Here is a 113,213-nt window from a genome sequence, read left to right on the forward strand (position 1 = left end):
CCGCCGGACCAGCGGCTGGAGCTGTTCCGGGCGCTGCGCGCGGTGGCCGCCGACTACCTGCCCGAGGGCGTCTACGCCGGGCTGTTCGGCCTGGAGCGGGCCAGAGCCGCCCTGATCCGGGCCGACCGGCCCGACCAGCTGCTCGAACTGTCGGAGCGGGCCTCGGGATTGGCGTCGCGGGCGGTGGTCGGCTCGGTCGGCCGGCGCCGGGAGCGGCTGCGGATCGACTTCGCCGCGGACTTCGTCAGGGACGCCGAGGGGACCCCGCTGGTGCTGCGTACGCGCGACGGGCGCCAGCTGCTCGACCCGGCGCTGACCGAGGGGCTGGACCTCGGCGGACCGCTCGACGTCAGCGGGGAGCTGGGCCGGTTCCGCTGCGACGCGCTGCTGCGGCACCGCGACAGCGCGGTGACCTGGCCGCTGCCGTGCAGCACCACGCTGAGCCTGGAGGCTCATGGCCATGACGCCGACGGCGAGTTGACGGTCCGTCCGGTGATCCGGGGCAGTGTGCTGTTCGACCCGCGCCGGGCGGCCGGCGGCGGACCGGTCGCCGAGGGGGTCTGGGACCTGCGGCTGCGGGTGCTGGGCCCCGGGCTGGACCGGTACACCCGGCCGACGGCGGGTCAGGGCCTGGACCTGGACCAAGCCGAACTGGCCGTGGCCGGACTCGGCGTCAGCGCCCGGTTCTCGGTCGGACCGGAGCAGGAGGACGGGCTCAGCCTGCTGGTGCGGCCGGTCGCCGAGGGCGGGCCCCGTCCCTTCCCCGCGGTCAGCGTGGTGCTTCCGGCCGCCGCCGACCCGGCGCTGCTGGCCGCGAGCACCGCCTCGCTGGCCGCCCAGTCACTGCCCGCGGACGTCGTCGAGGTGCTGTACGTCGGCGGCCCGGTGCCGCCGGGCGCAGCCGGGCGGAGCGTGCCGCTCGCCGAGGGCGCGGCCGAGGACCCCAGGGACGCGGGCGCCGCGGCGGCGCGCGGCGAGTACCTGCTCTTCCTCACCCCCGGCGACCGGCTCACCGACCGGGCGCTGGAACGGCTGTACGGCTACGGCCTGGAGCAGGACGCGGACATCGTGGTCGGCCGGGCCGAACCGGCCGAGGGCCGTCCGGCGCCGGCCGCCCTGTTCGCCGCGGACCGCCCGGCCGCGACGCCGGGGAAGGACCCGCTGCTGGACAGCCTCGGCGCGGACCAGCTGTTCCACCGCGGCTTCCTGGCCGACCACGGGCTGCGGTTCGGGCCGCCGGGACGGCCGCGGGCGGAGCAGGTGTTCACCCTGGCCGGGTACCTGTGCTCGGGCCGGACCTCGGTCCTCGGCGGCGACCCTGCTCTCCGCTACCGCCCCGGCGGGACCGCGGAGACCCCGGCCGAGGCCGACGCCGGGCTGCTGGACCTGCTCGACACGGTCGACCGGCTGACCGGGCCCGGCCAGCAGCGGGACCGGCTGCAACGGCACTGGCTCCGCTCCGAACTGCTGGACCGGCTGGCCGACACCGCGCTGCTACCGTCCGGCGCCCCGGACCGGGCCGAGCGGTTCGAGCGGCTCCGCGCGCTGCTGGTGGACCGGATCAGCCCCGGCGCGGTGGCCGGACTGTCGGCCGAGCAGCGGGTGCTGGCCTCGCTCGCGGCCGAGGGGCGGCTGGACGAACTGGCCCGGGTGGCCGCCTGGGAACGGTCGTTGAGCTGCCGGATCCGGCTGGACGACGTCAGCTGGCACCCCGAGGGGACGCTGCGGCTGCGCTTCACCGCCCGGCTGGCCGCCGACAGCGGACCGGTCGGGGTCCGTCCCGACCAGGACGTGCTGGTGCCGTCGGGCCTGGACCCCGCGCTGCTGGAACGCTTCGCCGCCGAGCCGCTGTCCGGCACCGCCGCACCCGGCCTCGGCCGGGCCGGGATCGTGCTGCGCCGCCGCGCCGACGGCGGCAGGCACCCGCTGCCCACCACTACCGAGGTGGTCCGCGGCGGACCCGACGGCGGTCTCGCGGTCACCGGTGAGGCGGTGCTCGACCCGGCCGCCGCGGCGTCCGGCGAGGCACTGGCGGACGGCGCCTGGGACCTGTGGGCCGACCTGCGCATCCTCGGCCGGACCGGCAAGGTCCGGGTCGGCGCGGACCGCGCGGTGGGCCTGGCCGGACCGCTCCCGGCCCGGCCGCACCCGGACGGCTCGGGACGCACCGTCGGCCCGTACTGGACCGATCCGCGGCAGGAGCTCTCGCTGCGGGTCGGGCTGCCCCGACCCGGCCTGCTGCGGCGCACGGCGGGGCGGCTGCACCGGGCGCTGACACGGTAGGATCACGCAGAGCGACCATCCGACCACTGGATGGAGCGGAGCTATGCGCTCCCGTCGGTCCGCCGGAGGCAGTAGGCATGTCGCACCAGACCCGTACCGTCCGCCGCGCCCGTCGCGTGGTGTCCCTGCTCGCCGCCGCCGCCGTGGTCGCGGCGTCCGCGCTGGCGGCGACCCCGGCCGGGGCCGCCCCGCAGCAGCGGCGCAGCCTCGGCGAGGAGGCACTGGCGGTCGCGGCCGGCCTCGCCCACCCGGAGGGCAGCCCGCCCGGCGTCAACGACTGGAGCTGCCGCCCCGGCCCCGAGCACCCGCGCCCGGTGGTGCTGCTGATCGGCACCGGCGCCAACATGATGCTCAACTGGTACTACTTCGGGCCGAAGTTGAAGCAGCAGGGGTACTGCCTGTTCTCGCTGAACTACGGCGACACCGGGCGCGGCCCGCTGAAGGCCCTGGGCGACATCCCGACCTCGGCGCGGGAGGTCGCGGCCTTCGTCGACCGGGTGCTCGCCGCCACCGGCGCGCGGCAGGTCGACCTGGTCGGGCACTCGCAGGGCGGCGGGGTGCTCCCCCGCTGGTACCTGCGCTTCGACGGCGGGACCGACCCGGCCGACCCGGCGCTGAACAAGGTGGACAAGCTGATCGGCATCGCGCCCAGCAACCACGGCAGCAACCTGGACGGCCTCGGCCCGGCCCTGGACGCCGCCGGCGTCTTCGACGCGACCACCCTGCTGCAGGGCGGCCCGGCGATGCAGCAGCAGCTCAAGGGCTCCTGGGTGAACACCACGGTGGACGCGGGCGGCGACACCCAGCCGGGGGTGGACTACACCGTGATCTCCACCAGGGACGACTACGTGGTCACCCCGTACACCACCCAGGCGCTGACCGCGGGGCCCGGCGCGACGGTCCGCAACGAGGTGCTGCAGGACGTCTGCCCGACCCTGCTGCCGCTGGTGGTCACCCATGTCGGCATGGCGTTCTCGCCCAGCGTGCTCGGCCTGGTCGAGGACGCGCTGGACCCGGCGGCGGCGCACGGGCGGCCGTGCAGCCCGCTCGCCGATCTGGGTTAGGTCCGCGGTCTGGCCCGGGGGTCGGTTTCTGACGTACCGTCAGGTCTGGCCGACGCCCAGGGGAGGACCGTATGACCGAACGTCCGGTGCCGCTCGACGAGTACCCGGTGCACCAGGTGCCGCTGTCGATGCGGCACGTCGCCACCGGTGACCGCAACGCCTACGACCGGTGCATCTTCCAGGTGTTCGACCACCGGGGACGGGCGCTGCTGATCGCCGGCCTCGGCGTCTACCCCAACCAGGGCGTGATCGACGCCTATGCCACGCTCCGGGTCGGCGACCGGCTGCACGCGGTGCGGGCCTCGGACGCGCTGGGCGAGGACCGGATGCAGCTGCGGGTCGGCCCGCTGCGGATCGAGGTCCGGGAGCCGCTGCGGACGCTGCGGCTGGTCTGCGAGCCGGACCCGGCCGACCCCGAGGGGCTGTCCTTCGACCTGACCTGGCAGGCCGCGTTCCCCGCCCGGTGGGAGCCGCACCATGTGGCCCGCACCGGGGACCGGCTGACCCTGGAGGGCCGCCGCTTCGTCCAGGCCGGGACGGCCCGCGGCACGATCCGGGCGGGCGGGGAGCGGCACACCGTCGACCCGGACGGCTGGACCGGCACCAGGGACCGGAGTTGGGGCGTGCGGCCGATCCCCGGCGAGCAGCCGGGCCGGGCCGCCGAGGAGTACCGGACCGAGGGCTTCCACTGGGTCTGGTGCCCGATCCGGTTCCGGGACCGCTTCCTGATGGTGGTGCTGCAGGAGGACGCCGACGGCTACCGCACGCTGAGCGACGCCGTACTGGTCCACCCCGAGGGCAGCGGGCGCGGGGACCAGCAGTTGGGCTGGCCGTACGTGGACATCGACTACGCGCCGGGGACCCGGGACCCGCGCTCCGCGGAGATCCGGCTGACCGGTGCCGCCCGCAAGCCGCTGGACATCAGGGCCGAGCTGCTGACCGGCAGCCCGCTCGCGGTCGGGGCCGGCTATCCGCCCGCGCAGGGCTGGCAGCACGGCAGCTGGCAGGGCCGCGGCTGGAGCGAGCGCCGGGTCTACGACCTCACCGACCCCGCCGACCTGGGCCTGGCCGGCTACGGGGTGACCGACCACGCCGCGCGGTTCACCCTGGACGGCGAGGTCGGCCACGGGATCTTCGAGCACGGCAGCTTCGGCCGGCACGACCCCAGCGGCTTCGCCGACTTCGCGGCGGTGGCGCCATGACCGACCGGCCCGCCGCTCCGCGCCCGCGCACCACCACCCGGGACCCGGCCGAGCTGGAACGCCGGCTCGGGGCCTGGGTGGACCGCTGGCTGCCGGGCGCGACCGTCGGCGGGCTCTCGGTGCCGCCGACCAACGGGATGTCCAGCGAGACCGTGCTGTTCGACCTGCGCCGCCCGGACCGGACCGTCCAGCCGTGCGTGCTCCGGCTCGCCGCGGACGTCGACGCCTACGCGGTGTTCCCGCGGTACGACATGGAGCGGCAGTACCGGGTGATCCGGCTGGTGGCCGAGCGGACCAGGGTGCCGGTGCCGCGGCTGCTCCGGCTGGAGGCCGACCCGGGGCCGCTGGGCGCGGCCGGGTTCGTGATGGAGCGGGTGGCCGGACGGGTGCCGCCGGACGTGATGCCGTACACCTACGGCGGCAACTGGCTGTTCGAGGCCTCGGCGGCCGAACAGGACCGGCTGGAGCAGGCCACGGTGGAGGTGCTGGCGGCGCTGCATACCGTCCCGGCGGCGGAGGCGGCGTTCCTGGAGCCGTCGCCCGCCCCCGGCGGGTCGGCGCTGCGGCGCCATGTGGAGCAGCAACGGGCCTACTACGACTGGGTGGTGACGGGTCGGCCACGCTCGCCGCTGATCGAGCGGGGCTTCGAGCGGCTGGAGCGGACCTGGCCCCCGGACCCCGGCCCGGCGGTGCTGAGCTGGGGTGACGCCAGGGTCGGCAACATCGTCTACCAGGGCTTCGAGCCGGCCGCCGTGCTGGACTGGGAGATGGCCTCGGTCGGCCCGCGCGAGCTGGACCTCGGCTGGCTGGTCTTTCTGCACCGCTTCTTCCAGGACCTCACCGAGGGCTCCGGGCTGCCCGGGATGCCGGACTTTCTCACCCCGGGGCGGGTCTGCGCCCGCTATGCCGAGCTGACCGGGCACACCCCTCGGGACCTGGAGTTCTATCTGCTGTACGCGGCGCTGCGGCACGCCGTGGTGATGCTGCGGATCGGCTACCGGCAGGTGCACTTCGGCGAGGCCGAGGCGCCGGCCGACCCGGACGCGCTGATCATGCACCGGGCCCGGCTGGAGGCGATGCTGTCCTGACGGTAGCTTCCCGCCCATGAGCGAAACCCCTGAGCGCTACCCGATCCTGAGCGGTTCCACCTTCGAGGAGCGGATCGGCTACGCCCGCGCCGTCGTCGACGGCGACCGGGTCCATGTCTCCGGCACCACCGGCTACGACTACCGCACCATGACCATCTCCGACGACGTGGTGGAGCAGGCGGAGCAGTGCCTGCGCAACATCGGCGCGGCGCTCGCCCAGGCCGGCGGCTCCTTCGCGGACGTGGTCCGGGTGCGCTACCTGCTGCCCGAGCGGGCCGACTTCGAGCCCTGCTGGCCGGTGCTGCGGGCCTGCTTCGGCGAGGTGCGGCCGGCCGCGACGATGATGGTGTGCGGCCTGGCCGACCCGGCGATGCGGATCGAGATCGAGGTGGAAGCGCGGCTACGGGTCAGCCGGAACGGTCAAGCAGGTTGACCGTTCCTCAGATGGCCACCGCCTTGGCTGCGCTGATCTCGTAGCCGAGGACCAGCGTCCGGCGCTCGTCGGGGCCGAGGGTGAGCCCGTAGCGGACGATGCCCTCGGCGTCGACCTCGTCCGGCGGCGGCGAGCAGCGGTCCTTGTCAAGCCTGACCTCCACCGCCGCCAGTTCGGAGACCGGGATCCGCTCGCGCACCGCGACCTCCAGCGGCGGCGCTCCGGCCGGGGCGAACCTGGACACCGCGAGCCGCACGGTACGGGTGATGACGGTGCGTCCGGTGAGGGCGGTGGTGTCGCGGGACTCCTCGACCGAGCGGGTGACCCGGAAGGTGTCCTCGCTGCCGAAGGACAGTTCGGCCGGGGCGTCCACCGCGGTGAACCGCAGGTCGCCGCGGCCGACGAAGCCGCTGCCGCTGACCAGGTCGACCGGCCCGGACAGCAGCGCCTGGCCGGTGCTGTTGCGGAACGCGACCACCTGGCTGACCAGCGCGGACAGTTCGGGGGTGGCCCGGTACTCGGCCCGCGCGGGCAGGGTGTCGACCCCCAGCGGCACCCGGTGCGGGCGGCCGTCGGAGGGCAGGGTCACCGGCGCGGGCGCGGCCAGCACCCGGGCCTCCCCGCCGTCGTCCACCCCGGGCAGCGCCGCCGCCGGGTCCGGGGCACCGTCCTCGTCCGCCGGTCCGAGGGTCTGGATCTCGACCTCCCGCAGATCCACCTCGATGGTCTTGCGCTCCTCCGGGGTGCGGTCGACCAGCCGCAGCACGTCCTCGTCCAGCACGGGCGGCTCCGCGGCCTGGGCGGTCCTGGCGGTGGACAGGGTGAGCCGGACGTCCGACCAGTCCTCGCCGGTGCGCTGCCAGGCCACCGCGTCCCGCTGGAGCGTGAGCGAGCCGCCGTCGGCGGCCAGCTCGGCCCGGTAGGCGGGCCGCCAGAGCGCGCACGGGGTCAGCTGGGTGACCGTCAACCCGGCCGCGGCGAACGGCTCGGAGGCCTCGACCACCACGTCGACGAAGGCGGACAGCACCAGCGGCCGTTCCTCCGCGTCCTCCAGCGCCTGCTCGGCCCGGCGCAGCTGCTCGCCGTCCTTGAGCAGGTCGCGGCCGAGCAGCCGGTACGCCTCGGTGTGCCGGGTGTGCTCCTGGTAGGCCCGGTCCAGCTCGGCGGTCCAGCGCTCCGGGTCGGCCTGCCCGGCGCCGGCGCTCTCGGCGATGTCGCGGCGCAGCTCGTCCAGCAGCTGGTCCAGGATGGCGACCCGGCTCCCGGTACGCTCCCGGTCGGCTTCGAGCCGGCGGATCCGCTCGGTCAACCGGTGCACCCGGTGCCGCAGTTCGGAGGCGTCCTCGGCCGGGGCGCCGACCGGCGGCGGGGTGTACAGCCGGACCAGCCGGGCGTCCACGACGACGACGGCCGCGCCGGGCTCCGGCTCGGCGCGCAGCGAGCGGTCCACGGCGAGCGGGCTGACCGGCCCGAGCCGGACCCGGTGCGTGCCGGCGGCGAGATCGAGCCGGACCAGGCGCCGGACCTCGGCCCGGTCCTCCAGCAGGGTGACCGCAGTGACCGGGCAGGGGACCGGCGTGGGCGCGGAGTCCGGCGCGGGCTCCGGCGGCGGGGTGGACGACATGGGTCAGAGCCTCCGGTTTCCGTCGAGGAGTGCCTTGGCGACCGGCACGCGGATCTCGTAGCCGCCGGTCAGCCGCTGCCGGGCGTGCGGGGCGAGGGTGGCCCGCCAGACCCGCATCCCCCGCTGGTGCCGCTCGTCCTGCTCCGGCGGCACCGCCGTCCACGGCGGGGAGGCGGGGCGCTCCTCGATCCGGACGTCCTTGTCGTCGCTGACCGGCACCCGCTCCCGGACCTCGACGGTGACCGGTCGGCCCAGCCGGTTCGCCAGCTCGACCTCGATCCCCTGCTCGATCACCGTGGTCCCGCCGCGCAGCCCCGCGTTGGACTCCTTGCTCCGCACCCGCCGGGCGACCTGGACCCCCTCCACCACCCCGATGCCGACCCGGCGCTGCTCCCCCGGCGCCAGCGTGGGCAGCTGAACGGTCATCAGGTACGCCCCGTCCACGCTCACCTCGGCCGCCCCGGCGAGCAGCGCGTGCCCGCTGCCGTTGCCCAGTCGGACGGCGGCGTAGACCCGCGGGTCCACGGCCGGGACGCAGACGTGCTCGACCGCGGACTCCACCGGGAACTCCAGCACCGGCACGGTGTGCCAACCGCCGTCGGACGGCAGGTCCACCGGCGCCCCGGCGTCGTAGCGGTGGTCGAACGACCCCGCGGACACCCGGACCGGCACACAGTGCGGCGGCAGCGGCTGCCGGGCCACCGCCTCGGCCGCCGCCTGTTCCGCGGCGAAGGCGGCGACCTGCCCGACCGGGGCCAGCAGACCCCGCGCGCCGGGCGCCGCGTCGGCCCCGGCCAGCACCAGCTGCGCGTAGTCCCGCCCAGCCACGCCCCCGCCGCCCCCGCCCCCGCCGCCCACGGGCTCAGCAGCGGCCCCAGGCCCCGCCGCCCGCTTCGCCATCGCCCGCACCGGAGCCGCACCGCCGGGCGCCTGCGGGACGGCAGCCGACCGGGCGACGTCCGCCGCAGCGCCGTACGAGCCCTCCGCCAGCACCGACCGGGCCCGCGACCGCCCCATCGGCGCGGGCGGCGGAGCCGCCATCGGGAACGGCACCGGCCCTCCGGAGGCCGCCGCGGGCGAACCCCCGCCCGCCACCGGCGCGAACCCCGGCGCCGCGGCCTCCCGCACCGGCCGCAGGAAGTCGTCGTACCCACGGAACAGCTCCGCCAGCCCGCCCGGCGGCTCACGCCACACCTGCGGCACCGCCGCCTCCTGCCGCCGCCCGATCCGCAGCGACCGCAGCTCCGGCAGGTCGCTGCGACGGCGCAGATCCGCCGTGGAGAGCCCCAGCCGCACCCCGCTCCAGTCCTCCCCGGTCCGCTGCGCCACCTGGGCCCGCATCACCAGCCCCGCCCTCAACTCCCCGCCGTCCAGCCCGTCCAGCCGCAGGTGGTACGTCGGCGTCCAGGTCGCCCCGGGAACCCCGTACTCCAGCTCCAGTTCGACCTCCGCCCCGCCCTCCGCAGCCGCCCCGCCCTGATCCAGCGTCAGCAGCACCGAACTGCTCCGGCCGACCTGGTCGGCCGGCTGCCCCGACTGCCCCGCCGAGGCGGCCCGCAGCCGCCGCCTCGCGGTCTCCGCCGCCTGCTCCGCCTCGCGCAGCGCGTCCTCCGCGGCCAGCAGCCGCTGCCGCAGCGCGCCGAGCCGGGTGTCCACGAACTCGGCCAGCGCCAACAGCGCTTCGGCGGGCGCGCGCCGCGGCGGCTCGCCCCGGCGCGGGACCGGCGGGACCGCCCGCAGCGCGGCGACGTGCTCCACCTGTGCGGCCAGCCCGGCCCGCGCCGCGCCCGCCGCGTACAGCGCCTCCTCCGCCGCGTCGCAGGCGCGCCGCAGCGGGGACAGGTCCTCGGCCTCGGTCAGCTCCGCCTCGACCACCCGGCGCACGTCCAGCACCCGCAGCCGGTCGGGCCCGGACAGCAGCGAGCCGCGCAGGCTGTGCGGGTCCGCGGTCAGCGGCAGCCCGTCCAGCCGGATCCGCAACCGCCCCTCGGCGCCCGCCGGCAGGGTGAACGAGGCCCGGCGCCGGCACAGCGCGCCGGTCGAGTGGACCACCACCGTGTGCAGCCGCGAGGTCAGTTGACGGTCCGTTCGGGGCATGCTGTCTCCCTCGCCGAATCCTGCTGCCGGGGTTGCCAGGTTAGGCGAACGGGTCAGAGCGCGGCCAGTCGCTCCGTCAGGTCGTCCAGCCCGAACGGGCCCTGCGACAGCGCCCGCATGTGCCAGGACTTGAGGTCGAATCCCGATCCGTGCCGCCGCCTGGCCTCCTCCCGCCCGCGCAGCCAGGCCCGCTCGCCGAGCTTGTAGCCGATGGCCTGGCCCGGCCAGCCCAGGTAGCGGACGATCTCGCTCTCCCGCATCTCGGCCGTGCCGCCGCTGTAGGCGGCGAAGAAGCCGGTTGCCAGCTCCGGCGTCCAGCGCTCGCCGGGGTGGAACGGGGAGTCGGCGGGGACGGTCAGCTCCAGGTGCATGCCGATGTCGATGATCACCCGGATGGCCCGCAGCATCTGCCCCTCCAGGAAGCCGAGCCGGTGGCCCGGGTCGGTGAAGAAGCCCAGTTCGTCCATCAGTCGCTCGGCGTAGAGGGCCCAGCCCTCGGTGTCCGCGCTGACGCTGCCCACGGTCATCTGGTAGCGGGACAGCTCCCCCGCCGAGCGCATCCGCTGGGTCAGGTGCAGGTGGTGCCCGGGGACGCCCTCGTGGTACCAGGTGGACACCAGCTCCCAGGTCGGGAAGACCGTCCGGCCCAGGGTCGGCAGCCAGGTCCGCCCCGGCCGGCTGAAGTCCAGGCTGGGACGGGTGTAGTAGGGCGCGGCGGCGCTCCCGGCCGGGGCGATCATGGCCTCCACCCGGCGCAGCGGGCCGTCCAGGTCGAAGTGCGGGCCGTCCAGGGCCTCGATCGCCTGGTCCATCACCTGCTGCAGCCAGCGGCGGACCGGCTCCACCCCGGCGACCGAGGGCCCGTGCCGCTCCAGGTGTGCGACCGCCGCCAGCGGGGACGCGCCGGGGAGCACCTGCCCGGCCTCGGCCCGCATCTCGGCGTGCAGCCGGTGGAACTCGGTCCAGGCCCAGCCGTAGGCCTCGTCCAGGTCGAGGTCGGCGCCGGTGCAGTTGCGGGCGGAGCGCAGGTACCGCTCGCGGCCGGCCGTGTCCGGGGCGCCGACCGCGGCCGGGGCGTACTCCGTGCGGAGCCAGTCGCGGAAGTCGGCGGTGGCCGCGGCGGCCGAGTCCGCCGCCGCGTCCAGCTCGGCCCGGAGCCGGTCCGGGCCCGCGGCGGCGAAGTCGGCGAACCAGCTGCTGCCGCCCACCGGGCCGGTCCAGTCGGCCAGTTGGCCGATCACGGTGTCGACCTGGCGCGGCCCGCAGAGCAGCCCCCGGTCCAACCCCTCGGCGAGGGTGGCCCGGTAGCCGCGCAGCGCGCCGCCGACGTTGCGCAGCCGCCCGGCGACCACGGCCCAGTCGTCCTCGGTGGCGGTCGGCATGCTGGTGAAGACCTGCCGGACCTGGTGCAGCGGCGAGGCGATGTTGCTGAGCCCGCGGAAGTGGTCCCCGGCGTCGTGCACCGCGAGCCGGGCGGTGAGGCGCTCTCCGAGCAGCCGGGCGCAGGCGGCCTCGGCCGGGTCGGCCCGCGCCTCGGCGGGCAGCGCGGCGAGGTCGGCCAGCGTGCGCCGGGCCAACTCGGCCTCGGCCTCGAAGCCCTCGGGTGACAGGTCGGGTTGGCGGTCGTCGTCGAGGTCCACCCCGAGGCCCACCGCCACGATCGGATCGTGGGCGACGAGCGCCTCCAGATAGGAGTCGGCGAGCTGCCTGGGGGCCTGCTGGGTCACGGTGTCAGCCATGGGAGCCATCCTGGCGCACCCCTGCGCGGCGGCGCTCCCCTGGCGACGGGAAAGCAGGCGACGCCGATCAGGAACGCGGTGATGTGGCCGAGGTTGGTGAAGTCCCAGTCGGTCACTATCAGCAGCACGAAGAACGCGCTCGCCGCGCCGAGGTAGTACCAGCGCAGCGGCCGGGCGACCAGCCAGGTGAGCACGCCGGCCGAGCCGGCCAGCGCGTAGCTGACGCCGATGTCCAGCGCGTACGCGGTGCGGTGCGGCAGCGCCCCGGTGTTGATCAGCACGTCCACCATGCCCTCGCTGACCAGGGTCGCGCCGACGTGCGCGGTCACCGCCACGGCGAGCCAGCGCCAGGTGCCGAGCCGGCGCTCCACCGGCACGTGGATCAGGTTGAACAGCAGGAACCAGAACAGGAAGCTCGGGGTCTCGGTCCAGAAGGCGCTGGTGATCAGGACCTTGACCGGGTGGTGCCGCAGCTGGTCCAGGTTGGTGCTGTGGGTGAACAGGAAGTACCTGCGCACCCGGGGCGACATCCGGGCCAGCGCGAAAGTGTTCAGGCCCAGCACCAGCAGCCAGATGTAGGTGCCCGGCGCCGAGCCGACGTACCCGGCGGCCCCGGCCGCCCAGCGGCGGAGCCGGGACGGCGGGCGCGGGCCCTGCGGCGGGGCGGCGGGGGGCTGCGGAGCTGCCGTGGTCATGCGGGCCATTGTGCCGTCCGGCAGGTACGGGCCGCGGGGATTGACGTCCTTGTTGACATGGAGTCTCATAAGAGCAGAGGAGCAGTACCCCGCCGACGGAGGAGACCTGCCGTGCACACGGAAGCCGCGACCGCTCTGCTGACGGACCGTGAGCGGGTGGCCGAGCGCCTGCTCGAGGCGTCCGCCAAGCACTCCTACGACCCCGACACCGAACTCGACTGGGACGCGCCGCTGGAGCCCGGGAAGTGGTTCCTGCCGGAGCGCATGGTCTCGCTCTACGGCACGCCGCTCTGGGAGCGGCTCGACGAGCACCAGCGGATCGAGCTGTCCCGGCACGAGGCCGCGAGCCTGGCCTCGGCCGGGATCTGGTTCGAGGTGATCCTGATGCAGCTGCTGGCCCGGCACGTCTACGACCTGGACCCGCGCAGCAGCCATGTCGCCTACGCGCTCACCGAGATGGCCGACGAGTGCCGGCACTCGCGGATGTTCGCCCGGATGGTGACCAAGCTCGGCACCCCGTACTACCGTCCCGGCGGGGTCACCCGCTTCCTCGGCCGGGTGCTGAAGACCACCGCGACCACGCCCGGCGCCTTCACCGCCACCCTGCTGGTCGAGGAGATCCTGGACCGGATCCAGCGGCAGACCTTCCCGGACGAGACGGTCCAGCCGCTGGTCCGCGGCATCACCCGGATCCACGTGGTGGAGGAGGCCAGGCACGTCCGCTACGCCCGCGAGGAGCTACGGCGGCAGATGGCGAGCTGCCCGGCCTGGGAGCGGCAGCTGACCCGGACGATCTCCGGCGAGGCCTCGGTGGTGGTGGCCCGCGCGCTGGTCAGCCCGGCGGTGTACGCCGCGGTCGGGCTCGACCCGCGCGAGGCGGTGCGCCAGGTCCGGGCCAGCGAGCACCGGCGGGAGACCATGCGCTGGTCGGCGGAGCGGCTGACCGGCTTCCTGGAGGAGACCGGCGTGATCCGCGGCGCCCTGGACCGCGCCGCCTGGCGCCGCTCCGGCCTGCTCGGCTGAGGCCCGGATCCGGCGGTCCCGGCGCCACACCCCCGTAGGCTGGGCCCCATGGACGCACCCGCCGCACCCGCCCACGAGGGCACCGCAGCCGCTGCCCCGGAGGCCGCCGGGTCGCGGGCGGCCCGGTCGCAGGCCGCCCCCGCCGCACCAGCCCCCGACGCCGCCGCGCAGCGCCCGCGCCGGGCCCCGTACCGCAGGCTGCCGGTGGAGCAGCGCCGGGAGCAGCTGATCGCGGTCGCCCTGGAGCTGTTCAGCAGGCACGCCCCCGAGGAGGTCTCGCTCGACGACGTGGCGCTGGCCGCGGAGGCCTCCCGTCCCCTGGTCTACCGCTACTTCCCGGGCGGCAAGCAGCAGTTGTACGAGGCCGCGCTGCGCAGCGCGGCCGACGAGCTGTCCGCCCGGTTCGTCCCGCCGGCCGCGGGCGGCCCGACCGAGCGGCTCGGGCACGTCCTGGACCAGTACTTCGGCTTCGTCGGCGAGCACGCGGCCGGATACGCGGCGCTGCTCCGCGGCGGCTCGGTCGCGGAGACCGAGCGCACCACCGCGATCGTGGACCAGGTGCGCCGTGCGGCACACCGCAGCATCCTGGAGCAGCTGCGGGTGCCGGAGCCGGGCCCGCGGCTGGTGCTGCTGGTCCGCTCCTGGATCTCGGTGGTCGAGACGACCGCGCTGACCTGGCTGGACGACGGCCGCGGCACCGACCGGGACGGCGTGGGACCGGCGGCCGGGCTGCGGGACTGGCTGGTGGACGAGTTCGTGGCGATGTTCGCCGTCGCGGCGCTGCACGACCCGGAGACGGAGCGGGTGCTGCGGGCGATGCTGGCCGGCGACGGCGCGGAGGCCGGGGCGGCGCTGGTGACCCGGCTGGGCGCGCTGCTCACCGCAGCGGCCCCGGCCGGATCACCGGCCTGACCCCCGCCCCGGTGCTACCCCTTGCCGAGCTGCTGCCGCTGCCGCCCCAGCCGGTCGATCTCCAGCTCCATCACGTCGCCGGGCTTCAGGTAGGGCTGCCCGGGGAGGCCCATCGCCACCCCGGCCGGGGTGCCGGTGTTGATCACGTCCCCGGGCTCCAGCACCATGAACTGGCTGATGTACCAGACCACATGGCGGACGTTGAAGATCATGTCGGCGGTGCTGCCGTGCTGCCGCGACTCGCCGTTCACCGACACCCGCAGGCCCAGCGCCTGCGGGTCGCCGACCTCGTCCGGGGTGACCAGCCAGGGGCCGAGCGGGTTGAAGGTCTCGCAGGACTTGCCCTTGTCCCAGGTCCCGCCGCGCTCCAACTGGAACTCGCGCTCGGAGACGTCGTTGCTGACCGCGTACCCGGCGATCACCGCGTCGGCGTCCTCCGGCGAGCCCAGGTAGCGGGCGGTCCGGCCGATCACGACGGCCAGCTCGACCTCGTAGTCGGTCTTGCCGCTGCCGCGCGGCACCAGCACCTCGTCGTCCGGGCCGACCACGGTGTTGGGCGCCTTCATGAACAGCACCGGCTCGTCCGGGATCGCCGAGCCCGCCTCGGCGGCGTGGTCGCGGTAGTTGAGCCCGACGCAGACCACCTTGGGCGGCCGGGCCACGGGCGCGCCGATGCGCTGCCCGGCCAGGTCGAGCACGGGCAGCGCGCCCTGCTCCAGCAGGGCCAGTAGCGGGCCGGCGCCCTGGTCGAGCAGCCGGGTCAGAAAAGCGCCGTCGATGTCCCCGGTCAGGCCGGAGAGGTCGTACGCCGTCGTCTCGTCGTGGTCGGACAGCAGGGCGGGCCGTTCCGCCCCGAAGGGTCCTACGCGCAGGAATCGCACCTGTCACCACACACCTTTGCGATCAGGACGGTCCGGTCGCCCACCGTCGCCAGGAGCTCCGATGTATACCATCCGACGGCGCACCGGTTCCAGTGCGGTCAGTGCCGGAGCACCCGCCGCTCACCCGCGCCGACCGGCGCCGACAGGCTGTTCCCCGGCGGTGGGAAGGGGCAGATGAAGTGGTCCGCGAAGGCGCAGGGCGGCAGGTGGGCCCGGTTGAAGTCGGCCTCGGTCGTGCCGTCGGCGCCGGGTGCGGGCAGTGCGAGGAAGCGGAACGGGAAGCCCTGCCCGCCGCGGCCCGGGTCCGCGAAGACCGCGCTCAGCGTGCCGTCCGAGTCCTGGCCCACCAGCAGCGTCAGCGGGACCGGCGGGCCCTCCGCGGCGGGCGCGGTGAAGCCGACCGTCCCGGCCAGCGCGAGCCCGCGCTCGCGGCCGTCCGCGTTGGGCACGCCGACGGTGCGGGCCTCCGGGTACCGGGTGAAGCGCGCGGGCAGCACCCAGGCCGGGTCGTAGGGGTGCGCGTCGATCCCGGCGAAGGCGGCCCGCGCCGCGGCGGCCGGGTCGTAGACCCGGACCGCGTACTCGCCCTCGCGCAGGATCAGCCGCAGCAGCCGGCCGCCGTGGGTGATCACCGAGGGCCGGGGCGCGGTGTCCGGACAGAGCCGGACCGAGCCGTCCAGCGCGGTGTGGTCGACCTCCAGGCCGTCGTGCCGGGCCGCGGTCAGCACCACGCAGCTGCCCTGCAGCTCCCAGCGCCCCGGCACCCCCGGCAGGCCCTCGCGCAGGTCGGCGAGCCAGTGCGTGCCGGTCAGGGCCAGCGGTCCGTGCGGCGCGCGGGCGGCGACCACCCGCGCGTCACGCCAGTGCTTCCAGTCGTCCAGGCGGCTGCTCACAAGGTACCTCCGGTACGCAAAGGGCGGCGGGCACCCGGGTCGTACCCAACGCGCGGCCGGCCCCACACCTCGGACACCGGGGGCCCGCCCACGATACCGTCGGCTGTGTGATCAACGCCGTGATGTTCGACTTCTCCGGAACCCTCTTCCACATCGAGTCGGCGGCCGAATGGCTCGACGAGCTCGGGCTGGACCTCTCCCCGGCCGAACGCGAGGACTGCGTACGGCGGTTGACCGAGACCGGCGCACTGCCCGGCGGCCCGCCCCCGCTGCACCCGCCCGAGGGCTGGTCCCAGCGCGACGTCACCGCCGAGCGGCACCGGTCCGTCTACACCGCGCAGACCAGGGCCGCGCTGCTGCCGCTCTTCGGCCCGGAGCGGGCGGACCGGCTCGCGGCCGAGCTGTACCGGCGGCACATGAGCCCCGGCGCCTGGCGCAGCCCGTACCCCGACGCCGAGCCGGTGCTGAGCGAGCTGCGGCGGCGCGGCGTCCCGGTCGCCGTGGTCAGCAACATCGGCTGGGACCTGCGCCCGGTCTTCGTCCACGGCGGCCTGGACCGGTACGTGGACGCCTATGTGCTGTCCTACGAGCTGGAGGCGCAGAAGCCCGACCCGCGGATCTTCCGGGCGGCCTGCGAGCTGCTCGGGCACCCGCCGGAGCAGGTGCTGATGGTCGGCGACGACCTCGCCGCCGACGGCGGGGCGACCGCGCTCGGCTGCGCCTTCCACCACGTCCGGTCGCTGCCGGTGGCCGAGCGGCCGGACGGCCTGCTGCCGGTCCTCGACCTCGTGGGGTCGGGACCGCTCCCCGGTGACAGGATGGAGGGAGTACCCGCTACCGGAGGTTGATCGCTCATGGCCAGGAAGGCTCCCGCAGAGGACCCGGCACAGGACGACCCGAAGGTGGCCCTGCCCAAGCACGCGGCGGCGGGCCTGCCCGCCCTGCTGCACACCACCACGATGGCCACCGCGCAGATGGGTGCGGCCCGGTCGGTCCGCACCCTGCTGAAGCTGAACCAGCCGGACGGCTTCGACTGCCCCGGCTGCGCCTGGCCCGAGCCGGACCACACCCACACCGCCGAGTTCTGCGAGAACGGCGCCAAGGCGGTCGCCGAGGAGGCGACGCTGCGCCGGATCGGCCCGGAGTTCTTCGCCGAGCACTCCGTCGCCGACCTGGCCGACCGCTCCGGCTACTGGCTCGGCCAGCAGGGCCGGCTGACCACCCCGATGCTGCTGGACCAGGACGCGACCCACTACACCCCGATCGGCTGGGACGCCGCACTGACGCTGGTCGCCGACGAGCTCAAGGCGCTGGACACCCCGAACGCCGCCGCCTTCTACACCTCCGGCCGGACCAGCAACGAGGCCGCCTTCGCGTTCCAGCTGTTCGCCCGCCAGCTGGGCACCAACAACCTGCCGGACTGCTCCAACATGTGCCACGAGTCCTCCGGTTCGGCGCTGACCGAGACCATCGGCATCGGCAAGGGCAGCGTCAGCCTGAAGGACCTCTACCAGGCCGACCTGATCATCGTGGCCGGGCAGAACCCGGGCACCAACCACCCGCGGATGCTCTCCGCGCTGGAGCGGGCCAAACGCGCGGGCGCCAGGATCGTCAGCGTCAACCCGCTGCCGGAGGCCGGGCTGGAGCGCTTCAGGAACCCGCAGAACGCCCGCGGCCTGGTCGGCGCGGGCACCAAGCTGACCGACCTGTTCCTGCAGATCCGGCTCGGCGGCGACCTGGCCCTGTTCCGGGCGCTGAACCTGCTGCTGCTGAAGGCCGAGCGGAAGGAGCCGGGCACGGTCCTGGACCACGCCTTCATCGCCGAGCACTGCCACGGCTTCGCCGAGTTCGCCGCCGACGCGGAGACCACCGACTGGGCGGCGGTCCTGGCCGCCACCGGCCTGCCGGAGGGCCAGATCCGCGAACTCGCGGCGCTGGCACTGGAGTCGAAGCGGATCGTGGTCTGCTGGGCGATGGGCCTGACCCAGCACAAGCACGCGGTGCCGACCATCCGCGAGGTCGTCAACTTCCTGCTGCTGCGCGGCAACATCGGCCGACCGGGCGCGGGCGTCTGCCCGGTCCGCGGCCACAGCAACGTCCAGGGCGACCGGACCATGGGCATCTTCGAACGGCCCGGCAAGCCCTTCCTGGACGCGCTGGGCAAGGAGTTCCGGTTCGAGCCGCCGCGCGAGCACGGCCTCGACGTGGTGGACACGGTCCGCGGGATGCGGGACGGGAAGGTCCGGGTGTTCTTCGCGATGGGCGGCAACTTCGTCAGCGCGACCCCGGACACCGCCGTCACCGAGGCGGCGATGCGCCGCTGCCGGCTCACCGTGCATGTCTCCACCAAGCTCAACCGCTCCCATGTGGTCACCGGGGCACGGGCGTTGATCCTGCCGACGCTCGGCCGCACCGACCGCGACCGGCAGTCCTCCGGGCCGCAGCAGGTGACGGTCGAGGACTCGATGGGCATGGTGCACGCCTCGCGCGGGGCGCTGCGTCCGCCCGCCGACGACCTGCTCTCGGAGACCGCGATCGTCTGCGGCCTGGCCCGGCGCACCCTGGGCCCGGGGAACACCGTGCCCTGGGAGGACTTCACCGCCGACTACGGCAACCTGCGGGACCGGATCGCCCGGGTCGTGCCCGGCTTCGAGGACTTCAACGACCGGATCAAGCAGCCCGGGGGCTTCGCCCTGCCGCACGGCCCGCGCGACACCCGGGCCTTCCCCACCGCCACCGGGAAGGCCAACTTCACCGTCAACCCGCTGACCGCGCCCGAAGTCCCGGCCGGACGGCTGCTGTTGCAGACGCTGCGCTCGCACGACCAGTACAACACCACGATCTACGGCCTGGACGACCGCTACCGCGGCATCACCGACGGTCGCCGCGTGGTCCTGCTGCACCCGGACGACGCCGCCGAACACGGCCTGGCCGAGGGCGACCACACCGACCTGGTGAGCGAGTGGACCGACGGCAGCACCCGGCGCGCCCCGCACTTCCGGGTGGTGCACTACCCGACCACCCGGGGCTGCGCGGCGGCCTACTACCCGGAGACCAATGTGCTGGTGCCGCTGGACAGCACCGCGGACACCAGCAACACCCCGACCTCCAAGTCGGTGGTGATCCGCTTCGCCGAGGACTCCGGCGCCGAAGCGGTCGGCCCCTGACGCCAGGTCAGGGGCCGGTAGCAACCCGGGGGCTGACGTCGAATCAGCCCGCCGAGGGGGTGCTCGGGGCGGCCGGGGAGGTCGCCGCCTCGGTGGGCTCGGCCGCCGGAGGCGTCGCCGCGGCCGGGGAGGTCGCCGCGTCGGAGGCGCGGGCCGCAGACGGGGTCTCGCCCGCGGTCGGCGGGTCGCTCGGCGCGGCCGTGCTGCCGGTCGGGGTCGGGGTGGGGGTCACCGGCGCGGTGGGGCTGGCCGGCGCGGTCGGGGTGCCGCTCGGCGCCCCCGGCTTGGTCGGGGTCGGCGTCGGCTTGGGCTTGGGGGTGGGCTTCGGCGTCGGCGCGGGGCCGGGGCCTATCGGCTGCGGACCGGAGGCGCCCTTGGGGATCACCGGCGGCTTGTAGGAGCCGAGCGACGGGTTGTCCGGGTCGGGCCGCACCGCGCCGAGGATCGGGTCGATGGCCATCGGCGCCACCTCCACGAACGCCCCGGTGTGCGGGGCCTCGATGACCAGCCCGCCGCCGATGTAGAGGGCGACGTGGCTGGCGCCGGAGAAGTAGATGATCAGGTCGCCGGGCCGCAGCGCGTTCAGTGGGATGTGGGTCAGCTGGGCCCACTGCTCCTCGCTGGTGCGCGGGATCGGCTGGCCCGCGTGCAGCCAGGCCTGCGAGGTGAGCCCGGAGCAGTCGAAGCCGGCCGCGTAGGGGCCCTGCGCACCCCAGTGGTACTCCGCGCCGAGCTGCTGGAACGCGTAGGCGACCGCCTCCGCGCCGGCCTTGGACGGCCGCAGGCCGTCCTTGCCGAGCACGCCGGAGGCCAGCAGCGCGGTCTGGGCCGCGTTGGCGTCCTTCTGCTCCAGCAGCGAGAGCTCCTCCTGCTGCGCGCCGGTGAGCCCGGCCACCTGCTTGCGCACCGCGTCGAGCTGCTTGTTGATCTCGGTCTTGGCCGCGGCCTGGGCGGCGACCAGACTGGCGGCGTTCTCCTTGGCCGTCTCCGAGGCCGCCTTGGCCGCGAGCAGGGCCTGCTGGTCGGTCTTCAACTGCGCCAGCAGCGCGGCCTGCGAGGTGCCGGCCGCCTTCAGCAGCTCGCCCTCGTGCAGCGCCTGCTGCGGGTCCTGCGCGAAGATCAGCTCGCCGAGCTGGGACAGCCCGCTGTTGCGGTACTGGGCCGCGGCCATCTGCCCGGCGACCACGGTGCCCGCGTCCACGTCGGCCTGGGCGCCGTCGACCAGGGTCTGCATCGCCGCGTCGTCGGCCTGCGCCTGCGTCAGCTGCTCGGAGAGGGCGTCGTACTTCTGCGTCGCCGCCTCGGCCTGCTGGTAGGTGGCGTGCAGCCGGTCCAGCACCGGTTGCAGGGTCTGCTCGGCCGCGGTCAGCGACTGGACCGTGCCGCTGGAGGTGGCGTCGGAGGAGCTCGCCGCGTTCGCCGTGCCGGCCAGCGGCAGCACCGCCAGCGAGGCAGCGGCGAGCAGCAGCCCGCACCGCAGCACCCCGCGCAGCCAGGGCCGGGTCGCCGTCTCCAGACGCGCGCCACCGCCCCGCACCACTGCCACCGGACCCCTGTCCCGTCGTCCCGCCCCGCGTGCCGCTCTGCCCCGCACCGGCAATCCCCTCGCTCCCCGTCGTCCTGCTCAGGCGATCCTTCCATGCCTGTCCGACAACCGGCAGTGCACGTCCTGGATTCTCACGCCGATCTCAGCGAAGCAGCAGCCGGTGAATGTGACACAGCTCTCCTCTGAAGGCGCGTTGAACGGCGGGATCCCGCCAGGAGTTGGGCTCTGCCGGGTATTGCGGCCGGTTTCGTCCGGGTTACGCACGCACGGCTACTTCAGATCGGCCGTCAGTTCACTTTCCGTTCACCCAGCATCCCTACGGTCAGCCACGACGATTCCGCTGAGACGATTGTTTGGTTCATGGGACACATGACGTTCCTGGTGGGTGTCGTGATCATCACGGCCCTCGCTTTCGACTTCACCAACGGCTTCCACGACACCGCCAACTCGATGGCCACCTCCATCGCCACCGGCGCGCTGCGTCCCAGGGTCGCCGTGGCGATCTCCGGGGTCCTCAACCTGGCAGGCGCGTTCCTGTCGGTGGAGGTCGCCAAGACCATCTCCGGCGGGATCATCGACGAGGGCTCCGGGGTCCGCCCCCAGGTGGTCTTCGCCGCACTGATCGGCGCCATCATCTGGAACCTGGTCACCTGGCTGCGCGGCATCCCCTCCAGCTCCTCGCACGCCCTGTACGGCGGCCTGATCGGCGCGACCCTGGTCGCGGTCGGGGCGCACGGCGTGCACCTCGACACCGTGGTCACCAAGATCCTGCTGCCCGCCGCGGCTTCGCCGGTGGTGGCCGGCGTCGCCGCCTGGGCGGCGACCAAGGCCGCCTACCGGATCACCGCCAAGGGCACCGAGAAGGCCAACCGCACCGGCTTCAGGTTCGGTCAGATCGCCTCCGCCTCGCTGGTCTCGCTGGCGCACGGCACCAACGACGCCCAGAAGACCATGGGCGTGATCACGCTGACCCTGGTCACCGCGGGCGTGGTCGTCCCCGGCTCCAACCCGCCCACCTGGGTGATCGTCAGCTCCGGCCTGGCCATCGCGCTCGGCACCTACCTGGGCGGCTGGCGGATCATCCGGACCATGGGCAAGGGCATCACCGAGATCGAGGCCCCACAGGGCTTCGCCGCGCAGACCGCCTCGGCCGCGGTGATCCTCACCTCCTCGCACATGGGCTACGGCCTCTCCACCACCCAGGTCTGCGGCGGCGGCATCATGGGCGCGGGCAAGGCCGGGCGCAGCGGCCGGGTCAACTGGTCCACCGGCCGGAAGATGGCCTACGCCTGGTGCCTCACCCTCCCGGCCGCGGGGCTGCTCGGCGGGGCGGGTACGTACCTCGCCGACCAGGGCGACTGGGGCATCGCGCTGCTGGCGGCGATCGGGATCGGGCTGAGCGCCTGGATCTACCTGGTCTCCCGCGGCAAGGCGGTCACCGCCCACAACGTGGTCGACGACGAGCCGGTCAGCATCACCCCGCCGCCGCCGTCGCCCGCCTCGCCCGCCCCCGTCGCCGCCTGACCCTCCGCCACCCGACCGTCCGACCGTCCGATCCGGACTGGAGCCGCACACCCATGAACATCCACTGGTCCGCCCTGGGCAGCACCTTCGCGGTGAGCACCCTGGTCACCGTCGGCGTGGTCGCCGTGTTCTGCCTCGGCATCGCGGCGCTCTCCCGCCGCGAGACCGCCCCGGCCGGGGCCGCCGCCACCCGCGGCGGCGCGCTCGCCGTGGCCGCTCTCTCCTTCGCCGCCTGCGCCGCGGCGGTCGGCTACGGCCTCTACCTGATCGCGGGTTAGAGCTGCGGCCCGGCCTCCGGCTGGAGTGTCGGCCGGCCGCCGCGGGGGCGGCGGCCGGTGGCGAGCAGCGAGACCAGGACGCCGACCACCGCCCAGACCACCAGCACCAGCAGCGGCCGGGTCAGCGCGGTGCCGTCGAAGTAGGCGATCGAGCGGGCCAGGCTGGTGCCCGCGCCGTTGGGGAGCCAGGGGCCGATCGCGCGCCAGAACGGCGGCATCAGCGGGGGCGGGAACACCCCGCCCGCGCTGGGGTTGCCGAGGACCACGAACAGCAGCACCGCCAGGCCGATGCCGACCACGTCGAACAGGCACTCGAGCGCCATGGTGATCGCGCCCACCGCGAAGACCACCAGCGCACCGGTCCCCCACAGCCCCCAGACGCTGCCCGGCAGGGCGTTCAGCACCGGGCCGACGATCACCGCGCCGCCGAGGCCGGCCGCGACCGAGTACAGCGCCAGCACCGCCAGCCGGATCACCGCGCGCTTGCGGTTGGCCGGGCGCGACCCGGCGCTGATGCCGAGGATCGAGGCGACCAGGTAGCCGCCCACGCACAGCCCCACCGCCAGGTAGAAGGAGGAGAGCCCCTCCGCGTCGCCGCTCGCCAGCGGCACCAGGTCCTCGGTGGCCACGGTCCGGCCCTGCCGCGCCTCGGCGCCGGTGACCACCTTCTCGATCGCGGTCGCCAGCGCCGGTCCGGACGCGTTCGCCAGCAGCAGCCGGTCCCGGCGGCCGGTCGGGTCGAACAGCAGCGCCGCGTAGACCTTCTGGTCCAGGATCTGACGCCGCGCCGCCGCCTCGTCGGCGACCGGGCGGGCGTCCAGCGGCTGCTTGGGGATCGCGTTGAGCTGCCCCACCAGCTGCCCGCTGACCTGCGCCGGGGCCGCCACGGCCAGGGCGGCCCGGTGCGGGTAGGGGTGATGCAGCGCCCCCACGTAGGAGACGATGAAGCCGAACTGCAGCAGCAGCACGCCGACCACCAGCACCGCGGCCCTGGTCGTCACCGCGTCCCTGACCTCGGCCCCGAAGCCGCGTTGGAGCTGTGCTCCGCTCACCCCACTGGACATGCCGACCGCCCATCCACTCGCACCGCGACATACAAATCAGATAATTCGTAGCATCGCGGGCACGGGTAAGCGGTCGCCCCACGCCGGTCAGTCCGGCAGCGGCAGCAATCCCCCCGGGTCCTCCAGCACCCGACGCACCGTCACCAGGGCCGCCCCCAGCAGCGGTCCGCCCCGTCCCAGCGCGGACACGGTCAGCGCCCCTGGCTCCCACGGACGGACCGTCACCCGCTCCGCCAGCTCCCGGCGCATCTCCGGCAGTAGCCACTCGCCCAGCTCCGCGTAGGCGCCGCCGAGCACCACCGCCTCCGGGTCGACCAGGTTGACCGCCCCGGCCAGCGCCGTGCCCAGGGCCGCCCCGGCCTGCTCCAGCGCCGCCAGGACCGGCGCCGCGCCCTCGGCCGCGCGCTTGGCCAGCAGCCCGACCCAGTCGCCCGGCGCCTGCGGCAGCCCGGCCGCCGCCAGCACCGCGCCCTCGCCCGCGTACTGCTCCAGGCAGCCGCGCGCGCCGCAGGGGCAGCCGGGTCCTTCCGGGTGCACCGGGACGTGGCCCAGCTCCCCGGCGAAGCCGCGCGCGCCGGGGAACAGCCGTCCGCCGACCACCAGCGCCGCGCCGATGCCGGACTCCGCCGAGACATGGACGAAGTCGGCCGGGCCGCCGGGGCCGCCGTGCCACAGCTCGGCCAGGGCGCCGAGGTTGGCCTCGTTCCCGGCTTCGAGCCGCAGCCCGAGCAGCAGCTCCGGCAGCCGCAGCCCGCGCCAGCCGAGGTTGGCCGCGTGCACCACCTCGCCGGACGCCGCGTCCACCAGGCCGGGCACCGCCATCACCGCCCCGGCCGGGCGCAGTCCCAGCGCCGCCGCCTCGCCCAGCACCCGCTCGGCCAGGCCGGTCAGCTCGGCCAGCACCTCGGCGGCCGGACGGCCCCGGTTGGCGGCGGCGACCCGCAGCTGCGCCCGCACCTCGCCGCTGAGGTCGGCCACGCAGACCGCGAGGTGCTCGACGCCGACCTCAAGACCCAGGCCGGCCGGTCCGGTGGAGCTGAGCACCAGCGCGTGGCCGGGACGGCCGACCCGTCCGCTCGGCGCCGGGCCCAGCTCCACCACCAGGCCGGCCTGGTGCAGCGAGACCACCAGGCTGGACACCGCCGCCCTGGTCAGCCCGGTGCGGACGGCGACGTCGGCGCGGGACAGCGGCCCGTGCTCGGCGATCATGCCGAGCACCAGCGCCAGGTTCTGCCGGCGCATCCCCTGCTGCGACGCGGGACGGCGGGCGTCGCCGGACGGACCCGGCGGGCGCGGTGGATCTGGTGTGCTCGGCATGGGACCCCCGTGGCCTCAAGGATTCAGCGTCCGGTCATTCAGCGTTCGAACAGTGCGGTGGATCGTTGCAGGGTATCGGCGATCCGCCGCAGCGCCGCGCCGTCCCGGGGCACCGGCTCCAGCAGCGGGCCCGCGGCGGTGTCCCAGCGCCGGGCCACCTCGTCCGCGCGCTCGCCGGTGAGCAGTCCCGCCGCCTGCGCCGCCGCGCCGAGCGCCACCAGCTCCCGCGCGGCCGGGATCCGCACCGCCCGCCCGGACAGCCGCAGCACGGTCCGCTGCCAGGCCGCGCCCTGCGCGCCGCCGCCGATCAGCAGCAGCTCCCCGCTCCCGTCGGCGGGCTCGCCGCCCGCGGTCAGCACCTGCTCCAACGCCGCCAGCAGCGAGTACGCGGCCCCGTCGTAGGCCGCCTGGAGCAGCTGGCCCGGGGTGGTGTCGTGCCGCAGGCCCTGGAACAGACCGGCCGCGTACGGGAGGTCCGGCGTCCGCTCGCCGTCGAAGTACGGCAGGACGACGGCGGAGCCGCCGGGCTCCACCGCCTCCCGGTCCCGGCCGAGCAGCGCGGCGACCCGGTCCACGGCCAGGGTGCAGTTGAGGGTGCAGGCCAGCGGCAGCCAGCCGTCCAGCGCGTCGGCGAAGCCGCAGACCGTGCCGCTGGGGTCGGCCGGACGGCCGCGGGTGACCGCGTAGACCGTGCCGGAGGTGCCCAGGCTGAGCACCGGCCGCCCGGCGCCGAGGCCGAGGCCGAGCGCGGCGGCCATGTTGTCGCCGGTCCCGGCGGCGACCGGGATCCCGGCCCGCAGCGGCAGGCCGTCGCCGACCTGTCCGGCGGGCTTGCCCGGCTCGACCACGGTCGGCAGCATCCCGGCGTCCAGGCCGAGCCGGGCCAGCAGCGCGGTGTCGTAGCCCTGCGGGGTCCACCAGCCGGTGCCGGAGGCGTCGCCGCGGTCGGTGGCGGCGGCGCCGGTGAGCCGCTCGGTCAGGTAGTCGTGCGGCAGCCGGACCGCGGCGGTGCGGGCCGCGGACTCCGGTTCGGCGGCCCGCAGCCAGGCCCACTTCGCGGCGGTGAACGCGGCCCCGGGGACGCTTCCGGCCCGTCGGGCCCAGGTCTCCCGGCCCAGCTCGGCGACCAGTTCGGCGGCCTGCGGGGCGGAGCGCACGTCGTTCCACAGCAGCGCCGGACGGACCGGTTCGCCGTCCGCGTCCAGGGTGACCAGGCCGTGCTGCTGGCCGCCGACCGAGACCGCGGCGGCCCGGTCGGCCCAGCCGGTCGCGGCGACCGCCTCGCCCAGCGCGCGCCACCACTCGCGCGGGTCGCTCTCCCGCCCCGCGCCGCCGCTGACGGTGTGCCCGGCCCGGCCCTGGCCGACCACCGCGCCGGTCCCCACGTCGACGGCGAGCGCCTTGGTCGACTGCGTGGAACTGTCGATCCCGATCACGACCTGCACGTTTTCCTCCTCGAATCGAACCCGGCACCCCGCGGCCCTTCCGCTCCCGGCCGACTGATACTAATTTGTTTATTGCGATGACGAATACCCCTCAGCCGCATCCCCCTCTGGAGCCGACCCCATGACCGACCTCACGCCCACCCCCGCCGACCGCTTCACCTTCGGACTCTGGACCGTCGGCTGGCAGGGCCGCGACCCCTTCGGCGACGCCACCCGCCCGGCCCTGGACCCGGTCGAGTCGGTGCACCGGCTGGCCGAGCTGGGCGCGTACGGCGTCACCTTCCACGACGACGACCTGATCCCGCACGGCAGCGACGCCGCCACCCGCGAGGCCCTGGTCAAGCGCTTCCGGGCGGCCCTGGACGCCACCGGCATGGCCGTGCCGATGGCGACCACCAACCTGTTCACCCACCCGGTGTTCAAGGACGGCGCGTTCACCGCCAACGACCGCGACGTCCGCCGCTACGCGCTGCGCAAGACCATCCGCAACATCGACCTGGCCGCCGAGCTGGGCGCCACCACCTATGTCGCCTGGGGTGGTCGCGAGGGTTCCGAGTCCGGCGCCGCCAAGGACGTCCGGGTCGCCCTGGACCGACTGAAGGAGGCCTTCGACCTGCTCGGCGACTACGTCGTGGAGCAGGGCTACGACCTCCGCTTCGCGATCGAGCCCAAGCCCAACGAGCCGCGCGGCGACATCCTGCTGCCGACCGTCGGCCACGCCCTGGCCTTCATCAACTCGCTGGAGCACGCCGACCGGGTCGGCCTCAACCCCGAGGTCGGCCACGAGCAGATGGCCGGGCTGAACTTCCCGCACGGCATCGCCCAGGCGCTGTGGCACGGCAAGCTGTTCCACATCGACCTCAACGGCCAGTCCGGGATCAAGTTCGACCAGGACCTGCGCTTCGGCGCGGGCGACCTGCGCCAGGCGTTCTGGCTGGTGGACCTGCTGGAGTCGTCCGACTACACCGGCCCGCGGCACTTCGACTTCAAGCCGGCCCGCACCGAGGACATCGACGGGGTCTGGGCCTCGGCCGCCGGGAACATGCGCAACTACCTGGCGCTCAAGGCCAAGGCCGAGGCGTTCCGGGCCGACCCGGCGGTGCAGGAGGCACTGCGCGCCTCCCGGCTGCACGAGCTGGCGCAGCCCACCCTCGGCGCGGGCGAGACCCTGGCCGACCTGCTGGCCGACCCCAGCGCGTTCGAGGAGTTCGACGCGGACGCCGCGGGCGCGCGCGGGATGGCCTTCGAGCAGCTGGACCAGCTGGCGATGGACCACCTGCTCGGCCTCTGACCGACCGTCAGCAGCGGCACTGCCGGCCGCGCAGCCGGCCGCCTCCCGGGGCGTCAGAACCTCGGGGGGCGGCGCTCCAGGAAAGCGGCGAGGCCCTCGGTCACGTCCGGCGCGCTGCGCGAGGCCTGCTCCCAGGCGGAGACCGCGGCCTGCGCGTCCCAGTCGCCCAACTCGGCGGCGATGACGTCCTGCACCGCGCCCTGGGTCTGCGCCGAGCCCGCGGCCAGGGTGCGGGCGAACTCAAGCGCCCGGGTCTCCACGTCCTCGGCCACCTCCTCGACCAGGCCGAACGTCAGCGCCGTCGCCGCGGTCACCAGCTCGCCCGAGTAGAGCAGGTACTTCGCCCGAGCCGGGCCGACCAGCCGCAGCAGCCGTACCGTCGGCACCGCCGGGTAGACGATGCCCAGCTTGGCCGGGGTGATCCCGAGCCGGGCGTCCGGCGCGGCGAAGCGCAGGTCGCAGGCCACCGCGAGCTGGCAGCCGCCGCCCACGCAGGCGCCGCGGATGACCGCCAGGGTCGGCCGCGGGAACGCCGCGAGCGCCTCCTCGGCGACCACGTTGACGGCGTGGTAGGCGTCGGCCGAGGCCGGATCCCGGTACACCTCGGCCAGTTCGGCGATGTCCGCACCCGCGCTGAAGCTGCCGCCCGCGCCGGTCAGCAGCAGCACCCGCACCCCCGGCTCCTCGGCCAGCTGCCGCAGCAGTCCGGGCAGCGCCGCCCACATGGCCCCGGTCAGCGCATTGCGTTTCTCCGGGCGGTCGACGGTCAGCACCGCCACCCCGTCGTCGCCCAGCGCGGCCACCAACCCCGGCACCCCGTAGGGCAACTCCTTGCGTCCCTGCTGCACCGCCGCACCTCCCGCCGACCCCGCATGTCCACGACCTGCGCCACTCTACGTCGCCCGGACCAACGCTCGACGCGCGGTAACCGGACAGTCACCCTAGAGTTCGAGCGGTGACCCCATTCGACCGTCGCGACCTGCTGCGCCTGGCGGCCGTCGGAGCCGCCGGCTCGCTGACCGCCGCCTGCTCGGACCGCACGGCCACCCCCGCGGCGGCCGGCTCCACCGCGCCCGTCTCCTCGGCTGCTCCCGCCTCGTCGGCCGGTGCCGCGCCCGCGGGCTCCACCACCGCGGCTGCCGCGCCCGGCGCCTCCGCCGCGCCGAGCCTCGCCGCCGGGCTGCCGTTCGAGATCCGCTCCGGGCCGGGCACCGGCGACGCGGTCGCCCTCACCTTCCACGGTCAGGGCGACCCGGCCATCGCCAGGGCGCTGCTGGCCGAGGCCGCCCGCGCCGACGCGAGGATCACCGTGATGGCCGTCGGCACCTGGTTGGACCAGCAGCCGGAGATGGCCAGGCTGGTCCTCGACGGCGGCCATGAACTGGGCAACCACACCGAGCACCACCTGCCGATCTCCACCATGTCCGCGGACCACGCCTACGCCGAGATCGCCGCGTGCGGCGCCCGGCTGAAGCAGCTGACCGGGAGCATCGGCCGCTGGTTCCGCCCGTCCCAGGCCCAGGACTGCACCGCCACCGTCGCCGCCCAGGCCCGCCGGGCCGGGTACGCGCACTGCCTGAGCTACGACCTGGACTCGCTCGACTACACCGACCCCGGCGCGACCGCCGTCACCCGTACCGTCCTGGACGCGGTGCGTCCCGGGTCGGTGGTCAGCCTGCACTTCGGGCACAGCGGCACGGTCGCCGCGCTGCCCGCGATCCTCGACGGCCTGCACCGGCGCGGACTGCGCGCGGTCACCACTTCGGAGCTGCTGAGCTGATGCCCCCGACACCCCCCATGCCGCTCTCCCGGCGCATCCTGCCCGCCGCGGCCCTGGCCGCGCTCTCCGCCGCCGGGCTGCTGACCGCCTCAGCCTGCTCGTCCGGCGGCGCCACCGGCGCCACCGGCGCGGCCGGGCCGCACGCCGCGATGCTGGCCCACCCGGCCGACCGGGCCACCGCCCGGGTCCTCGGCCCGACCCTCGCGGCCGGTCCCGCCCCCGCAGCCGCGGGCGCAGGCGACGCGGAGCACCCGGCCGCCGACGGCTACCTCCAGGGCATGCCCGCGCCGCTGTCCCCCACCGACGTCTACGCGGCGGACCGGCCGAACGCGCTCTCCCCGGTGGTCCGCCGCTTCCCCTCGCTGGTCTATGTGCCGAACACGCTCTCCGACACCGTCAGCATCATCGACCCGGCCACCTACACGGTGGTGAGGACCCTGCACGTGGGCCATGAGCCGCAGCACGTGGTGCCGTCCTGGGACCTGCGGACGCTGTGGGTGAACGACGACCTCGGCAACGACCTGACCCCGATCGACCCGGCCACCGGCGCCGAGGGCAAGCCGGTCGACGTGCACGACCCGTACAACCTCTACTTCACGCCCAACGGCAAGTACGCGATCGTGATGGCCTCCAACGACCACGCCCTGGTGTTCCGGGACGCGCACACCATGAAGGTGGTGAAGTCGGTCCCGGCCGGCTGCGCCGGGGTGAACCACGCGGACTTCTCGCCGAACGGGCAGTACTTCATCGTGTCCTGCGAGTTCTCCGGCGACCTGCTCAAGGTGGACACCGCGAAGATGCAGGTGATCGCCCGTCAGAAGATCCCCTTCGACGGCTCCATGCCGCAGGACGTCAAGATCTCCCCGGACGGGAAGGTCTGGTACGTCGCCGACATGGTGGCCAACGGGGTGTGGGAGCTGAACGGCGACACCTTCTCCAAGCCGGTGCTGCTGAAGACCGGCGCGGGCGCGCACGGCCTCTACGTCAGCCGGGACTCCGCCGACCTCTACATCTCCAACCGGGGCGAGGGCTCGATCTCGGTGCTGGACTTCGCCACCGGGAAGCTGGTCCACAAGTGGCGCATCCCCGGCGGCGGCAGCCCGGACATGGGCGGGGTGTCCGCCGACGGCAAGGTGCTCTGGCTGTCCGGCCGCTACAACGCCGAGGTCTACGCCATCTCCACGGTGGACGGCCACCTGATCGCCCGGATCCCGGTCGGCGACGGACCGCACGGCCTGGCGGTCTACCCCCAGCCGGGACGCTACTCGCTGGGGCACACGGGGGTGTTCCGCTAACCGCCTGCGGCCTGCGGGCGGGACGGGGCAGGGCGGGCGGGGTCAGACCCCGTACTCGGCGCGGGCCGCGGCGATCTCCTCCGGGGAGATGGTCAGGGTCTCGGCCGGGTCCTGCGGAACGGCCAGCTCGGCGTGCCCGGCCGCGTCGCTGAGCTTGATCAGCAGCGCCACCATGATCCAGTTGGCCACCGTCGAGGACCCGCCCTGGGCCAGGAACGGCAGCGCCTTGCCGGTCTGCGGGATCAGCCCGACCACGCCGCCGGACACCACGAACACCTGCAGCAGCAGGGTCGCCGCCAGACCGGAGGCCAGCAGCTTGCCGAACGGGTCGGTGAGCCGGATCGCGGTCCGCATGCCGCGCTGCGCCAGCAGCAGGTACATCAGCAGCACCGCCATCAGCCCGGCGGTGCCCAGTTCCTCGCCCACGGTCGCCAGGATCCAGTCGCTGCGGTTGGCGAAGCCGATCAGGATGGAGTGTCCCTTGCCCAGGCCGGTGCCCAGGAACCCGCCGCCGGCCAGCGCGAACAGCGACTGCGCCAGCTGCGGCGAGCTGCCCAGCGGCGGGTTCCCGTTGACCACGTGGGTGTAGTAGGCCATCGGGTCGAGCCAGTTGTTGACCCGGTAGGTGACGTGCGAGACCAGCGTGCCCGCCGCGACCGCGCCGGCCAGCGCCATGCCGCAGCCCAGCACCAGCCACCCGGTGCGCTCGGTGGCGATGTAGAGCATCACGATGAACGCGCCGAAGAAGATCATCGAGGTGCCCAGGTCGGACTCGGCCACCAGCACCACCAGGCTGACCGCCCAGATCACCAGCACCGGGCCCAGGTTCCGCCCGCGCGGCAGGCTGACCCCCATCACCTTCCGGCCGACCAGCGCCAGCGCGTCCCGGTTCGCCATCAGGTAGCTGGCGAAGAACACGATGATGGCGAGCTTGGTGAACTCGCCGGGCTGCACCGACAGCGGCCCCAGCCGGATCCAGCGCCGCGCGCCGTACATGTCGCCGGAGAAGAAGGCCGGGGCCACCAGCATCACCAGCGACACCGCCATCACCAGGTAGGTGTAGCGCTGGAGCACCCGGTGGTGCTTGACCCCGATCACGAACCCGGCGAACACCACCACCGCGATGACCGTCCACATCGCCTGGCCGCCGGCCATCACCACGTTGGCGGAGTTCTGCTGCAGCGTGGCGTAGTCCAGCCGGTGGATCAGGGTCAGCCCGAGCCCGGTGAGCAGTACCGAGATCGGCAGGATCAGCGGGTCGGCGTAGGCCGCCCACTGCCGCACCACCAGGTGCGTCAGCAGGGCGACCAGCGCCAGACCGCCGATCTGCACGACGAAGCCGCTCGGCAGCTTGTCCTTGACCGCCAGCTCCATGCTCGCGTCGCCGAAGGCGCAGATGGCGATCGCGAAGAGGATCAGCAGCAGCTCAAGATTCCGCCGCCGGGCCGGCGGCCCGGAGAACCCGGAGTCCCTGGCAGCTGCACCGGGGACGACCCCCGCCGCACGACGTCCGCCCATCGTCCGCACCCCACCCAACCAAATCGCCGTCAGAACCGTCGCATTCTCGCAGGTCCCGTCCCATCGAGGGACGGCCCTCCGGAATCCCCGGTTCCTGACGGCGTCCGGCTGTGATCCGCGTTACCCGGCCGGCGCCGCCGTCAGACCGGGGCGCCCGTCTGCCGGGCGAGGGCCCGCAGGTCGCTGCGGACGAGGCTGGGGTCCCGCTGCACGATGTCGGCGACGACCCGGGTGCCCGCGCCGAGCCGGTGCAGGTTCTGGACCTGGAGCCGCCGCTTCGCGATCTCGCTCCGCTTGCTCCGCGAGGCCAGGCGCTGCTCGGCGGTCTGCCCGGCGAGGAAGGTGTGTCCTTCGCCGCTGCGGTCGGCGTAGTCGCGACAGTCCTCCAGCAGGGGGCAGCCGAGGCAGAGGGCGCGGGCGGCCGGGTAGTCCTTCTCCGGGTCCTCCGCCTCCCCGTCGAACGCCTTCTGCTGCCGCCCCGGGGAGGCGAACCGGACCGGGTCGTGCTCCGTGCAGGAACCGGTGCCGACCGGCGGTGCGATCGGCTCGATCGCCGCATACAGAACTTCAGGCGCGATCATGTCAATAAATGCGTCGGTACCCATACCGCTCCTTGAGGCCGCACACACGTGCGGAAAAGAGCGGGAGGGTCACACTCGCGCTGGATCTCTGTCTTCTCTTGGAGCGCCGAGTCTCAGGCCGCGCGAGACGGTCGATCCGGGACGATGCCCTTCACGCCGCGTGGCTGCGCCTTCGGCGCTCGCAGGCTTTCGGAGTGACCCCCGGTGCTGAAGCAACGTTAGACCCCGGCTGGGGGCCGTGCGGGAGAAAAGCACGCGGGGAAACTCCGGCCGCATATTTCCCGTTTCGGGCCGCCCCCCGTGTTCCACTGGAGCCACGCAGTCGAGACCACGACCGGACGACGCCCGCAGCGGCGGCGGACACACAGCACCGGGCCACGGCCCGGTGACCGGAGTCCTCGCGGACCGGTTTCCCCTTCTCGGCGCGTCACGGCACCCGCCCGCCCCCGGGACGTGCCGCGACGTGGTGCACGGCACGTGGGCCATCGCCACACCCCTCGGACGACCGTCCGAGGCCAGGTGAGCGGCACCGCGCCGCTCGTGATCGCCCGGAGGCGACACGGTGGACGAAGCAGACACGACGGCTGCGGCCGAGGACGGCTCGGAAAAGTTCGAGGCCGGCGAAGGGGTGCTCTGGTCCCGCTTCGGCGACGGGCCGATGCCGTCACTGCCGAAGACGGCGGCGATCCACCGGGCCTTCAAGGCAGCCACCGAGTTCGGGCTGCCGGACGAGTTCGCCGCCTCGCTCGCGCACGGTGTGGTCGACCCCGCAGCCCTGCGCATCGCGCTGAACAGCCCGACCAGGATCAATGTCTCGGGCGGCACCATCGAGGTCATCGACATCGACATGTACACCCCTGGCCTGGTTCCCCTGCCCACGAACAGCCGGACGATGGACATGCGGGTGTACCCGGCGGGCGGCGCTGCCGGGTACTTCGGTCCGCTGACCGGGCCCCGCTCCGAAGCAGGCCGCAGCTGTGAGCTGTGGATCCAGGCGGACAGCGTCGAGCACGCCCTGGAGGAGGCGAAGCGGGCCTACGACTACGTCCTGGTGAAGAACCCGTTGAAGGACTCGGTGGGTGCACGTGGCATCGTCATGCCGGTCACGGTGGTGTACTTCGAGATGCGGCACCGCGACGGCCAGCCTGCGATGCCGCTGCTGGGCACCGCGGACGGTTCGAGCCGGATCACCGGCGCCCACTCCGCGCTCGGCCTGAGCAATCCCCGCACCACGCACTACGACCTCCCGGCGAACCGGGACTCCTACCGCCGCTTCCTCAGCGACATCTCGTCGCCGGATCCGGCCTCGCTGGGTGCCACCGCGGCACGCAGGCTGCGCGCGATGCGCAACGCGCTGATCACGCCCGCCCGGGTCTTCCTGCGTTTCACGCCGCAGCCGGGCACCGGCTACGGCTTCGCGAGGGCGGTGGCCGCCTACGTCGGCATGCTGCACGTGGACCCGCCGCGCCCGTGGACTCCCACGGGCAAGCTGGAGGCGATGGCCGAGTCCGTCCTGGAGGTGCTGCGCTCGGCCAGCGTGCTCGACGACGTACGGCACGACTACCTCGCCGGACTGCTGACCCCTCAGGCCGCCGAGGCGGCGGGGCTTCCCACCGAGTACGACGAGCAGGCCGCCAACGCCCTCGCGGTACTGCTCCAGTCCGACCTCCGCCCCCTGGTGGACCAGGGGATCATGGAAGTGACCGCGAAGCGGTCGGTCACCTCCCCCCGCCGCAGCGACGTGGTGGCCGAGTTGGCGCTGCGCCCGACCCGCAGCGCCGCGGTCACCTTTCCCCCGGGGGATCCGGCGCGGGAGCGCGCCGGAGCGATGCGCGCCGCCTACCTCCGGGCCACCCATCTGCCCGAGTACGCCTCACGGCGCTGGCGGGTCACCGGCCGCAGCCCCGACGAACTGCTGGCGGGTGCGCTGGCCGAACTGGTGCGGCCCGAGGCCGAGCAGGGCAACCCCGATGCGTGGCGGGACCGCCTCGAACTCGCTGCGCTCGCGCAGTACCACCTGACCGGGTACGAGTCACTGAAACGCGACGCCATGGACAACAAGGGCGGGGACTCCCGTGGCCCCCAGGACCTCCTCAAACTGATGCTGGAGGACGAGCGAGGGCTCAGGCTGCTGCGGCAGGCCGTCGTCGACGGCCGCGCGGGCGTCGCGCCCCGCCTCGTGGAGGAGGACGGTTCCGTGATCCGGGGCAGGGTGGACCCGGAGGGCGAGCTCCAGCGGGACCCGGAGGGACCGGACCTGGTACTGACCGACCAGTGGCTCCGCTACGACGGCTTCCCGACCGGGGGGCCGCTCAACCGTCCGGTCAGCCTTGAGTCCGACACCCCGTCGATGAAGGCGTCCCGGCTCCAGCAGCAGCTCCTCCACACCGTCGACCAGATCGCGACGATGCTGGAGGACCTCGACCGGATCGAGGGGCCCGGCAGCGGGATGCTCATGGACCAGCGCGGATGGCCCACCAGCGAGACCAAGTCCGCAGTCGAGCGACTGGTCGACGCACAGTCCAAATTCGGGTACTGGGGCCAGGTGGCTGCTCGCCAGGTGGCGCGGGTCGACCGGGCCCTCGGTGGTGGGCCGGACGACGCATCCGACGAGGACGACCTCGGCGCCGACTCGGCGGAGTGGGACGAGGAGTGACAGAGCGGCGGGACGCCGACAGCCGTGTCGGCTGTCGGCGTCCCGCCTCGCCCTCAGTGGAACCGCACTACGCCGCGACGGACTCCCGGGAGGCCGGGTTCGACAGGTCGACCGGCTTGGTCAGCGAGACGGCCGGCTCCAGGGCCAGTTCCAGGACCTGGCGGACGTCGGAGACCGGGTGGACGGTGAGCCGCTCCAGCACCTCGGCCGGGACGTCGTCCAGGTCGGCCTCGTTGCGGGAGGGGATCAGCACGGTGGTGATCCCGGCCCGGTCGGCGGCGAGCAGCTTCTGCTTCACCCCGCCGATCGGCAGTACCCGGCCGGTCAGCGACACCTCGCCGGTCATCGCCACCTCGGTCCGCACCTTGCGGCCGGAGAGCAGCGAGGCCAGCGCGGTGGTCATGGTGACCCCGGCGCTCGGCCCGTCCTTCGGCACCGCCCCAGCCGGGACGTGGACGTGGATGCCGCGGTCCCGGAGCGAGGTGACCGGCAGTTCCAGCTCGGCCCCGTGCGAGCGCAGGAAGGACAGCGCGATCTGCGCGGACTCCTTCATCACGTCGCCCAGCTGGCCGGTCAGGGTCAGTCCGGTGGAGCCGGTCTCGGCGTCGGCCAGCGAGGCCTCGATGAAGAGGACGTCGCCGCCCGCCCCGGTGACGGCGAGGCCGGTGGCCACGCCGGGGACGGCGGTGCGCCGCTCGCCGGGCTGCTGCGCCGCCTCGGGGGTGTGGTGCGGACGGCCGATCAGGCCGCGCAGGTCCTCGGCCGCGACCGTGCGGGGCAGCTCCGCGCCGTCCGCGCCCAGCTCCTGCTGGGCCGCGACCTTGCGCAGGATCCGCGCCACCGCCCGCTCCAGGCTGCGCACGCCTGCCTCGCGGGTGTACTCGCCGGCCAGGCTGCGCAGCGCCTCCTCGCTGACCACGACCTCGTCCGCGCCGAGACCGGCCCGCTCCAGCTGACGGGGCAGCAGGTGGTCCCGGGCGATGACGACCTTCTCGTCCTCGGTGTAGCCGTCCAGCCGGACCAGCTCCATCCGGTCCAGCAGCGCTTCCGGGATGGCCTCCAGCACGTTGGCGGTGGCCAGGAAGACCACGTCGGAGAGGTCCAGCTCGACCTCCAGGTAGTGGTCCCTGAAGGTGTGGTTCTGCGCCGGGTCCAGCACCTCCAGCAGGGCGGCGGCCGGGTCGCCGCGGTAGTCCGAGCCGACCTTGTCGATCTCGTCCAGCAGCACCACCGGGTTCATCGACCCGGCCTCCTTGATCGCCCGCACGATGCGGCCCGGCAGCGCGCCGACGTAGGTGCGCCGGTGGCCCCGGATCTCCGCCTCGTCGCGGACGCCGCCGAGCGCGACCCGGACGAAGTCACGTCCCATCGCCCGCGCCACGGACTCGCCGAGCGAGGTCTTGCCGACCCCGGGCGGACCGACCAGCGCCAGCACCGCCCCGCCGCGACGCCCGCCGACCAGGCCCAGGCCGCGGTCGGCCCGGCGCTTCCGGACGGCCAGGTACTCGACGATCCGGTCCTTGACGTCGTCCAGGCCGAAGTGGTCCGCGTCCAGCACGGCCCGCGCGCCGGCGATGTCGTAGGCGTCCTCGCTGCGCTCGTTCCAGGGCAGCTCCAGCACGGTGTCCAGCCAGGTGCGGATCCAGCCGCCCTCGGGCGAGGCGTCGGAGGAGCGCTCCAGCTTGTCGACCTCCTTGAGCGCGGCCTCGCGCACCTTCCCGGGCAGGTCGGCGGCCTCGACCCGGGCCCGGTAGTCCTCCTCCTCGGAATCCGGATCGCCGTTCAGGTCGGCCAGTTCCTTGCGGACCGCCTCCAGCTGACGGCGCAGCAGGAACTCCTTCTGCTGCTTCTCCATCCCCTCCTGCACGTCCTTGCGGATGGTCTCCGCGACGTCGGCCTCGGCCAGGTGGTCCCGCAGCAGTTGGAGTGAGCGCTTGAGCCGGGCCACCGGGTCCAGCTCCTCCAGCACCGCGACCTTCTCCGCGCCGCTGAGGAACGGCGCGTAGCCGATGTTGTCGGCCAGGTCGGAGACGTCCTCGATGGCGGCGACCCGGTCGACGATCTGCCAGGCGCCGCGCTTCTGCAGCCAGGTGGTGGTCAGCGCCTTGTAGTCGCGGACCAGCTCGGCCACCGAGCCGGGCAGCGGGTCCGGCACCGGGACGGTCTCGATCGGGTCGGCCTCGACCCAGAGCGCGGCGCCGGGACCGGTCGTCCCGGCCCCGATCCTGACCCGGCGGACACCGCGCACCAGCGCGGCCGGGTCCCCGTCCGCGAGCCGTCCGACCTGCTCGACCGTGGCCAGGGTGCCGATCGCGCCGTAGCTGCCGTCGATCCGCGGCACCAGCAGCACCCGGGCCTTCCGCGCGCCGGCCACGGTGCGGATGCCGGGGGCGTGCGCGCCACTGTCCCGCACCGCCGCCTGCGCGGCCTCGACGGCCGCGCGGACGTCGGGGTCGGACAGGTCGAGCGGGACGACCATGCCCGGCAGCACCGCGTCGTCGTCGAGCGGCAGCACCGGCAGGGTCAACGATGAGGCAGTCGCCATGATCTCTCCCAAGTAAGCAAAGTTGAGTTACCTGGACTAAAGGAGATTGACCCCCTCAGTGTTCCCCACCCGTGTTCGCCGTGAGCGATCAGCCCCGGTGCGTCACAATGGCCACCCACCGTTGCCAACACGGAGAGACGCGCCGCCATGCCCGAGCAGCATTCCCCCGAGATCCTGGACCGCCGTGACGGGCCGTACGGCGAGGCGGTGCTGCGGCGCCGCGGCGAGCGGTACGAGATCATCGCCAACGGCTGCTTCCTGATGGACACCTCGGACGGCCGCTCCGAACGCGCCCTGGTCACCGCCGCGCTCGACGCCTTCGCCGAAGGTTCGCCCGGCACCGCCCCGGAACTGCTGGTCGGCGGGCTCGGCGTCGGCTTCTCGCTGGCCCAGGCCGCCGCCGACCCGCGCCCGGCCGCCGTCACCGTCCTCGAACGCGAGCAGGCCGTGATCGACTGGCACACCGCCGCGGACGCCCCGCTCGCGCCCTTCGCCGGAACCGGCCACCAGGACCCGCGGGTCCGGATCGTCCACGACGACCTGCTCCGGCACCTCGCCTCGGCCGAGGCGGAGGCCCGCTACGACGTCCTCTGCCTGGACATCGACAACGGCCCGGACTGGACCGTCACCGAGTCCAACGACAGCCTCTACGGCGATTCGGGCCTGGCGCTGCTGGAGCGCGCGCTGACGCCCCGCGGCGTGCTGGCGGTCTGGAGCGCGGCCCCCTCCCCGGAGTTCGAGCGCCGCCTCGGCTCCCGCTTCCGCCAGGTCTGGTCCATCGAACTGCCGGTGGAAGTGGAACGGGGCCTGCCCGATGTGGTCCACCTCGCCACCCGGTAGGGTCTACGCCCATGCCGCCCCCCGAATGGCCGGTTTGCAGAAGACCGCCTCTTCGGGGACATCACCGGTCCGTACGCTGCTCCTGGCGACGGGTGGACAACCGCGGCTGGAGCGGGTGAAGCAGTGGCTGATGACCGGCAAGATGACCGGCAGGTACGGATGAGACAGAACGGTCCCGCGGTGCTCGCCGCCGGGGAACCCGCAAGCCCTGGGGGCGGTGGCGTGGTCGTGACGGATGTGCAGCAGCAGGAGACCGGTAGTGCCGGAGGTCAGCGGCGCGTGCTCGTCGTCGAGGACGAGCCGACGATCGCCGAGTCCATCGCGGCCAGACTGGGCGCGGAGGGCTTCCGGGTCGCCGTCTCCCACGACGGGCCGACCGCGGTGGACTGCTTCCAGACCTGGCAGCCGGACCTGGTGGTGCTGGACGTGATGCTGCCCGGCTTCGACGGCCTGGAGGTGTGCCGCAGGATCCAGGCGCACCGGCCGGTCCCGGTGCTGATGCTGACCGCCCGCGACGACGAGACCGACCTGCTGGTGGGCCTCGGCGTCGGCGCGGACGACTACATGACCAAGCCGTTCTCCATGCGCGAGCTGGCGGCCCGGGTCAATGTGCTGCTGCGCCGGGTCGAGCGGGCCCAGCTGGCCGCCCGCACCCCGGTCGGCGGGACGCTGCGGCTGGGCGAGCTGGAGATCGACCACGTCCAGCGCCGGGTCCGGGTCTCCGGCGGCGACGTCCACCTCACCCCCACCGAGTTCGACCTGCTGGCCTGCCTGGCCGCGCAGCCGCGCGCGGTGCTGACCCGCGAGCAGCTGCTCGCCGAGGTCTGGGACTGGACCGACGCCTCCGGCACCCGCACCGTGGACAGCCATGTGAAGGCGCTGCGCCGGAAGATCGGCGCCAACTGGATCCGCACGGTGCACGGCGTCGGCTACGCCCTGGAGGCTCCGACGCCGTGACTGCCGACGACGGCTCGGTCCGGCCGAACCTGCTGCGGCGGGCCGGCGGGCGGATCTGGGCCGACCTGCGGCCGCTGGACCCGCTGCGCTCGATCAAGGCCAAGCTGGCGGTCCTGGTCATCACCTCGGTCGCCATCTCCACCCTGATGGTGGTGCTGGCACTGCACTCGGACACCCAGATCCGGATCGTCATGATCTTCTCGGTGGTCGCCTCGCTGCTGTTCACCCAACTGCTGGCGCACGGCATGACCGCGCCGCTGCGGGAGATGACCGCCGCCGCGCGGGCCATGGCTGCCGGGGACTACAGCCGCGAGCTGTCGACCAGCTCGCGGGACGAGGTCGGCGAGCTGGCCACCGCGTTCAACACCATGGCCGCCGACCTGGAGGCGGCCGACCGGCAGCGCCGGGAGCTGATCGCCAACGTCTCGCACGAGCTGCGCACCCCGATCGCGGCGCTGCGCGCGGTGCTGGAGAACGTGGTGGACGGCATCGTCCAGCCCGAGCAGGCCACCATGGCCGCCGCGCTGGAGCAGACCGAGCGGCTCGGCCGCCTGGTCGCGCATCTGCTGGACCTCTCCAAACTGGCCGACGGGGTGGCCGCGCTGGACACCCGCGAGTTCGGCGTGGAGCCGTTCCTGACCGGCGTGCTGCGCGGCCTCACCGTGGACGGCTCGACCTCCGGCGGGGCCAGCCGCCGCCGCGACGTGTCGCTCTCGCTGGACGTCGCGCCCGGCCTGACCGCGGTCGCCGACCCGGAGCGGCTGCACCAGGTGGTCGCCAACCTGGTCGACAACTCCTGCCGGCACAGCCCCAAGGACGGCACGGTGACGGTGCGGGCCCGCGCCGAGGGCGGGCACGGGCTGCTGCTGGAGGTCGCCGACCAGGGCCCGGGGATCAGCCCGGAGGACCGGCACCGGGTGTTCGAACGGTTCAGCCGGGGCAGCGGGCCGACCGCGCAGGGCCCCGGCAGCGACGGCGGCACCGGGCTCGGCCTGGCGATCGCCCGCTGGGCGGTGGACCTGCACGGCGGGAGCATCGCGGTCGCCGACTCGGAGGAGGGCTGCCTGATCCGGATCACCCTGCCGGGACCGCGGCAGGGGCACCGGGTCGGCCGGGGCTGACGGCGGTTCCGCCGGGCTTCCGCCCCTTGCTTCCGTCCCACTGTTACAGGCTTGGGACAGTTGTCCCATGAGGCTGGCTTTGTCCTCATTTATCGGCCTGTTCTGAGCGAACAGCCACTCGTTCTCCCCCACAACGACCGATCCCTAACATCGATTTTCTGCCAATCCGGGGGCCCGCACTGTGATCTGGGCGACGACCGGGGGTCGGGACCTGCGCGGACAGGCTTCGGGGGCGTAGCCTTGGCATCCGCTGTCCACCATTCTTAAGGAAGCGGAAGAGGGCGGTTGCCGCCGTGTCGCCAGAGTCCCCCCATACCTCAACCAGTTCGACCGCCACAGACCCAGGTCCGGTGCACACCGGTCCGGGCGCGGACCCGACCGCAGGGTTCGGCCCCAACGAGTGGCTCGTCGACGAGATCTACCAGCAGTACCTCCAGGACCCGAACACCGTAGACCGGGCCTGGTGGGACTTCTTCGCCGACTACGGAGCAAAAGCGGGTGCCCCCGCCGGAGCCGAGGTGACGGCGGCAGCAGTCCCCTCGCCCCCGGCCGCGGCCCCCGCACCGGCCGTCCCCGCGCCCGCCCCGGCCGTTCCGGCCCCGGCGTCGGCCGCACCGGCAGCGGCTCCGGCCCCGCCGACCGCGGCGGCTCCCGCGCCGCCGAAGCCCCCCGCGGCTCCCGCGCCCGCCCCGCGCCCGGTTTCCATCCCGGCCGACCAGGCCGAATCTCCTAAGGACAGCAAGAACGTGACGTCCCCCGTCGCCCCCACCGGTCCCGAGCTGATCGCCCTCAAGGGCCCCTCCGCCCGGATCGTCGCGAACATGGACGCCTCGCTCACCATGCCGACCGCGACCAGCGTCCGCGCGGTCCCGGCCAAGCTGCTGATCGACAACCGCATCGTCATCAACAACCACCTGAAGCGCGCCCGTGGTGGGAAGGTCTCCTTCACCCACATCATCGGCTACGCCATGGTGCAGGCGATCAAGGCGATGCCGGCCATGAACCAGGGCTTCCAGGAGAAGGACGGCAAGCCCTTCCTGGTCAAGCCCGAGCACGTGAACCTCGGCCTGGCGATCGACCTGACCAAGCCGAACGGCGACCGCCAGCTGGTCGTGGCCGCCATCAAGAAGGCCGAGACGCTGGACTTCTTCGGCTTCTGGCAGGCCTACGAGGACATCGTCCGCCGGGCCCGGCAGAACAAGCTGACGGTGGACGACTTCTCCGGCGTCACCGCCTCGCTGACCAACCCGGGCGGCATCGGCACGGTGCACTCCGTCCCCCGGCTGATGCCCGGTCAGGGCACCATCCTCGGCGTCGGCGCGATGGAGTACCCGGCCGAGTTCCAGGGCTCCTCCCAGGAGACCCTGTCCCGGCTGGGCATCTCCAAGGTCATGACGCTGACCTCGACCTACGACCACCGGGTGATCCAGGGCGCGCAGTCCGGCGAGTTCCTCCGGACGATGCACCAGATGCTGCTGGGCCAGGCCGACTTCTACGACGAGATCTTCGAGTCGCTGCGGATCCCGTACGAGCCGGTCCGCTGGGCCACCGACGTGGACAACAGCCACGACAACGAGGTCAACAAGACCGCCCGGGTGATGGAGCTGATCCACTCCTACCGGGTCCGCGGCCACCTGATGGCGGACACCGACCCGCTGGAGTACAAGCAGCGCAAGCACCCCGACCTCGATGTCCAGGCGCACGACCTGACGCTGTGGGACCTGGAGCGCGAGTTCGCGGTCGGCGGCTTCGCCGGGCGGGCGACGCTGAAGCTGCGCGACATCCTCGGCGTGCTGCGCGACTCGTACTGCCGCACCGTCGGCATCGAGTACATGCACATCCAGGACCCCAAGCAGCGCCGCTGGATCCAGGCCCGGGTCGAGCGCGGCAACGACAAGCCGGAGCGCGAGGAGCAGCTGCGCATCCTGCGCCGGCTCAACGCCGCCGAGGCGTTCGAGACCTTCCTGCAGACCAAGTACGTCGGCCAGAAGCGCTTCTCGCTGGAGGGCGGCGAGTCCGTCATCCCGCTGCTGGACGCGATCCTGGACTCCGCCGCCGAGGCCCGGCTGCAGGAGTGCGTGATCGGCATGGCCCACCGCGGCCGGCTGAACGTGCTGGCCAACATCGTCGGCAAGTCCTACGCGCAGATCTTCCGGGAGTTCCAGGGCAACCTGGACCCGAAGTCGATGCACGGCTCCGGCGACGTCAAGTACCACCTGGGCTCCGAAGGCACCTTCACCGGGCTGGACGGCGAGACCATCCGGGTCTCGCTGGCCGCGAACCCCTCGCACCTGGAGGCCGTGGACCCGGTGGTCGAGGGCATCGTCCGGGCCAAGCAGGACATCCTGGACAAGGCCGGCGACTCCTTCGACGTCCTCGCCGTGCAGATCCACGGCGACGCGGCCTTCGCCGGCCAGGGCGTGGTCGCGGAGACCCTGAACATGTCGCAGCTGCGCGGCTACCGCACCGGCGGCACCGTGCACGTGGTGATCAACAACCAGGTCGGCTTCACCGCCGCCCCGGCCGCCTCGCGCTCGTCGATGTACTGCACCGACGTGGCCCGCATGATCGAGGCGCCGATCTTCCACGTGAACGGCGACGACCCGGAGGCCGTGGTCCGCGTGGCGCGGCTGGCCTTCGAGTTCCGCAAGGCGTTCGGCAAGGACGTGGTCATCGACCTCATCTGCTACCGCCGCCGCGGGCACAACGAGGCCGACAACCCCTCGTTCACCCAGCCGCTGATGTACGACCTGATCGACAAGAAGCGCTCGGTGCGCAAGCTCTACACCGAGGGCCTGATCGGTCGCGGCGACATCACGGTGGAGGAGGCCGAGCAGGCCCTCAAGGACTACCAGGACCAGCTGGAGAAGGTCTTCGCCGAGGTCCGCGAGGCCAACTCGACGCCGACCCCGACCACCAGCGCCCGGCCGACCGCGGACTTCCCGGTGTCGCTGCAGACCGCGATCTCCCAGGAGACGGTCAAGCGGATCGCCGAGTCCCAGGTCGCGCTGCCGGACTGGCTGACCGTGCACCCGCGGCTGCTGCCGCAGATGCAGCGCCGGGCCGCGATGATCGAGGACGGCACCATCGACTGGGCCATGGGCGAGACCCTCGCCATCGGCTCGCTGCTGATGGAGGGCCACCCGGTCCGGCTGGCCGGCCAGGACAGCCGCCGCGGCACCTTCGGCACCCGGCACGCGGTGCTGGTCGACCGGGTCACCGGCGAGGACTACACCCCGCTGCTCTACCTGACGGACGACCAGGCCCGCTACACCGTCTACGACTCGCTGCTCAGCGAGTACGCGGCGATGGGCTTCGAGTACGGCTACTCGCTGGCCCGCCCGAACGCCCTGGTGGCGTGGGAGGCGCAGTTCGGCGACTTCGTCAACGGCGCGATGACCATCGTGGACGAGTTCATCACCTCCGCCGAGGCCAAGTGGGGCCAGACCTCCGGGGTCACCCTGCTGCTCCCGCACGGCTACGAGGGCCAGGGACCGGACCACTCGTCCGCCCGGATCGAGCGCTTCCTGCAGCTGTGCGCCGACAAGAACATGACGGTGGCCCAGCCGACCCTGCCGTCGAACTACTTCCACCTGCTGCGCTGGCAGGTGCACAACCCGCACCACAAGCCGCTGATCGTCTTCACCCCGAAGTCGATGCTGCGACTGAAGGCCGCGGCGTCGAAGACCGAGGAGTTCACCACCGGCGGCTTCCGCCCGGTGATCGGCGACAGCACGGTCAAGCCGTCCGAGGTCCGCAAGGTCGTCATCACCGCCGGGAAGTTCTACTACGACCTGGAGGCGGCCCGCACCGAGCGCGGGATCACCGACACCGCGCTGGTCCGGGTGGAGCGGCTGTACCCGCTGCCGATCGCCGAGCTCCAGGAGGAGCTGCAGCGCTACGGCGACGACGTCCAGTACGTCTGGGCCCAGGAGGAGCCGGCCAACCAGGGCGCGTGGCCGTTCATCGCGCTCAACCTGGTGGACCACCTGGACGTGGTGGTCGGCCGCAACGCCAACGGCTCGCGGCTGCGCCGCGTCGCCCGGCCGTCGTCCTCGGCCCCGGCCGTCGGCTCGGCCAAGCGCCACGCCGCAGAACAGGCCCAACTGGTCGAGGACGTCTTCGCGATCTGACCGTACGGAGCACGGGCCCGGCCCCCCGCAGTCGGGGGGCCGAGCCCGCCGCACACCCACCACCAGGAGAGACGCACGTGAACTTCACCGACCAAGGCATCGAGGAGTTGCAGACCCGGCGCGGCGAGGAGGAGGTCGGCTTCGACTGGCTGGCCGACCGGCTGCAGGAGTTCGTGGATCTGAACCCGGAGTTCGAGGTGCCGATCGAGCGGCTGGCGACCTGGCTGGCCCGGCTGGACGACGACGAGGACGACTGACGTCCGACCCAGGAGGGGTTTCGCGATACTGCTTGACTTCCGAGCTACGCGATATATCGTGAATAGCAGAAGTCGTATCCAGCGGGGAGTCAGTATGTCTGAGCAGTGGACCGTCAGCGCGCCCGAGAAGCTCACCTTCGACAGCCCGGTCACCCGGCTGCGGGTGCGCACCATCGCCGGCGCTGTCAACGTCGTGGCCAGTGAGGGCCCGGCCAGGATCGAAGTCACCGAGATCGAGGGGGCCCCGCTCAGGGTCACCCTGGACGACGGCGAGCTGGTCGTCACCTACGAGGACCTGACCTGGAAGGACTTCTCCTGGAAGTCCCTGGTCTCGTTCCTCGGCAAGTGGCAGCAGGGGAACCGGCGCCGCGCCGTGGTCTCGCTCGCGGTCCCGGCCGGGGCGCGGGTCGAGCTGGGCTCGGCCTCGTCCGACACCGTCATCTCCGGCATCACCGCCCCGGTCACCGTGCACAGCGCCAGCGGCTCGACCACCCTGGTCAAGCTCTCCGGGCCGGTCGACGCCAACACCGTCTCCGGCGCCGTCCAGGCGCAGGCGGTGTCCGGCGACCTCAAGGTCAACACCGTCTCCGGCGAGCTGACCGTGTTCGAGGGGACCAGCGGCACCATCAAGGCCAACTCGGTCAGCGGCCCGGTCACCGTCGACCTGGCCCACGACAACGCCATCGACGTCCACCTCAACAACGTCTCCGGCGAGGTCGCGGTGCGCATCCCGGCCCCCACCGACGCCCAGGTGCACGCCAACACCACCAGCGGCGCCCTGTCCAACGCCTTCGACGAGCTGCGGGTCGGCGGCAGCTGGGGCGCCAAGCAGATCACCGGGACGCTCGGCAAGGGCACCGGCAAGCTGAAGATCACCACGGTCTCCGGCTCGGTCGCCCTGCTCCGCCGCCCCGCCGCCGAGGACGACGCCCCGGCCGCCCCGCTCGCCATCGGATTCGACAAGGAGGACCAGGCATGAGCCCTGTCTTCGCCCACGGCCGCCTCCGTCTCTACCTGCTCAAGCTGCTGGACGAGGCCCCGCGGCACGGCTACGAGGTGATCCGGCTGCTGGAGGAGCGCTTCCACGGCCTGTACGCGCCCTCCGCCGGGACGGTCTACCCGCGGCTGGCCAAGCTGGAGCAGGAGGGCCTGGTCTCGCACACCGTCGAGGGCGGCCGCAAGGTCTACCGGATCACCGACGCCGGACGCACCGAACTGGCCGACCGCGCCCCGGAGATCGAGGCGCTGGAGTCCGAGATCCGGGACTCGGTGGCCCAGTTGGCGGACCAGATCCGCGAGGACGTCCGCGACTCGGCGAAGGACCTCCGCGAGGAGATCCGCCGCGCGGCCAAGGAGTCCCGCCGGCAGACCAAGGGCACCGCGAAGGGCTGGGGCCCGGACCCGGTCTGGGGCGAGGGTCCGTGGACCATGCCCTCCGGCATGGACAAGGAGGCCTGGCAGCGCGCCAAGGAGGAGTGGCGCCAAGCCAAGGAACAGGCGAAGGAGCAGGCCCGGCAGGCCAAGGAGCAGGCGCGCAGCGCCCGCGAGGAGGCCCGCGCCACCCGTGAGCAGACCCGGGCGGTCCGGGACCAGGTGCGGAACGAGGCCCAGCGGATCGGCGAGCAGATCCGGGCCGGCGCGAAGAACGGGGACTGGCCGTCCGGGCTGAGCGAGGGGCTGGCTGAACTGACCCGCACGCTGTCCGGGCTGGCGGACCCGTCCCGCTGGGGCGGTCCCGCGCCGAGCACGGCGGAGAGCGTTCGGGTCGACCGCATCGACCTGGACAAGGACGGCGCCGAGGACGGGGCCGAGGACGCGGCGGACCTGCCGTCGTGGACGGCGACGGACCCCTCCGGGGACCCGCTCCGCGAGCTGAGCGGACTGCTGGACCGCTTCCGCGACGAGGTCCGCGACAGCGCGAGGGACGCCGGCTTCGACGCCGCAGGCCTGTCCCGAGCCCGAGCCGTCCTCACCGACGCGGCCCGACGCCTGCGGGGCTGACGGCCCCGGCGGGGGCGCGGGGAACCACCGTGGCGTGGTTCCCCGCGCCCCTGCTTTGGGCTGTCAGGGGTTCAGCACGATCTTGCCGAAGACGTCGCCCCTTTCCAGGCGGGCGAAGCCCTCACGGGCCTCGGCGAGGGGCAGCACGCTGTCGATGACCGGGCGGATGCCGGTGCTGGCGCAGAGCTGGAGCAGTCCGGCGAGCTCGTCCTTGGTGCCCATAGTGGAGCCGACGACCTTGAGCTCCAGGAAGAAGATCCGGGTCAGTTCGGCCGGGGGGTTCGCCCCGCTGGTCGCGCCGGAGATGACGATCGTGCCGCCCGGCTTCAGCGACTTGACGGAGTGTGCCCAGGTCGCGGCGCCGACCGTCTCCATCACCGCGTCCACCCGCTCCGGAAGCCTCGCACCGCTCCCGAAGACCTGGTCCGCGCCCAGCTCAATCGCCCGCGCGGCCTTGGCCTCGTCCCGGCTGGTGGCCCACATCCGCAGGCCGGCCGCCCGGCCGAGGACGATCAGCGCGGTGGCGACGCCGCCGCCCGCGCCCTGCACCAGGACGGTCGCGCCGGGCTTGACGCCCGCGTTGGTGAACAGCATCCGGTAGGCGGTGAGCCAGGCCGTGGGGAGGCAGGCGGCCTGCTCGAAGCTCAGCTCGGCGGGCTTGGGCAGCAGGTTCCAGGTCGGCACGGAGACCTGCTGGGCGAAGGTGCCCTGGTAGTGCTCGGTGAGGATGGAGCGGGGCTCGTCCGGCCCAACGCCGTGTCCGGTCTGGCCGACCACGGAGTGCAGCACCACCTCGTTGCCGTCCTGGTCCACCCCCGCCGCGTCGCAGCCGAGGATCATCGGCAGCTTGCCCGGCGGCAGGCCGACCCCGCGGAGCGACCAGAGGTCATGGTGGTTCAGGCTGGCGGCCTTGACCGTGACGGTGCTCCAGCCGGGACGGGGCTCCGGCTCGGGGCGCTCGCCCAGTTCCAGCCCGCTCAGCGGGTCATCGGCGTCGATACGGGCGGCGTAGGCAGCGAACATGCCCCCGACCTTAGGGCTGACCCGCCGTCACCCGGAACCATGACCCGATGTGACATACGTCCTCTGGCCGGAGCGGACTCGGGGTGTCGGGGCGCACACACACCCCGACACCCGGTCTCCCGGACAGCCGCCACACCCCCGCGCCACAGCGCGACCCGCAGGGTCAGCGACGGGCCACGCCCTCGGCGCGGGCTGCCGCTGCGACCGCCTTGGTCACCGCCGGGGCGACCCGGGCGTCGAACGGGCTGGGGATGACCTGGGCCGCCGCGAGGTCGTCGCCGACCAGCTCGGCCAGGGCGTCCGCCGCTGCGATCTTCATGCCCTCGGTGATCCGGCTCGCCCGGACCTGCAGTGCGCCCGCGAAGATCCCCGGGAACGCCAGCACGTTGTTGATCTGGTTCGGGAAGTCGCTGCGCCCGGTGGCGACCACGGCCGCGTACTTGTGCGCGACGTCCGGGTGCACCTCGGGGTTGGGGTTGGCCATCGCGAAGATGAAGCAGTCCTGCGCCATGGTGGCGACCGCGGCCTCCGGCACCGTCCCGCCGGAGACGCCGATGAAGACGTCGGCGCCGGCCAGCACGTCCACCAGCGAGCCGGAGAGGCCGCCGCGGTTGGTCAGCTCGGCGATCTCCCGCTTGACGTCGGTGAGGTCGGTGCGACCGACGTGCACGGCGCCCTGCCGGTCGCAGAGCACCACGTCGCCGATGCCCGCGCCGACCAGGATCTTGGCGATGGCGATCCCGGCCGCGCCCGCGCCGGAGATGACCGCGCGCAGGTCGGCCAGGGTGCGGCCGGTGAGCTTGGCGGCGTTCCGCAGCGCGGCCAGGGTGACCACGGCGGTGCCGTGCTGGTCGTCGTGGAAGATCGGGATGTCCAGGGCCTCCTGCAGCCGGCGCTCGATCTCGAAGCAGCGCGGCGCGGAGATGTCCTCCAGGTTGACCCCGCCGAAGGACGGCGCGAGCCGGATCACCGTCTCGATGATCTCCTCGGTGTCCTTGGTGGCGAGGGCGATCGGCACCGCGTCGACGCCGCCGAACTGCTTGAACAGGATCGCCTTGCCCTCCATCACCGGGAGCGAGGCCTCGGGGCCGATGTCGCCGAGGCCCAGCACGGCCGTTCCGTCGGTGACGACGGCAACGACGTTGGACTTCCAGGTGTAGTCGTTGACCAGGTCGGGGGTCTCGGCGATGGCGGTGCAGACCCTGGCCACCCCGGGGGTGTAGGCCAGGGACAGGTCGTCCGCGTCGCACACCGGCACGGTCGCGGTGATCTCCATCTTGCCGCCGCGGTGGAGTGCGAAGGCGGGGTCGATGGGATCCTGCTCGTCCAGCGAGCGGGGACTGATGATCTCGGCTGCCACGATGACCTCTTCGTCGTCGTACGGGTGAGGGTGGGTAGTGCTGCGATGCGTCCGGTGGGTGCCGTTCTCGACACTAGCCGGGGCGCGTCGGCCGTACCTTCGTCTGTTCGTCCACGTCACTGGGCCTGCACAGGGCTCATGGTCGTTCGATCCGCCCGCACAGACGGTGGATTTGCACTCGAACGGAGGACGAGGACATCGGAGTGAAGGGGAGCTTGCCGTAGTGGTGAAGCGCTTCGGTTCCGGAGCCTGCGTCGTCGGCTTCCGGTCCTCACGCCTCCCGGATCGGTCCCGATCCGGTGGCCTGCTCATGCGACGGGGGTCACCCGTTATGGGATTTTGACACAGATGGTGACCCTGATGGCAGCCCGGGGGTGGCAAGATTCGATTTCATTCACTGGTCGTGGCGTCGCATAAAGGTGTGCACCCCGCTGTGACGACTGCTCACCCCTCTCTCAGGAGGCACCCCCTCATGGCCCGATTCATAGCCAAGCGCGTCATCGCGACCGGCGCGGTGCTGGCGGCCGGCTCGCTGATGCTGACCGCCTGTGGCAGCTCCAAGATCGACGGCAACACCGGCGCGGCTCCCGACGCCTCGCAGACGGTCAACACCGCCGGTCCCGACGCCGCCCTGGTGGCTATGCTCCCGGCCGACCTCAAGGCCAAGGGGACGCTGACCGTCGCCACCGACTCGACCTACGCCCCGGACGAGTTCAAGGACGCCAGCGGCGCGGTCGTCGGCATGGACGTCGACCTGGGCAACGCGATCCTGGCCAAGCTGGGCCTGAAGGCGGACTGGCAGAGCGCCGACTTCGGCAGCATCATCGGCGGCATCACCGCCAAGAAGTACGACCTGAGCCTCTCCTCCTTCACCGACACCAAGGAGCGCGAGAAGCAGATCGACATGGTCCAGTACTTCAACGCGGGCGAGGCCATCGCGGTGCTCAGCGGCAACCCGGACAAGATCGGCGGCACCGCGGCCGACCTGTGCGGGATCAAGGTGGCGGTGCAGAACAACACCACTGAGTCCGCCGAGATCGCGCAGACCATCAACCCGGCCTGCCTCAAGGCCGGGAAGAAGATCATCCCCGGCGGCGGCGACAAGTTCGACGCCCAGACCGACGCCACCACCGCGCTGATCGCCAAGCGCGACCAGGCGATGATGGCCGACTCCCCGGTGATCGACTACGCCGTCAAGCAGAGCAACGGCGCGCTGCAGAAGATCGGCTCCAACTACAACAACGCCCCCTACGGCATCGTCGTCCCCAAGGGCAGCCCGCTGGCCGGGGCGATCCAGGGCGCGCTCAAGGACCTGATCAAGGACGGCACGTACACCCAGATCCTCACCAAGTGGGGCGTCGCCTCCGGCGCGCTGACCGCCGACCAGATCGTCCTCAACGGCGCGACCAGCTGATCGGCCGGCCACCGGAACGAGAGCCACAGACATGACTACTCCTCAGGACGCACAGCCTGGGGTGCCGTCGGCGGGACGGCCCGAGGACATCCGGGCCGTCCCCGTCAGGCACCCGGGCCGATGGGTCGCCGTCGCCGTGATCGCGGTGCTCGCGGCGATGTTCGTCAAATCCGTCGTGACCAACTCCGCCCTGCACTGGGACGTGGTCACCCAGGTCTTCGCCGACAAGACGGTGATCGCGGGCCTCCAGAAGACCCTGCTGCTGACCGTGCTCTCCATGGTCATCGGGGTCGTCGGCGGCATCCTGCTGGCGGTGATGCGGCTGTCGAAGAACCCGGTGCTCAGCGGGGTCTCCTGGGTCTACATCTGGATCTTCCGGGGCACCCCGGTGCTGGTCCAGCTGTTCTTCTGGAACTTCCTCGGCGCGGTGTTCCCCAAGGTCGGCCTCGGCATCCCGTTCGGGCCGACCTTCGTCTCCTGGAACTACAACGACCTGATCTCCGGGCTCACCGTCTGCGTGCTGGGCCTGGGCCTGAACGAGGCCGCGTACTTCTCCGAGATCGTCCGGGCCGGCATCCTGTCGGTGGACGAGGGCCAGGCCGAGGCCGCCTCCTCGCTCGGCCTGACCCATGCGCAGACCCTGGGCCGGATCGTGCTGCCGCAGGCGATGCGGGTGATCATCCCGCCGGCCGGCAACGAGACCATCTCCATGCTCAAGACCACCTCGCTGGTCAGCACCATCGCCATCGTGGAGCTGACCCGGGCCGGGCAGGACATCGGCAACCGCACCCTCTACGTGATCCCCTCGCTCATCGGCGTCAGCCTCTGGTACCTGCTGATCACCTCGATCCTCTCGGTCGGGCAGTTCTACGTGGAGCGCTACTACGCCCGCGGCACCAACCGGGTCCTGCCCAAGACGCCCTGGCAGAAGGTGCGGGAGAACCTCTTCTCGCGCCAGGTCCACGCCCAGCCGGGAGGTACCGCGTGAACGGCATCGGCGAGCCCATGGTCCGCGCCCAGCAGGTGCACAAGTCGTACGGGCAGGTCGAGGTCCTCAAGGGGATCGACCTGGAGGTCAGGGCCGGAGAGGTGTTCTGCCTGGTCGGCCCGTCCGGGTCGGGCAAGTCGACCTTCCTGCGCTGTATCAACCACCTGGAGAAGATCAACGCCGGACGGCTCTACGTCGACGGCGACCTGGTCGGCTACCGGGAGAAGAACGGCAAGCTGCACGAGCTGAAGGACCGCGAGGTCGCGCTGAAGCGGCGCGACATCGGCATGGTGTTCCAGCGCTTCAACCTGTTCCCGCACCTCACCGCGCTGGAGAACATCATCGAGGCGCCGGTCCGGGTCAAGGGCGAGGCCAAGCAGGCCGCCCGCGAGCGGGGCGAGGCGCTGCTCGCCCGGGTCGGCCTGGCCGACAAGGCGGGCAACTACCCGTCCCAGCTCTCCGGCGGCCAGCAGCAGCGGGTGGCGATCGCCCGTGCGCTGGCGATGGAGCCCAAACTGATGCTCTTCGACGAGCCCACCTCGGCGCTGGACCCGGAGCTGGTCGGGGACGTGCTGGACGTCATGCGCGGCCTGGCCGAGGAGGGCATGACCATGATCGTGGTCACCCATGAGATGGGCTTCGCCCGCGAGGTCGGCGACGCCCTGGTGTTCATGGACGACGGCATCGTGGTCGAGTCGGGCCACCCGCGCGAGGTGCTGACCAATCCGCAGCACGAGCGCACCCGCGGCTTCCTCTCCAAGGTGCTCTGACCCCTCGGCGGAGCACCTCCGTGCGAACCCCGGCCTCCGCGACGGAGGCCGGGGTTCGCGGCGTCATACCCTTGGAGGCCAGACCGTCCCGGACCGACCCCACCACCGAGGAGCACACCGTGGAGCTCGCCTCCTACGCGGACCTGGCCGTCAGGCTGGTGAACACGGAGGAGCCCGATCGGCACACGGACGGGCTCACCACCGTGGAAGCCGTGCGCCGGCTGTTCAGCCCCGGCAGTCGCGGGCTGAAGCTGGCCGACGCGGGCGACCTGCCGCGGCTGCGGTCGGTCCGGATCAGGCTGCGCGCCGTGTTCGAGTCGGCCGCGGAGGGCGACGAGTCGCGCGCGGTGAACCTGCTCAACGAGCTGCTCACCGAGTACCCGGTCAGCCCGATCGTGTCCGGGCACGGCCTGCTGGACGACCGGGGCCGCCCGCAGTGGCACATGCACCTGGCCGAGAACGCCGGCAGCGCCACCGCGCTGTTCGCCGCGGGGGCCAGCATGGGCCTGGCGGTCCACCTCACCCAGCACGGGGTGGAGCGGCTCGGCATCTGCCAGGCCGCGCCCTGCCGCAACGCGTACCTGGACACCTCCACCAACCGCTCCCGCCGCTACTGCTCGGACCGCTGCGCGACCCGGGCCAACGTCGCCGCGTACCGCGCCCGCAAGCGCGAGGAGGCACGGGAGAACAGCGTCTGACGCGCCGCCCGCAGCCGGGCGCGCGGCTTGGAGCGGGCGCGCGCGTGGCAGGCCCGCGGCTAGAGCTCGGCGCGGACCCGGCGGAACGCGCCGAACCGGCGGGCCAGGCCGTACGGGACCCGGGTCAGCAGCCGCTCCAGCCAGCCGGCCGGGGCCAGCCAGGACGGGCGCGGGCTGATCCGCAACAGCACCCGGCCGAGCACCAGGTCGTCCGGGACCGGGCCGAAGTCGCGGCTGTCGCCCTCCACCCTGCTGTTGTCGGACAGCAGCCACCACCCGTCCGGACGCCGCTCCACCGCCCGCTTCACCACGAAGAGGTCCTGCCGCAGCGGGTGCCGGGCCACCACGATCGACCCGGCCCGCACCCGTCCGCCGCCGTAGCTGCAGAACAGCCGGTCGCCGTGGGACAGGGTGGGCGCCATCGACGGTCCGTCAACATCCAGCACGCCGAACCGCCCAGGCGTGGTGCCCCCCTCCGGCGGCTCCTGCGGGAAAGGGTCAGGGGCCGGTCCGTGCTTCTGCTCCGCCATGCCGTTCATCCCGTTCGTCCCGTGCGGACCTGCCTGCCACCTGGCCCACCGCCGTCGAGCGGTGCACCCGGTTCCATCTTCTCCCACCCGGCCCCGATGTCCACGCTCCCTACAGCTTTTGCCCTAGGACCGGGGGCTGGACGCGATTCGCCACCGGATTCGGAGTAATCTCGTGCGCGGGAAGACGATCACAGGAAAGGGACTTCCATGTTCTCTCGGCTGTTTGCACCGCGGATCACTGTCCACGCCCACTGCGACCTGCCCTGCGGCGTCTACGACCCGGCGCAGGCCCGTATCGAGGCGGAGTCGGTCAAGGCCACCCAGGAGAAGTACCAGGCCAACGACGACCCGCACTTCCGCGCGCGCGCCATCGTCATCAAGGAGGAGCGCGCCGAGCTGGCCAAGCACCATGTGTCGGTGCTCTGGTCCGACTACTTCAAGGCCCCGCACTTCGAGGCCTACCCGCAGCTCCACCAGCTCGTGAACGACACCCTCAAGGCCCTCAGCGCCGCCAAGGCCTCCACGGACCCGGCGACCGGCCAGAAGGCCCTCGACCTCATCGCCGAGGTCGACAAGATCTTCTGGGAGACCAAGAAGGCCTGACCCGCTGCGCCCCAGAGCCCGGCCGGACCACCGGCCGGGCTCTGTCCGTCCCAGGAGTGAACTGCCGTTCCGGCAGCGGCTGGTGGTCACCGGGCCGTCACTCCTCGCCGCGGTCGACCAGGGCCTCCTCGAAGTCCAGGTTGCGGATCAGGCGGCGCAGCAGTTCGTCGTCGATCCGGTCGGCGTCCCGCAGGTGGACGAAGACGTCGCGCTCGGCGGCGATGGTCTCCTTGCCGAGCCTGCGGTAGACCGCGTCCGCGGACTCCCCGCTCTCCTCGTCCACCGCCGCGCCGAGGCGCTCCCAGACCGCGTTCCTGCGCCGGTCCAGCACCCGGCGCAGCCGTTCCTCCAGCGGCGGCGGCAGCTGGTTCCGCGGCGCGGCCAGCAACTGGTCCAGGCGGTCGGTGGCGGCGGTCGAGGCGTCGTTCTGCGCCTGCGCCTCCACCAGCACCTCGCGCTGCGGGTCGGGCGGCGGCATCGGCAGCGCGTTGACCAGCCGGGGCAGGGTGAGCCCCTGGACCAGCAGGGTGCCGATCACCACCACGAAGGTCAGATAGAGGATCAGGTCCCGGTCGGGGAAGGCGGCTCCGTCGTTCACCGTCACCGGGATCGAGAAGGCGACCGCCAGCGAGACCACCCCGCGCATCCCGGCCCAGGCGATGACGAACGGCCTGGTCCAGTCGGGGGTGTCCTCGCGCTCCCGGATCCGCTTGCTGAGCCGGGCCGGGAGGTAGGTGGCGGGCCAGCACCAGACGAAGCGCATCACGATCACCGAGCCCAGCACCAGCACCGCCCACAGCACCAACTCCCCTGCCGAGTAGCCGCGCAGGGCCCGGAGCACCACCGGCAGCTGCAGTCCGATCAGCGCGAACACCGCCGACTCCAGGATGAAGGCGACCATCCGCCAGACCGAGTCCTCCTGCAGCCGCAGCGCGAAGTCCACGGTGTGGGCGTGGTGGCCGAGGTAGAGGCCGACCACCACCACCGCGATCACCCCGGAGGCGTGGAAGGCCTCCGCCGCGGCATAGGCGGCGAACGGGACCAGCAGCGAGAAGGTGTTCAGCAGCAGCCGGTCCTTCAGCCGGGTCCTGGCCCACTGCAGCGGCACCATCAGCACCAGGCCGACCGCGGTGCCGCCGAGGGCGGCGAGCAGGAATTCGCCGAAGGCCGTCCCCCAGGAGAAGCCCTCGCCGACCGCGGCGGCCACCGCGACCCGGTAGGCGGTGATCGCGGTGGCGTCGTTGACCAGGCTCTCGCCCTGCAGGATGGTGACCACCCGGCGGGGCAGCCCGACCTTGCGGGCGATCGCGGTCGCGGCGACGGCGTCCGGCGGGGCGACCACCGCGCCCAGCACGAACGCCCCGGCCACCGGCAGCCCGGGGATCACCGCGTAGGCGATCAGGCCCACCGCGACCGTGCTGAACAGCACATAGCCGATGGACAGCAGCGCGACCGGGCGGATGTTGGCGCGCAGCCCGCGGTAGGAGCTGTCCAGCGCGGCCGTGTAGAGCAGCGGGGGCAGCACCAGCGGCAGCACCAGCTCCGGATCGAGGGTGTAGTCGGGCACCCCCGGCAGGTACGAGGCCACCAGCCCGACCGCGACCAGCAGCAGCGGGGCGGACAGCTGTACCCGCCGGGCCAGGCCGGCCACGGCGGCGCTCCCGGCGACGAGCAGCAGCAGTGCACTGGAGGACATGGCACACACCGAAGCACAGGGGGCGCGCGGATGGGTCCCGCGGCGCGCGAACGGACGCGTACTCTGGCGGGTATGGCCGGAATGCATGGTTGCTCACACACGTCTGACCTGCCCGCGGTGGAACCCGAACCCCTGGCCAAGACCTGCGAGGAATGCCTCGCCCTGGGCCAGCACCCGGTGCAGCTGCGGCTCTGCCTCAGCTGCGGCCATGTCGCCTGCTGCGACTCCAGCCCGAGCCGGCACGCCACCGCGCACTCCCACGCCACCGGCCACCCGGTGATGCGCTCGTTCGAGCCGGGGGAATCCTGGCGCTGGTGCTACCGGCACCGCTCCCTGGTGTGACCCCCGCGCACAGGCCGGGCCCCGGCTCCGACCGGGTTGCAGATATTCCCACCCGCGTTGCCACGCTTCGCTGCTGACGACTTACCATGAGTCACCCGCGGGGGATGTGGGCGACACCGTGTCGAGGATCGCGGTAGCGTCACCTCGCGGCAGGGCGTCAGCGCCCTGCGCACCAGAGCAACTGCGAGTTCAACCGCTGCGGTGGCACCATCCGCGGCAGCGGAGCAACACCATCGGAGGTGAGGGTGTCCCAGATCGACGGCGATCCCGAGGCGAAGGACTTCGTCGAAGTCCGGCTGCCAGCGGCGGGCGCCTACCTCTCGGTCCTGCGGACCGCGACAGCGGGCCTCGCGGCCCGGCTCGACTTCACCCTCGACGAGATCGAGGACCTGCGGATCGCGGTGGACGAGGCCTGCGCCATCCTGCTCCAGCAGGCGGTCCCCGGCAGCGTGCTGACCTGTGTCTTCCGTCTGGTCGGCGACTCGCTGCGGGTCACCGTCTCGGCGCCGACCACGGACGGCCGCGCACCCGAGCGCGACACCTTCGCCTGGACGGTGCTCTCGGCGCTGGCCGGCGAGGTCGAGTCGACGGTCGAGGAGGACCGCACGGTCACCATCAGCCTGCACAAGAAGCGCGGCGCGGGGCCCGGCCAGCCATAACCGGTGGCGGGGTAAACAAGTTGATCCCGGAACGGAACGGAACGGGGGGATCGCCGTGAGTGATCTGGACCGCACAAGCGGTGCCGGGGTGCAGGCCGCTGTGCCCGCGCAGGCAGGCGCCCCGGACAGGGCGTCATCCCCGGAGCCCGTGCGCACCGGGACCGAGCAGGCGGAGGACAGGGTGTTCGCAGACGATCCCGACCGTCCCGGCACAACGGGCGGGGCCGAGTCGGCCGGTGCGCACGGGGAGCCCGGTACGCAGGCCGACACCGGCACGCAGCCAGTGCCCGCCGCACCGGCGGAGCCCGCTGCCCCGGACGGCGAGGCCGGGCCCAGCCCCGAGCACGCCCCCGCGGCGCCGCATGTCTGGGGCGGCGGCCGTCCGGCCCCGCAGCGGCACGGCGCCCCCGACCGGGAGGCCGCCCGCGCCCTGTTCGTCCAGCTCGCCGGGCTGCCCAAGGACTCCCCCGAACGGGTGGAGCTGCGGAACCAGTTGGTGCGGATGCACATCCCGCTGGTCGAGCACCTGGCCCGGCGCTTCCGCAACCGCGGCGAGCCGCTGGACGACCTGACCCAGGTCGCCACCATCGGGCTGATCAAGTCGGTGGACCGGTTCGACGTCGAGCGCGGCGTGGAGTTCTCCACCTACGCCACGCCGACCATCGTCGGCGAGATCAAGCGGCACTTCCGGGACAAGGGCTGGGCGGTCCGGGTCCCGCGCCGGCTGCAGGAGCTGCGGCTGTCGCTGACCACCGCCACCGGCGAGCTGTCCCAGCAGCACGGCCGCTCCCCCACCGTGCACGAACTGGCCGAGCGGCTCGGCATCTCCGAGGAGGAGGTGCTGGAGGGGCTCGAGTCCGCCAACGCCTACAGCACCCTCTCGCTCGACGTCCCGGACACCGACGACGAGTCGCCCGCCGTCGCCGACACCCTCGGCGCCGAGGACGACGCACTGGAGGGGGTGGAGTACCGCGAGTCGCTGAAACCGCTGCTGGCCCAACTGCCGCAGCGGGAGCAGCGGATCCTGGTGCTGCGCTTCTTCCGCAACATGACCCAGTCCCAGATCGCCACCGAGGTCGGCATCTCGCAGATGCACGTGTCCCGGCTGCTCGCCAGGACCCTGGCCCAACTGCGGGACAAGCTGCTGCTGGAGGAGTAGGCGCTAGCGGCGCCGGCCGCCCTCGGGCCACAGCACCGCCGTGGTCCGCGGGTGCAGCAGCAGCACCACGCCGCCGATGCCGAGCAGGCCGATCACGATGCCGACCGGGAGCTGCAGCCCGCCGTTCTGGAAGGTGAAGTAGGTGACGGCCAGGCAGAGTGTGTCGACCATCACCGCCGGGCTGCGGCCCCAGCGCTTCAGCCGCAGCAGCGCGCGCCCGGCGAGCAGCGGCAGCAGGCCCAGCAGCAGCACGATGACCGCGCCGAACTCGGTCAGCCCGACCCCGGTCCTGGTATGCGTGAACAGGGCGGCGACCATGAGGTACGCGCCGTACCCGGCGATCAGCACGCCCTGGGTCAGCGCTATGGCGGCGCCGCCGACCAGCGTCCAGGGGCGGGCCGCCGCGGCGGGGGCGGTGGAGCGGGCGTCGAGCGAGGCTTCGGCAGTCACCCCACCAGGCTAGCCGCCGCCCCGGCCCCGGTTTCCGCGCCCCCGCCGCGCCGGGCGGACCTGCTTCCCCCACCCCGGTCCGATACCTGCCGGTAGGTAAGCTGACGGTATGCGCGCGCTCCTGGTCGTCAATCCGAAGGCGACCACCACCAGCAGCCGGACCAAGGACGTCCTCGCGCACGCGCTGGCCAGCGACCTGAAACTGGAGGTCGCGGCGACCGGGTACCGGGGCCACGCCCGCGATCTGGCCCGGGACGCCGCGGCGTCCGGCACCGTCGACCTGGTGGTCGCGCTCGGCGGCGACGGGACGGTCAACGAGGTCGTCAACGGACTGCTCACCGAGGGACCCTCCGAACACCTGCCGCGATTGGCGGTCGTCCCCGGCGGCAGCACCAATGTCTTCGCCCGCGCGCTCGGCCTCCCCAACGACCCGGTGGAGGCGACCGGCGCACTGCTGGACGCGCTGGCGGCGGGCAGCGAGCGGACCATCGGCCTCGGCCGGGCCGCCACCGAGGGCCTGCCGGAGCGCTGGTTCACCTTCACCGCCGGCTTCGGCTTCGACGCCGGCGTGGTCGGCCGGGTGGAGCAGTCCCGCCGCAGCGGACGGCGCTCCACCCACACGCTCTACGTCGACCAGGCGGTACGCCACTTCTTCGGCGAGCGCCGGCACCGCAGGACCGGGCCGATCACTCTCCGCATTCCCGGCGTCGAGCCGGTCGACGGGCTGGTCCTGTCGATAGTCGCCAACACCTCGCCGTGGACCTTCCTGGGCACCCGCCCGGTCTACGCCTCGCCCGGAGCGGGGTTCGACACCGATCTGGACCTCTTCGGACTCACCCGGATGACCGCGGCCGGCATCCTCCGGACGATTCCGCAGCTCCTGGACGCCTCGGCGGTCGGCCCGAGGGGCAAACACGTGGTCGCTTACCACGATCTGGCGGAATTCACCTTGCATTCGCAGGAAACCCTGCCATTTCAGGTCGACGGAGACCACCTTGGAGAGCGGAACGAAGTCAGCTTCTCAGGCGTACGTCGCGCACTGCGTGTGATTGTGTGATCAGAGGGGTCCCAACTCCTTCTTCTCGAACGTTCGAACCCCTTCACTCCATAGAAGTACAGGGTGTGACCTAGCCGACACCGACGATTCAAAAATTCCTACTCGAAGGGGGTTGTATCCGGAGTCGAGGTTTGCGAACCTTTACTTGGCGATCGGGACGGACCGTTACCGGAGACCCGCCTGAGTCGCCCGAATCAACTGCAACGTCGCAGGCACCCGCACGTCGTCGACCCACCCGTCGATCCGTGCCTGCCGCAGGGTTCGTGAAAGCGTTCACATTCACAAGCCACCGATGAGCCGTCGGGACCATCCCGTTCGGCTGGAGGAGTTGGATCATCATGGACTGGCGCCACCGCGCTGTCTGCCGGGAAGAAGACCCCGAGCTGTTCTTCCCCATCGGCAACACGGGGCCCGCCCTGCTGCAGATCGAGGAAGCGAAGGCCGTCTGCCGTCGCTGCCCGGTCATGGAAAGCTGCCTGCAGTGGGCCCTTGAGACCGGCCAGGACGCCGGCGTCTGGGGCGGAATGAGCGAGGACGAGCGTCGTGCGATGAAGCGCCGCGCCGCCCGCAACCGTGCGCGCACCGCCTGAACAGCCTTACCTCGCACCACCTCTGATCAACCCTTGATCAAGCGCCTCCGTGGAGACGCTTCCGAGGCAACGCACACCACTCGCGGCGCTCGTCGGCCCGACAGTTTGATACCGTCGGAGCCGAGGGCAGCCGCCCGTGCGATGCACGCGGCACAGCCCGCACCCAGAACCCCTGCTCCGGCCGACTCCCCCCGACGGCCGGAGCAGGTTTGAGAGGCCCTGTCGACCCTCCCCCCCGGCCGACAGGGCCTCGCTTCGTTCCCGCGTCTGACCCGGCGTCAGCGGCTGTGCTCCACCGGGATCTCCAGCACCACCCTGGTCCCCGCGGGGTCCGCCGGGACCATGTCGAACGTCCCGCCCAGCTCCCCCACCACCAGGGTCCTGACGATCTGCAGCCCCAGGTTCCCCGACTTCTGCGGGTCGAAGCCCTCCGGCAGCCCGACCCCGTCGTCGGTCACCGTGATCAGCAGCTGCTCACCGCCGCGCGCGCCGCCCGCGGCCGGCATCCGCCCCCGCACCGCCCGCACCGTGACCGCCCCGCCCGCCTTCGGCCCGTACGCGTGCTCCAGCGCGTTCTGCAGGATCTCGGTGAGCACCATCGCCAGCGGCGTGGCCACGTCCGCGGACAGGATGCCGAAGCTGCCGCTGCGCCGCGCGGTCACCCGGCCGTCCTGGGACAGCTCCATCACCATGGCCAGCACCCGGTCCGCGATCTCGTCGAAGGCGACGTGCTCGTCCAGGTTCTGGGACAGCGTCTCGTGCACGATGGCGATCGAGCCGACCCGGCGGACCGCCTCGTCCAGCGCGCCGCGGGCGGCCTCGTTGTCCAGTCGCCGGGACTGCAGCCGCAGCAGCGCGGCGACGGTCTGCAGGTTGTTCTTCACCCGGTGGTGGATCTCCCGGATGGTCGCGTCCTTGGTCATCAGCTCCCGTTCGCGCCGCCGCAGTTCGGTGACGTCGCGGAGCAGCACCAGTGAGCCGATCAGCTCTCCCTTGGGCTTCAGCGGGATGGCCCGCAGCTGGACCACCCCCTCGACCGTCTCCACCTCGGTCTGCCGCGGCGCCCAGCCGCTGGCGAGCTTGGCCAGCGCCTCGTCCACCGGGCCCCGGGTCGGCGGCGCCAGCTCCGCGGTGGTCCGGCCGAGGTGCAGCCCGACCATGTCGGTGGCCAGGCCGAGCCGGTGGTAGGCGGAGAGCGCGTTGGGGCTGGCGTAGGTGACCAGGCCCTCGGCGTCCAGCCGGATCAGGCCGTCGCCGGCCCGCGGCGAGGCGTCCATGTCGACCTGCTCGCCGGGGAACGGGAAGGTGCCCGCGGCGATCATCTGGGCCAGGTCGGAGGCGCTCTGCAGATAGGTCAGTTCGAGCCGGCTGGGGGTGCGCACGGTCAGCAGGTTGGTGTTGCGGGCGATCACCCCGAGTACCCGCCCCTCCCGCCGGACCGGGATCGACTCCACCCGCACCGGGACGTCCTCGCGCCACTCCGGGTCGCCCTCGCGGACGATCCGGCCCTCGTCCAGCGCCACGTCCAGCATCGGCCGGCGTCCGCGCGGGACCAAGTGGCCAACCATGTCGTCCTGGTAGGAGGTGGGCCCGGTGTTGGGACGCATCTGCGCCAGCGAGACGTAGCGGCTGCCGTCCCTGGTGGGCACCCAGAGCACCAGGTCGGCGAAGGAGAGGTCGGAGAGCAGCTGCCACTCGGACACCAGCAGGTGGATCCACTCCACGTCGGCGCTGTCCAGGTTGGTGTGGTGGCGCACCAGATCGTTCAGGGAAGGCATCTGCCGAGCGTAGCCGGTGCGGTGCTGACCTGGCGGTTTCGACGAGATTCGGCATTGGTCTGGACAACTGCAATTGGTCTAGTCCACAATGAGGGCAGCACCAAGGGAAGGACCCACCGCGCTATCTGCCCTGACCGCGCACCGGGCCCTCCCCGCTTGAAGAAGCCGGTCTGACCGTCCTCCGCCCCGCGGGCCCGCACACCCGCCGCGACAGGACCGCAGCCGCCGGCAATGCCTCGGGCCGCGGTGCCGGACAGGTTGAGGGTCCTGTCCCGGCGCCACGGCCCGTTGTGCTTTCCGCGCTCACTCCCGGCCGGCGGTCGGCCCGGTTCTAGACGGTCAGCCCAGTTCGATCCGGGCGGTCAGCTTGGCGTCGGCCGTGTCGGCCGCCGCGACCGGGTCGTGGCCCTGCAGGATCGGGGTCAGGAACAGCGTGGAGATCGGGTTGGGTGCGACCTCCACATTCCCCCAGGCCTTGACCAACGGGGTGAACCCGGCGTTCGGCAGCGCCTTCTGCGCCGCCGCCGCGTAGGCGTTGCCGTCCAGCGCGGAGTAGAGGCTGGCCTTGTTCGGCAGGAAGCCGTTGAGCTTCACGTAGGCCCGCTCGTTCGCGTCGCTCAGGGCGATCTTGAGGAAGCCCAGCGCCATGGTCCGCTGCTGCGAGGTCTCCGCGACGGCGAGGTCCGAGCCGCCGAGGAAGGTCTTGGCCGGCTTGGCCGCGGTGGCGCCCGGGATCGGGAAGTAGCCGATGTTCCCGGCCATCTTCTTGTTGGCCGCGATCACCCCGGCCTCCTCGTAGCCCATGGCGATCATCGAGGCGACATTGCCCTTGGCGAACACCGTGGCCTGCACCGGGTGCTGCTCGTCCCGGTCCTTGGGGGCCTTGCCGAACGCCTGCAGCGTCTTGAACAGGTTCGCCGCCTGCAGCGCGGCGGGGCTGTTCAGGTCGCCCACCCACTTGCCGGCCTTCAGGGTGAGGATGTCCGCGCCGGCGTCCTGGAGGAAGCCGTCGAAGGCGTACCAGTTCTGCCCGGGGAGGTAGAGCGCGGAGTCCACGCCGGGGGTCTGCTGGAGCTTGGCCAGGTCGGTCTCGAACTCCGCCATGGTCTGCGGCGGCTGCAGCTTGGCGGCGGCCCAGAGCTTCTTGTTGTACATCACCACCCGGTTGCCGGCGAACCACGGCGCGGCCAGGTGCTTGCTGGCCACGATCCCGGACTTGGCCATGGACGGGGTCCAGTCGGTGCCGCCCAGGTCCTTGAGGTACGGGTCCAGGTCGAGCAGACCGCCGGTGGAGGCGTAGTAGGAGGTCTGGGTGTTGCCGATCTCCACCACGTCCGGCGGGGTGAGCCCGGCCAGCGCCGAGGTCAGCTTCTGCTGGATGCCGGCCCACTGCTGCGGCTGGACCACCACCTTGGCGCCCGGGAAGGCGGTCTCGAACTGCTGCGTCACCGTCTGCACCCAGCCGGCGGGGTCGTCCCCCGCCATCAGCCAGACGGTGAGCGTCTTCCCGTCGTACGAGGTCGGCCGGCTCGACGCACCGCCTCCCCCCGAGCTGCAGGACGCGGTGCCCACCAGCAGCACCGTCGTCGCCAACGCAGTGATCGCTTTTCGTCTGTTGTTCACGCCATCCTCCTCGGACGCCCCCCGGACCTTTTTGGCCTAGACCAATTGGCCGGAGTCTCGCCCTCCCCCGCGAGGGCAGTCAAGAAACGCAAGCCCGCGGCGGCAAGGTGTTACCGGACCGACACCTCGTCGGAACTATGCACCAAATACCCGCTTTCGTAGGGTTGGTGGCTCCTTGCTGGTCCAGTCCTGCCCCCGGCGCGCATCCGCGGGGTCTTCGCTTGTCAAGCGTTGATAACGGCTTGGCACAGTGCGCCGAGACCCCTTGACGCTCCACATTGGTCCATGCCAATCTCCGTTCACTGGTCTACACCAATCAGGTACTGCAAGACCCTCGTTGAGCACCCCCTTCAGGCACGGTCACGCTCTGGAACTCCTCCGAGACAAAACCGGTGCCCTACTTTCGCTCATCCCCAGGAGGATGTTTTGAAGCGCAAGATCGCAGCCGCCGCGGCGCTCGCCACCGTGCTCACCGCTGCCGCCTGCTCCTCTTCCAGCACCAGTTCCACGCCGCAGAGTGCCCTCAGCACCGACGGCAAGGGCAAGACCGTCAACATCTGGCTGATGCAGGATGCTCAGCAGGGCTGGCCGGCCGTCGTCGACGCCGCCAAGAAGGAGTTCACCGCCGAGACCGGCGCCAAGGTGAACATCCAGTGGCAGACCTGGACCAACTACAGCACCAAGCTGGACACCGCGCTGCTCTCCGGCAACGCCCCGGACGGCCTGGAGCTGGGCAACACCCAGACCGCCAAGTACATCGCCGCCAACGCCTTCGTCGACCTGACCAGCGTCAAGAGCAAGTTCGACAACTCGTCGACCTGGCTCGACTCGCTCGCCGCGTCGGGCCAGAGCCCGGACGGCAAGAAGACCTTCGCGATCCCGTACTACGCCGGCGCCCGCGTCCTGATCTACCGCAAGGACCTGTTCGCCAAGGCCGGTGTCACCACCCCGCCGACCACCCTGGACGAGCTGACCGCGGACCTGCAGAAGGTCAAGGACGCCAACAAGAACGTCCCGAACTTCTCCGCGCTGTACCTCCCGGGCATGAACTGGTACACCGCCGTCTCCTTCGGCGCCGGCAGCTTCGGCACCCAGGGCGTCATCGCCAAGAGCGACGGCAAGACCTACACCGGCACGCTGACCGACCCGGCCTTCATCCAGGGCATCAACACCTGGAACACCCTGCAGAAGAACTTCTCGGTGGGTGGCCAGACCGTCAACGAGTCCAACCAAGACGCGCTGATGGCCAAGGGCAACATCGCCGCCATCATCGGCAACGCGTGGGAGCAGGGCTCGGTCGTCTCCTCCACCCCCGGCAGCGGCGGCAACCCGGCGCTGGCGAACGACCTGGCCAGCATCGCCGTCCCCGGCACCACGGCCGGCCAGCCGACCCCCGCCTTCCTCGGCGGCTCCGACCTGGCCGTCCCGGCCCACGCCGCCAACCCGGGCCTGGGCGCGGAGTTCCTGCGCATCTTCACCGACACCGCGCAGCAGACCGCGCTGGCGAAGTTCGCCATCCCGAACAACAAGACCCTGGTGCCGGCCTTCGAGGCGGCCTCCCCGGGCAACAAGGCCGCCGGTGACGCCGCGGTCGGCAAGACCTGGTTCATCCCGAACTCCCCGTACTGGAGCCAGACCTCGGACGAGACCGCGCTGCAGAACGCCTTCAGCGCCATCGCCACCGGCAAGGAGGACCCGGCGAAGGCCCTCGGCGACGCCGAGAAGATCATCACCACGGACCTCAACTCCGCCAACTGACGCCACCTGATCGAGGGTCCGGCCCGCTGGTGACAGCGGGACCGGGCCCCGGCCACTGAGCGCATCTCTGGGGCAGCCGGTGGGAGCGTCTACCGGCTGCCCGTCCCATGTGTGCATCCTGCTTGAAAAGTTCCGCAGGCTCCGGGGAAGGACCCTGATGAGTGTGATCGAATCCGACCGCCCGAAGGCACGTGCGGGTCGGCAGGGGAATTCCCCGAAGCCGACGCGCCGCGGCCTCAGCATCTCCGGCAGAACCATGCCGTACACGCTGATACTCCCCGCGGCCGTGGTGATGGTGGGGGTGCTCGGCTACCCCTTGGTGAAGCTGGTCCTGCTGGCGTTCCAGAACGTCAACGACTACCTCCACCTCTTCAACCCGGCCCTCGACCAGTACATCGGCTTCGACGGATTCACCAAGGTCTTCTCCTCCCAGGTGTTCTGGCAGGTGGTCGAGCGCAGCGTCTTCCTGACCGTCGAGGTCGTGGTGATCTCGATCGTGCTGGGCCTGGCCATGGCGGTGCTGCTGAACCGGGTCTCCGGCTGGGTCAAGGTCACCGTCATCACCGTGCTGATGTTCGTCTGGGCCATCCCCGCGATCGTCACCGGCACGGTCTTCCGCTGGCTGTTCGCCAACGTCGGCGGCGTGGTCGACTACATCTGCTACCGCCTCGGCGGCAAGGGGATGATCAACCACGACTGGTTCGAGAACCCCACCCAGGGCCTGTACGTGGTGGTCGCCGCCGCGATCGTCTGGGGCGCGATGCCGTTCCTGGTGATCGGCTTCAACGCGGCGATGACCCAGGTGCCCAAGGAGCTGGTCGAGGCCGCCACCCTGGACGGCGCCACCGCCTGGCAGAGCTTCCGGCACGTGGTGATCCCGGTGATCCGCCCGTTCCTGATCCTGGCCACCTCGCTCAGCTTCATCTGGGACTTCCAGGTCTTCGGTCAGATCTGGGCGCTGCGGCAGAACGCCCCCGAGCCCGGCTACCAGACCATCGGCGTCTACCTGTACGCCCAGGGCCTCGGCTCCTCGCACTACAGCAACAGCGCGGTGGTCTCCATCGCGATGATCCTGCTGATGCTTGCGGTGCTGGTCTTCTACATCCGCCAGGTCGTCAAGATCGGAGAGCAGGACTGATGGCCATCGACACCCCCAAGGCCCCGGCGGCGGCGCTGCCCAAGGTCAAGAAGTCCCGCGGGTCCGAGCGCGCCCCGCACCAGAAGCGCTGGGCCACCGGCGTCTGGAACACCATCGCGCTGGCCTTCGCCGTGGTGATGGGCTTCCCGATCTACTGGATGCTGCTGACCACGGTCAAGTCCGGCAAGGACCTGCTCACCCAGAACCCGACCTTCTGGCCCTCGCACTTCGACTTCTCCAGCTACAGCGTGGTCTTCCACGACCCCAACTTCATCCCCGACCTGGGGAACACCGCGATCATCACGCTGGGCGCGGTGGTCTGCGGCCTGATCGTCGGCTTCCTCGCGGCCATCGGCGTGGCCCGGTTCCGCTTCCGCGGCCGCAACTTCTTCATCGTCTCCATGCTGGTCGTGCAGATGGTGCCGCTGCTGGCGCTGGTCATCCCGATGTTCCTGGTGCTGAAGAACATCGGGCTCTACGACCAGCTGTTCGGCGTGATCATCGCCTACCTGGTGTTCACCATCCCCTACGTGGTGTGGACCCTGCGCTCCTTCATCGTCAACATCCCGATGGAGCTGGACGAGGCCGCCATGGTGGACGGCTGCACCCGCTGGGGCGCCTTCTTCCGGGTGGTGCTGCCGCTGACCGTGCCCGGCCTGATCACCACCGGCGTCTACTGCTGGATCCAGGCCTGGAACGAGTTCGTGATCGCCAACACCCTGCTGTCCAGCAACAACAAGCAGACCTCGATGGTGTGGCTGACCTCGTACTCGGCCTCGCCGACGCACGGCGCGGACTACGGCTCGCAGATGGCCGGCGCGCTGCTGGTCTCGCTGCCGGTGATCATCCTCTTCGTCATCTTCCAGAAGCGCGTGGCCTCCGGTCTGACCGCCGGTGCGGTCAAGGGCTGAACCGCCGTCAGTCCCACCCCTTGTACGCACCTGACACACGCTAGGAAGGAACCATGACGAATCCCGGCCAGGACACCGTCCAACTCCTCGCAGACGCCGGAGCGGTGCTCCAGCCGGGCTTCACCGGCCTGACCGCCCCGGAGTGGGTGCGGCGGAGACTGGAGTCGGGCGAACTCGGCGGCGTCGCCCTCTACGGGCGCAACATCGCCGGCCGCGACCAGGTCGCCGCGCTCACCTCGGAGATGTACGCGCTCAACCCGGACCTGCTGATCGCCACCGACGAGGAGGGCGGCGACGTCACCCGGCTGGAGGTGATGACCGGCTCGTCCTACCCCGGCAACCTCGCGCTGGGCGCGGTGGACGACACCGCGCTCACCGAGAGCGTCGCCCGCGCCATCGGCATCGACCTGGCCGCGGCCGGGATCAACCTGAACTACGCGCCGGACGCCGACGTCAACTCCAACCCGGACAACCCGGTCATCGGGGTCCGCTCGTTCGGCGGCGACGGCGAGCTGGCGGCCCGGCACACCGCGGCGTACGTCCGCGGGCTGCAGTCGGCCGGGGTCGCCGCCTGCGCCAAGCACTTCCCCGGGCACGGCGACACCGCCGCGGACACCCACCTCGGGCTGCCCAGGATCGACATGCCGCTGGACCTGTTCGGCGCGCACCTGGCCCCGTTCCGGGCCGCGGTCGCCGCGGGCGCCAAGTCGATCATGACGGCGCACATCCTGTTCCCCGCGTACGACACCGACCTGCCCGCCACCATGTCCCGGGCGATCCTGACCGACCTGCTCCGCAAGGACCTCGGCTACGACGGCCTGATCGTCACCGACGGCATCGAGATGGGCGCCATCTCCGGCACCCACGGCATCGCCGAGGGCACCGTCAAGGCCATCGCCGGCGGCGCCGACACCATCTGCGTCGGCGGCGGGCTGCAGGACGAAGCCACCTTCCTCTACCTGCGCGACGCCCTGCTCTGGGCGGTCCGCGAGGGCCGGATCGCCGAGGAGCGGCTGCACGAGGCCGCCGAGCGCAACCGCGCGGTGGCCCGCTGGTCGGCCGAGGTGCGCGCGCTGGCCGCGGCCACCGTGGAGCCCGGCATCGGCCTCACCGCCGCCCGCCGCGCGCTGCGGATCCACGGCGAGCTGCACCGGATGAAGGGCGTCCCGCACGTGGTCGAGTTCTCCCCGGCCGCCAACTTCGCGGTCGGCGACGACACCCCGTGGGGCCTGTCAGGACCGCTCGCCGAGCTGATCCCGGGCACCACGCTGACCCGGGTCGGCGCCCCGGCCACCACCCTGCAGAGCGCCGGGCTGCTCAGCACCGCGGTGGACGACGTGGACGGCTCGGTGGACACCGCCCCGCTGCTCGGCGCGGCGGTCGGCAGACCGCTGGTGATCGTGGTCCGCGACCTGCACCGCTACCCCTGGATGAAGCGCGCCGCGCTGGAGCTGGCCGCGGCCCGCCCGGACGCGGTGGTGGTGGAGATCGGCACCGACTACGGCCTGGAGGCCACCTTCGCCGGACTCGGCGTCACCGTGCTGTCCACCTACGGCGGAGCCAGGGTGTGCGCGGTCGCCGCGGCCGAGGTGCTGGCCGGGGCCACGTCGGACGCGGGTTCGGGTGCGGTCAGGGTGGCCTGACGGCGGGTCTGCGATCGTCCGGCGTGTCACCATGAGACCCGCCGGTCTAGAGTGCCGCAGGAGTGACGAGCGAGCGGCGGAAGCCGAGGAGCAGGGAGTGGGAACGGCGATGACGAGTGAAGGGGGTCCCGACGTGGAACCGGCCGGGGAGGGTACCGTCACCGCACGCGTCCCCAAGTACTACCGACTGAAGCGGCACCTGCTCCAGATCACGCAGACCCAGGCACCCGGGACCCCGGTCCCGCCGGAGCGCACCCTCGCGCTGGAGTTCGAGACCTCCCGGACCACGGTCCGTCAGGCCCTGCAGGAGCTGGTGGTCGAGGGCCGGCTCGAACGCATCCAGGGCAAGGGCACCTTCGTCGCCAAGCCCAAGGTGTCCCAGGCGCTGCAACTGACCTCCTACACCGAGGACATGAGGGCGCAGGGGCTGGAGCCCACCTCCCGGCTGCTGGAGGTCGGCTACATCACCGCCGACGACCGGCTCGCCGCGCTGCTGGACATCCGCCCCGGCGGCCGGGTGCTCCGGGTGGAGCGGCTGCGGCTGGCCAACGGCGACCCGATGGCCATCGAGGCGGCCCACCTCTCGGCCAAGCGCTTCCCGGCGCTGCGCCGCAACCTGGTGAAGTACAACTCGCTCTACTCCGCCCTGAGCGAGGTGTACGGGGTGCACGTGGCCGAGGCCGAGGAGACCATCGAGACCTCGCTGGCCACCCCGCTGGAGGCGGGCCAGCTGGGCACCGACGTCGGGCTGCCGATGCTGCTGCTCTCCCGGCACTCCTTCGACGCGGCCGGGGAGCCGGTCGAGTGGGTCCGCTCGGTCTACCGCGGCGACCGGTACAAGTTCACCGCGCGACTGCGCCGTCCGGACTGATCGTTCGTCATTTCGGGTGCCCCGGTCGCGCGTCGCGACCGGGGCACCTGCGTTTTCAGGACCCGCCGAAGTTCCGGACGATTCCTGTATCCAGGCGTGACGTGAGCCGGACAACGGCTTAGATTCCAGGGGTCCGCTGCCCGCCAGCCCCACGGAGCCGCTTCCATGGCCGAAACCGCACCGCCCTCCACGCCCGCACGCCCACCCCTGGTCACCCCCACCCGGATCGCCTGCGCGGTCCTGCTCGCGGCGCCGTTCGTCGCCCTGCTCTGGGTCGGCTCCTACTCCAGGCTCGACCCCGCCTTCATCGGCGTGCCCTTCTTCTACTGGTACCAGCTCGCCTGGGTGGTGCTCTCTGCCGTCTTCACCGGCGCCGCCTACCTGCTGTTCCGCCGCGAGGAGACGGCCCGTGCCGCCGTCCGCGCCGCCGCCGAGGGGGGTGGCCCGGAGTGAACGCCGTCAGCTTCACCGTCTTCCTGCTGTTCTTCGTCGCCGTCACCGGGGTCGGCTTCTTCGCCGCCCGCTGGCGCCGCGCCGAGAACGCCCTGCACCTGGACGAGTGGGGGCTCGGCGGACGCGGCTTCGGCACCGTGGTCAGCTGGTTCCTGCTCGGCGGCGACCTGTACACCGCGTACACCTTCATCGCCGTCCCGGCCCTGATCTACGGCGTCGGCGCGGCCGGCTTCTACGCCGTGCCCTACACCATCGTGGCCTGGCCGCTGGTGTTCCTGTTCCTGCCCCGGCTCTGGTCGGTGGCCCGCAGCAAGGGCTACGTCACCCTGGCCGACTTCGCCCGGGGCCGCTACGGCTCCCGCTACCTGGCCCTGGCCGTGGCGCTGACCGGCATCCTGGCCACCATGCCCTACATCGCGCTGCAACTGGTCGGCATCCAGGCCGTCCTGGACACCATGGGGGTGGGCGGCTCCAGCGGCTGGGCCAAGGACCTGCCGCTGCTGATCGCCTTCGCGGTGCTGGCCGCGTACACCTACTCGTCCGGGCTGCGCGCGCCCGCGCTGATCGCCTTCGTCAAGGACACCCTGGTCTACATCGTGGTGATCGTGGCGGTGATCTACATCCCGATCCGGCTCGGCGGCTACAGCCACATCTTCCACGACGCCGCCGCCTCGCTGGCGCAGACCAGCCCGGCCACCGGGAAGCCGCGCGGCTCGCTGCTGGTCGGCCCCAAGGCGCAGTGGTCGTACGCGACGCTGGCGCTGGGCTCGGCGATGGCGCTGTTCATGTACCCGCACTCGGCCACCGGCGTGCTCGCGGCCAAGGACCGCAACACGGTCCGGCGGAACCTGGCGATCATGCCGGCCTACTCGCTGATGCTCGGGCTGCTGTCGCTGCTGGGCTTCATGGCGCTGTCGGCGGGCGTCGGCAAGGGCGTCAAGGGCTACAATGCCCAACTGGCGGTCCCCCAGCTGTTCCAGCAGATGTTCCCGTCCTGGTTCGCCGGGGTGGCCTTCGCCGCGATCGGGATCGGCGCGCTGGTCCCGGCCGCGATCATGTCCATCGCCGCGGCGAACCTGTTCACCCGGAACATCTACCGGGAGTTCTTCAAGCCGTCGGCGACCCCGGCCCAGGAGACCAAGGTCGCCAAGATCGTGTCACTGGTGGTGAAGCTGGGCGCGCTCGGCTTCGTGCTGGGCATCGACAAGCAGTTCTCGATCAACCTGCAACTGCTGGGCGGCATCTGGATCCTGCAGACCTTCCCGGCCGTCGTCGGCGGGCTGTTCACCCGCTGGCTGCACCGCTGGGCGCTGCTGGCCGGCTGGGCCGCGGGGATGGCCTACGGCACCTACGAGGCGTACGGCATCGCCGCCCCCGGCAAGCCGGGCTCGCACTTCGGCGGCAGCGCGGCGGCCATCCCCGGGATCGGCCAGATCGGCTACATCGGGGTCACCGCCTTCGTACTCAACCTCGCGGTCGCCGTGGTGCTCACGCTGGTCCTCCGGGCCGTCAAGAGCCCGGACGCACCGGACGAGACCGCCCCGGCGGACTACCTCACCGACGCAGCACCCCAGCCTGCGCTCACTCCGTCCGGCGCACCCCTCGCTCCCTGACGCACCCCCTTTGCGCCCCCCTGCCGGGCCGCCGCTCCCGCACACTGGGACGCGGCGGCCCGGTCTGCGACCCGCGCCGGGCCGGACGACCCGCAGGGGGTACCCGTGGAGCTCACCGACCATCACCGCCGCAGCCAGTCCGCGCCCGCTCCGTCCGCACCGCCCGTGCCACCGCGCCCGCTCTCGCTGACCGTCACCCGGCACGGCCAGAGCACCGCCAACGCGGCCTTCGCCGCCGCCGAGGCGGCCGGCGCGCTGACCACCGGCATCACCTGCCGGGACGCCGACCTGACGCTGACCGCGCTGGGCCGGGCCCAGGCCGCCGCGCTGGGCCGCCGGCTCGCCGCCCGCACCGAGGGGCCGCTGCCGCAGAGCCTGTGGGTGTCCCCGTACCTGCGCGCCCAGGAGACCGCCGAGCTGGTGGTCGCCGAGATCGACCGGGCCGGGCTGCCGCTGCCCGAGGTCCGCACCGACGAGCGGCTGCGGGACCGCGAGCTGGGCGTCCTGGAGATGGTCACCAAGGCCGCGATCGAGCTGCACCACCCGGCCGAGGCGGCCCGCCGCCGACTGCTCGGCGAACTGCGCTGGCGGCCCCCCGGCGGCGAGTCGCTCGCGGACGTGGCGCTGCGGCTGCGCAGCCTGCTCCGGGACCTCTACGAGACCGAGGCGTCGCGCCGGGTGCTGCTGGTCGCCCACGACGCCGTGGTGCTGATGCTCCGCCACATCCTGGACGACCTGGACGAGGCGGCGATCCTGGCGGTGGACCGGGCGGGCACGGTCGGCAACGCCTCGATCACCCGCTGGTCCCGGACCCCGTCCGGACGGCTGGCGCTGGACTGCTACAACGCCCCGGTCCCGCTGGACCAGTAGCCGGGGCAGCGGCCCGACCGGCGGTCGGATCAGCGGCGAGTCGGGGCGGATCAGCGGCGCGCGGACCGGCGGCGGGTCAGCCGGGCCAGCAGCAGCAGGCCCGCTCCGCCGCCGAGCAGCGCCGCGGACCCGGCCGCGGCCGCCGCGGTGGCGGGCGAGCCGCCGGTCCGCGCCAACTGCGCGTCCGCGGACGGCCTCGGCACCACCCGGAACAGGTGCGGGTCCGACACGCCCACCGGCAGCGGGACGGTCTGCCCGTCCAGCGCCACCGGCTCGTAGCCGATCGCCATGGTCACCCACTGGCCGGTGGGCGCGCCGCCCGCGAAGCGCATCCGCATCGGGAGCAGCCGGGTGCTCCCGGACGGCAGGGTCAGCCCCCGGGCCGGGCCGACCAGTCCCACCAGCAGGCCGTCCTCGGCGACCAGCGCGGTGCGCTGCCAGGCGCCGCCGCCGTCCCGCCACTGCACCTGGAGGTCGCCGGTGCGCAGCGCGGTGCCCTGCGCGCCGAACACCACCACCGGGAGCACCCCGGGGCAGGCGGCCGGGGTGGCGTTCCCAGCCCGCAGCGTGAAGCCGGACCAGTCACCGCCCAGGTCGTACGACGCCCGCAGCCCGGAGAACCCCAACCCCAACGGCGGCCGCCCGATCCCCGCCACATCCCGCCCGCACACCACAGCGCTCGGGGCCGGAGCCGGGCCCGCGAGAGCCGCCACCGGGGCCGCCGTCACCGGGGCCGCAGTCGCCAGGGCCGCAGTCGCCGGAGCTGCCGCGGTCAGGGCCGCGATCGCCGGGGCCTCAGTCACCGGGGCCGCCGTTGTCGGGGCCGCAGGCACCGGGGCCGCGATCGACCCCGGGTCCGGGGCCCGCGGCGCAGCCGCCTGTGCTGGGGCGGCGAGCAGGGCTGCCGGGGTGAGGGCCAGTCCCGCCAGGCCGAGTCCGATTCCCCGTCGCATCCCCGTCGCCCGACGCATCCGGTGCCGCCCTCGCTCCCGCTCACGCGCGGAGAGCCGGATCCCACCGCGGACACACCTCCAAATCTGACATACCGCCAGAAACCTCGCCTTCCGGAGCCGCTGCCGGAGTGACCCGGGCGGTCCGGCAGACTCTCCCCATGGACATCCTCATCCGCCCCGCTCTCGACTCCGAGCTCGACGCCGCAGGCCACCTCACCGCCGAGTCCTTCATCGCCGACGGCCACACCTCCCGCGGAGGCAGCTACGAACCGCGGCTGCGCGACGCCCGCGACCGCGCCGACCGGGCCGAGCTGCTGGTGGCCGTGGACCCCGCCGACGGCGCCCTGCTCGGCTCGGTGACCTTCGCCCCGCCCGGCTCGCCGTACGCGGACCTGGCCCGGGGCGACGAGGGCGAGTTCCGGATGCTCGCGGTGTCGCCCGCGGCCCGCGGCCGGGGCGTCGGCGAGGCGCTGGTGCGGGCCTGCCTGGACCGGGCCGGGGAGCTGGGGCTGCGCCGGGTGGTGATGTCCACTCAGCCGTCCATGGTGTACGCCTACCGCATCTACGAGCGGCTCGGCTTCGTCCGGACCCCGGAGCGGGACTGGTCGCCGATGCCGGACATCCCGCTGCTCACCTACGCGGTCGAGCTCACGCCCCGCCCCGCCGAACAAGCGGAGTGACGCGACACTACATGTAGGGGTGCTTTCTGGAAGCACCCCTACATGTATGCTCATACTCGCTGTCCCGCAGGGGAACCCGGTGCGATTCCGGGACTGCCCCGCAGCGGTGAGCGGCTGTGCCCTGCGCCCTCGCGCCCTGGCCTGCCGCGAGTCCGAGTACCTGCCGACAGCTCGTCCCGGCACCCCCCGGGGCGACGCACGTCCGGGCCTCGCGGGTGGGCCGGGGACGCGTTCCTGGCTGCCTCCGCGCGCCCGGTGACGCTCCCTCACGCCTCCCGCCGACGGTCCGCCGCCGACCGGCCGCCAACGAGGAGCGCAAGTGACGATCACCGAGACCGCAGCAGCGACGACAGTCCCGCACCAGGGCGACGGCCCCGGCCCGGACGTCCAGGACGCCCCCGGCACCGCCCTGCTGCGCACCCTCACCGAGCGCTCCGCCGACCTGGTGCACATCGACGCGGGCCGGGTCGCCGCCGCCGCCCTGCGCGGGCGCAGCGCGGTCGCCGACTACAGCGAGCTGCGCGGCCTGGCGATCGAGGCCTCCGCCGCGCTGATCGCCGAGGACCCGCAGTACTCGCGGCTCGCCGCCCGGCTGCTGGCCGAGGAGATCCGCGAGGAGGCCTCCGGCCAGGGCGCCACCTGCTTCGCCGCCTCGATCGCGGTCGGCCACCGGGAGGGCCTGATCGGCGACGACACCGCCGCCTTCGTCGCCGCCCACGCCGAGGCCCTGGACGCGGTGGTCGACCCGGCCGGCGACGACCGGTTCGAGTACTTCGGCCTGCGCACGGTCTACTCCCGCTACCTGCTGCGGCACCCGATCACCCGTCAGGTGCTGGAGACCCCGCAGCACTTCCTGCTCCGGGTGGCCTGCGGCCTCCAGGTCGGAGGCGTGGAGCGCAGCGACTCGGACAAGGGTGGCGGCGGGCGACGGGCGGGAGGCGTGGAGCGCAGCGACTCGGACAAGGGTGGCGGCGGGCGACGGGCGGGCGGCAAGGAGTCCGTGGCCGAGGTGGCCGAGCTGTACCGGCTGATGAGCCGGCTCGAATACCTGCCGTCCTCCCCCACCCTGTTCAACTCCGGCACCCGGCACCCGCAGATGTCCTCCTGCTACCTGCTGGACTCCCCGCTGGACGAGCTGGACTCGATCTACTCCCGCTACGCCCAGATCGCCCGGCTGAGCAAGCACGCGGGCGGGATCGGCCTCTCCTACAGCCGGATCCGCTCCCGCGGCAGCCTGATCCGCGGCACCAACGGCCAGTCCAACGGCATCGTGCCGTTCCTGCGCACCCTGGACGCCTCGGTCGCCGCGGTGAACCAGGGCGGCCGGCGCAAGGGCGCGGCCTGCGTCTACCTGGAGACCTGGCACGCCGATGTCGAGGAGTTCCTTGAGCTGCGGGACAGCACGGGCGAGGAGGCCCGGCGCACCCACAACCTCAACCTGGCGCACTGGGTCCCGGACGAGTTCATGCGCCGGGTGGACGCCGACACCGAGTGGTCGCTGTTCTCCCCCGGCGACGTGCCCGAGCTGGTCGACCTGTGGGGCGCCGAGTTCGACGCCGCGTACGCCAGGGCCGAGGCGGCAGGACTCGCCGTCCGCACCCTCCCGGCGCGGACCCTCTACGCCCGGATGATGCGCACCCTGGCGCAGACCGGCAACGGCTGGATGACCTTCAAGGACGCCTCCAACCGCGCCGCCAACCAGACCGCGCTGCCCGGCCGCACGGTCCACTCCTCCAATCTCTGCACCGAGATCCTCGAAGTCACCGACGACGGCGAGACCGCGGTCTGCAACCTCGGCTCGGTCAACCTGGGCGCGCACCTCGGCGCCGACGGCGAGATGGACTGGGAGCGCCTGGACGCCACCGTCCGCACCGCGGTCACCTTCCTGGACCGGGTGGTCGACATCAACTTCTACCCGACCCCCGAGGCCGGTGCGTCCAACGCCCGCTGGCGGCCGGTCGGCCTGGGGGTGATGGGCCTTCAGGACGTCTTCTTCAAGCTGCGCCTGGACTTCGACTCGGCCGAGGCCCGCGCGCTGTCCACCAGGATCGCCGAGCGGATCATGCTGGCCGCCTACGAGACCAGCGCCGACCTGGCCGAGCGGCTGGGCCGGCACCACGCCTACGACGAGACCCGCGCCGCCCGCGGCCAACTGCACCCGGACCACTTTCCCCTCCCGTCGCCCGCCACCGCCCTTGACCGCGGTGCTTCGCACCACACCTTCCTTCCCCCGGCCTGGCCCGACCGCTGGGACGCGCTGCGCGCCCGGATCGCGAGCACCGGCCTGCGCAACTCGCTGCTGCTGGCCATCGCGCCGACCGCGACCATCGCCTCCATCGCCGGCGTCTACGAGTGCATCGAGCCGCAGGTCTCCAACCTCTTCAAGCGGGAGACCCTGAGCGGGGAGTTCCTCCAGGTCAACCCGTACCTGGTGGCCGACCTCAAGGCGCGCGGGCTGTGGAACGCGGCGACCCGCGAGTCGCTGCGCGCCTCCAACGGCTCCGCGCTGGACATCCCCGGCCTGCCGGCCGACCTGGCCTCGCTCTACCGCACCGCCTGGGAGCTGCCGCAGCGCGCGCTGATCGACCTGGCCGCGGCCCGGATGCCGTACCTGGACCAGAGCCAGTCGCTGAACCTGTTCCTGGCCTCGCCCACCATCGGCAAGCTCAGCTCGATGTACGCGTACGCCTGGAAGGTCGGCCTGAAGACCACCTACTACCTGCGCTCCCGCCCGGCCACCCGGATCGCCCGAGCCGCCGCGGCAGCGCCTGCCGTCCCCGTCGCCGTCATCGAGGACGAAGCAGTGATCGCCTGCTCCCTCGAGAACCCCGAGTCCTGCGAGGCCTGCCAGTAATGACCACCGCCACCGAGAAGAACCTGCTCGACCCGGGCTTCGAACTGACGCTCCGTCCGATGCGCTACCCGGACTTCTACGAGCACTACCGCAACGCCATCAAGAACACCTGGACCGTGGAGGAGGTCGACCTCGCCTCCGACGTCGCCGACCTGTCCAAGCTCAGCGCCGACGAGAAGCACCTGCTGGGCCGCCTGGTCGCGTTCTTCGCGACCGGCGACTCGATCGTCTCCAACAACCTGGTGCTGACCCTCTACAAGCACATCAACTCGCCGGAGGCCCGGCTCTACCTCTCCCGCCAGCTGTTCGAGGAGGCCGTGCACGTCCAGTTCTACCTGACCCTGCTGGACACCTACCTCCCGGACCCGGAGGACCGCAACGCGGCCTTCGCCGCGGTGGAGAACATCCCCTCGATCCGCGAGAAGGCGCAGTTCTGCTTCCGCTGGATGGACCAGGTGGAGAAGCTGGACAGCCTGCAGACCAAGGCCGACCGGCGCCGCTTCCTGCTCAACCTGATCTGCTTCGCGGCCTGCATCGAGGGGCTGTTCTTCTACGGCGCCTTCGCCTACGTCTACTGGTTCCGCTCCCGCGGCCTGCTGCACGGCCTGGCCACCGGCACCAACTGGGTGTTCCGGGACGAGTCCATGCACATGGACTTCGCCTTCCAGGTGGTGGACACGGTCCGCGCCGAGGAGCCCGACCTCTGGGACGACGAGCTGGGCGCGCAGGTCACCGCGATGCTGGAGCAGGCCGTCGAGGCCGAGCTGCAGTTCGCCCGCGACCTCTGCGGCGAGGGGCTGCCGGGGATGAACACCGACTCCATGCGCGAGTACCTGCAGTGCGTCGCCGACCAGCGGCTGGCCAGGCTCGGCCTGCCGGTCCGCTACGGCTCGGAGAACCCCTTCGGCTTCATGGAGCTGCAGGGCGTCCAGGAGCTCACCAACTTCTTCGAGCGCCGGGTCTCCGCCTACCAGATCGCGGTCGAGGGCTCGGTCTCCTTCGACGACGACTTCTAGCCGACGGCCAGAGCTGCAGGGCGGGACGGCCTCCGGGCCGTCCCGCCTGCGCTCGGGGGGACGGCCCGCGGGCTCAGTCGTTGGGGACGGTCTCGTACCGCGGGGTCAGCTCGGCCATCTGCCGCAGCGCGTCCTTGCGGTCCCGCTTGGAGAGCCGGTCGATGTAGAGGGAGCCGTTGAGGTGGTCGGTCTCGTGCTGGAGGCAGCGGGCGAAGAAGCCGGTGCCCTCGACCACGACTTCCGCGCCGTGCTGGTCCTGGCCGCGGACCACGGCGAAGTCGGGCCGGGCCAGGTCCGCGTACGCGCCGGGGACGGAGAGGCAGCCCTCGGACGACTCGTCCAGCACCCGCTGGGCCGGGTCGAGCTCGTCCAGCACCGGGTTCACCACCACGCCGACGTGCCGGACGCCGTCGTCGTCCGGGCAGTCGTAGACGAAGACCCGGCGGTCGACGCCGACCTGGTTGGCGGCCAGGCCCACCCCGTCCGCCGCGTACATGGTCACGAACATGTCGGCGACCAGGGCCGACAGCTCCTCGTCGAACGCGGTGACCGTCGCGCACGCGTGGTGCAGCACAGGGTTGCCGACGACGGTGATCGGACGGAAGGCGCCCTTGGAGGTGTCCGGCGCCTCGCCGACCACGCGCCCGGGGGCCGCCTCTTCTTCCGCCTCTTCCGGTGCTGCCGTCTCGACCTGCTGTTCCGACATGCCGCTGCCACTCGCCTTCAGTCCGTTCGGGGATGAGCCTCAAGACTACGGGGCGGGCAGGGCCTCAGCAGACCTCCTCAAGATCCCGGTAGGCCCGTCCGGCCCGGTTCCCGGCGACCCAGCGGTCCAGCAGCAGGCCCACCAGGTCGGCCGGGGCGGCCAGACCGCACTCGCGCTCGGGCAGCCACAGCGCGCCCGCGCTGCGGTGGCTGAGATGGCCCAGCTGCCCGTCGTCGTGCGGGTCGTGGTGCTCGCTGTGGCCGTCGTCGGCCTGCATCCGGCTCTCCGAGCAGTCCCGGCAGAGCAGCCGGACCGACGAGGTCCAGTCCTCGGCCGCGTAGCCGGCCTCGGAGACCAGCTGCTCCAGGGCGTCCCGGTCGGCCTCGGTCGCGGCCTGCAGCAGCACCACGAAGGTCGGCACCGGCGACGGCGCCCACAGCTCGATCTCGTCGAACACCGGGTACGGCACCCCGTCCGCGACCCGCTCGCCGTGCGGGGAGCCGTCGTGCAGCACCACCTCGCCCCAGCGGCGGCCCGAGGAGGGCAGCGGGATGGACAGCACCTCGACCCGGGCCGGGTCCAGCCTGCGGCCCCAGACCACCTCCGACTCGCCCTCCGGCGACAGCCGGACCGGGGTGGTGCCGAAGTCCAGGCTGACCGGGCCCTCGCCGGGCGCCAGCCGCAGCCCGTACGCCTGCCAGCTGCGCCGGGCCAGCGCCCAGTCCTGCAGCGCGGTCGCCGCGATGCCCAGGTTCCACCAGTCGGGGGCGCCGACGCCGCGGTCCAGCAGCGCGACCGCGCGCAGCCCGGCGGCGCGGGCCTGCTCCCAGTCCCGGCGGAACTTGTGCAGCAGGGCCAGGTTGAACCAGGAGTCGGACAGCCAGGGCTCCAGGTCGGCGGCACGTACGAGCAGGGCGCCGGCGTCCTCGAAACGCCCGTTCCCGATGAGCGTGAAGGCCCGGTCGGTCGTCTGCCGCCAGCTGGCGGACGGCCGCTGCCGTGCCCGATTGAAGATCTTCACCTCGGCCTGCCACTCGTCCGATTCCACCCGGCGGTCCCGGCTGGCTTCCTTCGGTGCTCTGTCTTCGGTGCTGTGTCTCCGGAGGGCGCGTCGTACTGCCGCCCCCGGATGCACGCTACGTCGCCCTCTGCCCCCGCGCCATGCGCAGCCGTGCCCCTGCCCCGTTCCATGCCCGCTGGGCCACCCGCCACACTCCCGCGGGCCGCCCGTTCTCCTGCATCCAACCACGGACCGGCGGTCGTCCACGCCGTAGCTGCGAGATGGCCCGGGAAGCTGCTATGGAGCGGCCGAAAGGCACACCCGCGCCAACGCCTCCAGAGCCCGCGGCTCATAGCCGCGGCCGGTGTCCGCGCGGAGCCGCCGCACCACCTCCAGACGGCCCTCCGGGCCGCCGCCGTCGCCGTCGAGGTCGTCGAAGGCGTTGGCCACCCGGATGATCGCCGAGGGCGGCACCGGGCCGCCGGCCGGGGCGCCGTCAGGACCGGCCGCGCTGGGCTCGGCGATCGCCGCGACGATGTCCGCGACCTGCGCCGGGACGCCCGCCCGCCGGATCACCTCGCTGCCGAGCCGGCCGATCCGGCGCTGCTCCTCGACCGGGAGCAGGGCGGTTGCCCCGCCCGGCACCGGGTCCACCAGCGAGAGCTGGCCGATGTCGTGCATCAGCGCGGCGTACTCCAGCAGCCGCAGCTCGCGGCGGCGCAGGCCGAGGTCGCGGCCGAGCCGGTCGGCCAGGTCGGCGACGCGGCGGGCGTGGCCCGGCAGGGTGTAGCCGGCCAGCTCGGTGGTGCGGGCCAGCGAGGCGACGGTCTCCCGCCGGGTGGCCCGGATCGCCCGGTGCCGGCGGAACGACAGCTGCCCGAGCAGCAGCGGCGCCCCGAACAGCGGCAGCGCCCACCACCCGGCCTCGGTGACCGCCAGCGCCACGCACAGCGCCGCGGCGGCCCCGTGCAGCACCCGCACGGCGGGCAGGGCCCCGAGCGGGGCCGGCGCCCGGAGCGGGGCCGAGGGCCGCTGCCGCGGGGGGCGGCTCACCCGCGCCCCCGGTTCCGGCCCGCCGCACCGTCCCGGAGCGCCCGGGTCCGGTCGCGGGGTCCGGCCAGGGCGGGTAGGGGGTCGCGGACGCCGAGCGGGATGTCGGGGGCGTCGCCGTCCCGCTCGGCCGGGGCCGCGGGCTGCCAGCCGTGCCGGTCCAGGGCACGGGCCAGCGCCGCGACCATCACCGGGTCGAACTGGCTCCCGGCGCAGCGCTCCAGCTCGGCGACGGCCTCGTGCACCGGACGGCCGCGCCGGTAGGAGCGGGTGGAGGTCATCGAGTCGAAGGCGTCGGCGACCGCGATCACCCGGGCGAACTCCGGGATCTCCGCCCCGGCCAGGCCGTGCGGGTAGCCGCGGCCGTCCATCCGCTCGTGGTGGTGCAGGATCCCGGCCCGCGCCTCCCCCAGGAAGCCGATGCCGCGGACCAGCTCGTGGCCGTACTCGGGGTGCTGCACCACCTCGCGGTATTCCTCGTCGGTGAGCGGCCCGCTCTTCCGCAGCAGCCGGGTCGGCACGCCCAGCTTGCCGACGTCGTGCAGGGTCCCGGCGACCCGCAGCGAGGCGATCCGCCGTTCGGCCATCCGGAGTTCGCGGGCCAGCAGCACCGCGGCCAGGCCGACCCGCTCGCTGTGGCCGCGGGTGTAGTCGTCCTTGATCTCCACCGCCTGCACCAGCGCCCGCACCGTGGCCCGGTGCGCGGCCTGCTCGCGGTGCGCCTGCGCCGCGGCCCAGCTGGACAGGCCCAGCGGCAGCAGCGCCGGAAGCGCCGCGTACGCCCCGTAGCGGCTCTCCCAGAGCACCGCGGTCATCAGCCCGATCAGCCCGTTGCCGAGGGCCGAGGCGGGGCAGGCCAGCAGGGTCGTGCGCCACAGCCGGGGGTGCCGGGCCGGTTCGGCGGCGGCCAGCACCCCGGCCATCAGCAGTCCGTTGGCCAGCCGGAACGCCAGCGCGGCGGCCAGCGCCGGGAGCAGCAGCGCGGGCAGCGGGTGGCCGCCGAGCAGCCGGTGCCCGCCCAGGGCCCGGAACACTTCGCCGCCGAGGAAACAGCACAGGCCCAGTTGGGCGGCGTTCCAGGCCCTGCGCACGGCCCGGGGCGGCGCGGCCGGGGCGGTCAGCGCGCCGGGCAGGGCCACCAGCGCGGCCAGCGCCGGGGGCAGCAGCATCACCCCGGCCAGCAGCACCGGGAAGTGCGCGGCCCCGGCCACCTGCTGCCGGGCGCCGTCCTCCCCGCCCGCCCCGCTCTCCCCGTCCGCTCCGCTCTCTGTGTCCTCCGTCGCGGCGCTCCGGCCTCGGCCGATCCGGTCGCAGCCGGCGAAGACCAGCGCCAGCAGCAGGGTCCTGGTCCACTGCCCGACCGAGCGGACGCCGGGCAGCAGCGGCAGGGCGCAGCCGATCGCGGCGACGAGGACCAGCCCGATGTACACCCGGGCGGCCGGGCGGAGGGCGTGCCGACGCGCCTCCGCTGCTGCTGTGGTGATCTCCGCCTCCGTCGTCCGGTACCCGTCACGGAGGATATGTCCCTGAACGCGGCGAATCCGCCCGGTGGCGGGATCGGCGCGTTCGACGGAAGCAGACTCACACGATCAGGTGACACATGCGTGTTTCGGGGCGTCAATACCCGTGGCCCCGGCGCTTGATGCACCGGGGCCACGACTTCCTTGATTCAATTGACGGGCTTCGGTCAACCCTGCTTCAGTTGACGGCTGCCTCGTCGCCGAGCAGCTCGCCCTGGACCGGGAGCCCGGCCCGGATCCGGTCGATCCGGGCCAGCACCTTGCCGCGCAGGTCCGACGGCGCGGTGTCGCAGCCGCAGGAGCGCTTCACCAGCTCCTTGATGGCCCGCTCCAGCCCGTACATCTCCAGGCAGGGGGAGCACTCGTCGAAATGCTCCTTCAGCTTGGCGCAGTCGCCCTCGCCCATCTCGTTGTCGAGGTACTCGTAGAGATGGTCCAGGACCTCGCTGCACGCGGTGTCGTGGTGGTTGCCGCAGCTCATGAGCCCGCGCCTTTCGCCAGATCCTGTGCAGCACCAGTCTGCGAGACACCGGTCCCGGCGCCGCTGCCGGCCGGGACCAGCCCACGGTCGCGGGCGTAGTCCTCCAGCAGGTCGCGCAGCTGGCGCCGACCGCGGTGGAGGCGGGACATCACCGTACCGATGGGTGTCCCCATGATGTCGGCAATCTCCTTGTAGGCGAAGCCCTCGACGTCCGCGAGATACACCGCGATCCGGAATTCCTCCGGGATCGACTGCAGGGCGTCCTTGACGTCGCTGTCCGGGAGGTGGTCCAGGGCCACCGTCTCGGCGGAGCGCAGCCCGGTCGACATGTGCGACTCGGCGCGCGCGAGCTGCCAGTCCTCGATCTCCTCGGCACCGGTGCGCTGGGGCTCGCGCTGCTTCTTCCGGTACGAGTTGATGAAGGTGTTGGTCAGGATCCGGTACAGCCACGCCTTGAGGTTGGTGCCCTCGCGGAACTGGTGGAAGGACGCGAACGCCTTGGCGAACGTCTCCTGCAGCAGGTCCTCGGCGTCGGCCGGGTTCCGGGTCATCCGCAGCGCGGCGGAGTACATCTGGTCCAGGTAGCCCAGGGCGTCCCGTTCGAAGCGCGCCGAACGGGCGGACTCGGTCTCCTCGGCGGCGGCACGGAAGGTGTCCTCGCCGAAGTCCTCGTCGCGCAGCGGTTCGCTCACGGCGCCCGTCTCGTCCTCGGTCCCGGCGACCGGACCCACCTCCTCAGCGAAGAACGGACGGTCCACGGCGGTGGACCGGCTCGCTGAGGAGACTATCGGGCCGGGGGCCGACTCGCCCGCGACGGGCCACGCGGGCCAGGACAGTACGGAGCTCGCGACGCCCTCGGGACGGGCCGGGCATGCGGCTGAAACCATGAGCACTGCCTTCCAATGACGCTGGAATACCGACACTGGTGTGAACCAGCGGGCGGCGGCGCCCATTCCCGGAGCGCCCGGCGGCCGGAAAACCGCGGGCCCGGTCGGCCGGGCTCCGGTCAGAAAAGCTGGAGCGGGGTCTCCGGTTCGGCCGGGTGCAGCAGTTCCGGGCCGTTGTTGCGGACGCTGCCGACCGCGGCCGAGACCGGGCGGGCCGCCAGCAGTCCCGGCGGCGGCGGGGCGAGCAGCAGCCGGGCCTGCTCCGGGTCGGCGAGGGCCGGGTCCAGCCAGGCGTCCCAGCGGTCCGGCGGCAGCACCAGCGGCATCCGGTCGTGGATCGCGGCCAGCGCGGGCTCGGCGGCGGTGGTGACCACGGTGCAGGTGCACCACCAGGCGGCCGGGTCCTCGGCCGGGACGGCGCGGTCGCGCCAGAACTCGTACAGCCCGGCCATCGCCAGCACCGAGCCGTCGGCCGGGGCGATGAGATAGGGCTGCTTCCGCGCCTTCGCCCTCGGGGCGCCGGGATCGGCGGCGGCCACCGCCCACTCGTAGTAGCCGTCGGCGGGCAGCAGGCAGCGGCGGGCGGCGAAGGCCTGCCGGTAGGCGGGCTTCTGGTGCACCGTCTCGGCCCTGGCGTTGATCATCTTCACCGCGCCCTCCGGCGACTTCGACCAGGACGGCACCAGGCCCCACCGCAGCGTCCGCAACTGCCGTACCGGCTGCGGGCCGCCGCCCGGGGACGGCCGTTCCAGCACCGCCGACACCGGCTTGGTCGGAGCGACGTTCCAGTCCGGGCCCGGGGCCTGCTCCGGATCCCAGTCCCGCACGCCGAACAGCCGGACCAGCTCCTCCGGCCCGCGGCCGGCCGCGTATCGACCACACATGCGGGACAGCCTCCCATCCGGGACGGACCGCCGGGGCCGAACCGGGAACTACCCCTGCCGCGTCCCCCCGTGCGAGGCTTCCCCGATCCGTACCCGAGGCAGCAGCCCCGAGCAGTGAGGCGACACACCCCCATGCACCCGCAGAGCATCGGCCAGGTCTGGGACCAGGTCACCGGCGTCCAGACCGCGCCGTCCACCGCGATCCTCTGGGGCACCGCCGCGATAGCCCTGCTGGCGGTGGCCCCCCGGTTCGCCTGGCACTACTCCCGCAACGTGGTCACCATCGCGCACGAGGGCGGGCACAGCCTGGTCGCGGTGCTGACCGGGCGGCGGCTGCAGGGCGTCCGGCTGCACTCGGACACCAGCGGCCTGACCGTCTCCTCCGGCAAGCCGCACGGCGTCGGCATGGTGCTGACCGCCGCGGCCGGCTACAGCGCCCCGCCGCTGATCGGGCTGGCCGGCGCCTGGCTGATCTCCGGCGGCCACGTCACCGCGCTGCTCTGGGGCGTGGTGCTGCTGCTGGCCGCGCTGCTGGTGATGATCCGCAACGCCTACGGGGCGCTGACCGTGGTGCTCACCGGCGGGCTCTGCTTCGCCGTGTCCTGGTTCGGCAGCGCGCAGGTGCAGGGTGCGTTCGCCTACCTCAGCGTCTGGTTCCTGCTGCTGGCCGGGGTCCGGCCGGTGGTCGAGCTGCAGCACAAGCGGCGGCACGGCGGCGCCCCGGACTCCGACGCGGACCAGCTCGGCCGGCTGACCAGGACCCCCGGGCTGCTCTGGGTGACCCTGTTCCTGGCCGTCGCGCTCGCCTGCCTCGCCGTCGGCGCGCGCTGGCTGCTCACCAGGTAAGAGTGCGGATAGGCTCGGTGCCCATGACCGGCACCCTGGAAGCCCTGTGGCCCGCACCGACCGCGACCGACCCCGTCGACGCGGTGGTCACCGTTCCCGGATCCAAGTCGGCGACCAACCGCGCCCTGGTCCTGGCCTCGCTGGCGGACCAGCCCGGCTACGTCCGGCGCCCGCTGCGCAGCCGGGACAGCCTGCTGATGGCCGAGGGCCTGCGGGCCCTGGGCGTCGGCATCGAGGACATCCTGAACAGCAGCACCGGCGTCCCCGGCGGCGGTGACGCCTGGCGCGTCCTGCCCAACCGGTACGGCCTGCCCAACCCGCTGCTGGGCCCGGCCCGGGTGGACGTGGGCAACGCCGGGACGGTGATGCGCTTCCTGCCGCCGGTCGCGGCGCTGGCCGACGGCGCGGTGCACTTCGACGGCGACCCGCGCTCGCACGAGCGCCCGCTCGGCGGCGTGATCACCGCGCTGCGGGCGCTGGGCGCGCGGATAGAGGACGAGGGGCGCGGGGCGCTGCCGCTCACCGTGCACGGCACCGGCGGACTGGTCGGCGGCACGGTCACCGTGGACGCGTCCTCGTCCTCGCAGTTCGTCAGCGCGCTGCTGCTGTCCGGGCCGCGGTTCCAGCAGGGGGTCGAGGTGCGCCACTGCGGCGACCCGGTGCCCTCGCTGCCGCACATCCGGATGACGGTGGAGATGCTGCGCGCCGCCGGGGCGCAGGTGGACGCGCCCGAGGACGGCGGCGAGCCGGACGTCTGGCGGGTCAGCCCCGGCGCGCTGCTGGGCCGCGACGTGGTGGTCGAGCCGGACCTCTCCAACGCCGCCCCGTTCCTGGCCGCGGCCCTGGTCACGGCGGGCACGGTGACCGTCCGCGACTGGCCCGAGCGCACCAGCCAGCCCGGCGACCAGCTGCGCGACCTGTTCACCCGGATGGGCGGCCGGTGCGAGCACACCCCGGACGGGCTGCGCTTCACCGGCGGCGGCCGGGTGCACGGCCTGGACGCGGACCTGCACGAGGTCGGCGAACTGGCCCCGGTGATCGCCGCGGTCGCGGCCCTGGCCGACTCCCCGTCCCGGCTCAGCGGCATCGCCCACCTGCGGCTGCACGAGACCGACCGGCTGAAGGCACTGGCCGACGAGCTGAACGGCCTCGGCGGCGACGTCACCGAGACCGCGGACGGGCTGCGGATCAACCCGCGCCCGCTGCGCGGCGGCGTCTTCCACACCTACGAGGACCACCGGCTGGCCACCGCCGCGGCCGTGATCGGGCTGGCCGTGCCGGGCGTCCGGGTGGAGAACGTGCAGACCACCGCGAAGACCCTGCCCGGCTTCACCGGCCTCTGGGACTCCATGCTGACCCCGGCGAAGGGCTGACGGTCCCCGCGATGCGCCGCTACGACAGCGACTCCGACGAGGACGACATCCGGGCCCGTCCGTCCCGCAAGGGCTCCCGCCCGCGGACCAGGACCAGGCCGACCCACGAGGACGCCGCCGAGGGCATGGTGCTGACCGTCGACCGGGGCCGCTACACCTGCCTGGTCGAGGCCGGGACCAGGCGCGAGCGCGAGATCTCCGCGATGAAGGCCCGTGAGCTGGGCCGCAAGGGCGTGGTGGTCGGCGACCGGGTCGGCCTGGTCGGCGACCTCTCCGGGGAGCCGGGCGTGCTGGCCCGGATCGTCCGGGTGGAGGAACGGGTGTCGGTGCTGCGCCGCACCGCGGACGACGACGACCCGTACGAGCGGATCGTGGTCGCCAACGCCGACAAGCTGGCCATCGTGATCGCGCTGGCCGACCCGGAGCCGCGGGCCCGGCTGATCGACCGCTGCCTGGTCGCCGCCTACGACGCCGGGCTGAGCCCGCTGCTGGTGCTCACCAAGTCCGACCTGGCCGCCCCCGGGCCGCTGCTGGACATCTACGCGCCGCTGGGCGTGGAGCACGTGGTCACCCGCAGGGACGACCTGGCCGGCGAAGGGGCCGAACGGGTCCGCGAGCACCTGCGCGGGCTGTCCACGGTCTTCATCGGGCACTCCGGGGTCGGCAAGACCACCCTGGTCAACGCCCTGGTGCCGGAGCACCAGCGGACCACGGGCCATGTCAACGCGGTCACCGGCCGGGGCCGGCACACCACCGTCTCGGCGCTGGCGCTGCGGCTGCCGCCCGCCCCGGAGGCCGCCAGGGGGACCGAGCCCGGCTGGGTGATCGACACCCCCGGCTTCCGCTCCTTCGGGCTGTCCCACATCGAGCCCGGCCGGGTGGTGCTGGCCTTCCCCGACCTGGTCCCCGGCACCGAGGGCTGCCCCCGCGCCTGCAGCCACGACGAGCCCGACTGCGCCCTGGACGCCTGGGTCGCCGACGGCCGTGCCGACCCGGCCCGGCTCTACTCGCTGCGCCGGCTGCTGTCCACCAAGGAGTCCCGCGAGGGCGACTGAGGACTCGCACATCCGCCGCCCCTGTCCCAGGATGGGTGGACTGACCCCGTGGAGGACCCGTGGCCTGGTTCCTGGTGATCGTCGCCGGACTGCTGGAGACCGGTTTCGCCGTGTGCCTGAAGCTGAGCGAGAACTTCTCCCGGCTCTGGCCCAGCGTCGGCTTCGCGCTGTTCGGCATCGGCAGCTTCGCGCTGCTGTCCACCGCGCTGAAGTCACTGCACGTCGGCCCGGCCTACGCGGTCTGGACCGGGATCGGCGCGGCCGGGACGGCGGTCTACGGGATGGTCTGGCTGGGTGACACGGTGTCGGTGCTGAAGATCGTCTCCATCAGCCTGGTGCTGATCGGTGTGATCGGTCTGCAGCTCAGTGGCTCGACCCACTGACCGGCCGGGTGTTGGCGTCCCGCAGGAGCCGCATCAGCGCGGCGAGCTGACCCGCGCGTTCCTCCCCCAGCGGGCCCAGGAAGTGCTCCCGCAGCCTGGCGACGTGCAGGCGCTGCGCCTCCTCCGCGATCCGGCGGCCCTCGGCCGTCAGCACCGCGTGGCTCACCCTGCGGTCCTCGACCGAGGCCTGCCGCTCGATCAGCCCGGCGCCCACCATCCGGTCCGCCAGCTTGGTGAAGCCGCCGCTGGTCAGCGCCACCTCGTGGGCCAACTGGCTCATCGTCAACTGTCCGCCCGGGGTGCGCAGCAGCCGTAGCAGCACCTCGAACCAGGGCCCCGGCAGGTCCACCCCGCCGACCGGTCCCACCTGGAGCAACGGCGTGGTCCGGCCGTACGCCTCGACCACCAGGCCCCACCAGGTGACCAGTTCCCGATCGTCCACACCCGCGCCGTCCGCCATGGGGCACAGCCTAGAACGTTGGCCCCGCCTGCTTCTGATCGTTACTGTGCAGCACATGGCCGACTACCACGACGATCTCCGCCTCGCCCACGTCCTCGCCGACCACGCGGACTCGGTGACGCTGGACCGCTTCAAGGCGCTCGATCTGAAGATCGACACCAAACCGGACCTCACCCCGGTCAGCGACGCGGACAAGGCCGTCGAGGACCTGCTGCGCAACGACCTCAAGCGGGCCCGGCCCCGGGACGCGGTGATGGGCGAGGAGTTCGGCGCCACCGGGCACGGCCCGCGGCGCTGGGTGATCGACCCGATCGACGGCACCAAGAACTACATCCGCGGCGTCCCGGTCTGGGCCACCCTGATCGCGCTGATGGAGCTGGGCCCCGGCGGCGAGCAGCCGGTGGTCGGCATGGTCTCCGCCCCGGCGCTGGGCCGCCGCTGGTGGGCCGCCAAGGGCACCGGCGCGTTCACCGGGCGCGGGCTGACCAAGGCGAACCGGATCCAGGTCTCCGACGTCTCCCAGCTGGGCGACGCCTCCTTCGCCTACTCCTCGCTGACCGGGTGGGAAGCCCGGGACCGGCTGCCGGCCTTCCTTGACCTCTCCCGCGAGGTCTGGCGGACCCGCGCGTACGGCGACTTCTGGCCCTACATGATGGTCGCCGAGGGCTCGGTGGACATCTGCGCCGAACCCGAGCTGAGCATCTGGGACATGGCCGCGGCCTGCGTGATCGTCGAGGAGGCGGGCGGGCGCTTCACCGGCCTGGACGGCGTCCCCGGCGTCCACAGCGGGGACGCCGCCGCGTCCAACGGCCTGCTGCACGGCGAACTGCTGCAACGGCTGGGCTGAAGGAACCCTCGGGCGGGGCATGTGCGTTGGGCGGGTACGGTTTGAACGTCCCTTTACCAAAACCCCGCACCCGACTGTCCGAGGAGATTCACCGGTGTCCTGGATCAGCGACCATCTGCTGGCGCTCAACGGCACTCTGGTGCTGCTCGCGGTGTTCCTGCTGCCCGCGCTGGAGTCCTCGGTCTTCCTCGGCTTCCTGATCCCCGGCGAGACCGCCGTGGTGATCGGCGGGGTGACCGCCTACAACGGAACCAACCAGCTGTGGGCGGTGATCGTGACGGCGGTCGCCGGGGCGGTGATCGGCGACAGCGTCGGCTACGCGGTCGGCAAGCGCTGGGGCGACCGCCTGCTCGGCCGGCTTCCGAGCCGGCTGATCAAGCCCGCGCACGTCCGGCAGAGCAAGGACCTGATCCAGCGGCTGGGCGGCCGGGCGGTCTTCGCCGGGCGCTTCGCCGCCGCGCTGCGGGCGCTGGTGCCGGGGCTGTGCGGGGTGTCCGAGATGCGCTACCGCACCTTCCTCGGCTGGAACGTGTTCGGCGGGGCGGTCTGGGCCACCGGCTTCGTGCTGCTCGGCTACTTCGCCGGGGCGAGCTGGCACCGGGTGGAGCACTACGCCAGCGTGGCCAGCTGGATCTTCGTCGGGGTGATCGTGGTCGCGGCGGCCGGGCTGCTGCTGCTCAAGCACCGGGCCGAGAAGCGGGCCGCCGCGCGTTTCGAGGATCTGCCGGAGACGGTCGGCAGCGAGGTCTGAGCACGGCTCCTGTCTGCACCCGCTCCCCGTCGGGTACCCTCCCTTCCATGAGTGACCTGCTGGAACGACTCCGTGGCCGGGGCTGGCGGCTGACCGCGCAGCGCCGGGTCGTGGCCCAGGTGCTCGACGGGGACCACGTCCACTTCACCGCCGACGAGATCCACGCCCGCGCGGTGGAGCTGCTCCCGGAGATCAGCCGGGCGACGGTCTACAACACGCTCGGCGAGCTGGTGACCCTCGGCGAGGTGCTGGAGGTCAGCACCGACGGCCGGGCCAAGCGCTACGACCCCAACGCGCACCACGCGCACCAGCACCTGGTCTGCTCGTCCTGCGGCGCGATCAGGGACGTCCACCCGACCGACGACCCGATCGCGGCGCTGCCCGCGACGGAACGTTTCGGCTTCACCATCGCGGCGGTCGAGGTCACCTACCGCGGCCTCTGCCCGGACTGCGCGCCCGCCACCGTCTGAGCGGCTCCTTGCCGAGCGCTAGGCGCTGAGGTCGGCGCGCAGCGCCTCCAGCAGGCGCACCGCGCGTTCGGTCACGCCCCCCGGCCCGTACGCGGCCGCGCGCTCGCACCAGTTCCGAGCCGTCGTCAGATCCCCGTGCCGGGCCGAGAGCAGGCCCAGCCGCAGCGCCGCACGCCCGTGCCCGGCGTCCGCGGCCCTGGTGTACCAGAGCACCGCCTCGGCCTCGCCGCCCTCGCGGGCCAGCAGCAGCCCGAGGTTGAAGGCCGCGCTGCGGCTGCCGCCCTCGGCGGCCCTGCGGTACCAGACCTCCGCGGTCCTGGTGTCGCCGCGCTCGGCCGCCCGCACCCCGACCCGGACCTGGGCCCGGTTGTGCCCGGCCTCGGCGGCGACCCCGTACCAGCGGTCGACGTCCTCCGAGTCGCGCTCCTCGCCGCCGCGCTCCAGCAGCACGGCGAGCCGGAACGCCGCCTCGGCGGAGCCGCGTTCGGCGGCCTGGCGGTAGCGCACCGCGGCGGCGTCGGTGTCGCCGCGGCGCTCCTTGGCGACCGCGAGCTGCAGTGCCGCCTCGGCGTGGCCCTGCCCGGCCGCGCGGGCGTACCACTCCTGGGCGTCGTGCTGCTCGCCGCGTCCGGCGTGCAGGATGCCCAGGTTGAAGGCGGCGTCCACGCTGCCGGCCTCGGCGGCCTTGGAGAACCACGGCTCGGCGCCGGGGGTGTCCCCGCGCTGGAGCAGCAGCACCGCGAGCGCGTTGCTGGCCTCCCGGTGCCCGGCGTAGGCGGCGCGCCGGTACCACTGCTCGGCCTGCGCCTCGCGGCCCTCCGCCGCGCAGAGCAGGCCCAGGTTGAAGGCGCCGTTGTGGTCCCCGGCCTCCAGCGCGGTGCGGTACCACTGCTCGGCCATCTCGGTCTCGCCCCAGGAACTGTGCAGCGCGCCCAGCGCGTTGGCGGCGTTGCCGTCGCCCGCGTCGGCGGCCTCGCGCCACCAGTCGGCCGCGCCGACCTCGTCGCCGCCGTCCCGCAGCAGGAAACCGAGCGCGCAGGCCGCGCGCGGCTCCCCGCCCTGCGCGGACTGCCGGTACCAGCGGGCGGCGCCGTCGCGGTCGCCACGGCGCTCCAGCTGGACGCCGAGGCGCAGCGCGGCGCGGGCGTGGCCGCGGGCCGCCGCCTGGTGGTACCAGGGCTCGGCGGCCTGGCCGTCGTGCGCGGCCTCCCTGAGCCGTCCGAGCCGGTAGGCGGCCTCCCGGTGGCCCGCCTCGGCGGCGGTGCGGAACCAGCGCACCGCGCCGACCGTGTCGCGGCGGTGCTCCAGCAGGTCGGCCAGGGCGTACGCGCCCCCGGTGTGGCCCTGCTCGGCGGCCTGGTGCAGCCAGTACTCGGAGCCGGGCTCGTCGCCGTGGTCGCGCAGGTGCAGCCCGAGGGCGTGCGCGGCGGGCGCGCTCCCGGCGACCGCCGCGGTGCGCCACCACTGGGCGGCCTCCTCGCGGTGGCCGCGCTGGTGCAGCAGCACGCCGAGGTTGTTGGCGCCGGCCCGGATCCCGGACGCGGCGGCGCGGCGCAGGTACGGCTCGGCGTCGTCCAGGTCGCCGCGGCGCAGCAGCAGCGCGCCGAGCAGGCTGCCCGCGGCCGGGTCCTCCTCGGCGGCGAGCCGGTAGCGCGCCTCCAGGGCGGCTTCCTCCTGCGCCTCCAGGGCGGACTCGAAGCTGCGGAACACCGGCGCGTCGTCGGCGTCGGCGCCATCGGCCCCGCTGTCGACGGGGTCGCTGACGTCTGGGTCGGCCGGGCCTGGCCTGGCCCCGGGGTGCGTCCCGGCCGCGGGGTCCGTCGCCGGATCGGGGGTCCGGTCGAGGTCAGCGTCGTCCGGGGCGCCGACCGCTGCCGCGCCCTCGTTCGGGACGCGCTGCAGCGGCAGCCGTCCCTTCTGCGGGTCGTCCTGATCGACGCCCGCCACTCCTCCAGCGACTACCGACATGTCGACTCCTGCGTCCGCCGGGCTACTGGGCGTCCCTGCCACGCATCGGAGCTCCGGGCCGCTTCTCGGCCCCGCACCGTCCCCCATGGGGTTCATCGTCGCATCACCCGCAACCCGCGTACACCTGGTATACCCCAGCGCTGGGGGTTACTTCAGCGCTTTGTCGATTTCGCGACACATCAACCTTGCGGAGCAAGCTCCCTGAGTCACAGTCTCCCCACTGGCACCGGGAAACCTGCGGAGGACACGCACGCGGAAGGCCCGGTGCGATTGCACCGGGCCTTCCGACAAGGAGTAGCGGGGACAGGATTTGAACCTGCGACCTCTGGGTTATGAGCCCAGCGAGCTACCGAGCTGCTCCACCCCGCGTCGTTGTGTCCTCACTGTAGATCAGAAACGGCGGACCGTGCAAATCAGTTGGCCGGTACGGCTCCGAGGGCCGCGCCCAGCGCCGCCGCCAGCCGCTCCCGGTCGGCCCGGTAGGCGGCGGTGTCGCCGCGACCGAGGTCGGCCACGCCGTCCTGGTATGCCTGCCGGGCCGCGCTGAGACTGGCGTCCAGGCCGCTGCTCCCCGACCCGGCGCCGACCAGGACCTCGGACAGGGCGGTCGGCAGGTCGGAGGCGATGGCCGTGCGGCTGCCGAACATCGCCAGCACCTTCTCCGGCACCGGCCGTGCCCCGGTCGGGCGGCCCAGGTAGACCGCCTCGGTGTAGAGCACCCCGCCGCCGACCGGCAGCGCCACCAGCCCGCCGTAGCTCAGGGACGAGCCGCTGCTCCCCCGCAGCAGCGCCAACTGCGTTCCCACCAGCGGGTCGGCGCCGAAGGCCGCCTGCGCCGCCGCGGGGCCCGGGGTGCTCGTCCCCGGGGCCAGGTCGAGCACCCGGAGGGTGCCGTGCGGGTCCGCCGAGATCAGCGCGGCCAGCTCCTTCTTCCCGCTGCCGGTGACGAAGGCCCCGGTCAGCGCGGTGGAGTCGGTCGGCCGGCCCGGCTCGGGCAGCGAGAGGTAGGCCGGCGGCTGGGCGCCCCCGCCGCCGGCCGGGTCGGCCGGGACCTGCCAGGCGTCGCCGCCGTCGTAGAAGGAGGCGGCGTCGGTGACGTGGTAGTCGGCCAGCATCCGCTGCTGCGTCGTGAACAGGTCCTCGGGGTAGCGCAGTTCGGACTTCAGGTCAGCGCCGATCTCGGCGTACGGGCGGACCGTCCCGGGGAAGGCCTTCATCCAGGTGCTGAGCACCGGGTCGGTGCGGTCCCACTGGTAGAGGGTGACCGCGCCGGTCTTGGCGTCCACGGTGGCCTTGACCGCGTCCCTGACGTAGTTGACCCGGACCCCGGACCCGCCGGAGCCCAGCGTGGCGCGCGCCGCGTAGGGGTAGTCGTCGCTGGTGGTGTAGCCGTCCACGACCCACTCCTTGCGCCCGCCGACGGTGACCGGGTACGGGTCGCCGTCCACGCTGAGCCAGGGCGCCACGGCCAGCACCCGGGCCCCCGGCGCGTCCGCCGGGGCGGGCGCGGCGGCGGCCGGGGCGGGCAGCCGCAGGCCGCCCAGCGCGGCGGTGGCGGAGGCGGCGGACGGCACCCGGGCCGACCCGGACGCCTTGGCCGCGTCGCTGTGCGGGGCCGCGGCGGACCCGGCGCCGCCGGTCGTCCCGTCCCCGCCGGTGGTCCCGCCCCCGTTACCCGTCCCGCTCGCGCCGGCCGCCGGGTAGGCGGTCACCCCGGCCGCGGCGATGCCGAAGGCGTCCCTGGTCGCGGTGATGTTGCGCTGCAGGTAGGGCTGCTCCTTGGCCTTCTGGTCCGCCCTGACCTGGAACTGCTGCACCAGCGCCGGGTACACCGTGCCGACCAGGACCGACGACAACGCCATCAGCCCCAGCCCGATCATCGGCACGGTCCAGCTCCGGCGCAGCGGCGTCAGCAGGAACAGCACCGCGCAGATCAGCGCCGCGCAGCAGAGGATGGCCCGGCCCGGCAGCCCCGCCGTGGCGTCGGTGAAGTCCAGCCCGGTCCAGCCGCGCACCGGGCCGAGGCTGCCGTCCTTCAGCTCCAGCGCGTAGCGGTCCAGCCAGTAGGCCACCGCCTTGAGCGCGGTGAACAGGCCCAGCAGCACCCCGAGGTGGGCCTGCGCCGCGCCGGAAAAGCGGCGGCCCCTGGCCTGCGCCTGGATGCTGCCGTAGAGGTAGTGCACCAGCGCGGTGATCGCCAGGGTGGCCACCAGCACGGTGAGCCCGAAGCCCAGCAGGCAGCGGTACCAGGGCAGGGTGAAGACGTAGAAGGAGAGGTCCCGGTGGAACTGCGGGTCGACCGTGCCGAAGCGGGTGCCGTGGTCGTAGGCGAGCCAGGTCCGCCAGTCGTCGCTGGCCGCCGCGCCCGCGACCAGGCCGGGCACCAGCGCGGCCAGCGCCAGGACCCGGCCGCGGTGCCGGTCGACCGCCCAGCGGTAGCGCTCCAGGCTGCGCTGCTCCTCGGACATCGCGCTGAGCGGCGCCCGCAGCCGGTACGCCAGCCAGCAGTTGACGCCCACCAGCAGCGAGGTGGCCAGCCCGAAGGCCAGGAACAGCAGCGCCCGGGTGCTGAGCACGGTGCTCCACACCCCGCCGTAGCCGACCGAGTCGTACCAGAGCCGGTCCGCCCACACCGCCGTGGCAGTGGCGAAGAGCCCGGCCAGCAGCACCGCGACCAGGGCGGTCCGCACCAGGACGCCTCCGCGGTAGGGCAGAGCGGTGCGCAGGCGTGGCCCGCGGGACGGCCGGGAACCGCCGCGATCCGGCATCTGGAATACCACCGCACGCACCTCAAGGACTGGGGGTCTCGACCCGGTTCTCATCCACGGGAGCCCCGAGGCCGGTTCCCCTCAGATGCAACTTGATTCGGCCGCCTCCGAGTTCCCGTCCACGGAGAGTTCCGGTCCGTGGACATGTGAGGATGGATGCCATGTCCGAACCCCTTCAGGAGAGCCTTCCTCCTGCCGCCCGCCCGATCACCCGCGCCGTCCTCGAAATCGACGAGTACGCCTCCGGCCTCGGCTGGGACCAGCCCGCACGCCTGTTCGCCCTGGTGGACACCGCCGCGCTGCTGAAGAGCGAGCCGGGCCTGGCCCGCCAGTTGGGCCTGGAGCCCGGCGCCGGGAACGAGTTCACCCCGATCGAGCAGGACGAGGTGCCCAAGGGCACCCCGCTGGACACCTTCCTCGGCACCATCGCCTGGCCGGACGCGGTCGCGGGCTGCGCCCTGGTGGTCGAGCGGCTGATCCTGCCGCCGACGGCCGAGGCGAAGCTGCCCGAGGGCGCCTCGGAGCGGGAGCTGACCACGTGGGTCGCCGAGCACCCCGAACGGCAGGAGGTCCGGATGACCGTGGCCGTGCTGCGGGACGGGACGAAGGAGACCGCGCTGCGGCTGCGGCAGAAGGACTCCCCCCGCGAGGTGCTGACCGGCCCCGCGCTGGTGCCGGGGCTGGCCGAGGCGCTGCTCACCACCTTCGCCTGACCGCGCCTTCGCCTGACCCCCCGCGGCGCTGCTCCCGCTGCCTACTTGGCGCAGCTGGGCAGCGCCGCGGTGTTCCCCGAACGGATGTCGGCCAGGTCGTTCACGGCCTGGGCCAGGGTGTCCACCTTGATCAGCCGCAGCCCGCTCGGCGTCCCGTTCGCGGCCTCGGCGCAGTTGTCCGACGGGGTGAAGAAGTACTGGGCCCCGGCCTTGCGCGCGGCGATGACCTTCATCGAGATGCCGCCGATCGGACCGACCTTGCCGGTGTCGTCGATGGTGCCGGTGCCGGCCACGAACTTCCCGTCGGTCAGGTCGGTCGACTGGAGCTTGTCGACGATGCCGAGCGAGAACATCAGCCCGGCGCTGGGGCCGCCGACGTCGCCCAGGTTGATGTCGATCGAGAACGGGAAGGTGTGCTCGGTCCCCGGCTGGATCCCGACCATGGCCTTGCCGGTGTCCGGGTTCTTCGCCGTGGTCACCGTGACCTGCTGCGGGGCGCCGCCGGTGGTGCCGTTCTTCCCGTCCTTGCCGGGCGGGAGCACGGTGAACACCACGTCCTGGCCCGGCTGGTGCTTGGTGACCAGGACGGCCACCTGGCTCGGGTCGGTGACCTTGGCGCCGTCCACCGCCACGATCACGTCACCGGCGTGCAGCTTGCCGACCGAAGGGCTGCCGGCCACCACCGCGGAGACGACCACCTCGGTGCCCACCGGGATGCCCAGCTGCTTCAGCGCGGCGGCCTTGGCGCTGTCCTGGGAGGCGGTGAAGTCCTCGGCGTTCTGCTGCTCCGCCTGCTGCTCGGTCTGGTTGTCCGGGTAGAGGTTGGCGTGCGGGATCACCGCCGCGTCGTGCCGGAGCCAGCCGGTGACCGCCTCGACCAGGTTGAGCTCGTAGTCCGCGCTGGTCACCTCGACCGTGGTCATGTTGAGGTTTCCGGTGGTCGGGTAGGTGGTCCGGCCGCTGATGGTGATCACCGGCTTGCCGTTCTGGTCACCGAGCGTGTTGTAGGTCGGCCCCGGGCTCATCTCCGAGTAGGGCACCTTGATCAACGCGGTCGCGAGGAACAGCGCTATGAGCAGGATCGTGGAGGCGAGCATCGTCGCGGAGCGCCGTGGCATGGCACGACAGTACGGGACGTGATCGGCGCTCCGCCCGCCGGACTACTGCTTCGGGCCGCTCGTCCGCTCCATCGCCTCACGGAAGCGCTGGTGACCGGCGAGTGAGTCGTTGTCACCCGTCGTCCTGGTCCGGGTCGACCAGGCGGCCCAGACCGCCGCGCACACACCGGCCACCGCGGGGATGGCCCACCAGGCGAGCACACTCATGTTCGTCACTCCTGCTCGTCGCGGCTATGAGCAGACTATCCGCCCATAGGGACAACGATCACAGAGCCGTTCGGGTCACGCCTCCCGGGCCCCCGACCGGACCGGACGCGAGCCGGACTCCGGCCGGCCGCTCAGCAGGAGGCGACCCACTCCTCCTCGCCGTCGGCGAACCGCTGGTGCTTCCAGATCGGCACCGTGTGCTTGAGGTCGTCGATCAGCCTGCGGCAGGCCTCGAAGGCCTCGCCCCGGTGCGCGCAGGACACCGCGACGATCACCGCGGCGTCGGTCACCCGCAGTTCGCCCACCCGGTGCACCGCGGCCAGCGCGGTCACCGGGAAGTCGGCAACGACCTTCTCGGCCACCCGGCGCAGCTCGCTCTCGGCGGTGGGATGGGCGCTGTACTCCAGAGCGGTGACGGCCTTGCCGCCGTCGTGGTCCCGCACGGTGCCGACGAAGACGACCGTCCCCCCGGCGTGGGTGTCGCCGACGGCGGCGTGCACCTCGTCCAGGGAGAGCGGGGTCTCGCGCAGCGCCAGCAGGCGGATCGGGTCGTCGGCGTCCTTCATGGGTCCATCATCGCCCACGGCGACGGCGGATCCGTCCCCGCTTTCGTATCGCGGACATAACATTCCACCTCCGGGCCGCTGACGAGCCCGCTGCCGGGCCCCCGGGGGAGCCGACGGCCGGTCAGATCCGCCTGCGCTTGCGGGCCCGGCGCACCAGCGCCGCCGTGCCGACCAGGGCCACCGTGGCGCCGGCCGCGCCCAGCGTGGTCGCCGCGTCCTTGCCGCCGAGGCGGCGTCCGGCCACCGCGTGGTTGCCGGAGACCTGGGCCAGCAGCTCGCCCAGCACCTCCTCGTTGGTGTGCACCGGACGCCAGCCGGCCTCGTGCAGCCGGCTGCCGGAGACCACCCACGGGAACATGGTGTACGCCAGGTCCCCGGCCGGGGCCGGGGTCAGCCCGAGCCGGTGCAGCCGGGCGGCGGTGCCCAGGGCGAGCGAGGCGGGCAGCTCCATCCGGCGGATGCCGGTGATCTCCTCCACCTCCTCCTGCTCCAGCCAGCCGTCGCAGCCCACCGTGACCTCGCCCTCGACCAGGCCGAGCGCCGCGTACTCCAGCGCCGTGGCCAGGTCCTCGACGTGGCAGAACTGCCAGCAGGGCCGCGAACCGGCCACCACCAGCAGCCGGGGCGCCTCGAAGTGCCGGGTCAGCACGGTGTCGACGGCGGGCCCCACCACCACGGCCGGGCGCAGCACGGTGACCGAGAGGCCGGGGTGCGCCATCGGGGCGCGCCGGCCCAGCCGTTCGATCTCCAGCAGGTCGCCGACCAGGGAGGCCTCCTCGGTCGCGCGCAGCGGCGCGTCCTCGGCCAGCGGGATCTCGTTGTCGTCCAGCGCGCCGTAGACCATCGCCGAGGTGCACAGCACCACCCGGTGCACCCCGGCCGCCGCGGCGGCGGTGAGCACGGTCTGGGTCCCGCGCACGTTGTAGGCGCTGCGGGCCTTGGGGTCGGTGTCCATGCCCAGGTCGAGGGCGAGGTGCACCACCACGTCCACCCCGGTGAGGCGCTCGGCCACGGCCGGGTCGCGGACGTCCAGCACTCGCCACTGCACGCCGGGGACGTCGCCCCGGCGCTCGTCGATCGCCAGCACCCGCTTCACCGCGGACGAGCCGGCCAGCCGGGCCGCGAGCAGCGCGCCGACACCGGAGGCGGCGCCGGTCACCGCCACCACCAGCGGCGGCCCGTCGTACTCGGGACCGGCTGCCGCGGGGGCCGCCGCCTCCTCGGGACCGGGGGCGACCTCCTCCGCGGCCTCCGGACCGCCCTGCTCAGCGGTCAGCCCAGAGCGAACGTGCGAAGGTGGGGAACTCACCGGCTCTCCTTCACGGTTAATTTTGATGCGTACGTGTGATGCGCACGCACGTGTCACGTATCGACCATCCTGCCCGAGGCGAGCCCCCGGACGTACTTCCCCCCGCCGCTCGGAGCGACGGCCGACGAGATCGAGGCAACTCGTGAACGACTTCCCCTTCGGCTTCGGTGTGCCCCCCGAGGAACCCGAGGACGGCAAGGAGGGCGACAAGGCCGACGGTACGGGCTCGGGCTCCGGCTCGGGGACCCCGGGATCGGGCGGCCCGTCCAACCCGTTCAACTTCGGCTTCGGCAACCTGCCCGGCATGCCCGGGTCCGGCGGCTCGGGGAATCCGCTCGAAGGCCTGTTCGGCGCCATGAACCCGGGCGACATCGGGGCCGCGTTCCAGCAGCTCGGCCAGATGCTGTCGTTCGACGGCGGCCCGGTCAACTGGGAGCTGGCCAAGGACCTCGCCCGGCAGGCCGTGGTGCAGCCCGCCGAGGACGGCTCGAAGGACCGTTCGGTAGGTGAGTCCGAACGGACCGCCGTGGCCGAGGCGGTCCGACTGGCCGATCTCTGGCTTGATTCCGCCACCTCGCTCCCGGTCGGCGCCAACAGCGCGGTCGCCTGGAGCCGGGCCGAGTGGATCGAGGCCACTCTCCCCGCCTGGAAGGAGCTGGTGGACCCGGTGGCCGAGCGGGTGGCCGGGGCGATGGGCGGCGTGGTTCCCGAGGAGATGCAGGCCATGGCGGGCCCGCTGCTCGGGGTGATGCGCAGCATGGGCGGCGCGATGTTCGGCACCCAGATCGGGCAGGCGCTGGGCGCACTGGCCGCCGAGGTGGTCGGCTCCACCGACGTCGGGCTGCCGCTCGGCCCGGCCGGCAAGGCCGCGCTGCTGCCGCAGAACATCGACGCCTTCGGCGAGGGCCTGTCCGTCCCGGCCGACGAGGTCCGACTCTACCTGGCCCTGCGCGAGGCCGCGCACCAGCGGCTGTTCGCCCATGTGCCGTGGCTGCGGCAGCACCTCTTCGGCGCGGTCGAGGCCTACGCCCGGGGCATCAAGGTCGACACCTCCCGGCTGGAGGACCTGATCGGCCAGATCGACCCCGGCAACCCGGAGTCGATGCAGGAGGCGATGTCCGGCGGCCTGTTCCAGCCCGAGGACACCCCCGAGCAGAAGGCCGCGCTGGCCCGGCTGGAGACCGCGCTGGCCCTGGTCGAGGGCTGGGTGGACGCGGTGGTGCACGCCGCGGCGGCCCCGCACCTGCCGCACGCCCCGGCGCTGCGCGAGACGCTGCGCCGCCGCCGGGCCTCCGGCGGCCCGGCCGAGCAGACCTTCGCCACCCTGGTCGGCCTGGAACTGCGCCCGCGCCGGCTGCGGGACGCCTCCCGGCTGTGGGCCTCGCTCGGCGACGCCCGCGGCACCGACGGGCGCGACGCCCTGTGGGAGCACCCGGACATGCTGCCCACCGCCAAGGACCTGGACGACCCGGACGGCTTCGTGCACAGCGGGGACGCGGTCGCGGACGACGACGGGGAGAAGATCGACTTCTCCAAGCTGGACGAGATGCTGGGCCGCGCCGCGGCGGCGGGCAGCGGCCCGGTCGCTGATCCGCCGGCGAAGCCCGGCGAAGCCGACAGTGCCGACGGCGCCGGTGGTTCCGACGGGACCGACAGCTCCGGTGACTCCGACGGCGATGACGAGGGCAAGGCGTGAGCCTTCCGCCCGACGATGGCCTGCTGCACGCGGACGTGGTCCGCACGCTCCAGGAGTGGGTCGCCCCCGACGCCGAGGAGGACCTGCTCCGGCGGGACTACCTCGACCACCTGGCCGCACGCCCCGACGGCGTGTGGCGCTCCTGCCACCCGGCGCACATCACCGCGAGCGCGCTGGTGGTGGACGTCGAACGGGGGCGGGTGCTGCTGACGCTGCACCCCAAGGTGGGCCTGTGGCTGCAGCTCGGCGGCCACTGCGAGCCGGGGGACGCCTCGCTGGCCGCCGCCGCGCTGCGCGAGGGCACCGAGGAGTCCGGGATCGACCAGGGGCTGCTGCTGTATCCGGCCGAGGCCCCGGCGCCGGTGAAGCTGGACCGGCACGCGGTCCGCTGCGCCGGCCGGGACCAGCCGGAGAACACCCATCTGGACGTCCAGTACCTGGCGCTGGCCCCGGCCGACGCGGTGGAGCGGATCAGCGAGGAGTCGCTCGACCTGCGCTGGTTCGGCTACGACGCGCTGCCCACGCCGACCGACGCCTCGGTCAGGACGCTGGTCGCCAGGGCCCGCAAGCTGCTGGGCTGACCCGGGCCGCCCGCTCTCCCGCCCACGGACCAGACCAGAGCAGACCTAGCCGCAGTCGCCGAGGCTCTCCGGCTCGGCCTCGGTCCGCGGGCCCGGCACATGCGGCAGCCGGGCCGCCGCGACCACGCCCTCCAGGTACCCGCGGGCCCGCTCGGTGCGCGGGTACGGGTCGAGCAGCGCCCAGAACCGCGGGCCGTGGTCGGCCACCAGCAGGTGCGCCAGCTCGTGCAGCAGCACGTAGTCGACCACGTACTCGGGCATGCCCTGGAGCCGGTGGGAGAGCCGGATGGTGCCCTCGACCGGGGTGCAGGAGCCCCAGCGGGTGTTCTGGTTGGTGACCCAGCGGACGCTGGCCGGGACCGCCCGGCCGTCCAGGTACCGGGTGGAGAGCTCGGCGGCCCTGGCCACCAGGGCGTCGTCGCCGAGGATCTGCCTGCTCTCCTGCGCCGCGAGCTTGTCCAGCATCTGCGCCACCCAGCGCTTCTCCTCGGCCGCGGACATCCGGGCCGGGATCAGCACGACGGTGCGGTCGCCCTCGCGGTAGGCGGAGACGGTACGACTGCGGCGGGCGCTGCGGCGCACCTCGACGGCCTGCGCCGCGGCAGCCGTTCCGGATGGGTCCGGGGCGTGCTGACGCGGAACAGAGGGACGGGAATCCTGTCCTGCTGCCACGCGCCAGACGTTACCTGCTGGCGGTGACAGAAGTCCTGCCTCCTGGCTGAATTGAAATCTCCCAACGCCCGGTTCTGGGCCAGGAAATGGGGATATCTTCGGGCAAGCCGGGCAGAGATATGAGCCACTCCCCCGGCGTTCGTATGACTACTACCCCCAGCCTGTGGATAACTTTCCGGGCCCGCGAGCCCCGGGGTGCATGCTCGGTCCAGGCACCGTGAAGGAGACCCCATGCGCCCCTGTCTGAAGCCGGCCCTGCGCCGGGCCTGGCGTGACCGGCACACGCTCCAGTTCGGCGTGGGCCGGGCGCACGCCGCGGTGGTCGAGTCCGCGGAACCGGCCGACGCCGCCTTCCTCGACCTGCTCGACGGGACCAGGGAGCTGCCCGCGCTGACCGCCGCCGCGGCCGGTCTCGACCTCCCCGCCGAGCGGGTCGGCCTGCTGCTGGAACGGCTGGAGCGGGTCGGCGCCCTCGACGACGCCGACGCCCGGCGACCGCTGCTGGAACTGCCCCCGGCCGAGCTGGCCCGGCTCGGCCCGGATCTGGCCGCGCTCTCGCTGGCCCACCCGGAGCCCGGCCGCGGGCCCGAACTGCTGCTGGCCAGACGCAGGGCCAGGGTCCGGGTCCGCGGCGGCGGCCGGGTCGGTGGCGCCATCGCCGCGGTGCTCGCCGCCTCCGGGGTGGGCCTGGTCGAGGTGGTCGACAGCGGCAGCGTGCTGGAGCAGGACACCTCCCCCTGCGGGGTGCTGATCGCCGACACCGGCCGGCCCAGGGCCGCCGCGGCCCGCGCTGCCGTCCGCCGGGCCGCCCCCGGCCGGCCGGACGACGGGGCCGCCGCCCGGCGCGTCCCCGACCTGGTGGTGGTCGCGCCGCGCGGGGACGCCGCCGGGCTGCTGGCCGACCCCGGGCTCAGCCGCGAGCTGCTGCACGCCGGCGTCCCGCACCTCTACGCCGGGGTGCTGGAGACCCTGGGCACGGTCGGCCCGTTCGTCCTCCCGGGCCGCTCCGCCTGCGGCAACTGCCTCTCGCAGCACCGCGCGGACGAGGACCCGGCCTGGCCCCGGCTGCTGGCGCAGCACTGCTCGGGCCGCTCCGGCAGCGGATCCGCCGCCTGCGACAGCGCGCTGGCCACCACCGTGGCCGGGCTGGCCGCGCTGCACTGCCTGATGTTCCTGGACGGCGCGTCACCCCCTAGCCTGGGCGGGTGGGCCGAGGTGTCCATGCTGGACGGCTCGATGCGGCGCCGCCCGCTCGAGGCCCACCCGGACTGCGGCTGCTGCTGGAAACCCGTGCCCGCCGCTGGGGGGACAATGATGGCAACCCTTGATCCGCCTACTGGGAGGCAAGCGTGAGCGATCTTCCGCGTAAAGCCGTGACCCGCACGGCCAAGCTCGCCGCTCTGCCCCTGGGCTTCGCCGGGCGCGCCACCCTCGGCCTGGGCAAGCGGATCGGCGGCCGTCCCGCCGACGTGGTCTCCGCCGAACTGCAGCAGCGCACCGCCGACCAGCTGTTCCGGGTCCTCGGCGAGCTGAAGGGCGGGGCGATGAAGTTCGGCCAGGCCCTCTCGGTCTTCGAGGCCGCCCTCCCGGAGGAGGTCGCGGGCCCCTACCGGGCCGCGCTGACCAAGCTGCAGGAGGCCGCGCCGCCGATGCCCGCCGTCTCGGTGCACGCCGCACTGGCCGAGCGGCTCGGCGCGGACTGGCGCGAGCTGTTCCAGTCGTTCGACGACAAGCCCGCCGCGGCGGCCTCGATCGGCCAGGTGCACCGCGCGGTCTGGCACGACGGACGCGCGGTGGCGGTCAAGGTGCAGTACCCGGGCGCGGGCGACGCCCTGCTCTCCGACCTGACCCAGCTCGGCCGGGTGGCCCGGCTGATCGGCCCGCTGATCCCGGGCCTCGATGTGAAGCCGCTGATCAGCGAGCTGCGCAACCGGGTCACCGAGGAGCTGGACTACGCTCTGGAGGCCCAGTCCCAGCGGGTCCACGCCGAGGAGTTCGCCGACGACTGGGACATCTCGGTCCCGGCCGTGGTGGCCCAGGGCGACCAGGTGCTGGTGACCGAGTGGATGGACGGCATCCCGCTGTCCGAGGTGATCGCCGACGGCACCCGGGAGCAGCGCGACCGGGCCGGGCAGCTGCTGGCCCGCTTCCTGTTCGCGGGCCCGGCCAGGACCGGCCTGCTGCACGCCGACCCGCACCCGGGGAACTTCCGGCTGCTGGTGGACGAGGGCCCGGCCGAGGGCTGGCGGCTCGGCGTGCTGGACTTCGGCACGGTCGACCGGCTCCCGGAGGGGCTGCCGCTGCCGATAGGCAGCGCCCTGCGGATGGCCCTGGCCGACGACGCCGCGGGCGTGCTGGAGATGCTGCGGCAGGAGGGCTTCGTCAAGCCGGCCATCGAGCTGGATCCGGCGGCGGTGCTGGACTACGTGCTGCCGATCATCGAGCCGGCCGCGGTGGAGCGGTTCCACTTCACCAGGAGCTGGATGCGCTCCCAGGCGGCCCGGGTCGGCGATCCCCGCTCCCCCGCCTACGCGCTGGGCCGACAGCTCAACCTGCCGCCGTCCTACCTGCTGATACACCGCGTCACACTGAGCACCATCGGGGTGCTCTGCCAGCTGGACGCCGAGGCGGCGCTGCGGGCCGAGCTGCTGGAGTGGCTGCCCGGCTTCGCCGACTCCGAGGACTGGGTCGAGGCCTGACAGCCCGCAGGCCCGGAACCGTGCGGTCCCGGGCCTGCGCAGAAGTGACGTGCGGAGTGATCGTGCGGAAGTGATGTTCGGTCGGTGCCGCTGCGCTACTGCATGACGACGCTGGCGAGCGCCTTGCGCGCACGCAGGGTCATCCGCTCGGCCTTGTGCCGGAGCTTGAGCGCGCGCACCAGGCGTTCGTGCTCCGCCTCCTGGCGGCGTTCTTGCAGATGGACACGGGCCAGGGCTTCGGGCATGAGTTGCATGTGGAGGTTCCTCCGGGAGTTGCTCGCGGCTTCGGCGCCGCGGTGGGCATCGGGTTCGGTGCTGGTGAGAGTCATCAGGGCCTGCTTGTCGGACGTCGGATCGATGGACGGGTGGAGTGCCGCGGTGGCGGCCTGGTCGGTCTTCGCTGCGGCTTCCCGTACGGACCTGCGGAGGGCGCCGGCCGGGGTGTTCCTGGCGATCATGCGATGACCTCGTTCTTGCGCGGACGGCCCCGGGGCCGCTTCCGGGCGACGACGACACCCTGGACGAACAGCTCCCCGCCCCAGACGCCCCAGGGCTCCCGGCGCTCCAGGGCGCCCTGCAGGCAGGACTCCTTGACCGGGCAGGTGCCGCAGAGGGACTTGGCGTACTCGACGTCGGCCGGGGTCTCGGCGAAGAAGACCTCGGGGTCGAGCGAACGACACGGGATGGGGGCGCCGAGGGTCTCGGCGTCGTCGAACGCGGTGATCTGCATAAGGGATACCTCCGGGGGGTGGTCCTGCGCGGTGGGTGGGGCGGACGGCGGAACGGGGCTGGGCGGGGCGGTCACCGATGACACGTTGTCCTCGTGCTCTCTGTCGGGTGGTGCTGGTCGGATGTCGGCTGTGCGCCGGACAAAACAGAAGGGCCGCGGTTCCCTGAACGGGATTCCGCGGCCCTGGAGGCTTCCTGATGCGCGATCAGGTGAGATCTCTCCAGGGGTCAGGCCCGCGGAAGGGCCGCTCTGCGTTGTACTGCGCTGCCTGCTGGTGGTTTCCGGCACTCGTTGCATAGACGGAGCCGTGATTGGCTCCGACTGCTGCTACGAGTGCCGACAGCGGTCGCTCGTCGCGCTCGATCGTCCACATCGCGGACAGATCGCTGCCTTCAAAGCCGCCAAGACCCGGCAGGGCGATGGGGGCGACGGAGGACAGGGCGGAGACGGGCATGCCGAAGCAGGCGGCCATGGGCTGACCAGTCGTTTTGATCAGGGTTGTCTTCACAATGTCCGCCTCCTCTCGGCGTGCTCGGAACCCGGCGAGCCGGGAGCCTCAATGGTCAGTTGTCTTGTCCTGCGGTCCTGCGGTGGTGCCGGACGATCTCGTTCCCTCGACCGTCTCCGGCACGCTAGTGCGCTCCGCGCTGCGGGCGCAAACTATTTTTCCAATGAGTTCTCCGGGGCGTCGCTCTCGTCCCAGTCGTCCGGAATGTCGTCCGATTCGTCCGGTTCGGAGTCGACAGGAGACTCCCCACGGCACAACGACAGCACGGCACCGCCGTACTTGTCCAGCTTCGCTCTGCCGACACCGGCGATTCCGGCCAGTTCGCCGACCGAGACCGGGGCCGCCTCGGCGATGGCGACCAGGGTCGCGTCGGTGAAGACGCAGTAGTTGGGCAGGCCCTGCGCCCGCGCCTGTTCCTGCCGCCAGTCGCGGAGCCGCTCGTGCAGGCCCTCGTCCATCTGCGAGGGGCAGCTCTCGCAGCGGCTCAGCTTGCGCTCCACCGCCTCGGTGAGCACCCGCCCGCAGACCCGGCAGCGCAGCGGCCGGCCCGCCTTGCGCAGGGCCCCGCCCGCGGCCGTCCCGCCGCCCGCCGCTGCTCCCCCGCCGTACGACCCGCCGTATGCCCCACCGCCGTGGGCCCCCCGGCCGGCGGCGCGCTGCCCGCGCGCCCCGCCGGGGGAGCCGGGGCGCAGCCCGTCCAGGAAGCGGGAGGGCTGCCGGGAGGCCCGGCCCCCCGGCGAGCGGGAGAGCGCCCAGGAGAGGAAGAGGTGCGCTCTGGCCCGGGTCACCCCGACGTAGAGCAGCCGGCGCTCCTCCTCGACCTGCTCGTCGGTCCTGGCGTAGGTGATCGGGACCATGCCCTCGGTCAGGCCGACCAGGAAGACCGCGTCCCACTCCAGGCCCTTGGCGGAGTGCAGCGAGGCCAGGGTCACCCCCTCGACCGCGGGGGCGTGCTGGGCCGCGGCCCGCCCGTCCAGCTCGGCGACGTAGGCGGCGAGGTCGGCCCGCAGCCCGGCGGTCCGCCGCTCGGCCTCGAACTCCCCGGCCAGCCGGACCAGGGCGGCCAGCGACTCCCAGCGGTCGCGGACCGCGCCCGCCCCGGCCGGCGGCAGCGCCGTGAAGCCGCGGGTCGACAGCACCGCGCGGACCTGCTCGGCCAGCGCCTCGGGCGCGCCGTCCAGCATCGGGTCACTGCTGCCCCGGGCCGCCCCGCGCAGCAGGATCCCGGCGTCGCGGACCTCGGGCCGCTCGAAGAACCGCTCCGCGCCCCTGAGCTGGTAGGGGATGCCCAGGTCGGCGAGGGCCTGCTCGTAGACCGCGGACTGGCCGTTGGTGCGGAACAGCACCGCGATCTCGCTGGCCCGGACGCCGGAGCCGAGCAGCGCCTGGATCCGCTTGGCGGTGCCCTCGGCCTCGCCCGGCTCGTCCTGGTACTCGGTGTAGGCCGGGTCCGGCCCGGCCTCGCGCTGCGAGACCAGTTCCAGCCGGTGCCGGGCGGCCTGGCCCCTGGCCTGCGCCAGCAGCCCGTTGGCCAGGTGCACCACCTGCGGGCTGGAGCGGTAGTCGCGGACCAGCTTCACCACCGTGGCGTCCGGGTGCCTCAGCCGGAAGTCCAGCAGGTAGGACGGGCTGGCCCCGGTGAAGGAGTAGATGGTCTGGCTGGCGTCGCCGACCACGCAGAGGCTGGAGCGCGGGCCGAGCCAGAGGTCGAGCAGCCGCTGCTGGAGCGGCGAGACGTCCTGGTACTCGTCCACCACGAAGTGCTGGTACTGGGCCCTGACCTGCTCGGCGACCTCGGCGCGGTCCTCCAGCACGCCGACCGCGAGCAGCAGCACGTCCTCGAAGTCGATCACCCCGCGGTCCCGCTTGACCTCCTCGTAGACCTTGTAGACCTGGCGGATCTCGGCCGGGTCGCGCGGGGCCTCCCGACCGGCCCTGCGGACCGCGGCCGGGTAGTCCTCGGGGACGGTCTGGGTGACCTTGGCCCACTCGATCTCGCCGGTGAGGTCCCGCAGCTCGGTGCGCTCCAGCCGGATCCGGCAGCGGGCGGCGGCCTCGGCCACCAGCTGGACCTTGCGCTCGACCAGCCGCGGCAGCTCGCCGCCGACCACCCGCGGCCAGAAGAACTGGAGCTGGCGCAGCGCCGCCGCGTGGAACGTCCTGGCCTGGACCCCCTCGGCGCCCAGCGCCCGCAGCCGCCCGCGCATCTCCCCCGCGGCCCGCGCGGTGAAGGTGACCGCGAGCACCCGCTGCGGCTGCATCACGCCGCTGCGGACGCCGTAGGCGATCCGGTGGGTGATCGCCCGGGTCTTGCCCGTCCCGGCGCCCGCGAGGACGCAGACGGGGCCGCTGAGGGCGGTGGCGACGGCACGCTGCTCCGGGTCGAGCCCGGCGAGCACGTCGTCGGCGTCGGCGTAGCGCGGGACGTCGCTGGGGAAGGGCTGGGAGCCCGGGAGCTGAGCCTGCATCCCCCCATCCTCTCAAGTCCCACCGTCCACCCGGGCCCGGTTGTCCACAGCCCCGGTACGACGGTATGCCCGGCCGACCCCCGGGCCCGACTCCTCGGAATGATCCGGCCCGGACGGACGTTCCAGGAGTGCCACCGGACCGACCGATCCAAGGAGTGACCCCGGATGCCCGCCACGATCACGATGTACAGCACCACCTGGTGCGGCTACTGCCGCCGGCTGAAGTCGCAGCTGGACCGGGAGGGCATCGGCTACACCGAGGTCAACATCGAGCTGGACCCGGCGTCGGCGGCGTTCGTGGAGCAGGCCAACGGCGGCAACCAGACCGTGCCGACGGTGCTGGTGGTCCCCGAGGCCGGTGAGCAGGTGGTGATGACCAACCCCAGCCTGGCCCAGGTGAAGAAGGCGGCCGGCGTCTGAAATGCCGTCATGAATGCCCCTGCCGGACGAATCACGTTCCAGCGGGGGCATTTTTTGACAGAAAAATCAGCCTTTTCTTTCGCCGAGACTGTAAAGCAGTCGATTACGGTCGGCGCAGTAGCGGGTCTCGGTCACCCGGATCGGGCCGCTCCCGGTGAACCCGGTGCGCAGCTGCACCAGTAGCGGGACGCCGGGACCGGCCTGGAACCACTGCGCCTCCTCCGGGTTCGGCATCCGCGCGGCCAGCTCGTCCACGCAGCCGACCTCGACGTGCCCGGCCGCGCCGAGCGCCACCTCGTCCCCGCCGTCCACCGGGTCCGGGTCCATCAGCGCGGTCCCGGCCGCCAGCGCCACCGGGTAGTGGCTCTCCTCGATCGCCCAGGGCTCGCCGTCCATGTGCCGCAGCACCCGGCGCAGGACCACGGCCTCACCTGCCTTGATGCGCAGCCGCTCGGTGATGTCGGTGGTCGCTCGTACGATCAGCATCTGGAAGTCCGCCGTCAGCTTCCGCCCGGCCCGCTCCGCCTCCTCGGCGTAGGCGAGCGAGGGTGCGGCCAGCGGCGTGCCCGGCGCGCCGTCCGCGGGGGAGGTGTACGCGTGGTGGTCGAGGACCGGGTGGTCCTTGAGGTAGGTGCCCTTGCCCTGGACCCGGACCAGCAGTCCCTCATTGACCAACACATCAACTGCAAGTCGGACAGTATTACGAGCGACGCCGTATTGGTTCTCCAGTTCGCTCTCGACCGGCAGGGCCTCGCCACCCTGCCATTCGCCTGCCATGATCCGACGACGAAGATCCGCGGCCAGCCGCTGGTATTTGGGGGCCTGTCCCGGGCCACGAGAAATATTCACACCGCGAATGTAGCCATTTCACTTGCGGGGCATCCGAGAAACCAGCCAACATAAGTCAAGATTGGCGCAATCCCAACTATTCCAACCACTTGCGTGCTATCGCATTCCATGCCCTGAATGCAGCAATGCCGCCGCCATGGCGGCGGTCGCATCGGGGTAGACCCGTATGTCAGCCATCTCGCACGGCCGGAGCAGCCACGATGAACAACCGGAGAGCCTGGGCCGCGATCGCCTCCTTCCCGCCGCACCCGCAGAACGTCCGCCACGCCCGGCGGATCACCAGGACCGCGCTGGCGGCCTGGGGTGCGCCCGACCTCATCGACAGCGCGGAGATGCTGGTCTCCGAACTGGTCACCAACGCCTTCCAGTACGGCCGGGGGCCGGTCGACCTGACCCTGGCCCTGACCGGCCGCAGCCTGCGGATCGCGGTCACCGACGAGGGCACCTCGCTGCCCGTGCCGAGGGAGGCCGACGCGGACGCCCAGGGCGGTCGCGGCCTGGCCATCGTCGAGCTGCTGGCCGAGAGCTGGGAGGTCGTGGTCCGGCTCACCGGGAAGACGGTGAGCTGCGTCCTGGTGCTCCAGCCGAGCGCCCCCGACCCGCAGTGGATCGGCCCCGCCGAGGAGGCCGAGCCGGTGCGGGCGGGGGCGGGCCGCGGCGTCGGGGCCGGGGCGGCACGCCGACGCCGGGTCCGCCCTTCGGGTGAACCCGGCGTCTGAAGCACCGAGGGGGCGCGCGGCCCCCTCCCGCACCTCAACTGCCGACGGGCGTTCGCGGCTACCAGCGCGCGGACTCGGGAAGGGGGCCGCCGTACCAGAGTTCGACCAGTCGACGGGCGATCGAGATCCCGGACGGCGGGAGCACCTCGCCGCTCTCCATCCCCGCCTTCAGCTCCTCTCGGCTGAACCAGCGGGCCTCGGAGAGCTCCTCGCCGTCGACGGTGATGTCGGTCGCGCCCGCGCGCCGGTCGGCCCGCGCCGTGAAGCCCAGCATCAGGCTGGACGGGAACGGCCAGGGCTGGCTGGCGACGTACGCGACCGTGGCCAGGTCGACCAGCACGCCGGCCTCCTCGGCGACCTCGCGGGCCACCGCCTGCTCCAGCGACTCCCCCGGCTCCACGAACCCGGCCAGGGTGGAGTAGCGCCCCTCCGGCCACAGCGCCTGCCGGCCGAGCAGCGCCCGGTCCTGCTCGTCGGTGACCATCATGATCACCGCCGCGTCGGTGCGCGGGTAGTGCTCGTGCGCGCAGGAGGTGCAGCGCCGCACGTGCCCGGCCGCGGCCGGGACGGTGGGGTGCCCGCAGCGCGAGCAGAAGCGGTGCGAGCGGTGCCAGTTCTCCAGCGCCACCGCGTGCACCAGCAGGCCGGCGTCCCGGTCCCGGAGCGTGGCGCCGACCTCGCGCAGCCCGGCCGGGCGGGCCTCCCCGTCCAGCCGGCCCGGCAGCGAGGCCAGCGCCAGCGCGAAGTACGCGACGCCGTCCTCGCCGGTGCCGAGGAAGTAGCGCTCGCCGCCCTCCGGGGTCTCGAAGCTGGCCAGCAGCACCAGTTCGCTGCCCTGCTCGGTGTCGACCACGAAGGCCTGGCCCTCGGCCACCGCGAGCACCCGGGTGTCCGGGTGGCTCCAGGCCGCGGCGAGCCAGGGCTCGTCCAACCGGTGCTCGGCCGCCCGGTCCACCCCGGCCCGGGACAGCGCCAGCGGCGGACGGTCGATCCGGCTGCCCGGATTCTCTGACTGCACGGTCACGCGTTACCCATCTCCCCCGCGGTCTTCCCGGCGGGCCAGTTCGCGGCGAGGTCGCCCCAGAGGTACGCCGAGGTCTCCACGCCCTTGGCCAGCAGGTCCAGTTCGACCTTCTCGTTGACCGAGTGCCAGCCGTCCGACGGGACCGAGATGCCCAGGAACAGCACCGGCGCACCCAACACGTCCTGCAGGTCGGCGGCCGGTCCGGAGCCGCCCTCGCGGGTGAACCGGATCTTCTGCTCGAACGCGCGTCCCATCGCCCGCACCACCGACTGCAGCGCCGGGTGGTCCAGCGGGGTCAGGCAGGGCCGGGTGCTGCCGGTGAAGGTGATCTCGTGGCCGATCCCGGCCGGGAGCCGGTCGGCGACCCAGTCGGCCACCGCCTGCCGCACCTTCTCCACGTCCTGCCCGGCGACCAGCCGGAACGACAGCTTGAGGTGCGCGGAGGACGGGACGATGGTCTTGCCGCCGGGGCCGGTGTAGCCGCCCCAGATGCCGTTGACCTCGGCGGTCGGCCGGGCCCAGATCCGCTCCAGGGTGCTGAAGCCCTGCTCGCCCAGGGTGGCCCGGGACTTGGCCACGCCGAGCCACTCGGCCTCGTCGAAGGGCAGTTCGGCGAACAGCTCGCGCTCCTGCGCGGTCAGCTCGACCACGCCGTCGTAGAAGCCGGGGACCGCCACCCGCCGGTCGGCGTCGTGCAGTCCGGCCACCAGCCGGGCCGCCTCGGTGGCCGGGTTG

General features: G+C 73.1%; 101 protein-coding genes, 1 tRNA gene and 1 riboswitch (2 of these 103 running past the window's edge). Of the genes, 57 read left to right on the top strand and 45 right to left on the bottom strand.

Features of this window, described 5'->3' with window-relative positions:
- The 5 genes from ACEZDE_RS11560 to ACEZDE_RS11580 all read left to right on the top strand — a co-directional run.
- A protein-coding gene (locus ACEZDE_RS11560) for a glycosyltransferase (protein WP_380535257.1) crosses the window boundary here: on the top strand, positions 1-2,283 show its 3' portion. 810 nt of this gene lie to the left of the window's left edge; 2,283 of the gene's 3,093 nt are visible here — the last part of the coding sequence; the start codon falls outside the window, past its left edge; its stop codon occupies positions 2,281-2,283.
- 77 nt (positions 2,284-2,360) lie between these two features.
- Positions 2,361-3,347 carry an esterase/lipase family protein gene (locus tag ACEZDE_RS11565; protein WP_380535259.1) on the top strand — a complete coding sequence of 329 codons (987 nt, stop codon included), beginning with the start codon at positions 2,361-2,363 and terminating at the stop codon, positions 3,345-3,347.
- Between the two features lie 71 nt (positions 3,348-3,418).
- The gene (locus ACEZDE_RS11570; RefSeq protein ID WP_380535262.1) at positions 3,419-4,549 is read left to right on the top strand and encodes a hypothetical protein; all 1,131 of its coding nucleotides are present in this window, start codon (positions 3,419-3,421) and stop codon (positions 4,547-4,549) included.
- Positions 4,546-5,637: a phosphotransferase family protein gene (locus ACEZDE_RS11575; protein WP_380535264.1), complete on the top strand. Its 1,092-nt coding sequence runs from the start codon at positions 4,546-4,548 to the stop codon at positions 5,635-5,637. Before ACEZDE_RS11570 ends, ACEZDE_RS11575 begins: the two co-directional genes overlap by 4 nt.
- Before the next feature lie 16 nt (positions 5,638-5,653).
- On the top strand, positions 5,654-6,070 hold the full coding sequence (locus tag ACEZDE_RS11580; RefSeq protein WP_380535266.1) for a RidA family protein: 417 nt from the start codon (positions 5,654-5,656) through the stop codon (positions 6,068-6,070).
- Positions 6,071-6,077: 7 nt separating this feature from the next.
- On the opposite strand, the gene ACEZDE_RS11585 is transcribed toward ACEZDE_RS11580, so the two are convergent.
- The 4 genes from ACEZDE_RS11585 to ACEZDE_RS11600 are packed head-to-tail and all read right to left on the bottom strand — an operon-like array spanning position 6,078 to position 12,225.
- Positions 6,078-7,694: a mucoidy inhibitor MuiA family protein gene (locus tag ACEZDE_RS11585; RefSeq protein ID WP_380535268.1), complete on the bottom strand. Its 1,617-nt coding sequence runs from the start codon at positions 7,692-7,694 to the stop codon at positions 6,078-6,080.
- Between the two features lie 3 nt (positions 7,695-7,697).
- On the bottom strand, positions 7,698-9,791 hold the full coding sequence (locus tag ACEZDE_RS11590) for a DUF4139 domain-containing protein (protein WP_380535270.1): 2,094 nt from the start codon (positions 9,789-9,791) through the stop codon (positions 7,698-7,700).
- 53 nt (positions 9,792-9,844) lie between these two features.
- Positions 9,845-11,530 (bottom strand): DUF885 domain-containing protein, encoded by a 1,686-nt coding sequence (locus tag ACEZDE_RS11595; protein ID WP_380535272.1) that lies wholly within the window; start codon positions 11,528-11,530, stop codon positions 9,845-9,847.
- Positions 11,515-12,225, bottom strand: coding sequence for a rhomboid-like protein (locus tag ACEZDE_RS11600; protein WP_380535274.1), 711 nt, complete (start codon positions 12,223-12,225; stop codon positions 11,515-11,517). Before ACEZDE_RS11600 ends, ACEZDE_RS11595 begins: the two co-directional genes overlap by 16 nt.
- Positions 12,226-12,336: 111 nt before the next feature.
- Here ACEZDE_RS11600 and ACEZDE_RS11605 point away from each other — a divergent pair, with 111 nt between their 5' ends.
- Both ACEZDE_RS11605 and ACEZDE_RS11610 read left to right on the top strand, forming a co-directional pair.
- A complete protein-coding gene (locus tag ACEZDE_RS11605) occupies positions 12,337-13,248 on the top strand; it encodes an AurF N-oxygenase family protein (protein ID WP_380535276.1) in 912 nt (303 codons plus the stop codon).
- Positions 13,249-13,296: 48 nt separating this feature from the next.
- Entirely contained in the window at positions 13,297-14,160 is an 864-nt protein-coding gene (locus ACEZDE_RS11610; RefSeq protein ID WP_380535278.1) for a TetR/AcrR family transcriptional regulator, read from the top strand.
- Positions 14,161-14,174: 14 nt separating this feature from the next.
- Here ACEZDE_RS11610 and ACEZDE_RS11615 read toward each other — a convergent pair whose 3' ends face one another.
- Both ACEZDE_RS11615 and ACEZDE_RS11620 read right to left on the bottom strand, forming a co-directional pair.
- On the bottom strand, positions 14,175-15,041 hold the full coding sequence (locus ACEZDE_RS11615; RefSeq protein ID WP_380535280.1) for a fumarylacetoacetate hydrolase family protein: 867 nt from the start codon (positions 15,039-15,041) through the stop codon (positions 14,175-14,177).
- 98 nt (positions 15,042-15,139) lie between these two features.
- Positions 15,140-15,934: a DUF1684 domain-containing protein gene (locus ACEZDE_RS11620; RefSeq protein ID WP_380535282.1), complete on the bottom strand. Its 795-nt coding sequence runs from the start codon at positions 15,932-15,934 to the stop codon at positions 15,140-15,142.
- Between the two features lie 110 nt (positions 15,935-16,044).
- On the opposite strand from ACEZDE_RS11620, the gene ACEZDE_RS11625 reads away from it, so the two are divergent.
- Both ACEZDE_RS11625 and ACEZDE_RS11630 read left to right on the top strand, forming a co-directional pair.
- Positions 16,045-16,782, top strand: a complete 738-nt coding sequence (locus tag ACEZDE_RS11625; protein WP_380535687.1) for an HAD family hydrolase — start codon at positions 16,045-16,047, stop codon at positions 16,780-16,782.
- A gap of 6 nt (positions 16,783-16,788) precedes the next feature.
- Complete coding sequence (locus tag ACEZDE_RS11630; RefSeq protein ID WP_380535284.1) at positions 16,789-19,101, top strand: FdhF/YdeP family oxidoreductase; 2,313 nt, start codon at positions 16,789-16,791, stop codon at positions 19,099-19,101.
- A gap of 43 nt (positions 19,102-19,144) precedes the next feature.
- On the opposite strand, the gene ACEZDE_RS11635 is transcribed toward ACEZDE_RS11630, so the two are convergent.
- Positions 19,145-20,647, bottom strand: a complete 1,503-nt coding sequence (locus ACEZDE_RS11635; RefSeq protein ID WP_380535286.1) for a C40 family peptidase — start codon at positions 20,645-20,647, stop codon at positions 19,145-19,147.
- Positions 20,648-21,007: 360 nt separating this feature from the next.
- Here ACEZDE_RS11635 and ACEZDE_RS11640 point away from each other — a divergent pair, with 360 nt between their 5' ends.
- Positions 21,008-22,171 (top strand): inorganic phosphate transporter, encoded by a 1,164-nt coding sequence (locus tag ACEZDE_RS11640; protein WP_380535289.1) that lies wholly within the window; start codon positions 21,008-21,010, stop codon positions 22,169-22,171.
- A 53-nt stretch (positions 22,172-22,224) separates the two neighbouring features.
- Complete coding sequence (locus tag ACEZDE_RS11645; RefSeq protein WP_380535291.1) at positions 22,225-22,449, top strand: hypothetical protein; 225 nt, start codon at positions 22,225-22,227, stop codon at positions 22,447-22,449.
- On the opposite strand, the gene ACEZDE_RS11650 is transcribed toward ACEZDE_RS11645, so the two are convergent.
- The 3 genes from ACEZDE_RS11650 to xylB all read right to left on the bottom strand — a co-directional run bounded on the left by ACEZDE_RS11650 (position 22,446) and on the right by xylB (position 26,275).
- On the bottom strand, positions 22,446-23,513 hold the full coding sequence (locus ACEZDE_RS11650; RefSeq protein WP_380535292.1) for a DUF3533 domain-containing protein: 1,068 nt from the start codon (positions 23,511-23,513) through the stop codon (positions 22,446-22,448). The two genes, ACEZDE_RS11645 and ACEZDE_RS11650, sit on opposite strands and share 4 nt — an antisense overlap.
- An 87-nt stretch (positions 23,514-23,600) precedes the next feature.
- A complete protein-coding gene (locus ACEZDE_RS11655) occupies positions 23,601-24,830 on the bottom strand; it encodes an ROK family transcriptional regulator (RefSeq protein WP_380535294.1) in 1,230 nt (409 codons plus the stop codon).
- Between the two features lie 38 nt (positions 24,831-24,868).
- Positions 24,869-26,275 carry a xylulokinase gene (xylB, locus tag ACEZDE_RS11660; RefSeq protein WP_380535297.1) on the bottom strand — a complete coding sequence of 469 codons (1,407 nt, stop codon included), beginning with the start codon at positions 26,273-26,275 and terminating at the stop codon, positions 24,869-24,871.
- A 121-nt stretch (positions 26,276-26,396) separates the two neighbouring features.
- On the opposite strand from xylB, the gene xylA reads away from it, so the two are divergent.
- A complete protein-coding gene (gene xylA, locus ACEZDE_RS11665) occupies positions 26,397-27,566 on the top strand; it encodes a xylose isomerase (RefSeq protein ID WP_380535299.1) in 1,170 nt (389 codons plus the stop codon).
- Positions 27,567-27,619: 53 nt separating this feature from the next.
- Here the strand turns inward: xylA and ACEZDE_RS11670 are convergent, their stop codons facing one another.
- Positions 27,620-28,381, bottom strand: a complete 762-nt coding sequence (locus tag ACEZDE_RS11670; protein ID WP_380535689.1) for an enoyl-CoA hydratase/isomerase family protein — start codon at positions 28,379-28,381, stop codon at positions 27,620-27,622.
- Between the two features lie 140 nt (positions 28,382-28,521).
- On the opposite strand from ACEZDE_RS11670, the gene ACEZDE_RS11675 reads away from it, so the two are divergent.
- Together ACEZDE_RS11675 and ACEZDE_RS11680 are read left to right on the top strand one after the other, a co-directional pair.
- Positions 28,522-29,346: a polysaccharide deacetylase family protein gene (locus ACEZDE_RS11675; RefSeq protein WP_380535301.1), complete on the top strand. Its 825-nt coding sequence runs from the start codon at positions 28,522-28,524 to the stop codon at positions 29,344-29,346.
- The gene (locus ACEZDE_RS11680) at positions 29,346-30,641 is read left to right on the top strand and encodes a YncE family protein (RefSeq protein ID WP_380535304.1); all 1,296 of its coding nucleotides are present in this window, start codon (positions 29,346-29,348) and stop codon (positions 30,639-30,641) included. Before ACEZDE_RS11675 ends, ACEZDE_RS11680 begins: the two co-directional genes overlap by 1 nt.
- A 42-nt stretch (positions 30,642-30,683) precedes the next feature.
- Here ACEZDE_RS11680 and ACEZDE_RS11685 read toward each other — a convergent pair whose 3' ends face one another.
- Together ACEZDE_RS11685 and ACEZDE_RS11690 are read right to left on the bottom strand one after the other, a co-directional pair.
- The gene (locus tag ACEZDE_RS11685) at positions 30,684-32,159 is read right to left on the bottom strand and encodes an FtsW/RodA/SpoVE family cell cycle protein (RefSeq protein WP_380535306.1); all 1,476 of its coding nucleotides are present in this window, start codon (positions 32,157-32,159) and stop codon (positions 30,684-30,686) included.
- A gap of 140 nt (positions 32,160-32,299) precedes the next feature.
- Positions 32,300-32,764 (bottom strand): WhiB family transcriptional regulator, encoded by a 465-nt coding sequence (locus ACEZDE_RS11690; protein WP_380535309.1) that lies wholly within the window; start codon positions 32,762-32,764, stop codon positions 32,300-32,302.
- Positions 32,765-33,302: 538 nt separating this feature from the next.
- Here ACEZDE_RS11690 and ACEZDE_RS11695 point away from each other — a divergent pair.
- Positions 33,303-35,396 (top strand): hypothetical protein, encoded by a 2,094-nt coding sequence (locus ACEZDE_RS11695; protein WP_380535311.1) that lies wholly within the window; start codon positions 33,303-33,305, stop codon positions 35,394-35,396.
- Between the two features lie 67 nt (positions 35,397-35,463).
- Here ACEZDE_RS11695 and lon read toward each other — a convergent pair whose 3' ends face one another.
- Positions 35,464-37,941 (bottom strand): endopeptidase La, encoded by a 2,478-nt coding sequence (gene lon / locus ACEZDE_RS11700; RefSeq protein ID WP_380535313.1) that lies wholly within the window; start codon positions 37,939-37,941, stop codon positions 35,464-35,466.
- Between the two features lie 147 nt (positions 37,942-38,088).
- On the opposite strand from lon, the gene ACEZDE_RS11705 reads away from it, so the two are divergent.
- The 7 genes from ACEZDE_RS11705 (at position 38,089) to ACEZDE_RS11735 (ending at position 47,250) form a co-directional block, all read left to right on the top strand.
- Complete coding sequence (locus tag ACEZDE_RS11705) at positions 38,089-38,781, top strand: spermidine synthase (RefSeq protein WP_380535316.1); 693 nt, start codon at positions 38,089-38,091, stop codon at positions 38,779-38,781.
- A gap of 222 nt (positions 38,782-39,003) precedes the next feature.
- Positions 39,004-39,738, top strand: coding sequence for a response regulator transcription factor (locus tag ACEZDE_RS11710; protein ID WP_380535318.1), 735 nt, complete (start codon positions 39,004-39,006; stop codon positions 39,736-39,738).
- Positions 39,735-40,859 (top strand): sensor histidine kinase, encoded by a 1,125-nt coding sequence (locus ACEZDE_RS11715; protein WP_380535321.1) that lies wholly within the window; start codon positions 39,735-39,737, stop codon positions 40,857-40,859. The genes ACEZDE_RS11710 and ACEZDE_RS11715 overlap by 4 nt, the downstream gene beginning before the upstream one ends.
- Positions 40,860-41,152: 293 nt before the next feature.
- Positions 41,153-44,992 (top strand): multifunctional oxoglutarate decarboxylase/oxoglutarate dehydrogenase thiamine pyrophosphate-binding subunit/dihydrolipoyllysine-residue succinyltransferase subunit, encoded by a 3,840-nt coding sequence (locus tag ACEZDE_RS11720; protein ID WP_380535323.1) that lies wholly within the window; start codon positions 41,153-41,155, stop codon positions 44,990-44,992.
- Positions 44,993-45,069: 77 nt separating this feature from the next.
- Positions 45,070-45,249, top strand: a complete 180-nt coding sequence (locus ACEZDE_RS11725) for a DUF6104 family protein (RefSeq protein ID WP_380535326.1) — start codon at positions 45,070-45,072, stop codon at positions 45,247-45,249.
- Between the two features lie 94 nt (positions 45,250-45,343).
- A complete protein-coding gene (locus ACEZDE_RS11730; protein WP_380535328.1) occupies positions 45,344-46,228 on the top strand; it encodes a DUF4097 family beta strand repeat-containing protein in 885 nt (294 codons plus the stop codon).
- Positions 46,225-47,250 (top strand): helix-turn-helix transcriptional regulator, encoded by a 1,026-nt coding sequence (locus tag ACEZDE_RS11735; RefSeq protein ID WP_380535330.1) that lies wholly within the window; start codon positions 46,225-46,227, stop codon positions 47,248-47,250. The genes ACEZDE_RS11730 and ACEZDE_RS11735 overlap by 4 nt, the downstream gene beginning before the upstream one ends.
- A gap of 63 nt (positions 47,251-47,313) precedes the next feature.
- Here ACEZDE_RS11735 and ACEZDE_RS11740 read toward each other — a convergent pair whose 3' ends face one another.
- The gene (locus ACEZDE_RS11740; protein ID WP_380535332.1) at positions 47,314-48,273 is read right to left on the bottom strand and encodes a zinc-binding dehydrogenase; all 960 of its coding nucleotides are present in this window, start codon (positions 48,271-48,273) and stop codon (positions 47,314-47,316) included.
- Positions 48,274-48,436: 163 nt separating this feature from the next.
- The gene (locus tag ACEZDE_RS11745; protein ID WP_380535334.1) at positions 48,437-49,633 is read right to left on the bottom strand and encodes an NAD(P)-dependent malic enzyme; all 1,197 of its coding nucleotides are present in this window, start codon (positions 49,631-49,633) and stop codon (positions 48,437-48,439) included.
- A gap of 472 nt (positions 49,634-50,105) precedes the next feature.
- Here ACEZDE_RS11745 and ACEZDE_RS11750 point away from each other — a divergent pair, with 472 nt between their 5' ends.
- The 4 genes from ACEZDE_RS11750 (at position 50,106) to ACEZDE_RS11765 (ending at position 53,503) form a co-directional block, all read left to right on the top strand.
- Positions 50,106-51,047, top strand: coding sequence for an ABC transporter substrate-binding protein (locus tag ACEZDE_RS11750; protein WP_380535336.1), 942 nt, complete (start codon positions 50,106-50,108; stop codon positions 51,045-51,047).
- Between the two features lie 31 nt (positions 51,048-51,078).
- Entirely contained in the window at positions 51,079-52,035 is a 957-nt protein-coding gene (locus tag ACEZDE_RS11755) for an amino acid ABC transporter permease (protein WP_380535338.1), read from the top strand.
- A gap of 17 nt (positions 52,036-52,052) precedes the next feature.
- Positions 52,053-52,805 carry an amino acid ABC transporter ATP-binding protein gene (locus tag ACEZDE_RS11760; protein WP_380535691.1) on the top strand — a complete coding sequence of 251 codons (753 nt, stop codon included), beginning with the start codon at positions 52,053-52,055 and terminating at the stop codon, positions 52,803-52,805.
- A 119-nt stretch (positions 52,806-52,924) separates the two neighbouring features.
- Positions 52,925-53,503 carry a CGNR zinc finger domain-containing protein gene (locus ACEZDE_RS11765; RefSeq protein WP_380535340.1) on the top strand — a complete coding sequence of 193 codons (579 nt, stop codon included), beginning with the start codon at positions 52,925-52,927 and terminating at the stop codon, positions 53,501-53,503.
- A 59-nt stretch (positions 53,504-53,562) separates the two neighbouring features.
- Here ACEZDE_RS11765 and sodX read toward each other — a convergent pair whose 3' ends face one another.
- Positions 53,563-53,925, bottom strand: a complete 363-nt coding sequence (gene sodX / locus ACEZDE_RS11770) for a nickel-type superoxide dismutase maturation protease (RefSeq protein ID WP_380535342.1) — start codon at positions 53,923-53,925, stop codon at positions 53,563-53,565.
- 315 nt (positions 53,926-54,240) lie between these two features.
- On the opposite strand from sodX, the gene sodN reads away from it, so the two are divergent.
- Positions 54,241-54,636 (top strand): superoxide dismutase, Ni, encoded by a 396-nt coding sequence (gene sodN, locus ACEZDE_RS11775; RefSeq protein WP_380512504.1) that lies wholly within the window; start codon positions 54,241-54,243, stop codon positions 54,634-54,636.
- A 97-nt stretch (positions 54,637-54,733) separates the two neighbouring features.
- Here the strand turns inward: sodN and ACEZDE_RS11780 are convergent, their stop codons facing one another.
- Entirely contained in the window at positions 54,734-56,332 is a 1,599-nt protein-coding gene (locus ACEZDE_RS11780) for a Na+/H+ antiporter (RefSeq protein WP_380535344.1), read from the bottom strand.
- Between the two features lie 81 nt (positions 56,333-56,413).
- On the opposite strand from ACEZDE_RS11780, the gene ACEZDE_RS11785 reads away from it, so the two are divergent.
- The 3 genes from ACEZDE_RS11785 (at position 56,414) to ACEZDE_RS11795 (ending at position 58,492) form a co-directional block, all read left to right on the top strand.
- On the top strand, positions 56,414-56,674 hold the full coding sequence (locus tag ACEZDE_RS11785; protein ID WP_380535693.1) for a UBP-type zinc finger domain-containing protein: 261 nt from the start codon (positions 56,414-56,416) through the stop codon (positions 56,672-56,674).
- A 245-nt stretch (positions 56,675-56,919) separates the two neighbouring features.
- Positions 56,920-57,333, top strand: a complete 414-nt coding sequence (locus ACEZDE_RS11790; RefSeq protein WP_380535346.1) for an anti-sigma regulatory factor — start codon at positions 56,920-56,922, stop codon at positions 57,331-57,333.
- Positions 57,334-57,514: 181 nt separating this feature from the next.
- On the top strand, positions 57,515-58,492 hold the full coding sequence (locus tag ACEZDE_RS11795) for a SigB/SigF/SigG family RNA polymerase sigma factor (RefSeq protein WP_449341705.1): 978 nt from the start codon (positions 57,515-57,517) through the stop codon (positions 58,490-58,492).
- Between the two features lie 3 nt (positions 58,493-58,495).
- On the opposite strand, the gene ACEZDE_RS11800 is transcribed toward ACEZDE_RS11795, so the two are convergent.
- Positions 58,496-58,942: a hypothetical protein gene (locus tag ACEZDE_RS11800; RefSeq protein ID WP_380535349.1), complete on the bottom strand. Its 447-nt coding sequence runs from the start codon at positions 58,940-58,942 to the stop codon at positions 58,496-58,498.
- Between the two features lie 109 nt (positions 58,943-59,051).
- On the opposite strand from ACEZDE_RS11800, the gene ACEZDE_RS11805 reads away from it, so the two are divergent.
- Positions 59,052-59,999 carry a diacylglycerol/lipid kinase family protein gene (locus ACEZDE_RS11805; RefSeq protein ID WP_380535351.1) on the top strand — a complete coding sequence of 316 codons (948 nt, stop codon included), beginning with the start codon at positions 59,052-59,054 and terminating at the stop codon, positions 59,997-59,999.
- A 338-nt stretch (positions 60,000-60,337) separates the two neighbouring features.
- Positions 60,338-60,589: a WhiB family transcriptional regulator gene (locus tag ACEZDE_RS11810; protein WP_030257455.1), complete on the top strand. Its 252-nt coding sequence runs from the start codon at positions 60,338-60,340 to the stop codon at positions 60,587-60,589.
- A 278-nt stretch (positions 60,590-60,867) separates the two neighbouring features.
- Here ACEZDE_RS11810 and ACEZDE_RS11815 read toward each other — a convergent pair whose 3' ends face one another.
- Both ACEZDE_RS11815 and ACEZDE_RS11820 read right to left on the bottom strand, forming a co-directional pair.
- On the bottom strand, positions 60,868-62,367 hold the full coding sequence (locus ACEZDE_RS11815) for a sensor histidine kinase (RefSeq protein ID WP_380535353.1): 1,500 nt from the start codon (positions 62,365-62,367) through the stop codon (positions 60,868-60,870).
- A 339-nt stretch (positions 62,368-62,706) separates the two neighbouring features.
- On the bottom strand, positions 62,707-63,990 hold the full coding sequence (locus tag ACEZDE_RS11820) for an extracellular solute-binding protein (protein WP_380535355.1): 1,284 nt from the start codon (positions 63,988-63,990) through the stop codon (positions 62,707-62,709).
- Positions 63,991-64,416: 426 nt separating this feature from the next.
- On the opposite strand from ACEZDE_RS11820, the gene ACEZDE_RS11825 reads away from it, so the two are divergent.
- From ACEZDE_RS11825 to ACEZDE_RS11860, 8 genes are all read left to right on the top strand, one after another.
- Entirely contained in the window at positions 64,417-65,748 is a 1,332-nt protein-coding gene (locus ACEZDE_RS11825) for an extracellular solute-binding protein (RefSeq protein WP_380535357.1), read from the top strand.
- Between the two features lie 256 nt (positions 65,749-66,004).
- Positions 66,005-66,886, top strand: coding sequence for a carbohydrate ABC transporter permease (locus tag ACEZDE_RS11830; RefSeq protein WP_380535359.1), 882 nt, complete (start codon positions 66,005-66,007; stop codon positions 66,884-66,886).
- Positions 66,886-67,797 (top strand): carbohydrate ABC transporter permease, encoded by a 912-nt coding sequence (locus ACEZDE_RS11835; protein WP_380535361.1) that lies wholly within the window; start codon positions 66,886-66,888, stop codon positions 67,795-67,797. The genes ACEZDE_RS11830 and ACEZDE_RS11835 overlap by 1 nt, the downstream gene beginning before the upstream one ends.
- Positions 67,798-67,850: 53 nt before the next feature.
- Complete coding sequence (locus ACEZDE_RS11840) at positions 67,851-69,440, top strand: glycoside hydrolase family 3 protein (RefSeq protein WP_380535363.1); 1,590 nt, start codon at positions 67,851-67,853, stop codon at positions 69,438-69,440.
- A 109-nt stretch (positions 69,441-69,549) separates the two neighbouring features.
- Complete coding sequence (locus ACEZDE_RS11845; protein ID WP_380535365.1) at positions 69,550-70,311, top strand: GntR family transcriptional regulator; 762 nt, start codon at positions 69,550-69,552, stop codon at positions 70,309-70,311.
- A gap of 165 nt (positions 70,312-70,476) precedes the next feature.
- Positions 70,477-70,764 (top strand): DUF3311 domain-containing protein, encoded by a 288-nt coding sequence (locus ACEZDE_RS11850; protein WP_380535367.1) that lies wholly within the window; start codon positions 70,477-70,479, stop codon positions 70,762-70,764.
- The gene (gene mctP, locus ACEZDE_RS11855) at positions 70,761-72,377 is read left to right on the top strand and encodes a monocarboxylate uptake permease MctP (protein ID WP_380535369.1); all 1,617 of its coding nucleotides are present in this window, start codon (positions 70,761-70,763) and stop codon (positions 72,375-72,377) included. The genes ACEZDE_RS11850 and mctP overlap by 4 nt, the downstream gene beginning before the upstream one ends.
- 105 nt (positions 72,378-72,482) lie before the next feature.
- Complete coding sequence (locus ACEZDE_RS11860; RefSeq protein ID WP_380535371.1) at positions 72,483-73,247, top strand: histidine phosphatase family protein; 765 nt, start codon at positions 72,483-72,485, stop codon at positions 73,245-73,247.
- A gap of 50 nt (positions 73,248-73,297) precedes the next feature.
- On the opposite strand, the gene ACEZDE_RS11865 is transcribed toward ACEZDE_RS11860, so the two are convergent.
- Complete coding sequence (locus tag ACEZDE_RS11865; RefSeq protein WP_380535373.1) at positions 73,298-74,200, bottom strand: hypothetical protein; 903 nt, start codon at positions 74,198-74,200, stop codon at positions 73,298-73,300.
- A gap of 158 nt (positions 74,201-74,358) precedes the next feature.
- On the opposite strand from ACEZDE_RS11865, the gene ACEZDE_RS11870 reads away from it, so the two are divergent.
- From ACEZDE_RS11870 to ACEZDE_RS11880, 3 genes are all read left to right on the top strand, one after another.
- Positions 74,359-74,880 (top strand): GNAT family N-acetyltransferase, encoded by a 522-nt coding sequence (locus tag ACEZDE_RS11870; RefSeq protein ID WP_380535375.1) that lies wholly within the window; start codon positions 74,359-74,361, stop codon positions 74,878-74,880.
- Between the two features lie 18 nt (positions 74,881-74,898).
- Positions 74,899-75,045: riboswitch (cobalamin riboswitch) on the top strand.
- A gap of 154 nt (positions 75,046-75,199) precedes the next feature.
- Entirely contained in the window at positions 75,200-77,734 is a 2,535-nt protein-coding gene (locus tag ACEZDE_RS11875) for a ribonucleoside-diphosphate reductase subunit alpha (protein WP_380535377.1), read from the top strand.
- Positions 77,734-78,750: a ribonucleotide-diphosphate reductase subunit beta gene (locus ACEZDE_RS11880; protein ID WP_380535379.1), complete on the top strand. Its 1,017-nt coding sequence runs from the start codon at positions 77,734-77,736 to the stop codon at positions 78,748-78,750. The genes ACEZDE_RS11875 and ACEZDE_RS11880 overlap by 1 nt, the downstream gene beginning before the upstream one ends.
- 73 nt (positions 78,751-78,823) lie before the next feature.
- Here the strand turns inward: ACEZDE_RS11880 and def are convergent, their stop codons facing one another.
- The 7 genes from def to ACEZDE_RS11915 form a co-directional block, all read right to left on the bottom strand.
- Positions 78,824-79,456, bottom strand: coding sequence for a peptide deformylase (gene def, locus ACEZDE_RS11885; protein WP_380535381.1), 633 nt, complete (start codon positions 79,454-79,456; stop codon positions 78,824-78,826).
- Positions 79,457-79,520: 64 nt separating this feature from the next.
- A complete protein-coding gene (locus ACEZDE_RS11890) occupies positions 79,521-80,477 on the bottom strand; it encodes a tetratricopeptide repeat protein (protein WP_380535695.1) in 957 nt (318 codons plus the stop codon).
- Between the two features lie 276 nt (positions 80,478-80,753).
- Positions 80,754-81,509 carry an HD domain-containing protein gene (locus ACEZDE_RS11895; protein WP_380535382.1) on the bottom strand — a complete coding sequence of 252 codons (756 nt, stop codon included), beginning with the start codon at positions 81,507-81,509 and terminating at the stop codon, positions 80,754-80,756.
- Positions 81,506-82,936 carry an HD-GYP domain-containing protein gene (locus ACEZDE_RS11900; RefSeq protein ID WP_380535384.1) on the bottom strand — a complete coding sequence of 477 codons (1,431 nt, stop codon included), beginning with the start codon at positions 82,934-82,936 and terminating at the stop codon, positions 81,506-81,508. Before ACEZDE_RS11900 ends, ACEZDE_RS11895 begins: the two co-directional genes overlap by 4 nt.
- 268 nt (positions 82,937-83,204) lie before the next feature.
- Complete coding sequence (rsrA, locus tag ACEZDE_RS11905; protein ID WP_380535386.1) at positions 83,205-83,507, bottom strand: mycothiol system anti-sigma-R factor; 303 nt, start codon at positions 83,505-83,507, stop codon at positions 83,205-83,207.
- Positions 83,504-84,394 carry a sigma-70 family RNA polymerase sigma factor gene (locus tag ACEZDE_RS11910; RefSeq protein ID WP_380535387.1) on the bottom strand — a complete coding sequence of 297 codons (891 nt, stop codon included), beginning with the start codon at positions 84,392-84,394 and terminating at the stop codon, positions 83,504-83,506. Before ACEZDE_RS11910 ends, rsrA begins: the two co-directional genes overlap by 4 nt.
- 119 nt (positions 84,395-84,513) lie before the next feature.
- A complete protein-coding gene (locus ACEZDE_RS11915) occupies positions 84,514-85,278 on the bottom strand; it encodes an SOS response-associated peptidase (RefSeq protein ID WP_380535389.1) in 765 nt (254 codons plus the stop codon).
- 132 nt (positions 85,279-85,410) lie between these two features.
- Here ACEZDE_RS11915 and ACEZDE_RS11920 point away from each other — a divergent pair, with 132 nt between their 5' ends.
- Genes ACEZDE_RS11920 through ACEZDE_RS11935 form a run of 4 tightly spaced genes read left to right on the top strand, consistent with a single transcriptional unit; the run spans position 85,411 to position 88,935 of the window.
- A complete protein-coding gene (locus ACEZDE_RS11920; RefSeq protein ID WP_380535391.1) occupies positions 85,411-86,124 on the top strand; it encodes a M50 family metallopeptidase in 714 nt (237 codons plus the stop codon).
- 23 nt (positions 86,125-86,147) lie between these two features.
- The gene (gene aroA / locus ACEZDE_RS11925; RefSeq protein ID WP_380535393.1) at positions 86,148-87,497 is read left to right on the top strand and encodes a 3-phosphoshikimate 1-carboxyvinyltransferase; all 1,350 of its coding nucleotides are present in this window, start codon (positions 86,148-86,150) and stop codon (positions 87,495-87,497) included.
- Between the two features lie 11 nt (positions 87,498-87,508).
- Positions 87,509-88,552, top strand: coding sequence for a ribosome small subunit-dependent GTPase A (gene rsgA / locus ACEZDE_RS11930; RefSeq protein WP_380535395.1), 1,044 nt, complete (start codon positions 87,509-87,511; stop codon positions 88,550-88,552).
- 59 nt (positions 88,553-88,611) lie between these two features.
- Positions 88,612-88,935, top strand: coding sequence for a DMT family transporter (locus ACEZDE_RS11935; RefSeq protein WP_380535397.1), 324 nt, complete (start codon positions 88,612-88,614; stop codon positions 88,933-88,935).
- On the opposite strand, the gene ACEZDE_RS11940 is transcribed toward ACEZDE_RS11935, so the two are convergent.
- Entirely contained in the window at positions 88,916-89,395 is a 480-nt protein-coding gene (locus ACEZDE_RS11940; protein WP_380535399.1) for a MarR family winged helix-turn-helix transcriptional regulator, read from the bottom strand. The genes ACEZDE_RS11935 and ACEZDE_RS11940 overlap by 20 nt on opposite strands.
- Before the next feature lie 55 nt (positions 89,396-89,450).
- Here ACEZDE_RS11940 and hisN point away from each other — a divergent pair, with 55 nt between their 5' ends.
- The 3 genes from hisN to ACEZDE_RS11955 all read left to right on the top strand — a co-directional run bounded on the left by hisN (position 89,451) and on the right by ACEZDE_RS11955 (position 91,463).
- Entirely contained in the window at positions 89,451-90,242 is a 792-nt protein-coding gene (gene hisN, locus ACEZDE_RS11945) for a histidinol-phosphatase (RefSeq protein ID WP_380535401.1), read from the top strand.
- Positions 90,243-90,336: 94 nt separating this feature from the next.
- The gene (locus ACEZDE_RS11950; protein WP_380535403.1) at positions 90,337-90,993 is read left to right on the top strand and encodes a DedA family protein; all 657 of its coding nucleotides are present in this window, start codon (positions 90,337-90,339) and stop codon (positions 90,991-90,993) included.
- Between the two features lie 47 nt (positions 90,994-91,040).
- Entirely contained in the window at positions 91,041-91,463 is a 423-nt protein-coding gene (locus tag ACEZDE_RS11955) for a Fur family transcriptional regulator (protein ID WP_380535405.1), read from the top strand.
- 18 nt (positions 91,464-91,481) lie between these two features.
- On the opposite strand, the gene ACEZDE_RS11960 is transcribed toward ACEZDE_RS11955, so the two are convergent.
- From ACEZDE_RS11960 to ACEZDE_RS11970, 3 genes are all read right to left on the bottom strand, one after another.
- Entirely contained in the window at positions 91,482-93,431 is a 1,950-nt protein-coding gene (locus tag ACEZDE_RS11960) for a tetratricopeptide repeat protein (RefSeq protein ID WP_380535407.1), read from the bottom strand.
- Between the two features lie 295 nt (positions 93,432-93,726).
- A tRNA-Met gene (locus ACEZDE_RS11965) sits at positions 93,727-93,800 on the bottom strand.
- A gap of 44 nt (positions 93,801-93,844) precedes the next feature.
- Complete coding sequence (locus ACEZDE_RS11970) at positions 93,845-96,121, bottom strand: UPF0182 family protein (RefSeq protein WP_380535409.1); 2,277 nt, start codon at positions 96,119-96,121, stop codon at positions 93,845-93,847.
- A 239-nt stretch (positions 96,122-96,360) separates the two neighbouring features.
- Here ACEZDE_RS11970 and ACEZDE_RS11975 point away from each other — a divergent pair, with 239 nt between their 5' ends.
- The gene (locus ACEZDE_RS11975; RefSeq protein WP_380535411.1) at positions 96,361-96,912 is read left to right on the top strand and encodes a PPA1309 family protein; all 552 of its coding nucleotides are present in this window, start codon (positions 96,361-96,363) and stop codon (positions 96,910-96,912) included.
- A gap of 41 nt (positions 96,913-96,953) precedes the next feature.
- Here the strand turns inward: ACEZDE_RS11975 and ACEZDE_RS11980 are convergent, their stop codons facing one another.
- The 4 genes from ACEZDE_RS11980 to ACEZDE_RS11995 form a co-directional block, all read right to left on the bottom strand.
- Entirely contained in the window at positions 96,954-98,030 is a 1,077-nt protein-coding gene (locus ACEZDE_RS11980) for a YlbL family protein (protein ID WP_380535412.1), read from the bottom strand.
- A 42-nt stretch (positions 98,031-98,072) separates the two neighbouring features.
- Positions 98,073-98,237 carry a hypothetical protein gene (locus ACEZDE_RS11985; RefSeq protein ID WP_380535413.1) on the bottom strand — a complete coding sequence of 55 codons (165 nt, stop codon included), beginning with the start codon at positions 98,235-98,237 and terminating at the stop codon, positions 98,073-98,075.
- A 131-nt stretch (positions 98,238-98,368) separates the two neighbouring features.
- Positions 98,369-98,803, bottom strand: a complete 435-nt coding sequence (locus ACEZDE_RS11990; RefSeq protein WP_380535415.1) for a molybdenum cofactor biosynthesis protein MoaE — start codon at positions 98,801-98,803, stop codon at positions 98,369-98,371.
- Positions 98,804-98,924: 121 nt separating this feature from the next.
- Positions 98,925-100,112, bottom strand: a complete 1,188-nt coding sequence (locus ACEZDE_RS11995) for an NAD-dependent epimerase/dehydratase family protein (RefSeq protein ID WP_380535416.1) — start codon at positions 100,110-100,112, stop codon at positions 98,925-98,927.
- 142 nt (positions 100,113-100,254) lie between these two features.
- On the opposite strand from ACEZDE_RS11995, the gene ACEZDE_RS12000 reads away from it, so the two are divergent.
- Together ACEZDE_RS12000 and ACEZDE_RS12005 are read left to right on the top strand one after the other, a co-directional pair.
- Entirely contained in the window at positions 100,255-101,808 is a 1,554-nt protein-coding gene (locus ACEZDE_RS12000) for a zinc-dependent metalloprotease (protein WP_380535418.1), read from the top strand.
- Complete coding sequence (locus ACEZDE_RS12005; protein WP_380535420.1) at positions 101,805-102,389, top strand: NUDIX hydrolase; 585 nt, start codon at positions 101,805-101,807, stop codon at positions 102,387-102,389. The genes ACEZDE_RS12000 and ACEZDE_RS12005 overlap by 4 nt, the downstream gene beginning before the upstream one ends.
- Positions 102,390-102,434: 45 nt before the next feature.
- On the opposite strand, the gene ACEZDE_RS12010 is transcribed toward ACEZDE_RS12005, so the two are convergent.
- Positions 102,435-103,061, bottom strand: coding sequence for a M48 metallopeptidase family protein (locus ACEZDE_RS12010; protein WP_380535422.1), 627 nt, complete (start codon positions 103,059-103,061; stop codon positions 102,435-102,437).
- 231 nt (positions 103,062-103,292) lie between these two features.
- Between ACEZDE_RS12010 and ACEZDE_RS12015 the strand changes: the two genes are divergently transcribed.
- Complete coding sequence (locus ACEZDE_RS12015; RefSeq protein WP_380535424.1) at positions 103,293-104,414, top strand: ThiF family adenylyltransferase; 1,122 nt, start codon at positions 103,293-103,295, stop codon at positions 104,412-104,414.
- Positions 104,411-105,760 (top strand): ABC1 kinase family protein, encoded by a 1,350-nt coding sequence (locus ACEZDE_RS12020; protein ID WP_380535426.1) that lies wholly within the window; start codon positions 104,411-104,413, stop codon positions 105,758-105,760. Before ACEZDE_RS12015 ends, ACEZDE_RS12020 begins: the two co-directional genes overlap by 4 nt.
- A gap of 95 nt (positions 105,761-105,855) precedes the next feature.
- On the opposite strand, the gene ACEZDE_RS12025 is transcribed toward ACEZDE_RS12020, so the two are convergent.
- The 4 genes from ACEZDE_RS12025 to ACEZDE_RS12040 form a co-directional block, all read right to left on the bottom strand.
- The gene (locus ACEZDE_RS12025; RefSeq protein WP_380535428.1) at positions 105,856-106,218 is read right to left on the bottom strand and encodes a hypothetical protein; all 363 of its coding nucleotides are present in this window, start codon (positions 106,216-106,218) and stop codon (positions 105,856-105,858) included.
- On the bottom strand, positions 106,215-106,565 hold the full coding sequence (locus ACEZDE_RS12030) for a WhiB family transcriptional regulator (RefSeq protein WP_380535429.1): 351 nt from the start codon (positions 106,563-106,565) through the stop codon (positions 106,215-106,217). The genes ACEZDE_RS12025 and ACEZDE_RS12030 overlap by 4 nt, the downstream gene beginning before the upstream one ends.
- A gap of 130 nt (positions 106,566-106,695) precedes the next feature.
- Positions 106,696-106,998, bottom strand: a complete 303-nt coding sequence (locus tag ACEZDE_RS12035) for a hypothetical protein (RefSeq protein ID WP_380535431.1) — start codon at positions 106,996-106,998, stop codon at positions 106,696-106,698.
- Positions 106,999-107,150: 152 nt separating this feature from the next.
- Entirely contained in the window at positions 107,151-109,466 is a 2,316-nt protein-coding gene (locus ACEZDE_RS12040) for an ATP-dependent DNA helicase UvrD2 (protein WP_380535432.1), read from the bottom strand.
- A 165-nt stretch (positions 109,467-109,631) separates the two neighbouring features.
- On the opposite strand from ACEZDE_RS12040, the gene ACEZDE_RS12045 reads away from it, so the two are divergent.
- On the top strand, positions 109,632-109,886 hold the full coding sequence (locus ACEZDE_RS12045; RefSeq protein ID WP_380535433.1) for a glutaredoxin domain-containing protein: 255 nt from the start codon (positions 109,632-109,634) through the stop codon (positions 109,884-109,886).
- 66 nt (positions 109,887-109,952) lie between these two features.
- Here ACEZDE_RS12045 and ACEZDE_RS12050 read toward each other — a convergent pair whose 3' ends face one another.
- Complete coding sequence (locus ACEZDE_RS12050) at positions 109,953-110,735, bottom strand: GntR family transcriptional regulator (protein WP_380535434.1); 783 nt, start codon at positions 110,733-110,735, stop codon at positions 109,953-109,955.
- Between the two features lie 200 nt (positions 110,736-110,935).
- On the opposite strand from ACEZDE_RS12050, the gene ACEZDE_RS12055 reads away from it, so the two are divergent.
- Complete coding sequence (locus ACEZDE_RS12055) at positions 110,936-111,454, top strand: ATP-binding protein (protein WP_380535436.1); 519 nt, start codon at positions 110,936-110,938, stop codon at positions 111,452-111,454.
- Positions 111,455-111,512: 58 nt separating this feature from the next.
- Here ACEZDE_RS12055 and nudC read toward each other — a convergent pair whose 3' ends face one another.
- Both nudC and ACEZDE_RS12065 read right to left on the bottom strand, forming a co-directional pair.
- Complete coding sequence (gene nudC / locus ACEZDE_RS12060; protein WP_380535438.1) at positions 111,513-112,478, bottom strand: NAD(+) diphosphatase; 966 nt, start codon at positions 112,476-112,478, stop codon at positions 111,513-111,515.
- Positions 112,475-113,213: the 3' portion of a dipeptidase gene (locus tag ACEZDE_RS12065; protein ID WP_380535440.1), read on the bottom strand. The gene runs 695 nt beyond the window's last position; only the last 739 of its 1,434 coding nucleotides appear in the window; its start codon lies off the right edge, out of view; it ends in the stop codon at positions 112,475-112,477. The genes nudC and ACEZDE_RS12065 overlap by 4 nt, the downstream gene beginning before the upstream one ends.

Source organism: Streptacidiphilus cavernicola, assembly GCF_042510955.1.
Lineage (GTDB): Bacteria > Actinomycetota > Actinomycetes > Streptomycetales > Streptomycetaceae > Streptacidiphilus > Streptacidiphilus cavernicola.

Excerpts from the sequence above, each read along its gene's own strand:
- ACEZDE_RS11565 (WP_380535259.1), top strand. The coding sequence starts at position 2,361 with ATGTCGCACCAGACCCGTACCGTCCGCCGCGCCCGTCGCGTGGTGTCC.
- ACEZDE_RS11570 (WP_380535262.1), top strand. The coding sequence starts at position 3,419 with ATGACCGAACGTCCGGTGCCGCTCGACGAGTACCCGGTGCACCAGGTG.
- ACEZDE_RS11575 (WP_380535264.1), top strand. The coding sequence starts at position 4,546 with ATGACCGACCGGCCCGCCGCTCCGCGCCCGCGCACCACCACCCGGGAC.
- ACEZDE_RS11580 (WP_380535266.1), top strand. The coding sequence starts at position 5,654 with ATGAGCGAAACCCCTGAGCGCTACCCGATCCTGAGCGGTTCCACCTTC.
- ACEZDE_RS11585 (WP_380535268.1), bottom strand. The coding sequence starts at position 7,694 with ATGTCGTCCACCCCGCCGCCGGAGCCCGCGCCGGACTCCGCGCCCACG.
- ACEZDE_RS11590 (WP_380535270.1), bottom strand. The coding sequence starts at position 9,791 with ATGCCCCGAACGGACCGTCAACTGACCTCGCGGCTGCACACGGTGGTG.
- ACEZDE_RS11595 (WP_380535272.1), bottom strand. The coding sequence starts at position 11,530 with ATGGCTGACACCGTGACCCAGCAGGCCCCCAGGCAGCTCGCCGACTCC.
- ACEZDE_RS11600 (WP_380535274.1), bottom strand. The coding sequence starts at position 12,225 with ATGACCACGGCAGCTCCGCAGCCCCCCGCCGCCCCGCCGCAGGGCCCG.
- ACEZDE_RS11610 (WP_380535278.1), top strand. The coding sequence starts at position 13,297 with ATGGACGCACCCGCCGCACCCGCCCACGAGGGCACCGCAGCCGCTGCC.
- ACEZDE_RS11630 (WP_380535284.1), top strand. The coding sequence starts at position 16,789 with ATGGCCAGGAAGGCTCCCGCAGAGGACCCGGCACAGGACGACCCGAAG.
- ACEZDE_RS11640 (WP_380535289.1), top strand. The coding sequence starts at position 21,008 with ATGGGACACATGACGTTCCTGGTGGGTGTCGTGATCATCACGGCCCTC.
- ACEZDE_RS11645 (WP_380535291.1), top strand. The coding sequence starts at position 22,225 with ATGAACATCCACTGGTCCGCCCTGGGCAGCACCTTCGCGGTGAGCACC.
- ACEZDE_RS11650 (WP_380535292.1), bottom strand. The coding sequence starts at position 23,513 with ATGTCCAGTGGGGTGAGCGGAGCACAGCTCCAACGCGGCTTCGGGGCC.
- ACEZDE_RS11655 (WP_380535294.1), bottom strand. The coding sequence starts at position 24,830 with ATGCCGAGCACACCAGATCCACCGCGCCCGCCGGGTCCGTCCGGCGAC.
- xylA (WP_380535299.1), top strand. The coding sequence starts at position 26,397 with ATGACCGACCTCACGCCCACCCCCGCCGACCGCTTCACCTTCGGACTC.
- ACEZDE_RS11680 (WP_380535304.1), top strand. The coding sequence starts at position 29,346 with ATGCCCCCGACACCCCCCATGCCGCTCTCCCGGCGCATCCTGCCCGCC.
- ACEZDE_RS11685 (WP_380535306.1), bottom strand. The coding sequence starts at position 32,159 with ATGGGCGGACGTCGTGCGGCGGGGGTCGTCCCCGGTGCAGCTGCCAGG.
- ACEZDE_RS11690 (WP_380535309.1), bottom strand. The coding sequence starts at position 32,764 with ATGGGTACCGACGCATTTATTGACATGATCGCGCCTGAAGTTCTGTAT.
- lon (WP_380535313.1), bottom strand. The coding sequence starts at position 37,941 with ATGGCGACTGCCTCATCGTTGACCCTGCCGGTGCTGCCGCTCGACGAC.
- ACEZDE_RS11705 (WP_380535316.1), top strand. The coding sequence starts at position 38,089 with ATGCCCGAGCAGCATTCCCCCGAGATCCTGGACCGCCGTGACGGGCCG.
- ACEZDE_RS11730 (WP_380535328.1), top strand. The coding sequence starts at position 45,344 with ATGTCTGAGCAGTGGACCGTCAGCGCGCCCGAGAAGCTCACCTTCGAC.
- ACEZDE_RS11735 (WP_380535330.1), top strand. The coding sequence starts at position 46,225 with ATGAGCCCTGTCTTCGCCCACGGCCGCCTCCGTCTCTACCTGCTCAAG.
- ACEZDE_RS11740 (WP_380535332.1), bottom strand. The coding sequence starts at position 48,273 with ATGTTCGCTGCCTACGCCGCCCGTATCGACGCCGATGACCCGCTGAGC.
- ACEZDE_RS11750 (WP_380535336.1), top strand. The coding sequence starts at position 50,106 with ATGGCCCGATTCATAGCCAAGCGCGTCATCGCGACCGGCGCGGTGCTG.
- ACEZDE_RS11755 (WP_380535338.1), top strand. The coding sequence starts at position 51,079 with ATGACTACTCCTCAGGACGCACAGCCTGGGGTGCCGTCGGCGGGACGG.
- ACEZDE_RS11760 (WP_380535691.1), top strand. The coding sequence starts at position 52,053 with ATGGTCCGCGCCCAGCAGGTGCACAAGTCGTACGGGCAGGTCGAGGTC.
- sodX (WP_380535342.1), bottom strand. The coding sequence starts at position 53,925 with ATGGCGCCCACCCTGTCCCACGGCGACCGGCTGTTCTGCAGCTACGGC.
- sodN (WP_380512504.1), top strand. The coding sequence starts at position 54,241 with ATGTTCTCTCGGCTGTTTGCACCGCGGATCACTGTCCACGCCCACTGC.
- ACEZDE_RS11780 (WP_380535344.1), bottom strand. The coding sequence starts at position 56,332 with ATGTCCTCCAGTGCACTGCTGCTGCTCGTCGCCGGGAGCGCCGCCGTG.
- ACEZDE_RS11785 (WP_380535693.1), top strand. The coding sequence starts at position 56,414 with ATGCATGGTTGCTCACACACGTCTGACCTGCCCGCGGTGGAACCCGAA.
- ACEZDE_RS11805 (WP_380535351.1), top strand. The coding sequence starts at position 59,052 with ATGCGCGCGCTCCTGGTCGTCAATCCGAAGGCGACCACCACCAGCAGC.
- ACEZDE_RS11810 (WP_030257455.1), top strand. The coding sequence starts at position 60,338 with ATGGACTGGCGCCACCGCGCTGTCTGCCGGGAAGAAGACCCCGAGCTG.
- ACEZDE_RS11815 (WP_380535353.1), bottom strand. The coding sequence starts at position 62,367 with ATGCCTTCCCTGAACGATCTGGTGCGCCACCACACCAACCTGGACAGC.
- ACEZDE_RS11830 (WP_380535359.1), top strand. The coding sequence starts at position 66,005 with ATGCCGTACACGCTGATACTCCCCGCGGCCGTGGTGATGGTGGGGGTG.
- ACEZDE_RS11835 (WP_380535361.1), top strand. The coding sequence starts at position 66,886 with ATGGCCATCGACACCCCCAAGGCCCCGGCGGCGGCGCTGCCCAAGGTC.
- ACEZDE_RS11840 (WP_380535363.1), top strand. The coding sequence starts at position 67,851 with ATGACGAATCCCGGCCAGGACACCGTCCAACTCCTCGCAGACGCCGGA.
- ACEZDE_RS11845 (WP_380535365.1), top strand. The coding sequence starts at position 69,550 with ATGACGAGTGAAGGGGGTCCCGACGTGGAACCGGCCGGGGAGGGTACC.
- ACEZDE_RS11850 (WP_380535367.1), top strand. The coding sequence starts at position 70,477 with ATGGCCGAAACCGCACCGCCCTCCACGCCCGCACGCCCACCCCTGGTC.
- ACEZDE_RS11865 (WP_380535373.1), bottom strand. The coding sequence starts at position 74,200 with ATGCGACGGGGAATCGGACTCGGCCTGGCGGGACTGGCCCTCACCCCG.
- ACEZDE_RS11870 (WP_380535375.1), top strand. The coding sequence starts at position 74,359 with ATGGACATCCTCATCCGCCCCGCTCTCGACTCCGAGCTCGACGCCGCA.
- ACEZDE_RS11880 (WP_380535379.1), top strand. The coding sequence starts at position 77,734 with ATGACCACCGCCACCGAGAAGAACCTGCTCGACCCGGGCTTCGAACTG.
- def (WP_380535381.1), bottom strand. The coding sequence starts at position 79,456 with ATGTCGGAACAGCAGGTCGAGACGGCAGCACCGGAAGAGGCGGAAGAA.
- rsrA (WP_380535386.1), bottom strand. The coding sequence starts at position 83,507 with ATGAGCTGCGGCAACCACCACGACACCGCGTGCAGCGAGGTCCTGGAC.
- ACEZDE_RS11910 (WP_380535387.1), bottom strand. The coding sequence starts at position 84,394 with ATGGTTTCAGCCGCATGCCCGGCCCGTCCCGAGGGCGTCGCGAGCTCC.
- ACEZDE_RS11915 (WP_380535389.1), bottom strand. The coding sequence starts at position 85,278 with ATGTGTGGTCGATACGCGGCCGGCCGCGGGCCGGAGGAGCTGGTCCGG.
- ACEZDE_RS11920 (WP_380535391.1), top strand. The coding sequence starts at position 85,411 with ATGCACCCGCAGAGCATCGGCCAGGTCTGGGACCAGGTCACCGGCGTC.
- aroA (WP_380535393.1), top strand. The coding sequence starts at position 86,148 with ATGACCGGCACCCTGGAAGCCCTGTGGCCCGCACCGACCGCGACCGAC.
- rsgA (WP_380535395.1), top strand. The coding sequence starts at position 87,509 with ATGCGCCGCTACGACAGCGACTCCGACGAGGACGACATCCGGGCCCGT.
- ACEZDE_RS11940 (WP_380535399.1), bottom strand. The coding sequence starts at position 89,395 with ATGGCGGACGGCGCGGGTGTGGACGATCGGGAACTGGTCACCTGGTGG.
- hisN (WP_380535401.1), top strand. The coding sequence starts at position 89,451 with ATGGCCGACTACCACGACGATCTCCGCCTCGCCCACGTCCTCGCCGAC.
- ACEZDE_RS11955 (WP_380535405.1), top strand. The coding sequence starts at position 91,041 with ATGAGTGACCTGCTGGAACGACTCCGTGGCCGGGGCTGGCGGCTGACC.
- ACEZDE_RS11960 (WP_380535407.1), bottom strand. The coding sequence starts at position 93,431 with ATGTCGGTAGTCGCTGGAGGAGTGGCGGGCGTCGATCAGGACGACCCG.
- ACEZDE_RS11975 (WP_380535411.1), top strand. The coding sequence starts at position 96,361 with ATGTCCGAACCCCTTCAGGAGAGCCTTCCTCCTGCCGCCCGCCCGATC.
- ACEZDE_RS11980 (WP_380535412.1), bottom strand. The coding sequence starts at position 98,030 with ATGCCACGGCGCTCCGCGACGATGCTCGCCTCCACGATCCTGCTCATA.
- ACEZDE_RS11985 (WP_380535413.1), bottom strand. The coding sequence starts at position 98,237 with ATGAGTGTGCTCGCCTGGTGGGCCATCCCCGCGGTGGCCGGTGTGTGC.
- ACEZDE_RS11990 (WP_380535415.1), bottom strand. The coding sequence starts at position 98,803 with ATGAAGGACGCCGACGACCCGATCCGCCTGCTGGCGCTGCGCGAGACC.
- ACEZDE_RS12015 (WP_380535424.1), top strand. The coding sequence starts at position 103,293 with ATGCGCCCCTGTCTGAAGCCGGCCCTGCGCCGGGCCTGGCGTGACCGG.
- ACEZDE_RS12025 (WP_380535428.1), bottom strand. The coding sequence starts at position 106,218 with ATGATCGCCAGGAACACCCCGGCCGGCGCCCTCCGCAGGTCCGTACGG.
- ACEZDE_RS12040 (WP_380535432.1), bottom strand. The coding sequence starts at position 109,466 with ATGCAGGCTCAGCTCCCGGGCTCCCAGCCCTTCCCCAGCGACGTCCCG.
- ACEZDE_RS12045 (WP_380535433.1), top strand. The coding sequence starts at position 109,632 with ATGCCCGCCACGATCACGATGTACAGCACCACCTGGTGCGGCTACTGC.
- ACEZDE_RS12055 (WP_380535436.1), top strand. The coding sequence starts at position 110,936 with ATGAACAACCGGAGAGCCTGGGCCGCGATCGCCTCCTTCCCGCCGCAC.